The sequence below is a fragment of the Pseudomonas sp. HR96 genome, from assembly GCF_034059295.1.
GTDB lineage: Bacteria > Pseudomonadota > Gammaproteobacteria > Pseudomonadales > Pseudomonadaceae > Aquipseudomonas.
On the sequence record NZ_CP139141.1, the window covers coordinates 2029044 to 2143446 of the forward strand.

General features: G+C 64.4%; 99 protein-coding genes, 2 tRNA genes and 6 pseudogenes (1 of these 107 running past the window's edge). 71 read left to right on the forward strand and 36 right to left on the reverse strand.

Translation table 11 applies throughout. From position 1 onward, the window contains the following. The 9 genes from SFA35_RS09465 to SFA35_RS09505 all read left to right on the forward strand — a co-directional run. Positions 1-56, forward strand: the final stretch of a protein-coding gene (locus tag SFA35_RS09465) for a hypothetical protein (protein ID WP_320578941.1). Its footprint begins 550 nt before the window's first position; 56 of the gene's 606 nt are visible here — the last part of the coding sequence; its start codon lies beyond the left edge, outside the window; the stop codon is at positions 54-56. Between the two features lie 34 nt (positions 57-90). Continuing rightward, the gene (locus SFA35_RS09470; RefSeq protein ID WP_320577583.1) at positions 91-693 is read left to right on the forward strand and encodes a cytochrome b/b6 domain-containing protein; all 603 of its coding nucleotides are present in this window, start codon (positions 91-93) and stop codon (positions 691-693) included. Continuing rightward, a complete protein-coding gene (locus tag SFA35_RS09475) occupies positions 686-1456 on the forward strand; it encodes a molybdopterin-dependent oxidoreductase (protein WP_320577585.1) in 771 nt (256 codons plus the stop codon). Before SFA35_RS09470 ends, SFA35_RS09475 begins: the two co-directional genes overlap by 8 nt. Before the next feature lie 49 nt (positions 1457-1505). After that, positions 1506-2120 carry a transcriptional repressor LexA gene (gene lexA, locus SFA35_RS09480; RefSeq protein ID WP_320577587.1) on the forward strand — a complete coding sequence of 205 codons (615 nt, stop codon included), beginning with the start codon at positions 1506-1508 and terminating at the stop codon, positions 2118-2120. Between the two features lie 23 nt (positions 2121-2143). Next, positions 2144-2749 (forward strand): translesion DNA synthesis-associated protein ImuA, encoded by a 606-nt coding sequence (imuA, locus tag SFA35_RS09485; protein ID WP_320578943.1) that lies wholly within the window; start codon positions 2144-2146, stop codon positions 2747-2749. Between the two features lie 7 nt (positions 2750-2756). Next, positions 2757-4178, forward strand: coding sequence for a DNA polymerase Y family protein (locus tag SFA35_RS09490; protein WP_320577590.1), 1422 nt, complete (start codon positions 2757-2759; stop codon positions 4176-4178). Beyond that, complete coding sequence (locus tag SFA35_RS09495) at positions 4178-7255, forward strand: error-prone DNA polymerase (RefSeq protein WP_320577592.1); 3078 nt, start codon at positions 4178-4180, stop codon at positions 7253-7255. The genes SFA35_RS09490 and SFA35_RS09495 overlap by 1 nt, the downstream gene beginning before the upstream one ends. A 204-nt stretch (positions 7256-7459) precedes the next feature. Further along, positions 7460-8734 carry a HAMP domain-containing sensor histidine kinase gene (locus tag SFA35_RS09500; RefSeq protein ID WP_320577593.1) on the forward strand — a complete coding sequence of 425 codons (1275 nt, stop codon included), beginning with the start codon at positions 7460-7462 and terminating at the stop codon, positions 8732-8734. Positions 8735-8776: 42 nt separating this feature from the next. Then, complete coding sequence (locus tag SFA35_RS09505) at positions 8777-9454, forward strand: response regulator transcription factor (RefSeq protein ID WP_320577595.1); 678 nt, start codon at positions 8777-8779, stop codon at positions 9452-9454. Positions 9455-9457: 3 nt separating this feature from the next. Here the strand turns inward: SFA35_RS09505 and tkt are convergent, their stop codons facing one another. Next, a complete protein-coding gene (gene tkt, locus SFA35_RS09510) occupies positions 9458-11539 on the reverse strand; it encodes a transketolase (RefSeq protein WP_320577599.1) in 2082 nt (693 codons plus the stop codon). Between the two features lie 338 nt (positions 11540-11877). On the opposite strand from tkt, the gene pstS reads away from it, so the two are divergent. The 4 genes from pstS to pstB all read left to right on the forward strand — a co-directional run bounded on the left by pstS (position 11878) and on the right by pstB (position 15625). After that, positions 11878-12897 (forward strand): phosphate ABC transporter substrate-binding protein PstS, encoded by a 1020-nt coding sequence (pstS, locus tag SFA35_RS09515; protein WP_320578945.1) that lies wholly within the window; start codon positions 11878-11880, stop codon positions 12895-12897. 75 nt (positions 12898-12972) lie between these two features. After that, entirely contained in the window at positions 12973-13968 is a 996-nt protein-coding gene (gene pstC, locus SFA35_RS09520) for a phosphate ABC transporter permease subunit PstC (RefSeq protein ID WP_320577604.1), read from the forward strand. A gap of 50 nt (positions 13969-14018) precedes the next feature. Then, a complete protein-coding gene (gene pstA / locus SFA35_RS09525; protein WP_414058535.1) occupies positions 14019-14837 on the forward strand; it encodes a phosphate ABC transporter permease PstA in 819 nt (272 codons plus the stop codon). Further along, positions 14837-15625, forward strand: coding sequence for a phosphate ABC transporter ATP-binding protein PstB (gene pstB / locus SFA35_RS09530; protein WP_414058506.1), 789 nt, complete (start codon positions 14837-14839; stop codon positions 15623-15625). The genes pstA and pstB overlap by 1 nt, the downstream gene beginning before the upstream one ends. A 53-nt stretch (positions 15626-15678) precedes the next feature. Here the strand turns inward: pstB and SFA35_RS09535 are convergent, their stop codons facing one another. Further along, complete coding sequence (locus SFA35_RS09535; RefSeq protein ID WP_320577608.1) at positions 15679-16242, reverse strand: ATP-dependent Clp protease proteolytic subunit; 564 nt, start codon at positions 16240-16242, stop codon at positions 15679-15681. A gap of 84 nt (positions 16243-16326) precedes the next feature. Then, positions 16327-16494 (reverse strand): annotated as a pseudogene (locus SFA35_RS09540) (KGG domain-containing protein); the annotation flags it as partial. A gap of 414 nt (positions 16495-16908) precedes the next feature. Here SFA35_RS09540 and SFA35_RS09545 point away from each other — a divergent pair. Further along, positions 16909-21000: a CheR family methyltransferase gene (locus tag SFA35_RS09545; RefSeq protein ID WP_320577613.1), complete on the forward strand. Its 4092-nt coding sequence runs from the start codon at positions 16909-16911 to the stop codon at positions 20998-21000. Between the two features lie 116 nt (positions 21001-21116). On the opposite strand, the gene ligD is transcribed toward SFA35_RS09545, so the two are convergent. From ligD to SFA35_RS09565, 4 genes are all read right to left on the reverse strand, one after another. Beyond that, the gene (gene ligD, locus SFA35_RS09550) at positions 21117-23741 is read right to left on the reverse strand and encodes a DNA ligase D (protein WP_320577615.1); all 2625 of its coding nucleotides are present in this window, start codon (positions 23739-23741) and stop codon (positions 21117-21119) included. Between the two features lie 20 nt (positions 23742-23761). After that, positions 23762-25942, reverse strand: coding sequence for an ergothioneine biosynthesis protein EgtB (egtB, locus tag SFA35_RS09555; protein WP_320577617.1), 2181 nt, complete (start codon positions 25940-25942; stop codon positions 23762-23764). A gap of 131 nt (positions 25943-26073) precedes the next feature. Continuing rightward, positions 26074-26499, reverse strand: coding sequence for a DUF1810 domain-containing protein (locus SFA35_RS09560; protein WP_320577620.1), 426 nt, complete (start codon positions 26497-26499; stop codon positions 26074-26076). A 137-nt stretch (positions 26500-26636) separates the two neighbouring features. Next, complete coding sequence (locus SFA35_RS09565; RefSeq protein ID WP_320577622.1) at positions 26637-27785, reverse strand: PatB family C-S lyase; 1149 nt, start codon at positions 27783-27785, stop codon at positions 26637-26639. Between the two features lie 213 nt (positions 27786-27998). Between SFA35_RS09565 and SFA35_RS09570 the strand changes: the two genes are divergently transcribed. Beyond that, a complete protein-coding gene (locus SFA35_RS09570; RefSeq protein ID WP_320577624.1) occupies positions 27999-28247 on the forward strand; it encodes a CsbD family protein in 249 nt (82 codons plus the stop codon). Positions 28248-28310: 63 nt separating this feature from the next. Here the strand turns inward: SFA35_RS09570 and SFA35_RS09575 are convergent, their stop codons facing one another. The 3 genes from SFA35_RS09575 to SFA35_RS09585 form a co-directional block, all read right to left on the reverse strand. Further along, a complete protein-coding gene (locus SFA35_RS09575; RefSeq protein ID WP_320577626.1) occupies positions 28311-28619 on the reverse strand; it encodes a YgdI/YgdR family lipoprotein in 309 nt (102 codons plus the stop codon). Between the two features lie 178 nt (positions 28620-28797). Further along, on the reverse strand, positions 28798-32304 hold the full coding sequence (locus SFA35_RS09580) for a PAS domain S-box protein (protein ID WP_320577628.1): 3507 nt from the start codon (positions 32302-32304) through the stop codon (positions 28798-28800). 121 nt (positions 32305-32425) lie between these two features. Then, the gene (locus SFA35_RS09585) at positions 32426-33151 is read right to left on the reverse strand and encodes a pirin family protein (RefSeq protein ID WP_320577631.1); all 726 of its coding nucleotides are present in this window, start codon (positions 33149-33151) and stop codon (positions 32426-32428) included. Positions 33152-33420: 269 nt separating this feature from the next. On the opposite strand from SFA35_RS09585, the gene SFA35_RS09590 reads away from it, so the two are divergent. From SFA35_RS09590 to SFA35_RS09635, 10 genes are all read left to right on the forward strand, one after another. After that, complete coding sequence (locus SFA35_RS09590; RefSeq protein WP_320577632.1) at positions 33421-34446, forward strand: response regulator; 1026 nt, start codon at positions 33421-33423, stop codon at positions 34444-34446. Continuing rightward, positions 34443-39740, forward strand: coding sequence for an AAA family ATPase (locus SFA35_RS09595; protein ID WP_320577634.1), 5298 nt, complete (start codon positions 34443-34445; stop codon positions 39738-39740). The genes SFA35_RS09590 and SFA35_RS09595 overlap by 4 nt, the downstream gene beginning before the upstream one ends. 109 nt (positions 39741-39849) lie before the next feature. After that, entirely contained in the window at positions 39850-40455 is a 606-nt protein-coding gene (locus SFA35_RS09600; RefSeq protein ID WP_320577636.1) for an AraC family transcriptional regulator, read from the forward strand. Further along, positions 40452-41378, forward strand: a complete 927-nt coding sequence (locus SFA35_RS09605) for a LysR family transcriptional regulator (protein WP_320577638.1) — start codon at positions 40452-40454, stop codon at positions 41376-41378. Before SFA35_RS09600 ends, SFA35_RS09605 begins: the two co-directional genes overlap by 4 nt. A gap of 155 nt (positions 41379-41533) precedes the next feature. Further along, positions 41534-42166 carry an antibiotic biosynthesis monooxygenase gene (locus SFA35_RS09610; protein WP_320577640.1) on the forward strand — a complete coding sequence of 211 codons (633 nt, stop codon included), beginning with the start codon at positions 41534-41536 and terminating at the stop codon, positions 42164-42166. Continuing rightward, positions 42163-44001 (forward strand): amidohydrolase, encoded by a 1839-nt coding sequence (locus tag SFA35_RS09615; protein WP_320577642.1) that lies wholly within the window; start codon positions 42163-42165, stop codon positions 43999-44001. The genes SFA35_RS09610 and SFA35_RS09615 overlap by 4 nt, the downstream gene beginning before the upstream one ends. Positions 44002-44030: 29 nt before the next feature. Then, positions 44031-44654, forward strand: coding sequence for an isochorismate family cysteine hydrolase YcaC (gene ycaC, locus SFA35_RS09620; protein ID WP_320577644.1), 624 nt, complete (start codon positions 44031-44033; stop codon positions 44652-44654). A 94-nt stretch (positions 44655-44748) separates the two neighbouring features. Next, complete coding sequence (locus tag SFA35_RS09625) at positions 44749-45642, forward strand: LysR family transcriptional regulator (protein WP_320577646.1); 894 nt, start codon at positions 44749-44751, stop codon at positions 45640-45642. 72 nt (positions 45643-45714) lie between these two features. Next, the gene (locus SFA35_RS09630; protein ID WP_320577649.1) at positions 45715-46665 is read left to right on the forward strand and encodes a GlxA family transcriptional regulator; all 951 of its coding nucleotides are present in this window, start codon (positions 45715-45717) and stop codon (positions 46663-46665) included. Between the two features lie 122 nt (positions 46666-46787). After that, a complete protein-coding gene (locus SFA35_RS09635; protein ID WP_320577651.1) occupies positions 46788-47108 on the forward strand; it encodes a hypothetical protein in 321 nt (106 codons plus the stop codon). Here the strand turns inward: SFA35_RS09635 and SFA35_RS09640 are convergent. Then, positions 47071-48384, reverse strand: a complete 1314-nt coding sequence (locus SFA35_RS09640; RefSeq protein ID WP_320577652.1) for a PAS domain-containing methyl-accepting chemotaxis protein — start codon at positions 48382-48384, stop codon at positions 47071-47073. The two genes, SFA35_RS09635 and SFA35_RS09640, sit on opposite strands and share 38 nt — an antisense overlap. 213 nt (positions 48385-48597) lie before the next feature. On the opposite strand from SFA35_RS09640, the gene SFA35_RS09645 reads away from it, so the two are divergent. The 5 genes from SFA35_RS09645 (at position 48598) to SFA35_RS09665 (ending at position 56690) form a co-directional block, all read left to right on the forward strand. Then, positions 48598-50100 carry a sensor domain-containing diguanylate cyclase gene (locus SFA35_RS09645; RefSeq protein WP_320577658.1) on the forward strand — a complete coding sequence of 501 codons (1503 nt, stop codon included), beginning with the start codon at positions 48598-48600 and terminating at the stop codon, positions 50098-50100. Between the two features lie 59 nt (positions 50101-50159). After that, a complete protein-coding gene (locus tag SFA35_RS09650; protein WP_320577660.1) occupies positions 50160-50627 on the forward strand; it encodes a hypothetical protein in 468 nt (155 codons plus the stop codon). 2693 nt (positions 50628-53320) lie between these two features. Continuing rightward, a complete protein-coding gene (locus SFA35_RS09655) occupies positions 53321-54283 on the forward strand; it encodes a TAXI family TRAP transporter solute-binding subunit (RefSeq protein WP_320577662.1) in 963 nt (320 codons plus the stop codon). 2 nt (positions 54284-54285) lie between these two features. Further along, entirely contained in the window at positions 54286-56310 is a 2025-nt protein-coding gene (locus SFA35_RS09660; RefSeq protein WP_320577664.1) for a TRAP transporter permease, read from the forward strand. Further along, a complete protein-coding gene (locus SFA35_RS09665; protein ID WP_320577666.1) occupies positions 56307-56690 on the forward strand; it encodes a DUF1850 domain-containing protein in 384 nt (127 codons plus the stop codon). Before SFA35_RS09660 ends, SFA35_RS09665 begins: the two co-directional genes overlap by 4 nt. 12 nt (positions 56691-56702) lie before the next feature. Here SFA35_RS09665 and SFA35_RS09670 read toward each other — a convergent pair whose 3' ends face one another. Further along, a complete protein-coding gene (locus tag SFA35_RS09670) occupies positions 56703-57797 on the reverse strand; it encodes an enoyl-CoA hydratase/isomerase family protein (RefSeq protein ID WP_320577671.1) in 1095 nt (364 codons plus the stop codon). 359 nt (positions 57798-58156) lie between these two features. Here SFA35_RS09670 and rbsK (SFA35_RS09675) point away from each other — a divergent pair, with 359 nt between their 5' ends. From rbsK (SFA35_RS09675) to SFA35_RS09685, 3 genes are read left to right on the forward strand one after another with little or no spacing between them, the layout of a single operon-like run. Continuing rightward, positions 58157-59083: a ribokinase gene (gene rbsK / locus SFA35_RS09675; RefSeq protein WP_320577673.1), complete on the forward strand. Its 927-nt coding sequence runs from the start codon at positions 58157-58159 to the stop codon at positions 59081-59083. A gap of 41 nt (positions 59084-59124) precedes the next feature. Then, positions 59125-60456: an L-fucose:H+ symporter permease gene (fucP, locus tag SFA35_RS09680; RefSeq protein ID WP_320577674.1), complete on the forward strand. Its 1332-nt coding sequence runs from the start codon at positions 59125-59127 to the stop codon at positions 60454-60456. After that, positions 60453-61538 (forward strand): aldose 1-epimerase family protein, encoded by a 1086-nt coding sequence (locus SFA35_RS09685; protein WP_320577676.1) that lies wholly within the window; start codon positions 60453-60455, stop codon positions 61536-61538. Before fucP ends, SFA35_RS09685 begins: the two co-directional genes overlap by 4 nt. Here SFA35_RS09685 and deoR read toward each other — a convergent pair. The 3 genes from deoR to SFA35_RS09700 form a co-directional block, all read right to left on the reverse strand. After that, on the reverse strand, positions 61535-62299 hold the full coding sequence (gene deoR / locus SFA35_RS09690) for a DNA-binding transcriptional repressor DeoR (RefSeq protein WP_320577678.1): 765 nt from the start codon (positions 62297-62299) through the stop codon (positions 61535-61537). The genes SFA35_RS09685 and deoR overlap by 4 nt on opposite strands. Before the next feature lie 175 nt (positions 62300-62474). Next, a complete protein-coding gene (gene aroQ / locus SFA35_RS09695) occupies positions 62475-62918 on the reverse strand; it encodes a type II 3-dehydroquinate dehydratase (protein WP_320577681.1) in 444 nt (147 codons plus the stop codon). 65 nt (positions 62919-62983) lie between these two features. Continuing rightward, positions 62984-63505: a DUF1003 domain-containing protein gene (locus SFA35_RS09700; RefSeq protein WP_320577683.1), complete on the reverse strand. Its 522-nt coding sequence runs from the start codon at positions 63503-63505 to the stop codon at positions 62984-62986. A 134-nt stretch (positions 63506-63639) separates the two neighbouring features. Here SFA35_RS09700 and SFA35_RS09705 point away from each other — a divergent pair, with 134 nt between their 5' ends. The 4 genes and pseudogenes from SFA35_RS09705 to SFA35_RS26700 all read left to right on the forward strand — a co-directional run. Next, on the forward strand, positions 63640-63972 hold the full coding sequence (locus SFA35_RS09705) for a hypothetical protein (protein ID WP_320577685.1): 333 nt from the start codon (positions 63640-63642) through the stop codon (positions 63970-63972). 194 nt (positions 63973-64166) lie between these two features. Continuing rightward, the gene (locus tag SFA35_RS09710; RefSeq protein WP_320577689.1) at positions 64167-65114 is read left to right on the forward strand and encodes a hypothetical protein; all 948 of its coding nucleotides are present in this window, start codon (positions 64167-64169) and stop codon (positions 65112-65114) included. Positions 65115-65527: 413 nt separating this feature from the next. Further along, positions 65528-66163 (forward strand): annotated as a pseudogene (locus SFA35_RS26695) (PAS domain-containing protein); the annotation flags it as partial. Between the two features lie 159 nt (positions 66164-66322). Further along, positions 66323-66751 (forward strand): annotated as a pseudogene (locus SFA35_RS26700) (methyl-accepting chemotaxis protein); the annotation flags it as partial. A gap of 24 nt (positions 66752-66775) precedes the next feature. Here SFA35_RS26700 and SFA35_RS09720 read toward each other — a convergent pair. After that, entirely contained in the window at positions 66776-68797 is a 2022-nt protein-coding gene (locus tag SFA35_RS09720; protein WP_414058536.1) for a mechanosensitive ion channel family protein, read from the reverse strand. Positions 68798-68967: 170 nt separating this feature from the next. On the opposite strand from SFA35_RS09720, the gene SFA35_RS09725 reads away from it, so the two are divergent. Beyond that, a complete protein-coding gene (locus tag SFA35_RS09725) occupies positions 68968-70128 on the forward strand; it encodes an MFS transporter (protein WP_320577693.1) in 1161 nt (386 codons plus the stop codon). A 60-nt stretch (positions 70129-70188) separates the two neighbouring features. Further along, on the forward strand, positions 70189-70677 hold the full coding sequence (locus SFA35_RS09730) for a GFA family protein (RefSeq protein WP_320577695.1): 489 nt from the start codon (positions 70189-70191) through the stop codon (positions 70675-70677). A gap of 1 nt (position 70678) precedes the next feature. On the opposite strand, the gene SFA35_RS09735 is transcribed toward SFA35_RS09730, so the two are convergent. After that, complete coding sequence (locus SFA35_RS09735; protein WP_320577698.1) at positions 70679-71734, reverse strand: AraC family transcriptional regulator; 1056 nt, start codon at positions 71732-71734, stop codon at positions 70679-70681. Between the two features lie 418 nt (positions 71735-72152). Between SFA35_RS09735 and eat the strand changes: the two genes are divergently transcribed. The 5 genes and pseudogenes from eat to SFA35_RS26710 all read left to right on the forward strand — a co-directional run bounded on the left by eat (position 72153) and on the right by SFA35_RS26710 (position 77494). After that, positions 72153-73511: an ethanolamine permease gene (gene eat, locus SFA35_RS09740; RefSeq protein WP_320577700.1), complete on the forward strand. Its 1359-nt coding sequence runs from the start codon at positions 72153-72155 to the stop codon at positions 73509-73511. Between the two features lie 3 nt (positions 73512-73514). Beyond that, complete coding sequence (locus SFA35_RS09745) at positions 73515-74909, forward strand: ethanolamine ammonia-lyase subunit EutB (protein WP_320577702.1); 1395 nt, start codon at positions 73515-73517, stop codon at positions 74907-74909. A 37-nt stretch (positions 74910-74946) separates the two neighbouring features. Beyond that, on the forward strand, positions 74947-75741 hold the full coding sequence (gene eutC, locus SFA35_RS09750; RefSeq protein WP_320577703.1) for an ethanolamine ammonia-lyase subunit EutC: 795 nt from the start codon (positions 74947-74949) through the stop codon (positions 75739-75741). Between the two features lie 628 nt (positions 75742-76369). Then, positions 76370-76558 (forward strand): annotated as a pseudogene (locus SFA35_RS26705) (methyl-accepting chemotaxis protein); the annotation flags it as partial. Between the two features lie 228 nt (positions 76559-76786). Beyond that, positions 76787-77494 (forward strand): methyl-accepting chemotaxis protein, encoded by a 708-nt coding sequence (locus SFA35_RS26710; protein ID WP_414058537.1) that lies wholly within the window; start codon positions 76787-76789, stop codon positions 77492-77494. A gap of 4 nt (positions 77495-77498) precedes the next feature. Here SFA35_RS26710 and SFA35_RS09760 read toward each other — a convergent pair whose 3' ends face one another. Continuing rightward, on the reverse strand, positions 77499-78155 hold the full coding sequence (locus SFA35_RS09760; RefSeq protein WP_320577707.1) for an HAD-IA family hydrolase: 657 nt from the start codon (positions 78153-78155) through the stop codon (positions 77499-77501). Between the two features lie 198 nt (positions 78156-78353). Here SFA35_RS09760 and SFA35_RS09765 point away from each other — a divergent pair, with 198 nt between their 5' ends. Continuing rightward, positions 78354-78848 carry a hypothetical protein gene (locus SFA35_RS09765; protein ID WP_320577709.1) on the forward strand — a complete coding sequence of 165 codons (495 nt, stop codon included), beginning with the start codon at positions 78354-78356 and terminating at the stop codon, positions 78846-78848. A gap of 109 nt (positions 78849-78957) precedes the next feature. Here the strand turns inward: SFA35_RS09765 and pbpG are convergent, their stop codons facing one another. The 3 genes from pbpG to SFA35_RS09780 form a co-directional block, all read right to left on the reverse strand. Next, on the reverse strand, positions 78958-79890 hold the full coding sequence (gene pbpG / locus SFA35_RS09770; RefSeq protein ID WP_320577711.1) for a D-alanyl-D-alanine endopeptidase: 933 nt from the start codon (positions 79888-79890) through the stop codon (positions 78958-78960). A gap of 310 nt (positions 79891-80200) precedes the next feature. Next, on the reverse strand, positions 80201-80389 hold the full coding sequence (locus tag SFA35_RS09775) for a hypothetical protein (RefSeq protein ID WP_320577712.1): 189 nt from the start codon (positions 80387-80389) through the stop codon (positions 80201-80203). Between the two features lie 190 nt (positions 80390-80579). After that, the gene (locus SFA35_RS09780; RefSeq protein WP_320577713.1) at positions 80580-80903 is read right to left on the reverse strand and encodes a hypothetical protein; all 324 of its coding nucleotides are present in this window, start codon (positions 80901-80903) and stop codon (positions 80580-80582) included. Positions 80904-81105: 202 nt separating this feature from the next. On the opposite strand from SFA35_RS09780, the gene SFA35_RS09785 reads away from it, so the two are divergent. Further along, on the forward strand, positions 81106-81900 hold the full coding sequence (locus SFA35_RS09785; RefSeq protein WP_320577715.1) for a shikimate 5-dehydrogenase: 795 nt from the start codon (positions 81106-81108) through the stop codon (positions 81898-81900). Here the strand turns inward: SFA35_RS09785 and SFA35_RS09790 are convergent, their stop codons facing one another. Further along, on the reverse strand, positions 81901-82548 hold the full coding sequence (locus SFA35_RS09790) for a YceH family protein (protein WP_320577716.1): 648 nt from the start codon (positions 82546-82548) through the stop codon (positions 81901-81903). 132 nt (positions 82549-82680) lie between these two features. Between SFA35_RS09790 and SFA35_RS09795 the strand changes: the two genes are divergently transcribed. Further along, positions 82681-83190: a DUF1993 domain-containing protein gene (locus SFA35_RS09795; RefSeq protein WP_320577718.1), complete on the forward strand. Its 510-nt coding sequence runs from the start codon at positions 82681-82683 to the stop codon at positions 83188-83190. Here the strand turns inward: SFA35_RS09795 and nhaR are convergent. Further along, on the reverse strand, positions 83187-84089 hold the full coding sequence (nhaR, locus tag SFA35_RS09800) for a transcriptional activator NhaR (protein WP_320577719.1): 903 nt from the start codon (positions 84087-84089) through the stop codon (positions 83187-83189). The two genes, SFA35_RS09795 and nhaR, sit on opposite strands and share 4 nt — an antisense overlap. A 109-nt stretch (positions 84090-84198) precedes the next feature. On the opposite strand from nhaR, the gene SFA35_RS09805 reads away from it, so the two are divergent. After that, positions 84199-84951, forward strand: coding sequence for a TerC family protein (locus SFA35_RS09805; protein ID WP_320577722.1), 753 nt, complete (start codon positions 84199-84201; stop codon positions 84949-84951). 24 nt (positions 84952-84975) lie between these two features. Here the strand turns inward: SFA35_RS09805 and SFA35_RS09810 are convergent, their stop codons facing one another. Next, positions 84976-85128 carry a hypothetical protein gene (locus SFA35_RS09810; protein ID WP_320577724.1) on the reverse strand — a complete coding sequence of 51 codons (153 nt, stop codon included), beginning with the start codon at positions 85126-85128 and terminating at the stop codon, positions 84976-84978. A 148-nt stretch (positions 85129-85276) separates the two neighbouring features. Here SFA35_RS09810 and SFA35_RS09815 point away from each other — a divergent pair, with 148 nt between their 5' ends. Further along, complete coding sequence (locus tag SFA35_RS09815; RefSeq protein ID WP_414058507.1) at positions 85277-85957, forward strand: peptidase C39 family protein; 681 nt, start codon at positions 85277-85279, stop codon at positions 85955-85957. A gap of 7 nt (positions 85958-85964) precedes the next feature. Here the strand turns inward: SFA35_RS09815 and SFA35_RS09820 are convergent, their stop codons facing one another. Next, complete coding sequence (locus SFA35_RS09820) at positions 85965-87248, reverse strand: FAD-binding oxidoreductase (RefSeq protein WP_320577726.1); 1284 nt, start codon at positions 87246-87248, stop codon at positions 85965-85967. A 185-nt stretch (positions 87249-87433) separates the two neighbouring features. On the opposite strand from SFA35_RS09820, the gene SFA35_RS09825 reads away from it, so the two are divergent. From SFA35_RS09825 to SFA35_RS09835, 3 genes are all read left to right on the forward strand, one after another. After that, positions 87434-87510: transfer RNA gene (locus SFA35_RS09825), tRNA-Val, on the forward strand. Positions 87511-87746: 236 nt separating this feature from the next. Beyond that, complete coding sequence (locus SFA35_RS09830) at positions 87747-89831, forward strand: putative bifunctional diguanylate cyclase/phosphodiesterase (protein WP_320577728.1); 2085 nt, start codon at positions 87747-87749, stop codon at positions 89829-89831. An 81-nt stretch (positions 89832-89912) separates the two neighbouring features. Continuing rightward, entirely contained in the window at positions 89913-90149 is a 237-nt protein-coding gene (locus tag SFA35_RS09835) for a hypothetical protein (protein ID WP_414058508.1), read from the forward strand. A gap of 84 nt (positions 90150-90233) precedes the next feature. Here SFA35_RS09835 and SFA35_RS09840 read toward each other — a convergent pair whose 3' ends face one another. Continuing rightward, positions 90234-90395: a hypothetical protein gene (locus tag SFA35_RS09840; RefSeq protein WP_320577729.1), complete on the reverse strand. Its 162-nt coding sequence runs from the start codon at positions 90393-90395 to the stop codon at positions 90234-90236. A gap of 84 nt (positions 90396-90479) precedes the next feature. Beyond that, positions 90480-90791 carry a DUF6388 family protein gene (locus tag SFA35_RS09845; protein ID WP_320577732.1) on the reverse strand — a complete coding sequence of 104 codons (312 nt, stop codon included), beginning with the start codon at positions 90789-90791 and terminating at the stop codon, positions 90480-90482. A 122-nt stretch (positions 90792-90913) separates the two neighbouring features. Between SFA35_RS09845 and SFA35_RS09850 the strand changes: the two genes are divergently transcribed. Further along, on the forward strand, positions 90914-91495 hold the full coding sequence (locus tag SFA35_RS09850) for an SPOR domain-containing protein (RefSeq protein ID WP_320577733.1): 582 nt from the start codon (positions 90914-90916) through the stop codon (positions 91493-91495). 27 nt (positions 91496-91522) lie between these two features. Here SFA35_RS09850 and SFA35_RS09855 read toward each other — a convergent pair whose 3' ends face one another. Together SFA35_RS09855 and SFA35_RS09860 are read right to left on the reverse strand one after the other, a co-directional pair. Further along, a complete protein-coding gene (locus tag SFA35_RS09855) occupies positions 91523-92212 on the reverse strand; it encodes an endonuclease I family protein (RefSeq protein ID WP_320577735.1) in 690 nt (229 codons plus the stop codon). Positions 92213-92215: 3 nt separating this feature from the next. After that, positions 92216-92461, reverse strand: coding sequence for a DUF1654 domain-containing protein (locus SFA35_RS09860; protein ID WP_320577737.1), 246 nt, complete (start codon positions 92459-92461; stop codon positions 92216-92218). Positions 92462-92738: 277 nt separating this feature from the next. Between SFA35_RS09860 and SFA35_RS09865 the strand changes: the two genes are divergently transcribed. Genes SFA35_RS09865 through SFA35_RS09895 form a run of 7 tightly spaced genes read left to right on the forward strand, consistent with a single transcriptional unit; the run spans position 92739 to position 99701 of the window. Continuing rightward, complete coding sequence (locus tag SFA35_RS09865; RefSeq protein ID WP_320577739.1) at positions 92739-93695, forward strand: sugar ABC transporter substrate-binding protein; 957 nt, start codon at positions 92739-92741, stop codon at positions 93693-93695. Positions 93696-93755: 60 nt separating this feature from the next. Further along, the gene (locus SFA35_RS09870; RefSeq protein WP_320577741.1) at positions 93756-95309 is read left to right on the forward strand and encodes a sugar ABC transporter ATP-binding protein; all 1554 of its coding nucleotides are present in this window, start codon (positions 93756-93758) and stop codon (positions 95307-95309) included. Beyond that, positions 95306-96304: an ABC transporter permease gene (locus SFA35_RS09875; RefSeq protein WP_320577742.1), complete on the forward strand. Its 999-nt coding sequence runs from the start codon at positions 95306-95308 to the stop codon at positions 96302-96304. The genes SFA35_RS09870 and SFA35_RS09875 overlap by 4 nt, the downstream gene beginning before the upstream one ends. Before the next feature lie 32 nt (positions 96305-96336). After that, the gene (locus SFA35_RS09880; protein WP_320577744.1) at positions 96337-97371 is read left to right on the forward strand and encodes a LacI family DNA-binding transcriptional regulator; all 1035 of its coding nucleotides are present in this window, start codon (positions 96337-96339) and stop codon (positions 97369-97371) included. Positions 97372-97392: 21 nt separating this feature from the next. Then, a complete protein-coding gene (gene rbsK, locus SFA35_RS09885) occupies positions 97393-98313 on the forward strand; it encodes a ribokinase (protein WP_320577747.1) in 921 nt (306 codons plus the stop codon). Next, positions 98310-98714: a D-ribose pyranase gene (rbsD, locus tag SFA35_RS09890; RefSeq protein ID WP_320577749.1), complete on the forward strand. Its 405-nt coding sequence runs from the start codon at positions 98310-98312 to the stop codon at positions 98712-98714. Before rbsK (SFA35_RS09885) ends, rbsD begins: the two co-directional genes overlap by 4 nt. Positions 98715-98759: 45 nt before the next feature. Next, complete coding sequence (locus tag SFA35_RS09895) at positions 98760-99701, forward strand: nucleoside hydrolase (protein ID WP_414058509.1); 942 nt, start codon at positions 98760-98762, stop codon at positions 99699-99701. A 47-nt stretch (positions 99702-99748) separates the two neighbouring features. On the opposite strand, the gene SFA35_RS09900 is transcribed toward SFA35_RS09895, so the two are convergent. Next, positions 99749-99979, reverse strand: coding sequence for a hypothetical protein (locus tag SFA35_RS09900; RefSeq protein ID WP_320577751.1), 231 nt, complete (start codon positions 99977-99979; stop codon positions 99749-99751). A 251-nt stretch (positions 99980-100230) separates the two neighbouring features. Here SFA35_RS09900 and SFA35_RS09905 point away from each other — a divergent pair, with 251 nt between their 5' ends. Next, complete coding sequence (locus SFA35_RS09905; RefSeq protein WP_320577753.1) at positions 100231-100557, forward strand: I78 family peptidase inhibitor; 327 nt, start codon at positions 100231-100233, stop codon at positions 100555-100557. A 75-nt stretch (positions 100558-100632) separates the two neighbouring features. On the opposite strand, the gene SFA35_RS09910 is transcribed toward SFA35_RS09905, so the two are convergent. Next, entirely contained in the window at positions 100633-100845 is a 213-nt protein-coding gene (locus tag SFA35_RS09910) for a cold-shock protein (RefSeq protein ID WP_003179963.1), read from the reverse strand. 284 nt (positions 100846-101129) lie between these two features. Next, positions 101130-101426, reverse strand: a complete 297-nt coding sequence (locus tag SFA35_RS09915; RefSeq protein ID WP_320577767.1) for a hypothetical protein — start codon at positions 101424-101426, stop codon at positions 101130-101132. 366 nt (positions 101427-101792) lie between these two features. On the opposite strand from SFA35_RS09915, the gene thrS reads away from it, so the two are divergent. The 9 genes from thrS (at position 101793) to SFA35_RS09960 (ending at position 109268) form a co-directional block, all read left to right on the forward strand. Next, positions 101793-103715 (forward strand): threonine--tRNA ligase, encoded by a 1923-nt coding sequence (gene thrS / locus SFA35_RS09920; RefSeq protein ID WP_320577768.1) that lies wholly within the window; start codon positions 101793-101795, stop codon positions 103713-103715. Beyond that, positions 103715-104266, forward strand: coding sequence for a translation initiation factor IF-3 (infC, locus tag SFA35_RS09925; protein WP_320578955.1), 552 nt, complete (start codon positions 103715-103717; stop codon positions 104264-104266). Before thrS ends, infC begins: the two co-directional genes overlap by 1 nt. Before the next feature lie 60 nt (positions 104267-104326). After that, positions 104327-104521 (forward strand): 50S ribosomal protein L35, encoded by a 195-nt coding sequence (gene rpmI, locus SFA35_RS09930; protein ID WP_002553160.1) that lies wholly within the window; start codon positions 104327-104329, stop codon positions 104519-104521. Between the two features lie 27 nt (positions 104522-104548). After that, the gene (gene rplT / locus SFA35_RS09935; RefSeq protein ID WP_213881260.1) at positions 104549-104905 is read left to right on the forward strand and encodes a 50S ribosomal protein L20; all 357 of its coding nucleotides are present in this window, start codon (positions 104549-104551) and stop codon (positions 104903-104905) included. Positions 104906-105018: 113 nt separating this feature from the next. Continuing rightward, positions 105019-106035, forward strand: a complete 1017-nt coding sequence (pheS, locus tag SFA35_RS09940) for a phenylalanine--tRNA ligase subunit alpha (RefSeq protein ID WP_320577775.1) — start codon at positions 105019-105021, stop codon at positions 106033-106035. An 18-nt stretch (positions 106036-106053) separates the two neighbouring features. Next, on the forward strand, positions 106054-108432 hold the full coding sequence (pheT, locus tag SFA35_RS09945; RefSeq protein ID WP_320577777.1) for a phenylalanine--tRNA ligase subunit beta: 2379 nt from the start codon (positions 106054-106056) through the stop codon (positions 108430-108432). 3 nt (positions 108433-108435) lie between these two features. Further along, positions 108436-108738: an integration host factor subunit alpha gene (ihfA, locus tag SFA35_RS09950; protein WP_002553164.1), complete on the forward strand. Its 303-nt coding sequence runs from the start codon at positions 108436-108438 to the stop codon at positions 108736-108738. Continuing rightward, positions 108719-109075: a MerR family transcriptional regulator gene (locus SFA35_RS09955; RefSeq protein ID WP_320577779.1), complete on the forward strand. Its 357-nt coding sequence runs from the start codon at positions 108719-108721 to the stop codon at positions 109073-109075. The genes ihfA and SFA35_RS09955 overlap by 20 nt, the downstream gene beginning before the upstream one ends. 116 nt (positions 109076-109191) lie before the next feature. Next, a tRNA-Pro gene (locus tag SFA35_RS09960) sits at positions 109192-109268 on the forward strand. A 79-nt stretch (positions 109269-109347) separates the two neighbouring features. Here the strand turns inward: SFA35_RS09960 and SFA35_RS09965 are convergent. The 4 genes and pseudogenes from SFA35_RS09965 to SFA35_RS26715 all read right to left on the reverse strand — a co-directional run. Beyond that, positions 109348-109782, reverse strand: a pseudogene (locus SFA35_RS09965) (site-specific integrase); the annotation flags it as partial. Positions 109783-109977: 195 nt separating this feature from the next. Next, a complete protein-coding gene (locus tag SFA35_RS09970) occupies positions 109978-112224 on the reverse strand; it encodes a putative bifunctional diguanylate cyclase/phosphodiesterase (protein WP_320577780.1) in 2247 nt (748 codons plus the stop codon). 415 nt (positions 112225-112639) lie between these two features. After that, on the reverse strand, positions 112640-112843 hold the full coding sequence (locus tag SFA35_RS09975; RefSeq protein ID WP_320577783.1) for a hypothetical protein: 204 nt from the start codon (positions 112841-112843) through the stop codon (positions 112640-112642). A gap of 442 nt (positions 112844-113285) precedes the next feature. Then, a pseudogene (locus SFA35_RS26715) lies at positions 113286-113489 on the reverse strand (DNA polymerase V subunit UmuC); the annotation flags it as partial. Between SFA35_RS26715 and SFA35_RS09985 the strand changes: the two are divergent. Continuing rightward, positions 113397-114347 (forward strand): LysR substrate-binding domain-containing protein, encoded by a 951-nt coding sequence (locus tag SFA35_RS09985; protein ID WP_414058538.1) that lies wholly within the window; start codon positions 113397-113399, stop codon positions 114345-114347. The pseudogene SFA35_RS26715 and the gene SFA35_RS09985 overlap by 93 nt on opposite strands. Positions 114348-114403 lie beyond the last annotated feature (56 nt).

The following is a 114403-nucleotide window of genomic DNA, read 5'->3' on the forward strand; positions in this document are numbered from 1 at the left end:
GCAAGACCGCGCGCGGCGTGGCCGTGGGCAAGGACGGCTTCCAGCCACCGATGTAAACCGTAGCCAGACTGCCACAAGGAGCGCCATACGATGGCCAAGCGTCGCATTCACAGCTGGCCCGTGCGGCTCACGCACTGGGTCAATGCGTTCGGCATGACCTGCATGTTCATGAGCGGCTGGGCGATCTTCAACGCCTCGCCACTGTTCGCCTTCCGTTTCCCCAAGGAGCTGACAGTGGGCGGCTGGCTCGGTGGCGCGCTGGCCTGGCATTTTGCAGTGATGTGGCTGCTGGTCATCAATGGCCTGGTCTATCTGGTCTACGGCCTGGCCAGCCGGCACTTCAAGCGTGACTTGCTGCCGGTGACGCCACAGGCCGTCAAGCGCGACCTGGTGGCGGCCTTGCGCTTTCGCCTGGTCCACGAAAAGGGCGTGTACAACGCCGTGCAGCGCCTGATGTATTGGGGGGTGCTGGCGGCCGGGGCGCTGATCGTGGTGTCCGGGCTGGCGATCTGGAAGCCCATTCAATTGCAGGAGCTGGTGGCGCTGCTGGGCGGCTATGACATTGCCCGCTATGTGCACTTCGCCGCCATGGCGGCGATCGGCGCCTTCGTGCTGGTGCACCTGGCCCTGGTGCTGATGGTACCCAAGACTCTCCTGCCGATGATAACCGGTGGAACGCTCGATCATGACTGAACCGAAGAAACGCGCCAGCCAACGCATCCAGCTGGAGCCGGCGCAGCACAACCAACTGGCGAACCTGCAGCGTCGCCATTTCCTCAAGGGCGGCTTGAGCGTGGGCGCGCTGGCCATGCTCAGCGGCTGCAATCTGCAGGATGGCGACCAGGTGGACAAGGTCCTGTGGGCCATGTCGCGCTGGAACGACCGGGTCCAGGCCTGGCTGTTCAGCGGCCAGAAGCTGGCGCCGACCTTCAGCAAGGCGCAGATGACCCAACCCTTTCCCTTCAACGCCTTCTATGGCGAGGAAGACATTCCCGACCTCGACCTGTCGAGCTACTCGCTGGCCGTCGGCGGACTGGTGCGCGACAAGGCACCCTGGACGCTGGAAGGCCTGCGCAAGTTGCCGCAACGCACCGACATCACTCGGCTGATCTGCGTCGAGGGCTGGAGCGCCATCGGCCAGTGGGGCGGGGTGCCGCTCAAGACCTTCCTGGAGCACGTGGGCGCCGACACCACAGCCAGATTCGTCGGCTTCAAGTGCGCCGACCGCTATTACTCCAGCCTCGACATGCCCACCGCACTGCACCCGCAGACGCTGCTGGCGCTGGACTACGGCGAAGTCGCCTTGCCACCGGAATACGGCTACCCGTTGCGGGTGCGGGTGCCGACCAAGCTGGGCTTCAAGAACCCCAAGCACATCGTCGAGATCTTCGTCAGCAACGATTACCCGGGTGGCTACTGGGAGGATCAAGGTTACAACTGGTTCAGCGGAATTTGAGCCCGAGCCGATAAAGAGCTCTTCTCAAGGGGTGCGCAAAAGAGTACAAATGTACTCCATGAGCACACTATCTCCACGCCGCAACGCCATTCTTGCCTTCATCCGTGAGCGCATCACCGAACAGGGCCAGCCGCCGAGCCTCGCCGAAATCGCCGAGGCGTTCGAGTTCGCCTCACGCAGCGTGGCGCGCAAGCACATCGTCGCGCTGGCCGAAGCCGGTTTGATCGAGGTGCGGCCCAACCAGGCCCGCGGCATTCGCCTGCGCGAGGCCCAGCCGCGCCCCGAGCTCTTGCATCTCCCCTTGCTGGGCAAGGTCGCTGCCGGGGTGCCGATCGATCCCGACGTCGGCGTCCACGACCAACTGCTGTTCGACCCTCGGCTGTTCGCCCGGGTGCCGGACTTCCTGCTGCAGGTGGCCGGCGACTCGATGATCGACGACGGCATCCTCGACGGCGACCTGGTTGGCGTAACCCGCCAACTCGAAGCGCGCAACGGCCAGATCGTGGTCGCCCGGCTCGACGGCGAGGTCACCATCAAGCGCTTCGAGCGCCATGCCAACGGCGTGCGCCTGTTGCCGCGCAACCCGGCGTATGCCCCGATCGAGGTTGGCGTCGAGCGCGACTTCGTCATCGAAGGCGTGTACTGCGGGCTGGTGCGGCGATGATCGGCGCACTGCAGGACAACCGCCTGGGCAACGTCACCAGCCTGGCCGGCCTGCTCGACGAGCGCAGGGTCTGGAAGGGCCGCCAGCCGGCGCGGCCCAGCGGCCTGCAACCTACTGGCCACGCCGAACTGGACGCCGCCTTGCCCACCGGTGGCTGGCCGCCCGCAGCGCTCAGCGAGATTCTCCTGCCCGCCGTCGGCAGTGGCGAGTTGCGCCTGCTGTGGCCCACTTTGGCGCGCCTGACCCAGGCCGGTGAACGGGTGGTGCTGGTGGCGCCGCCGCATATTCCCTACCCGCAGGCCTGGCTCGCCGCCGGGGTCGATCTGCGCCACCTGTCCATGATCAGCGCAGACGATCAGCAGGCGCTATGGGCGGTCGAACAATGCCTGCGCTCGGGCAGTTGCGGTGCCGTGCTGTGCTGGCCGAACAAGGCCGACGACCGCAGCCTGCGGCGCCTTCAGGTGGCGGCCGAAACCGGCCAGACCCTGGCGTTCGCCTGCCGCCCGCAACTGGCCGCGCGCAACCCGTCGCCAGCCGCCCTGCGCCTGGCCGTCGACCTGCACCCGGCGCAGTTGCGCGTACTCAAATGTCGCGGCGGGCTGGCCCCCGCGCAACCCTTGGCGTTTTGAGGCGACCATGCTCTGGGCCTGTATCGTCCTGCCACAGCTGGCCATGGACTCGCTCAGCCGTCGGCGCAACGACAGCGAACAAGCCCTGGTGCTGCTCACCGGCCCCGCGCAACGGCGCGTGCTGCAGGCGGTGAACCCGGCTGCGCGAGCGCTGGGGCTCAAGCCCGGGCAGTCGGTGGCCGCCGCGCAGATGCTCAGCCGCGACTTCACCATGTTCGACTACGACCCGGCCGACATCGAGCTCAACCAGAACTTCCTCGCTGCCTGGGGCTACCGCTTCAGCTCCCAGGTCAGCCTGCATTACCCGCGCGCCCTGCTGCTGGAGATCGAATCGAGCCTCGGTCTGTTCGGCCCCTGGGCGCAGTTCGAAGCGCGCCTGCGCGGCGAGCTGCAGGCGCTGGGGTTTGCCCACCGCATCGTGGTCGCGCCCAACCCGGTGGCCGCGCGCATGCTGGCCAACGCCCATGACGGCCTGGCGGTGCTTGACGCGGCGCAGCTGGGCGAGCAACTGGCGCCGCTGTCGGTGGAGCGCATCGGCCTGCCCGGCGAGGTCGCCACCGCCTTCAAGCGCATGGGCCTGCGCCGCCTCGGCGAGGTGCTGGCCTTGCCCCGCAACACCCTGGCCAAGCGTTTTCCCGGCCAGGTGCTGGCTCACCTCGACCGCCTGCAGGGGCTGCGCCCGCAGGCGCTGGCCTTCTATGTGCCGGCCGATCGCTTCGACCAGCGCATCGAGCTGAATTTCGACGTCGAGTCGCACCAGGCGCTGGTGTTTCCGCTGCGGCGCCTGATCAACGACCTGGGCGCCTTTCTCGCCGGGCGCGACGGCGGCGTGCAGCGTTTCACCCTGCACCTGGAACACCAGGAGGGCGAAGACACCCTGCTGTCGGTGGGGCTGCTGGGTGCCGAGCGCGATCCCGAGATGCTCTTCGAACTGGCCCGCGGGCGCTTCGAACAGCTTCAGGTGCCGCGCCCGGTGCGCAACCTGCGCCTGCTGGCCGAAGATTTACCGCCCTTCGTGCCCACCCACAAGGAGCTTTTCGAGCAGCGCCCGCAGCAATTGCAGCCCTGGCAGCAGCTGCGCGAACGGCTGCGCGCGCGCCTGGGTGACGACGCCATCGTCAGCTTGCAGGCGCGCGCCGACCATCGCCCTGAATGCGCCTGGGCCGCCCTGGCCGAACTGCCGGCCGCGGCCCCTTCGCCCATGCCCGGCGCGCCACGGCCTGGCTGGCTGCTGCGCGAGCCGCAAGCGCTGCATGACCCGCGCCTGCGCATCCTTGCCGGCCCGGAACGCATCGAATCGGGTTGGTGGGACGGCGGCGACGTACGCCGCGACTACTACCTGGTGGAAACCGTCGACGGCCTGCGCGGCTGGGCCTTTCACAGCGTCGGCGAGCCCGGCCCGCTGCAGTTGCAAGGCTGGTTCGGCTGATGGCCGCCTACGCCGAGCTGCACTGCCTGAGCCATTTCAGCTTCCAGCGCGGTGCCTCCAGCGCCCGCGAGCTATGCGAAAGGGCCGCGCGCCTGGGTTACCAGGCCCTGGCCATTACCGACGAATGCAGCCTGGCCGGCATCGTGCGCGCCTGGCAGGCGGCCCGTGAATGCCAGGTAGCGCTGATCGTCGGTAGCGAGGTGCAGATCGATCAGGGTCCCAAAGTGGTGCTGCTGGTGGAGGATCTGGCCGGGTACCAGGCCCTGTGCCAGTTGATCACCCTGGCCCGCCGGCGCGCCGCCAAGGGCGAGTACCAGGCCCTGCGCGAAGATTTCGCCAGTCTCGACCTCAGTGGCCTGATCGCCCTGTGGGTGCCTGGCGAGGAACCCAACGCCGGCCATGGCCACTGGCTCAAAGGCCTGTTCGGCCAGCGCCTGTGGCTGACCGTGCAGCTGCACCGCGGCCCCGACGATGGCCTGCGCCTGCAGCGCCTGCTCGACACCGCGCGCCTGCTCGGCCTGCCGGCCGTGGCCAGCGGCGACGTGCACATGCACGCCCGGGGCCGGCGAGCCTTGCAGGACACCATGACTGCCATCCGCCATCACGTGCGCGTGGCCGAAGCCGGACCCTGGCTGTTCGGCAACGGCGAGCGGCACCTGCGAGCGCTGCCGGTGCTGGCCGAGCTGTACCCGGCGGCCTTGCTCGAGCAAAGCCTGGTGATCGCCCGGCGCTGCCGCTTCGATCTTTCCCAACTGCGTTATCAATACCCCCATGAACTGGTGCCCAGCGGGCATACGGCCACGTCGTGGTTGCGCCAGCTGACCGAACAGGGCATCGCCTGGCGCTGGCCGCAGGGGGAAAGCGCCAAGGCCCGGGAATCGATCGAGAAGGAGCTGGCGCTGATCGCCGAGCTGGGCTACGAAAGCTACTTTCTCACGGTCCAGGACATCGTTCGCTTTGCCCGCGAGCGCGACATCCTCTGCCAGGGCCGGGGTTCGGCGGCCAACTCGGTGGTGTGCTTCGTGCTCGGCATCACCGCCCTCGACCCGCAACGCATGAACATGCTGTTCGAGCGCTTCATGTCCCGCGAGCGCAACGAGCCACCGGACATCGACGTCGACTTCGAACACGAGCGCCGTGAGGAGGTGCTGCAGTACATCTTCAACCGCTACGGCCGTGGTCGCGCTGCCCTGACGGCGGTGGCCAGCAGCTACCGCGGCGCCGGTGCCGTGCGCGACGTGGCCCGGGCGCTGGGCCTGCCGCCTGACCAGATCAACGCCCTGGCCGATTGCGCCGGGCGCTGGAGCGACGAGGCGCCGCCGCTCGAGCGCTTGCGCGAAGCCGGCTTCGATACCGACAGTCCGTTGCTGCGCCGGGTCATCGGCCTGACCTCACAGCTGATCGGTTTTCCCCGGCACCTGTCCCAGCACCCTGGCGGTTTCGTCATCTCCGAGCAGCCGCTGCACACCTTGGTGCCGGTGGAGAACGCGGCCATGGCCGAGCGCACCATCATCCAGTGGGACAAGGACGACCTCGACGCCGTCGGGCTGCTCAAGGTCGACATTCTCGCCCTTGGCATGCTCAGCGCCATTCGCCGCAGCTTCGACCTGATCCGCCGCCATCGCGGCCTCGACCTGAGCCTGGCCAGCGTGCCGGCCGAGTGCCCGAAGACCTACGCCATGATCAGCCGGGCGGACACGGTGGGGGTGTTCCAGATCGAGTCGCGGGCGCAGATGGCGATGCTGCCGCGGCTGCGCCCCAGGCAGTTCTACGACCTGGTGATCCAGGTTGCGATCGTCCGTCCCGGACCGATCCAGGGCGACATGGTGCACCCCTACCTGCGCCGCCGTAACGGCGAGGAGCCGGTGGTCTACCCCTCGGAAAAACTCAAGGCGGTGTTCGAGCGCACCTTGGGCGTGCCGCTGTTCCAGGAGCAGGTGATGGAAATGGCCATCGTCGCCGCCGACTATTCACCGGGCGAGGCCGACCAACTGCGCCGCTCCATGGCGGCCTGGAAGCGCCACGGCGGCCTCGAACCGCACCAGATCCGCCTGCGTGAAGGCATGCTGCGCAACGGCTACAGTGAGCAATTCGCCGCGCGCATCTTCGAACAGATCAAGGGCTTTGGCAGCTACGGCTTTCCCGAGTCACACGCCGCCAGCTTTGCCCTGCTGACCTACGCCAGTTGCTGGCTCAAGTGCCATGAACCGGCTGCGTTCGCCTGTGCCCTGATCAACAGCTGGCCCATGGGTTTCTATACTCCCGACCAGGTGCTGCAGGACGCCCGCCGCCATCGCCTGGAGATCCGCGCCCTGGACATCCGCTACAGCGACTGGGATTGCAGCCTGGAAGCAGGCGACGGCGCACAGCCAGCGATTCGGCTCGGGCTGCGCATGGTCAAGGGCTTTCGCGAGGTCGACAGCCAGCGCATCGAGGCAGCTCGGGCCGAACGGCCGTTCGCCGATGTCGCCGACCTGTGCCTGCGTGCCGCGCTCGACAGCCGGGCCCGCGAAGCCCTGGCCGATGCCGGCGCGCTCAAGCCGCTGGCCGGCAACCGCCATCAGGCGCGCTGGGAAGTGGCCAGTGTGGTGGCCCAGTTGCCGTTGTTCGAGGGCGTCGCCGAGCCGGTCGAAAGCCGCGTGCAACTGCCCCGGCCGACGGTGGGCGAGGACCTGTTCGCCGACTACGCCAGCGTCGGCACGACCTTGGGCCCGCACCCCATGGCCTTGCTGCGCCCGCGCCTGGATGCCTTGCGCAGTCGCAGCTCGCGCGCCCTGGCCACGGTGGAGCACGGCCGGCCGGTCAATGTGGTCGGCCTGGTGATCGGCCGCCAGCGCCCACAGACGGCCAGCGGGGTGATCTTCCTCACCCTGGAGGACGAATTCGGCATGATCAACGTGGTGGTGTGGCACGATTTGGCCGAACGCCAGCGGCGGGTGCTGGTCGGTTCACACCTGCTCCAGGTGCGCGGCCGGCTCGAGTCGGCCGATGGGGTCAGGCATGTGATCGCCGGGCATCTGCAGGACATGACCCCGCTGTTGAACGGGCTGGATGTGGGAAGTCGGGATTTCCGCTGATCGCGGCAAAGCCCCCGATCTCTGGTTGTCGGCTTGCCTATCGAGCCAGCCAAGCGGCCTCGACGGCTATGACCCGTCTCGCAGAATTCCCAGCCGCGGTACTGATTTAACGAAATTTTCACATCTCGATGACCTGACCGTGACGCCCCCCGGACTATCTTCGCGGCATTACTCGAATCGTCATCACCCTCACAGCGGACCCTCATGGAGTTCAAGCAAAGCCTCAAGCAGCGTATCGTCATTGTCTTTGCCTTGATGTCGGCGTTGGTAGGCGGGGTGTTCGCCAGTGGGATCGTCGCCACCGTGCACGTGGTCGAGCGCAAGCTGACCACCATTGGCCTGAACGGCAACCTGCATCGCCTGCTGGTCAGCGATTCGGTGGAAACCTGGACCCACCAGCCGCAGAAAGACGAGTGGTTCTTCGTCCAGGGCGGGGTTGGCGACCTGGCCATGGATGACAAGCTGGCCCGGCTGGAGCCCGGTTTCCAGGAAATCACCCGTGACCACCATCCCTATTACGCGATGGTGCAGGAAGTCGACGGGCGCAAATACGTGCTGCTACGCGACCGCGAGAGTTTCGACAAGCGCCAGCATCTGCTGTTTACCGTCGCGATCATCGGCTTTGTCCTGTGCATCCTGCTGGCGATGCTGCTCGGCTGGTTGCTGGCGCGCAAGGTGATGGCGCCAGTGGTCAAGCTGGCCGGCCAGGTGCGCCACCGCGACCAGTCGCTGGAGATGGCCCCGGCCTTGGCACCGCACTACGCCCGCGACGAAGTGGGCGAACTGGCCGCTTCGTTCGACGGGGCGCTGGGCCGCCTGCGTGATGCACTGCGCCGCGAGCGCCTGTTCACCGCCGATGTCAGCCACGAGTTGCGCACCCCCTTGATGGTGCTGGCCAGCTCCTGCGAACTGCTGCAGGTCGACCCCAGCGTCGACAGTCGCGCCCAGGCCCAGGTGACGCGCATGGCCCGGGCCAGCCTGGGCATGAGTCAACTGATCGAGACCTTCCTGATCCTTGCGCGGGCCCAGGGCGATGGCAGCGGGCGCCTGTGCAGCCTGGCCGCGGTGGGCGACGAAGTGGTCGAGATCTGGCGCCAGCCCATCGAAGAGAAGGGGTTGAGCTTTGCCTATCTAGCGGATAGCCGCTGTACCACCCTGTATAACCACACGTTTCTCTATTCAGTGATGAGCAATCTGGTGCGCAACGCCTGGCACTACACCGATTCGGGGTTCATTCGTCTGACCCTGCTGGATGACGGATTCACCGTGCAAGACAGCGGCATCGGGATACCCGAAGAAAAGCGTCAAGCCATGTTCCAGCCTTTCGTACGCGGCGACGAGCAGCGCGGCGAGGGCCTGGGACTGGGCCTGTCACTGGTCCAGCGGATTTGCCAGAACCAGGGCTGGAGCGTCAAGTTGTCGGGCCTGGAGCCCCATGGCTGTTGTTTTACCGTCGAGTTGGCCGCCCTGGTCGACTGACAGTGTGTTTCGAGATCCATTGAAGATACGAGTGCCCAACCCATGCGGATCCTGGTTGTAGAAGACAATCGCGACATCATGGCGAATATCATCGAATATTTGCAGCTCAAGGGATGCGAAACCGCAAGTGCACTGGATGGCTTGACGGGGCTGCACCTGGCCGCTACCGAGCACTTCGACGTGATCATTCTCGACATCATGTTGCCCGGCATCGACGGCAACCAGATATGCCGCAGCCTGCGCGCCAGCAGCAAGCGCCACGTGCCGATCATCATGCTCACCGCGCGCGACGAACTGAGCGACCGCCTGACCGGCTTCAAGGCCGGGGCCGACGACTACGTGGTCAAGCCGTTTGCCCTGTCCGAGTTGCTGGCACGCATCGAGGCGCTGTCACGGCGCATCAATGGCGGCGGCCGGCGCGTGTTGCAACTGCATGACCTGAGCTATGACCTGGACACCCTGGAGATCCGCCGCGCCGGAATCAAGCTCAAGCTCAACCCGACCAACCTCAAGCTGCTGGCCATCCTGATGCAGAAGAGCCCGGCGGTGGTAACCCGCCGCGAGCTGGAGGATACGCTGTGGGGCGACGATCCACCCGACAGCGACAGCCTGCGCAGCAACATCCATCTGCTGCGCCGGGCGCTGGACAAGGGTTTCGACCAACCTTTGCTGCACACCGTCCATGGCGTGGGTTTCCAGTTGTGCGTCAAATCGCGCTAGCGGCTATTTCTGCATCTGCTCGCGGGCCAGCTTGACGACGTTGTCGACGGTGAAACCGAACTTGGCCTGCAGCTTTTCGATCGGCGCCGAGGCGCCAAAGCTGTTCATCACCACCTTGGCCCCGGTGTTGCCAACGTAGCGGTCCCAACCCATAGGCCCGGCCTGCTCGATGGCGACCCGGGCGGTAACGGCCTTGGGCAGCACCTGCTCGCGGTAGGCCGGGTCCTGGTCTTCGAACAACTCCCAGCAGGGCATCGACACCACACGCGCGGCGACGCCGTCGGCCTTGAGCTTTTCGTACGCCTGCACGGCCAGGCCGACTTCGCTGCCAGTGGCGATGAGAATCACCTCCGGCTGCTGGCCCGCCACTGCATCGGCGAGCACATAGGCTCCCTGGGCGACCCCTTCGGCTGCGGCATACACCGAGCGGTCAAGGGTGGCCATGGGCTGGCGCGAGAGGATGATGCAGGACGGCCGGTTGGTCTGGGCCAGGGCGGTCTTCCAGGCCTGGGTAGTCTCGTTGGCGTCGCCCGGGCGCAAGGTCAGCAGGCCGGGGGTGGCGCGCAACTGGGTCAGGTGCTCGATGGGCTGGTGGGTCGGGCCGTCTTCGCCGACGCCGATGGAGTCGTGGGTGAAGACAAAGATCACCGGCAGCTCCATGATCGACGCCAGGCGGATCGGCGGCTTCATGTAGTCGCTGAACACCAGGAAGGTCGAGGTGTAGGGCCGAATGTAGCTCAGCGCCAGGCCATTGGCGATCGAGCCCATGGCATGTTCGCGGATGCCGAAGTGCAGGTTGCGGCCGCTGTAGTCCTTGGCCGAGAAGCTGCCGGCGCCCTCGAACGTCAGGTTGGTCTTGGTCGACGGCGAGAGGTCGGCCGAACCGCCGATCAGCCAGGGGATCTGCTCGGCAAAAGCGTTCAGCACCTTGCCCCCGGCAGCGCGGGTGGCCTGGCCCTTGGCGTCGGCGTCGAACACTTGCTGGGCATCGGCCCAGTGCTCGGGCATTTCGCCCTGGCGCATGCGCTCGAACTCATCGGCCAGGTTCGGCTCGCTCTGCTTGAGGGAGGCGAAGGTGCGCTGCCAGCCTTCGTATTGCTCGGCGCTGCGGGCCAGCAAGGCCTCGCGCAGGTGCGTGCGCACTTCTTCGGGCACCAGGAAGCTTGAGTCTTCCGGCCAGCCGTAGGCCTGCTTGGTCAGCTTGATTTCATCCACGCCCAGCGGCTCGCCATGGGCGCCGGCGGTGTTGTGCTTGTTGGGCGAGCCGTAGCCGATCACGCTGTCGACCACGATCAGGGTCGGCGCATCGGTGGTCTGGCGGAAGGTTTCCAGGGCCCTGGCCAATGCTTCGGTGTCGTTGGCATCGGTCACGTGCAGGGTGTTCCAGCCATAACCCTTGAAGCGCGTGGCGACATCCTCGTCGAAGGCCAGCTCGGTGTGCCCTTCGATGGTGATGGTGTTGTTGTCATATATCCAGCATAGATTGGCCAGCTTCAGGTGACCGGCAATCGAGGCGGCCTCGGAGCTGACGCCTTCCATCATGTCGCCGTCGCCGCACAGGTTGTAAACCTTGTAATCGAACAGGGTCGCGCCGGGACGGTTGAAGCGCTCGCCCAGCCAGCGCTCGGCCATGGCCATGCCGACGCTGTTGGCGCAGCCCTGGCCCAGCGGGCCGGTGGTGGTTTCCACACCGGTGGTCATACGGTATTCGGGATGGCCGGGGGTTTTGGAGTCCAGCTGACGGAACTGCTCGATGTCGCTCAGGCTGACCGCAGGCTTGCCGCTGGCCTTGCCGTGTTCGTCGATTTCCACCACGCCGGCCAGGTGCAGCAACGAATACAGGAGCATGGAAGCGTGGCCGACGGACAACACGAAGCGGTCGCGGTTAGGCCAGTCCGGATGCTCGGGGTGGTAGCGCAGGAAGCGGCTCCACAACGTGTAACCCACTGGCGCCAGCGCCATGGGCGTGCCGGGGTGGCCGGAGTTGGCCTTCTGCACGGCGTCCATCGCCAGGGTGCGAATGGTGTTGATGCTCAATTGGTCGCGGTCGTGGGAATTGGATGAAGAGGTGCTGGGGGTAGGCATGCGTTCGATCTCACTCACGATTCTGGCGGGCGGCAGCGCCCGGGAAAGAGCCACGCGAGACGGCTCCCGGTGATGATGTCCTTGGGGTTGACCGCAAGGGCAGGGGGGAAGTTGCCGTGGATTGGATGAAACCGGTGGCGCCTGACCCACGCGGCGCAGTCACCTCGGCCAACCTGAAAAAAAGTTTAGCTATTCAGCAACATGTCAACGCGCTGTCATCAAACCGAAATATAGAAAGCATTAAATCGTCATCGCCGAACCACGAAGACCCAATGAATGGCGTCCGGTTCCCCAGCTTTCTCAAAAGCTTCTTCACACTAGTCAAGCCGAGGTAATGCCTGATGTTGCTGAGCAAAAATCGTCTGTCGCTTCTCCTGGCCGCCCTGTGCCTCAGCGGTGCAGCGCACGCCACCGACGTGACTGGTGCCGGTTCCAGCTTCGTATTCCCCGTCTTGTCCAAGTGGTCGCAGGACTTCAGCAAGAGCTCGCCGCACCGCATCAACTACCAGTCGATCGGTTCGGGCGGCGGTATCGCGCAGATCAAGGCCGCGACCGTCACCTTCGGTGCCTCGGATGCCCCGTTGTCGGCCGATGACCTCAGTGCCGCCGGCCTGGGCCAGTTCCCCAGCGTGATCGGCGGCATCGTGCCGGTGGTCAACGTCGAAGGCATCAAGCCTGGCGAGCTGAAGCTCGACGGCCAGACCCTGGCGAAAATCTTCCAGGGCCTGGTGATCAAGTGGAACGACCCGGCCATCGTCGCGCTCAATCCGGATGCCAAACTGCCCGACAGCACCATCACCGTGGTGCACCGTTCGGACGGCTCGGGCACCACCTTCAACTTCACCAACTACCTGTCCAAGGTCAGCACCGACTGGGCCACCGTGGTCAAGTTCGGCACCACCGTACCGTGGCCGGTGGGTGTCGGCGGCAAGGGCAACGAAGGGGTCTCGGCCTACGTCAAGCAGATCAAGAACTCGATCGGCTACGTCGAATACGCCTACGCCAAGCAGAACAACATGTCCTACACCCTGCTCAAGAACGCTGCCGGCAAGTTCGTCGCGCCTGAGGCCAAGACCTTTGCCGCCGCCGCCGACACTGCCGACTGGGCCAGCGCCAAGGACTTCAACCTGATCATGACCAACGCGCCGGGCGACGCCGCATGGCCGATCACCGCGACCACCTGGATCATCATGTACAAGACCGCCAAGAACGCCGAGCAGAGCGGCGCCGCGTTCGACTTCTTCAAATGGTCGCTGGAGCACGGTCAGGAGCAGGCCGCTTCGCTGGACTACGTAGCGCTGCCCAGCTCCCTGGTCAGCCGTATCGAAGACTACTGGAAGACTCAGTTCACCCGTTGATTCAAAACCCGGACATCCTCTGCCCGAGCCGCCACGGCGGCCTCGGCCAGGGGATGTTCTTGCGAGTGGTCTTTCATGACTGAACAAACACCGACCCTGTCTGCACCTATGACCCAGACCAAAGACCTCGGCGAGGCCCGCGCGGCCCGCGATCAAAGCCACGACAAGTGGTTCCGCCGCACCATGTGCGGCGCAGCCATGCTGGTTCTGGCGCTGCTCGCGGCCATCGCCTTCTCCACCCTGTGGGGTGGCAGCCTGGCCTTGCACACATTCGGCTTCGGTTTCCTCACCAGCACCGACTGGGACGCGGTCAATGGCAAGTTCGGCGCATTGGTGCCGATCTACGGCACGCTGGTCACCTCTTTCCTGGCGCTGCTGATCGCCGTGCCGGTGAGCTTCGGCATCGCCATCTTCCTCACCGAAGTGGCGCCGCCCTGGCTGCGCATGCCGATCTCGTCGGCCATCGAATTGCTGGCCGGCATCCCATCGATCATCTACGGCATGTGGGGCCTGTTCGTCTTCGGTCCGTTCATGGCCGAGCACCTGGCGCCCTGGATCAACGACTACCTGGGTGCCGTGCCGGTGATCGGCCCGCTGTTCCAGGGCCCGCCGCTGGGCATCGGCATGCTCACTGCTGGCATCGTGCTGGCGATCATGATCACCCCGTTCATCACCTCGGTGATGCAGGAGGTGTTTCGCAGCGTGCCGACGACCCTCAAGGAATCGGCCTACGCCCTGGGCAACACCACCTGGGAGGTGGTCTGGGACATCGTGCTGCCCTACACCCGCTCGGCGGTGGTCGGCGGTGTGTTCCTGGGCCTGGGTCGCGCCCTGGGGGAAACCATGGCGGTGACCTTCGTGCTGGGTAACGCCCACCAGTTCTCGGCATCGCTGATGATGCCCAGCAGCTCGATCGCCTCGGTGATCGCCAACGAGTTCAGCGAGGCCTACACCGACCTGCACCGTTCGGCGCTGATCGCCTTGGGTTTCCTGCTGTTCATCGTGACCTTTATCGTGCTCGCCGCTGCGCGAATCATGCTGATGCGCCTGTCGCGCAAGGAGGGCCTGTGAGCCAGGACGATAGCCTTTATCGCAAACGCCGTCTCAAGAACAGCATCGCCATGGTGCTCAGCTGCGGCGCCACGGCGTTCGGCCTGCTGTGGCTGGTGTGGATTCTGATCACCACCATCGTCAACGGCTTCGCCGCGCTCAACGGCGCGCTCTTCACCCAGATGACGCCGCCACCGGGCACCGCGGGCGGCCTGGCCAACGCCTTCTACGGCAGCGTGTTGATGTCCGGGCTGGGCCTGCTCATCGGCACCCCGATCGGCCTGATGGCCGGGGTCTGGCTGGCCGAGTTCGCCCGCTACACCAAGCTGGGCACGGCTGTGCGCTTCATCAACGACATCCTGTTGTCGGCGCCGTCGATCGTGCTCGGCCTGTTCGTCTACACCGCCGTGATCCTGCCGCTCAACGCCGTGACCAACCACCAGGTCGGCTTCTCGGCCATCGCCGGTGCGCTGGCGCTGGCCCTGCTGGTGATACCGGTGGTGGTCCGTACCACCGACGAAATGCTCCAGCTGCAACCTTCGACCATGCGCGAGGCGGCCCTGGCCTTGGGTGTGCCGCAGTGGAAGCTGACCCTGCAGATCGTCCTGCGCGCCGCCAAGGCGGGCGTGGTCACCGGCATCCTGCTGGCCCTGGCACGCATCACCGGTGAAACCGCGCCGCTGCTGTTCACCGCCTTCGGCAACCAGTTCTGGAGCAGCAACCTGCTCAAGCCGATCGCCAGCGTACCGGTGGTGATCTTCCAGTACGCCATGAGCCCCTTCGACGACTGGCATGCCCTGGCCTGGGCTGGCGCCCTGGTGCTGACCCTGTTCGTCCTGCTGCTGAGCCTCGTGTCCCGTCTGATCCTTTTGCGCAATAGGTCCGCCTGATGACTGTCATTCAAAGTAACAGCCTCGTTAACGAACGAACCAAGATCAAGGTCCGGGACCTGGAGTTCTTCTACAACGGGCACCGCTCGCTCAAGTCCATCAACATGGACATTCCGGAAAAACGCATCACCGCCATCATCGGCCCATCGGGCTGCGGCAAGTCGACCCTGCTGCGGGTGTTCAACCGCATTTATGCGATGTACCCCAAGCAGGAAGCCAAGGGCGAAGTGTCGCTCAACGGCGAGAACATCCTGGCGCCGGGTTACTCCATGAACCGCCTGCGCAGCCAGGTCGGCATGGTGTTCCAGAAGCCGGTGCCGTTCCCGATGTCGATCTACGAGAACATCGCCTACGCCGTGCGCCATCAGGAGAAACTCTCGCGCCGCGAGATGGACGAGCGGGTCGAGCAGGCGCTGCGTGGCGGGGCGCTGTGGGACGAGGTCAAGGACAAGCTCAAGCAGAGCGCCCAGAGCCTCTCCGGCGGCCAGCAACAACGTCTGTGCATCGCCCGCACCATCGCCCTCAAGCCCCAGGTGCTGCTGCTCGACGAGCCGACCTCGGCGCTGGACCCGATCTCCACCGGGCGCATCGAGCAGCTGATCACCGAGCTCAAGGAACAGTTCACGGTGATCATCGTCACCCACAACATGCAACAGGCCGCGCGTTGCTCGGACTACACCGCATTCATGTTCATGGGCGAGCTGATCGAGCACAACGACACCGACATCATCTTCACCAAGCCTGGCAAGACCCAGACCGAGGATTACATCACCGGGCGTTTTGGTTGATTGCAGCCTGGCCAGGACCGATGTGGGAGGGGCAACCACCCTGAGCGTGTGCGTTACCCCGAATCCCCGCTGACCTTCCAATGCACCGCATCCTTGTCGAACACCACCTGTTCGATACGATGGGCGATGCCGCAGGCGACCGAATCCTGCGCGGCGATGACCTTTTCTTCCGCCGAAAGGCATTTGAAGATGTCCAGTTTGCGCTCGGCGTGTTCGGTCTCCTGTTCGAATATCCTTACATACCGGTCCAGGTCGTTATTCAGGCTGGACAGATATTCGCGCAACCGCGAATGATCCACTGACGCCTGGTTGAAGTACCAGTTCATCGGGTGAATCAAGTAGCGCGAGTGGGGCGAAGTAATGCGCTCGCTGGCCGCGAGAAACAATACGATGCCCATCGATTCTATATTGCCAGCATTGATCGCGGTGACCGGCACCGGCAGCGACTTGAGAAAGGTATAGAGGGTGAAGCCGAAGTTGGTGCTCCCGCCGGACGTTGACAAGTTGAGCAGCAAGGCACTGGCGCCCTCGGCCACAGCGGCCAGGCACTGGTCGCGAAAGCGTTCGCTGGTGCCCTGGTCGATCTGGCAGTGAAAATGCACGATATGCTGGCTCATGAGTGGCCCGCCTATCCAGAGAATGACAACCAAAAAAAAGGCCGAGGCGTCAGCCCCGGCCTTTGCGCTGCACGCTAGCGGCGGTCAGCTGCGGCCACCACCGCCCGAGCTTTTTCCGCCTTTCTTGCCGGCGTCGGAGGCTTTCTGCCGGTCGTTGGCGAAATTGTTGCCGCCCGAGGCTTGTCCGCCCTTGGCCTGGCCGCCTTTCTTGCCGGCTTCCGAAGCCTTTTGACGATCGTTGGAGAAGTTGCCTGGGTTCTGTGTGTTAGCCATGATCGATTCTTCCTTTGTCGGGTGCAGACACGGCGAGTGCCGGAATGCAAGACTGCTGGTAAGCATGGAGTGAAGGTCATCCCTCACACTTACTCTGAAAAGAGCATTGTCATAAAGTTTTCGCCGAGCGCTCGAGTCGGACGAGTGGTCGCAAAGTTAAAGTAACAATAAGTTTGTGCTCAAACTAAAAATCGCAGTAACCATTAGTTATAAGTTGCCGCAATAAGTTGCCTGAGCTGCGTTATAAGCCGCACGGGCGGGGGTTTTGTCGCCTGCGGCGCGGCATCCTTGACCATAAAAAAAGCCTTGGCAGGCGATTTTTTCTATACAGTGGCGTCTGAATTTCAGGGCTCTGGCAGTACGCACGGCCTTTATCCGCTACAAGGTGTTCCCATGCCCCCCGACCTGCCTTGCCATCTTCCCGCCCAGGCCAGCGCAACGCGCTTTGCGGTGGTCGGCGTGGGAGCGTCGGCGGGCGGCTTGCAGGCGTTGCTCAGCCTGTTCGAAAGCCTGCCTGCCAACCCCGGGATGGCCTTCGTGGTGGTCATGCACCTCAATGCCACGCACAAGAGCAGCCTGGCGCAGATCATCGGCAATGCCACGACCATGCCCACCCTGCAGGTCAGCGAGGCCGTGCACATCGAGCCGGACCACGTCTATATCATTGCCCCGGGCAACGACCTGCTGATGGCCGACGGCGTGCTTTCGCTCAAGCCGGTGCAGCGTGCCATCGGCCCGCAGGTGGCTATCGATCTGTTCTTCCGCCAGTTGGCCATGGCCTACCAGAGCCACGCGGTGGGGGTGGTGCTGTCAGGCGCCGGCGCCGACGGCTCGGTGGGCATCGCGCAAATCAAGGGGCAGGGTGGGGTGACCCTGGCGCAACTGCCCGAAGACGCCGAATACGAGTCCATGCCGCGCCACGCCATCGACACCGGCATGGTCGACATCGTGCTGCCGGTGGCGCTCATGGCCGAGCGCCTGATGACCCTCAACAGCAGCATTCGCCGCCTGCATGACCAGCCGCCGGCCTGCCTCGAGCAACCGGCGCACGAGCCCGAGGAGCTCAACCAGGGGCGGGCGCTGCGTGAGGTGCTGGCCTTGCTGCGGGTGCGCACCGGGCACGATTTCAAGCTGTACAAAGGCGCCACCGTGCGCCGGCGCATCGAGCGGCGCATGCAGGTCAACGGCATCGCCGAGCTGAGCGCCTATCACACGTATCTGCGCGACAACATGGCCGAGACCCAGGCCCTGCTCAAGGACATGCTGATCGGCGTGACCAATTTCTTTCGCGACGCCGAGGCCTTCGAGGCGCTGGAGCGCGATGTGCTTGCGCAACTCTTCGACGAAGAGCGCCTGCAGGAGCAGGAGCGGGAGATTCGCGTGTGGTCGGCGGCCTGCTCCACCGGGGAAGAGGTCTACAGCCTGGCCATGCTTCTGCTCGAACAGGCCGACCGGGCGAAAGCACCGGTCAACGTGCAGATCTTCGCCACCGACATCGACGAGCAGGCGCTGCAGGTCGGGCGCAAAGGCCAGTACCTGCCCGGGGTGGTCGCCGACATCGGCCAGCGCCGGGTCAAGCAGCACTTCACCGTGGAAACCGACCTGCTGCGCATCAAGAAGGAGATCCGCGAGCGGGTGCTGTTCGCCAAGCACAACCTGCTCAACGACCCGCCGTTCTCGCGTCTGGACCTGATCAGCTGCCGCAACTTCCTCATCTACCTGGACCGCGAGGCCCAGGCCACGGTGCTGCAGATCTTCCACTTCGCCCTGCGCCCCGGGGGTTACCTGTTTCTCGGCAACTCCGAGTCGGCCGAAGTCTGTTCCAACCTGTTCGTGGCGGTCGACAAGAAGCTGCGCATCTATCGCGCGCGCAACGCCTCGCGGGTCATTCGCGCCACCACCATGAGCCAGCCACCACCGCCACCACGGACTGTAATGGAGCCGGCCCTGCCGGAACCAGGGAGAAAGAAAATTTCCTTTGCCGACATTCACCAGCGGGTGCTGGAACAATACGCGCCACCCAGTGTGATCATCGACCAGGCGTGCAACATCGTGCACACCTCAGCGCGGGTCGGCCGTTTTCTGCGTTACGTCGCCGGCGAGCCGACGCACAACCTGCTGGCGCTGGTCCAGCCGGAACTGCGCCTGGAATTGCGCACTGCGGTGTTCCAGGCCTCGCAGAGCGGCAAGAGCGTCGAGGCGCGGCGGGTGCGTACCAGTCGCGACGAGCGCCAGTACTACATCAACATGATTGTGCGCCCGTTCAGTGACAGCTCGGCCATGGCCGAGTACATGCTGGTGTTGTTCGACGAGGTCGAAGACGTGATGGGCACCGAGGTCAGTGCCTCCCACGAGGGTAAGGACAGCGTGCTGACCCAACTGGAGGCCGAGCTGCAGCGCACCAAGGAGCAGCTGCAGTTCACCATCGAGCACTCCGACACCTCCACCGAAGAGCTCAAGGCGTCCAACGAGGAGCTGCAGGCGATCAACGAAGAGCTGCGCTCGGCTTCCGAAGAGCTGGAAACCAGCAAGGAAGAACTGCAGTCGATCAACGAGGAGTTGAGTACGGTCAATGCCGAGCTCAAGGCCAAGATCGAAGAAACCGGCAAGATCAACGACGACCTGCAGAACCTCATCACCTCGACCAACATCGGTACGGTGTTCGTCGACCGGGTGATGCGCATCAAGTGGTTCACTCCGCAGGCGGCGCAGGTCTTCAACATGATCGAAAGCGACGTCGGCCGCTCGCTGCTGGACATCACCCATCGCCTGGATTACCCCGGGCTGGCTGACGACGCGAGCAAGGTGTTCGAGTCGCTGCACCAGATCGAGCGCGAGGTGCACAGCCACGACAACCGCTGGTACCTGGCGCGTCTGCTGCCCTACCGCACCCTGGACGACCGGATCGAAGGCGCGGTGCTGACCTTCATCGACATCACCGAGCGACGCCTGGCCCAGGAGCAGGTACGCCAGGGCGAGGCGCACATGGCGCTGATTGCCCAGAGCACTCGCGACCACGCGATCATCACCACCGACCCCCAGGGCGTCATCACCTCGTGGAGCCGGGGCGCCGAGGCGATTTTCGGCTACAGCGAAGCGCAGGCGTGCGGCCAGGACATTGCCCTGATCTACAACGACGAGGATCGCCAGGTCGGCCGGCCCAAGCTGCAATTGCGCCTGGCCCAGGAACGCGGCTACGCCGTGGACCAGCGCTGGCACCCACGCCAGGATGGCCAGCAGATCTACTGCAGCGGGGTCTTCAACCCGCTGGAAGATGGCGCGGTGCGCGGTTTCGCCTTCATCGGCCGCGACACCACCCGCGAGCAGGAGCACTTGAAGAAGCAGCGCGTGCGGCTGAAAAAGACCCAGGCCACCAGCCTGCTCAAGGACGAGTTCATGGCAGTGATGTCCCACGAGCTCAAGCACCCGCTGAACCTCATTCAGCTCAACGCCGAGTTGCTGGCGCGCAGCCCGGGGGTGGCCGCTACCGACACCGCAGTGCGCGCCACGGCAGCGATCCAGCGCGCGGTGCGCAGCCAGGCGCAGATCATCGACGACCTGCTGGACATCTCGCGGCTCAAGACCGGCAAGCTCAAGCTGGAACGCCAGCAGGTCGATTTCGCCCAGCTGATCGCCGACATCGTCGCGGTGGTCAAGCCTGCTGGCGAGAGTGCCGGGGTCGAGCTGAGCTATGACGCCGGCGGCGCCGAGGTATGGCTGCAGGCCGACCCGGTGCGCCTCGAACAGATTGTCTGGAACCTGTTGAACAATGCGCTCAAGTTCACCCCGGCGGGCAAGCGCGTCGAGTTGAGCCTGGGCCTCGAGCAGGGCTCTGCCGTGCTGCGGGTGACCGACGAGGGGCAGGGCATCGAGGCCGACTTCCTGCCACGGCTGTTCGACATGTTCGGGCAGGCCGAGCTGCAGCACAGTGCCCGTGCCAAGCATGGCCTGGGCATTGGCCTGGCGCTGGTGCGGCAATTGGTGGAAGCCCACAACGGACGGATCGAAGCGACCTCCGAAGGCCTGGGCAGGGGCTCGAGCTTCTGCGTCTGGCTGCCCCTGCCTGCGGTAACGCCGGCCATGCTGGCGCTGGCAGCCAGCGGGCCCGGTGGCCTGAGCGGGTTGCGCGTGTTACTGGTGGACGATGCCGATGAAGTGCTGGAGATGATGTGCCTGCTGCTGGAGTCGGAGGGCGCAGTGGTATATGCCACAGCCGACCCGCTGCTGGCGCTGGCGGCGGCCATGGCCGAGAGCTTCGAGGTCATTCTGTCCGACATCGGCATGCCGGGGATGGACGGCCATCAGCTGATCCGCGAGATCCGCGCCGAAGGGCTCAACCGCAACACCCCGGCCATCGCCCTGACCGGCTATGGCCGCGAGAATGACGTGGCGCTGGCCCGGGAAGCGGGCTTCAACCTGCACCTGAGCAAGCCGGTCAGCGTCGAGGCGCTGATCGAGTCGGTGCAGCATTTGATGATTCGCTAGGGGCCGGTGGTGGCCGTATTGGACATCTCGCCAGGCGCTGGGTAGATCACACCGGCCTGGCGAACTCCCGGGGGCATTGCCCCCTCCCACATTCAAGGCCCGGCCAGATTATTGAGCTAGCCCAAGCGCTTTTTCATGGCGCCGGTGATGCTCTGGCGGGTGCTGAAGAATTTCTCCCAGGGGTCTCCTTCCAACGTTTGCAAGCGTTCGTGGACGTTATGGATATCCCACTGGTTGGCGCTCTTGATCTCGGTCAGTTCCTCGCGATAGATCGGCACCGACACCGGCAAGCCTTCGCGCGTCCGAGCGGCAAAGGCGCAGATGGTGGTGGCGCCAAGGCCGTTGCGCAGGTAGTCGATGAAGATCTTGCCGACGCGGTTCTTCGGCCCCGAGACCGCCGAGAAGCGCTCGGGCACCAGCCTGGCGATGTGCTTGACGATGGCATGGCTGAAATCCTTGACCTCGTCCCAATCGCCCTTGCGGGTCAGGGGCACCACCACATGGATGCCCTTGCCGCCTGAGGTCTTGAGGAAGGCGGTCAGGCCCAGCTCATCGAGCACCGTCAGCACCAGCTGGGTGGCCTCGACCATGCTCTTCCACGGCAGCGCCGGGTCGGGGTCCAGGTCCAGGGTAAAGCGGTCCGGGTGCTCGAAGTCCTTGGCGGTGGCGTTCCAGGTGTGCAGTTCGACGCTGCCCATCTGCACCGCGCCGATCAGCGCCTCGGCATTGTTGATGACCATGGCCGCCTGGCCGGCCTCGGCCTTGGTGTAGGCCTCGATGCCCGGGATGGCCAGGTGCTCGGCGTTCTTCTGGAAGAACAGTTCGCCGGCAATGCCCTCGGGCGCACGCACCAGGGCGACCGGTCGTTGCTTGAGGTGCGGCAGGATCCAGGGGGCGATGCGCGCGTAGTACTCGGCCAGTTGCATCTTGGTGGTACCGCTGCTGGCATCGATGACCCGCTCGGGATGGGTGATGCGCACCTGGCCGCCGAGGTCGGCGGGGTCGGCCTGGGCCGGCTTGGCGGCCTTAGCCTTGCGGGTCGAGGGTGTTTTGGGCTTGGCTGGCGCATTGGCCTTGCCTGGCTTGCTCGCGGTTTCCACGGTGATGTCCTCGGCGGGTTTGTCCTGGCGCAGGCCGTGGAACACGGCGTGGCGCACCGAGCCGTCACGGGTCATTTCGGCATAGGCGACCTCGGCCAGCAGGCTGGGCTGCAACCAGTGCACCCCGCGCAGCTCGCTGCCCGTGGGCGGGTTGCTCACCGCAGGCTTGGCAGTCTGCAAAGGCTGCAACTGGCTGTGCAGGGTGCGCAGGGTGGTTTCATTGAAGCCGGTGCCGACCTTGCCGGCATAGCGCAGTTCGCCACTGTCGGCGTCGTGCAGGCCCAGCAGCAAGGCGCCAAAGGCGCTGCGGCTGCCCTTGGGGTCGGTGTAGCCCACGATCACGAATTCCTGGCGGCGCTTGCACTTGAGCTTGACCCAGCTGCTGCTGCGGCTGGAGGTGTAGGCGCTGCCCACGCGTTTGCCGATCAGGCCCTCCATCTCCAGCTGGCAGGCGCTGTCGAGCAGTGACTCCGGGGTCTGGGCGAAATCATCCGAGTAACGCAGCACGCTGTCCTTGCTGACATGACCCTTGAGCAACTCGCTGAGGGCGGCGCGGCGCTGCTCCACTGGCACCTGGCGCAGGTCCATGCCATTGAGGTAGGGCAGGTCGAACAGGTAATAGACAATGGCGCCGCTCTTGCCGGTCTCGAAGGCGTTCTGCAGAGCCTGGAAATCCGGCACGCCGTGCTCGTTGGCCACCACCACTTCGCCGTCCAGCCAGCCTTCCTGCAGGCCGAGGGCGGCCAGTGCTTTGGCCTGTTCGGGCATCTTCGCCGTCCAGTCGTGGCCGTTACGGGTGAACAGCTGCACCTGGTCGCCCTCGATGCGCGCCAGCAGCCGGTAGCCGTCGAACTTGATCTCGTAGCGCCACTCGCCACCTGGCGGTGACTCCACCAACGTCGCCAGCTGCGGCTTGAAGCTGGCCGGCAACTTGGCCGGTTCGGCGCCCTCGAGCAACTTGCCCTTGGCGGGCGTCCGGCGCTTGGCCGGGGCCTGTTTGATGGGACGCACCTTGGCGGCTGCCGCGGCCTTGCCTGGCGCCGCTCGGTCGGCCTGGGTCGGCGCCACCAGGGTACGCTCGCTGAGGACGCTGTCGGGCAAGGCCTCGGTCACGCTGTATTCGGCCTCGGGCCGCGCGGCCTGGTCCTTGGATTTGATCAGGAACCATTGCTCTTTCTTGCCTTGCAGATGGGTCTTGACCAGGTTCCATACGCCCGCAAGCTTCTCGCCCTGCAGGCTGAACTTGAGCTTGCCCTTGGCGTAGCCCTCATGGGGATCGCCCTCGGGCTGCCAGATGCCACGGTCCCAGACGATGACATCACCGGCGCCATAATGCCCTTCGGGGATCTGCCCCTCGAAGCTGGCGTAGTCCAGCGGATGGTCCTCGACATGCACCGCCAGACGTCGGGCTTTGGGGTCCAGCGAGGGCCCCTTGGGAATCGCCCAGCTCTTGAGGGTGCCGTCCAGTTCCAGGCGAAAGTCATAGTGCAGGTGGCTGGCGTCGTGCTTCTGGATGCAGAACTGCAGGGCCTGTTCGCCGGCCTTGCGCCGCTTGCCCTTGGCGCCGGCCTTGGGGCCGGACGGCTCCGGGGTGGCGTCGAAATTGCGCTTGCGGTTGTATTCGTCCAGCGCCGTGGCCATGGCCCGTGCCCTCGCTCAGGTTAATACAGACAGAAGATGCCCACCTGCGGCGCGTCGCTCAGCCACTGGTGGCTGACCCGCCAGCCCGCCAGCGCCGCCAGTTCGGTGAACGACTGGGCGGTGAACTTGTGGGAGTTCTCGGTGTGCAGGCGCTCGCCTTCGGCAAAATGAAACGCCTGCCCGGCGACTGTGACCTGCTGATCGCGCAGGCTGACCAGGTGCATTTCCATGCGCTCCAGTTCGGCGTTCCAGCAAGCCAGGTGGCGAAACGCCTCGAGGTCGAAGTCGCCCTGCAACTCGCGGTTGAGCCGAGTCAGCAGGTTTTTGTTGAACGCGGCGGTGACGCCTGCGGCATCGTTGTAGGCCGCTTCCAGGATTTGCGGCTCCTTGACCATGTCGACACCGATGATGAACGCCGCGTCGCGCCCCAGCAGCGTGTGCGCCGAGCGCAGGAAATCCACTGCCTGGGCACGGGTGAAATTGCCCAGCGTAGAGCCCGGGAAGAAGCCCACCCGCGGCAAACCGCGGGCTGCGGAGGGCAGGCGCAGGGCCCGCGTGAAGTCATCCACCAATGGGGCGATGCTCAGGCGCGGGTAGCGGTTACGCAACTGCGAGGCCGCCTGGTCCAGGGCGTTGCGGCAAATGTCGATAGGCACGTACAGGCCGACCTGCGGAGCGGCATCGAGCAGCAGACGGGTCTTGTCGCTCGCGCCACTGCCGAACTCCACCAGGGCTGCACCGGTGGGTACCACGGCGGCCAGGTCGGCGGCGATGCGTTGCAGCAGGGCGGTTTCGGCGCGCGTCGGGTAGTACTCTGGGGTGGTGCAGATGTCCTCGAACAGCCGCGAGCCGGTGTCGTCGTAGAAGTACTTGGGCGACAGGTGCTTGTGCTCGGCCGACAGGCCTTCGATGACGTCGCGGGCGAATTCGCTGGCCGCCGGTTCCTTGTGCCGTGGCTCGACTGTCCCCGGCAGGCGCGCGTCACGGGCCAGGCGCAGGCCCGAGCACATCCAGCGCAGCCCAGGGCCGAAGAAGTTGCGGTAGGTCGGGCGACTGTGGCCCGGCGCGCTGATACTGGCGCCCCCGCGCAGGACCATCTGGTTGATCATGAACTTGCCGTTGTACTCACCGACTGCGCTGGCCGCCGGCTTGAAGCCGGGGTAGGCGCTGTAGGCACTCTGGGTCCATTGCCAGGCGCTGTCGTCGATTTGCTCCAGCTGGCCGCCGGCAGCGGCTGTTTCCCATTCCGCTTCGGTCGGCAGCCGGGCGCCGGCCCACTGGGCAAAGGCGGCGGCTTCGTAATAGCTGATATGGGTCACAGGGGCATTGGGGTCCAGCGGCTGCAGACCCCGCAGGGTCATTTCGTGCCAGCCTTCCGGGGTAGCGACCCAGTACATGGGAGCCTTCCAGCCTTCGTTCTGCACCGTCGCCCAGCCATCGGACAGCCACAGGTTGACCTGCTCGTAGCCGCTGGCTTCGATGAACTCCAGCCACTGGCCGTTGGTCACCAGCCGGTCGCTGATCTCGAAGGGTTGCAGGTAGGTCTTGTGGCGCGGGCCTTCGTTGTCGAAGCTGAAACCGTCGCCGTCATGGCCGATTTCCACCAGGCCGCCGTTCAGCGTCTTGAAGCGGCCACGGCGCCCAGCCGGGTCACGTGGCCAGTTGGCGTCGTAGGCGGGCTTGAGCGAGGACAGGCTGAACAGGTGATGGATGTCCATCAACAGCAGTTCCTGATGCTGCTCCTCGTGGGCCAGGCCCAGCGTGACCATCTGCTGAGCCTCGTCACTCAGAGGCTGGCCTAGCAGGCTATGCATGTGCAGGTCCACGTATTGCCGGTAGGCGACCACTTGCTCCAGCGCCGGGCGGGTCATCAGGCCGCGCTGCGGGCGTGGATGGCGCGGGCCCACGGCTTCGTAATAGGAGTTGAAGAGGTAGCAGAAGCTGGGGTCGAACGGGCGGTAGTCGGGCAGGTGTTCACTGAGCAGGAAGGTTTCGAAGAACCAGGTGCAGTGGGCCAGGTGCCATTTCGCCGGGCTGGCGTCGGGCATCGACTGCACCACCATGTCCTCGGCGCTGAGCGGGGCGACCAGGCTTTCGGTGCGTCGCCGCACCTGCTGGTAGCGTTCCAGCAACGGGTCGCTGTGCGGCGTGACGGCTGGGGCGCGGGCAAGGTGCAGGGCAGGACGGTTGTGACTGATCATCTGGCGGCTCCGACGGCTCCGTCGCTGGCGACGATAGGGGACGAGGGTCAATTGAGTGGTCTAGGTGTGACTGCCTCGGCTGCACAGGGTTCGGCGCAGGTGGCGCAAGCGCGATAGACGGCGCTTGGCCATCATTCGCCCAGCAAAAACAAGGTCTTGGCGTCGGCGTCCGCAGCGAAGAAGTGCTCCAGTGCCGGCGCGAACAGCGGATGCTCCGGAGCAATGCTGGCGAACAGGGTCAAGCAGGAGCGCAACTTGAGGTCGTCGGGGTGGCCGAGTATCTCCAATGCAGTCTTGTCGCGGTGCGCCAGCAGGGCGCTGACGCATTCCTCCAGCTGCGGGCCGAGCAAGGGGTGCAGCAGGTACGCCTGGGCCTCGGCAGCCCCGGACAGCGCATAGCGCTCAGCCATTTCGCTGTGCCCCAGGCCATGCAGCTGCGGAAATACGAACCACATCCAGTGGCTGCTCTTGCGCCCGCGCTGCAACTCTTCCAGCACCCGCGCATACACCGGCCGCTGGGCCTCGACGAAACGGTGAAGATTGAATGGGTCGTGCATGATCCACGCCTCCTGGGTAATGGAGTTGTGAATGGGCTGGGCGCGGGGAGTTCCATTTTTCGCAGGTCTGGCCGGTATGGCTGGGAGAGGGCAGACCCCCGAGCGGCGGTCTGCCCGGTTTGATCCCGTCCGGTGACTCAACGTGCGCGCAAAGCCCGCTCCATCCGCGTCAATCCTTCTTCGAGCAAGGCCCGTGGGCAGCCGAAGTTCAAGCGCACGAACTGCGCCTGGCCGCTGCCGAACTCCGGGCCGGCGCTGAAGGCCACCTTGCCCTGTTCGACAAAAAAGCGCTGAGGGTCGTCCAGGCCCAGCGCCGAGCAATCCAGCCAGGCCAGGTAGCTCCCTTGCGGCACCGTCATGCGGATGCCCGGCAGGCGTGTGGCCACGGCCTGCACCAGGTAGTCGCGGTTGCTTTGCAGGTAGGCGAGCATGGCCTGCAACCATTCACCACCATGGGCGTAGGCTGCCTGGGTCGCCTCCAGGCCAAAGGCGTTGACGCTGTCCACCAGGCCCAGGCGCGAGGCATTGAAGCGCTGGCGCAGCTCGGGGTTCTGGATCACCGCAAAGGCGGTCTTCAACCCGGCGATGTTGAACGCCTTGCTCGCCGACATCAGCGTGACCGTGCGTGCAGCGATCTGCGGGCTGAGCGAGGCAATAGGGACATGGCGGCGGCCGTCGAAAAGAATGTCGGCGTGGATTTCATCGGAGATGATCAGCGCGTCGGCGTCGACGCAGGCCTGGCCGATCAGGTGCAGCTCTTCACTGGCGAACACCTTGCCCAGCGGGTTGTGCGGGTTGCTGAACAACAGTGCACCGGCGTCCTTGAGGGCGCGGCCGAGCGCGGCAAGGTCGGTGGGGTATTCGCCATTGGCGTCAACGTTGAACGGCAGCTCGATCAGCGGCAAGTCCCAGTGCCCGGGTGCCACTCGCAGGGGCTGGTAGTTGGGCGTCTGCACCACCACGCCGCTGCCCTTGGCCAGCAGGCCGTTGAGGGCCATGTTCACCCCTGGCTCGACGCCTGGCAGAAACACCAGTTGGTCGGCCTCGACGCGCCAGGCATAGGCGCTCCAGAGGTACTCGACCAGGGTCTCGCGCAGGGCGTCCTGGGGCACGCAATAGCCCATCAATGGGTGTTCAAGACGTTGGCGCAACGCCTCGACCACTGCCGGCGCCATGGCAAAATCCATGTCGGCCACCCACATCGGCAGCACGTCGTCTGGGTACAGGCTCCATTTCTTGCTGCCTGTGCCCTGGCGGTCGAAGGTCTGGTCGAGGTTGAAGGTCATGGCAGGCTCTCGCAAATCAGGCAGGCTGCCTGATTGTGGCGGTGACGGCAACCCGAGGGTACTCCAAGGGGCTTGATGCCGAGGGCAACGTGATCCGGTGGAACTATTCCCCACCCCCCGCCCCCTAACTCATCAGGACCGGCAGCTCCATACGGATGCTGACCGCTCGTCATCGAGCGACTGACCGGGCACTTCAGCCATATGGGGAACATCATGAAAAGCGAACAAGTGGAAGGCGCAGCAGAGAAACTGGCAGGCAAGGCGCAAGGCGCATTCGGCAAGCTGGTCGGTGATCCCGGCGTGGAAGCCGAAGGCAAGGGCCACGAGGCGGCTGGCCACCTCAAGGAAACCTATGGCGACGCGCTGGACGGCGTGACCACCTTCGTCAAGGAAAACCCGATTGCCGCACTGGCCATCGGTGCGGGCATCGGCGTGATCATCAGCCGTCTGCTGCGCCGCTAAGCGTCAGCGCTGGCATAAAAAAACCTGGGCTAGCCCAGGTTTTTTCACATCTGCAGCAGGGACTCAGGGTTTGCTCACCCGGGTGACCTGCGACAGCAGCAGTTGCTTGTGCTGACCGCTGGAATCGGTGAAGGAGTAACCGCCATCGGTGAATTCCGGCGCGCCTTGGGTGGCGTAGGTCTTGCCATCGGCAGTGTGGATCACGTAGTTGCTCGAGCAACCCGTGGCCCCGAACAGGCAGGCTGCGGTCAGAGCGACGGCAGCGCAGGTGCGGGACAGAATGGAAACAGTGGTAACGTTGCGCATCACGCCTGACGCAGTGGCCTCATCCATGAGCTGACCGATAACCGGCAGCGATTTGTAGTTGTTCATGAGGACTCCAGAAGATAGCCAGAGATAAATGCGCAGGATGCTGTCTCGGGCTTGGGAGGGAGAATATCAAAGCCAACGGGAAAATCACTGGCCCGATGATATCACCTGACAAATGGTAGTTGCAGGAAATTGGATCCTGAACTATGGATTGGATCCTATAGGCCCACGTATCTTCCAGCTACCGCTCGAATGCCGGCTTTCCCAGCAGATCCAAGAGAATGGCCACCAACTTGTCCAGCTCGATCGGCTTGCCAACGTGCTCGTTCATGCCGGCTGCGAAACATTCCTGGCGATCGCTCTCGGTGACATTGGCGGTCATGGCGACGATCGGCAGGCGGTCGAAGCGCTCCTGGGCACGAATGCGGCGGGTGGCCTCGAAACCATCGATGTCCGGCATCTGCACATCCATCAATACGGCGTCGTAGGGCAGGGTGGCGGCCATGACGCTATGGACCCCCTCGATGCCGCCGCCGGCCACGTCGACCTCCGCGCCCTCGGCCCGCAGCATGGCCGAGGCGACCAGCTGGTTGACCTTGTTGTCCTCCACCAGCAGCAGGCGCCGGCCCAGCAGGCGGCGGGGTAATTGCGGCGCACTGATGCGTTTTTCGTACTGGACCATGGCCAGGCCGCGGGCGGCGTCGCCCAGCGCGCGTGCCAGCTGGCTGACGGTGACCGGCTTGCTCAGCACGCCGACATAGGGCCGCTCGCCGAAACTGTGCGCCTGCATCAAGGCCTCCTGGCCATAGGCGGTGATCATCACCACCGGTGGCGCCGGTTGCAGGTCTGCGCGTTGCTTGAGTTGGGTGGCGGCGTCCAGGCCGTCGACTTCAGGCATGCGCCAGTCCATCAGCACCACATCGAAGCGCGGGCCCTGGGCCGGGCGGGCGGCCAGTGCGGCGAAGGCCTGCTCGGCGGTGCTGGCATGCTCGCCGTGCCAGCCCAGGCCCTGCAGGGTACGCAGGAGGATTTCGGCGCTGATCGGGTTGTCGTCCACCACCAGCACATTCAGCGCCCGGGGGGTCGCCACCTGTTGCTGGGCCAACAGTTCGGCGGGCTCTCGGCCCAGTGCCAGGGTGATATCGAACCAGAACCGGCTGCCCACGTGCAGGTCGCTTTCAACCTTCAAGTCGCTGTTCATCATGCGCGTCAGGCGCCGGCAGATCAGCAGGCCCAGGCCGGTGCCGCCAAAGCGGCGGGTGATGGACACCTCGGCCTGGGTGAACCCTTCGAAGATGCGCCGCAGTTGTTCGGCGTTCATGCCGATGCCGCTGTCGACCACGGCAAAGCGCAGGGTAATGTCCTCGGCGCTGCGTTTGAGCTCGCGCACGCTGAGCACCACCTGGCCGAGGCTGGTGAACTTCAGCGCGTTGCCGGTGAGGTTGATCAGCACCTGTTGCAGGCGCAGGCGATCACCGATCAGCACCGCCGGCAGCTGCGGGTCGACATCGAAGATCATTTCCACGCTGCTGTTGGTCTGGTTGCCGGCCAGTACCACCGCCAGGTCCTGCAGCAGCACGTCGATCTCGAACGGCAGCTGTTCGATGTGCAGCTTGCCGGCCTCGATCTTCGAATAGTCGAGGATGTCGTTGAGCAGCCCCAGCAGCAGCCGCGCGGCGGTCTGCGCCTTGCTGATGAAGTCGTGCTGGCCACGGCTCAACTCGGTCTGCAGGACCAGGTGCAGCATGCCCAGCACGGCGTTCATCGGCGTGCGGATCTCGTGGCTCATGTTGGCCAGGAACGCCGACTTGGCGCGGTTGGCGGCGTCGGCTTCTTCCTTGGCCAGCTGCAGGCTGAGCTCCAGCTGGCGCTGCGCAGTGACGTCGATGGCAATGCCGAGAAAGCCGCTCAGCTCGCCGTCGACGTCGCGGATGGTGCTGACCAGCAGCTGCACGGCAAAGCGCTCGCCACTCTTGCGCACCAGCTGGCATTGGTAGTGCTGCGCGGGTCCCTGGCTCAGGGCGTTGTGGATGAAGCCATGCACACCCTCCAGTGGCCGTCCGAAGCGGCTGGCCATCGCGGCGTTCATCGCGGCCAGCTCCTCGGCATCATGGTAGACCGCCGGGGTGCACCGGCCGATCATCTCGGCGGCGCTGTAGCCGAGCATCTGTTCGGCGCCCTTGTTGAACAGGCGGATGATGCCCTGGGTGTCGGTGGCGACGATGGCCACGTCGATGGCGGCGGCCAGGATGCTGTCGAACAGGGTGTTGAGCTCGGACAGCTCGCCCGTGCGCTGCTGCACTTGGCCTTCGAGGATGTGGTTGAGCTCGAGGATCCGCGCCTGGGCGGCCTTCTGCTCGGAGATGTCGCGCACGGTCTTGGACAGGCCGATCACGTGGCCGTCGGCGCCATGGATCGGCGACAGAGTGATGGACACATGCAGGGAACTGCCGTCACTGTGCCGGCGCACGGTTTCCAGGCCATGGACCACCTCGCCCTGGGCCACGCGCTGAAAGTACTGCTTGCGCAGCGCCAGGTCGCCCTCGGGGTCGAGCATCAGGCCCAGGTTGCGGCCCATGACCTGGTCGGCGCTGTAGCCGAACAGTTTCTCCGCGCCGCGGTTCCAGCTGGTGATGGTGCTCTTCAGGTCCATGCTGATGATGGCGTCGGCCGAGCTCTCGACGATAGCGGCCAGGCGCGCCTGTTGCGCGGCCACCAGCCGTTCGCGACGCTGATTGACCTTGAGCAGCTGCACCAGCAGCGCCAGTACCAGGCTGGCCAGGGTGCCGAGCACGGCCACCAGCAAGGCGGAGGTCTGCCGCACGCCGGCGACGAATTTCGGGTAGGCGGTGAATTGCAGCCGCCAGACCCGGCCGAACACCGGCCGTTCGATGACGTAGTGGCCAGCGCCGTCCAGGTCGTTGCTCGGCTTCTCGCCGCTGCTGTAGAAGGACAGCGGATTGTCGCCGTAGGTGACGTCGAAGAACTCCAGGTGCAGGCGCTGGCGGTCGATGTCCAGGGCCTGGAGCATTTCGCTCATCACCAGCGCGACATAGGTCCAGCCCAGCGAATGATCGATACGCGCCTGCTCGGTGGCTGGCACCTCGGGCGGGCTGTACAGCGGCAGCAGCATGAGGAACGACTGGCTCGGCTGGCCGAGATCCTGGACCAGGGTGATGGGCGCGGTGATCTGGGTCTGGCCGAGGCGGGTGGAGTCCAGTGCCGCCTTGAGGCGGCTGGGTTCCGAGCCGATGTCCAGGCCGACCGCGCCGAGGTTGCGTTCGGGGGGTTCCATGTACTGGATGATCAGCCGGTCGCCGCTGTGCGGATTGAAACCATGCACGAGGAACTGTGGCCAATGGTCGGCCCGGGCGCGCTCGCTGAAGGCGGCCAGTTGCTCCTCCGGCACCCGGCGGACCACGCCGAAGCCGCGCGCGCCGGGAAACTCGTGGGGCAGGTCGCGGGCAGCGATGTAGGCGCGAAACTGCTCGCGGCTCATGCTGTCGACACCCACGGCATAGACCGCTCCGGCCGCGGCGCGCAGACCGTACTGGTACAGGCTGACCCGGCCGATCACGGCATCGGCCAGGCGCGTGGCCTCCTGGGCGACCGCCTTGGCGATGGTCTGCTGGTTGTCCCGCCAGGTCTGCACCGCACCCACAGTCGTGATCAACAGCCCGGCCATCAGGGTCAACATGGCCCATGGCGCGCGATTACGAAGATAGGCCAGCAGTGCGGTTGGGTTCATGGGAATTGGAATGGCCGCAGGCAGGGAAAGTTCTGCGCTGGGAGTATAGGTGCTGCACACCAAACCGGCCTTGCGGCGTCTCGGGGGGCATGGCCCCCGAGGTTCCCGGGCCGGTTGCCGGTCAGCCTGGCATGCGCGGCAGTTCCTGTGCGCGCAGGTCGAACACCAGCACCTCGGCATCCAGGCCGCGGCTGAGGGTCAGCGCCTGTTCCTCACGCACCCGCACACCGTCACCGGCCTCCAGGCGCTGGCCGTTGAGCTCCACCGAGCCGCTGGCCACATGGACGTAGGCGTAGCGGTCCGCTGCCAGTTGCAGGGTGGCCTGCTCGTCGCCGTCCAACAGCCCGGCGTAGACCAAGGCGTTCTGCCGCACGCTGAGCGAGCCATCGGCGCCGTCCGGGGAGATGATCAACTGCAGGCGGCCACGCTTGCTCTCCCGGCTGAAATGCTCCTGCTGGTAGCGCGGCTTGGCGCCGGCCTCCTGCGGCACGATCCAGATCTGCAGGAAGTGCACCGGCTCGGTGGTCGAGGCGTTGTACTCGCTGTGGGCAACGCCGGTCCCGGCGCTCATCAGTTGCACATCGCCTGGGCGGATCACCGAACCGGTGCCCAGAGTGTCCTTGTGCTCCAGTGCGCCCTCCAGCACGTAGGAGAAAATTTCCATGTCGCGGTGCGGGTGCTGGCCGAAACCGCCGCCTGCCGCCACGCGGTCATCGTTGATCACCAGCAGGTCGGAAAACCCCTGCTCCAGTGGGTTGCGGTAGTGACCGAAGGAAAACGTATGGTAGGACTTCAACCAGCCGTGGTTGGCGACACCGCGTTGCGAGGCTTTTCTGAGCGTCAGCATGTTCTATCTCCATCACTGCCCGGTGGAGTCACGGCGCCTTGAGCGGTCGGCGTGTCTGGGCGTGTTGAAGTGAAGGTTACGGTTTACCGGAAGGTGGATAAACCGGCTGCAATGAGCATGACTGTCATCAATGGGTTGACAATATGCCTGCGTCCTTAACAGTTCCTGCCCCAAGGGGTAATTGCGCCGGTGGCATTGGCTCTCTACCCTGAAGCATCGATGTGATGCGCCCGTCATCTTCACGAGCCTGCACGAGTTGCGAGAGCACCATGATCCGAATCGGCAAACTCAGCGTTTCCCTCGAACGCCGCGAAGTGTTCGACCCCCACGGCGTGGTCAAACTGGGCAGCCGCGCCTTCGACGTGCTCGCCGAGCTGATCGCGGCCAAGGGCCAATTGGTGTCCAAGGACCAGTTGCTGGCGCGGGTCTGGCCGGACCTGGTGGTGGAGGAAAACAACCTGCAGGTGCACGTCTCGGCCCTGCGCAAGCTGCTGGGCAACGAACGCGAAGCCATCCGCACCGTGCCAGGGCGTGGCTACCGGCTGATCCTCGAGCCGCCCGTGCCGGCGCCGGTGCAGGCCTGGTGGGCGCCGCCCGGGCCAGTGCCGGTCAGCGCCGAGATCGCCGACGCCACGCTGCCGGCCGATGATCACGCTCAGGTCTATATAGTCGACGACGAGCCCGGGGTGCGTTCGGCCCTGGCGCGCCTGTTGCGTTCGGCCGGCATCCCCAGCCAGACCTTCGCCTGTGCCGAAGACTTCTTCGCCGAGCCCCGCGACGGCGCGGTCGCCTGCCTGCTGCTGGACGTCAACCTGGCCAATGCCAGTGGCTTCGACCTGCAGGAGGCGATGGCCGCGCGGGGCCTGGAGCTGCCGATCATTTTCATGACCGGCTACGGCACCATCCCCATGTCGGTGCGTGCGATCAAGGCCGGCGCGCAGGAGTTCCTGACCAAGCCGTTCGACGAAACCCAGCTGCTCGATGCGGTGGCGACCGCGTTCGCCACGGTGCGCAGCGAGCGCCAGGCGCGTGCCTCGCGCCAGCTGCTGCGCGCTCGCTACCAGTCGTTGACGCGCCGCGAGCAGCAGGTGCTGATGCTGTTGCTGCAAGGGCGCATCAACAAGCAGATCGCCGCCGACCTGGGCACCCGCGAGGTCACCGCCAAGGTGCACAAGAAGCACATCATGGCCAAGATGCAGGCGCGCACCCTGGTGGAGCTGGTACGCCAGTGCCAGCGCATCGGTGTGCTGCCCGAACTCGACGAGGCCTTGGCCGGCGCCGAGCGCTGGGCATGAATCCGATCGCCGTGGCGCCGGTGCTGAATCGACGCGAGACCGGGCACTTCAACGAGCAGTGGTTGCAGCAGTTGCAATGGCAACTGCTGCGGGTGGACGGCGAAGTGGCCTGGTACCGGGTGCGTTCGCCCAATGCCTTGCGCCCCTGGGTGATCGTGCGGCCGACCGGCAGCGCCACCGAAGACGTGTTCCGCCGCCTGCAACATGAGTATCAGCTGCGCGAGGCCCTCGACCCGGCGTGGGCAGTGGTGCCCACGGCCCTGCTGTACAGCGCCGAAGGGCCGCTGCTGGTGCTCGACGAGCCGGGCGGCCGAGGCCTGGAGGACACCCAGGGCGACCAGCTGTCGATCAGCCTGTTCCTGCAGTTGGCCTTTGGTGCGGCGCAGGCCCTGGCCGGCCTGCACGGCCAGGGCGTGCTGCACCGCGACCTCAAGCCCTGTCAGTTCATCGAAGGCGAGGACGGCGTGGTGCGCCTGGCCGGGTTTGCCTTGAGCAGCCGCCAGGACGTTCGGGCGCCTCGCTCCCAGGTCCCCGCTTGCGCGACCGGCGGCCACGACCCGGCCAGCGCTGCGGTGATCAGCGGCAGCCTGGCCTACATGTCGCCAGAGCAGGCCGGGCGGGTCGAGGGCGCGGCGGATGGGCGCAGCGACCTGTACAGCCTGGGGGTGACGCTGTACGAGCTGCTCACCGGGCGTCTGCCGTTCGTGGCCAATGACGCGGTGGAGTGGTTGCACCAGCATCTGGCCCAGCCGCCGCTGCCCCCCGAGCAACTGCGCGGCGACGTGCCGCCGGCGTTGAGCGCGATCATCCTGCGTCTGCTGGCCAAGGACCCGGCACAGCGCTACGCCAGCGCCAGCGCCCTGGCACAGGTACTGCGCCGGGCCCTGGTGCAGTGGCGGGAAACCGGCGAGCTGGCCGCCGACGCCGGTGCCGCCGAGTCCGACCCGACTCGGGCGCTGACCGCGCACTGGGCGCCGGTGCTGGTCGGCCGCGAAAGCGAAATGGCCCGCCTGCATGCCTGCGTGCGGCGTCTGAGTGAGCAGGGGGAGCCGGGGCCGATCCTGGTCAGCGGGCCCTACGGCAGCGGCAAGACTCTGCTGCTGCGCCAGTTGCATCAGGACCTGGCCGCCAGCGCCTTGCGCTTCGCCGCCTGCCGCTTCGATCCGGGCCGTCAGGCCATGCCCTATGCCGCAGTGTGCGCTGCGTTGCGCGGGTTGCTGCTGCAAGTGCTGGGCGAGCGCCCGACGGTGTTGCAGCGCTGGCGCCAGCGCTTGCAACGGGCGCTTGGCGGCCGCGCGCACTGGATGGTGGCAATGCTCCCGGAGATCGAATGGGTGCTGGGCCCGTTGCGCGCGCCTGCGACCGGCGACGATCCGGCCGGGCAGGGGCCGCTGGACGAGCTGCTGCTCGACTGCCTGGCGGTGTTTGCCCGCCCGCAGAAGCCGCTGCTGCTGTTTTTCGACGACCTGCAGTGGTTGGATCCGCAGAGCCTGGACTTCTTCAACCTGCTGGCCACGCGCCGGCTCGCGCATCTGCTATTGATCGGCGCCTACCGCGAGCGGCCCGGCCGCGCGGCGCCCGAGGAATTCGCCAGCGCCGCCCAGGCCGCCGCCTTGCAGCGCCTGCTGGCGGGCGCCGGGCACCAGGCCGGTGTGGCGATCAAGCTGGCGCCCCTGCGCCATGACACGGTGCAGGCGCTGCTCGCCAGCCAACTGCGCTGGCAGGCGCCGGCGCTGGCCGAACTGGCGACGCTGCTCATGGCCAAGAGCGGCGGCAACCCGCTGTTCGTGCAGCAACTGCTCTGCGGCCTGATCGACGACGGGTTGCTGCGTCATGTGCCGGCCGCGAGCGAGCCGGCCCATTGGCAGTGGGAAACCGAGCGGCTGGCCGAATACCCGGTGGCACCGGACGTGCTCGAGCAGCTGCTGAGCCACCTGGGCCGTTTGCCCGGCGTCACCCGGCGCCTGCTCGGGCTGCTGGCGTTGGTGGGCAGCCGCGCCGACGGGCAGTGTATCGCCCGCCTGGCCGAGCGCAGCCTCGACGACCTGCGCCAGGACCTGCACCCGGCGCTGGCCGCAGGCCTGCTCACGGCCGACCGCCAGGGTTGGCGCTTCAGCCACGAGCGCTTGCGCGAAGCGGCCTACCGGCTGGTGCCGGCCGCGCAGCGCAGCAAGATCCATACGCGCATCGCCCGGGTGCTGATCGCCGACCTGCTGGCAGCCGACGCGGCCAGCGCCGAGTTGACCCTGCCGTGGGTGCCGCTGCCGTCGCCGTCAGCCAACGACTCACGGGTGCTGCTGTTCCGAATCGCCTTGCACATCCAGCAGGCGGCCCGCGACCCGGTGCTGGAGGCCGACCGCACCGCCTTCATCCAGGTGCTGCTGCAGGCGGCGCAGCGCGCCCGCGACACCGCCGCCCTGCCGTTCGCCCTCGAGTACCTGCGCCTGGCCCGCGAGCTGGGCAGCCGGCAACGCTGGCTGGAGCATCGCGGGCAATGCCTGGCGGTCGAGCGCCTGTATATCCACTGCCTGATCCAGGCCGGCGACCATGAGCCGGCCCAGGCGGCCATCAGCCAATTGCTCGAGCGCGTCGACAGCCTGCAGGAGCGCGCCATGCTGCATGTCCTGCAAGTGCATTCGCGCAGCCTCGCCGGTGACTATGCCGCCGCCGTGAGCGCCGGGCTCGAGGGCCTGGGCTTGTTCGGCCTGGCGTTTGCCGACCTTGACGCGCACGGCGCGGACGCTGCAAACGCCTTGGCGCGGGTCGAGCAGTTGCTCGACCAGCGTCCGGTGGCCGCCTTGATCGAGCTGCCGGAAAACCGCGACCCGCGTATCGACGCCGCCCATGAACTGCTCGCCTGCCTGTTGGCGCCGGCCACCTTCAGCCAGCCGGGGCTCAGCTGGCGGCTGGTGTGCAAGATGGTCGAGCTGACCTTGATGCATGGCCTGGCCCCGGCTTCGGCGCGCGGCCTGGCCTGGTTCGGCGTGATGCTGGCGCAGCACAGTGGCGATTATCAGCAAGGCCTGCGCTTTGCCGACCTCGGCCAGCGCATCGTCGCGCGGATGCCCATACCGGCCCACCAGGCCTCGGTGCTGCTGGCCCTGGCGCGGGTCAGCGTGTGGATTCGCCCGCTGGATTTCGCCGCCGAGTGCGCCGAGCGCGCGGTGGCCGCCGGGCGCAACGAGGGCGTCCCTTACATCAGTTGCCATGCCCATCATCAGTGGGCCTGCCTGTTGCTGGGCCAGGGCGTGCCGCTGCTCCGGGTGCAGGAGCAGGCCGAGGCCGGCCTGGCGCTGGCCGGGCTGCCGGGCACCGGCGATGGGCAGCTGTTGCTGCACAGCCTGGTGCACTTCGTTCAGCGCCTGCGCGGTCTGCCCACCACCCATGCCTCACAGGCGCGCCCGGCGGCCCAGGCGAATATGGCCGCCGCGCGTTTCTGGTGGTGGCTGTTCGAGGCCATCGAGGCGTTCCATCAAGGCGCTCACGAGGTGTCGCTGCAAAGCCTCGACCGCGCCCAGGCGCTGGCCTGGAGCGTGCCCGGGCACCTGCATCAACAGGACCTGGCGCTGTATCGGGCGCTCAATCTCAGTGCTCTGGCGCCCGCCGAAGACCGCGAGCCGACCCTGGCGGCGCTGGCCGAGCCGCTGGCGCAGCTGCGCCATTGGGCCGAGCTCAACCCGGCCGTATGCCTGGACCAATGCCTGCTGGTGGAGGCCGAGGCGGCGCGCCTGGCCGGCCAGCCGCTGCGCGCCCTGGGCCTGTACGAAGCGGCCATCGCCCAGGCCGGCAGCACCGGCTCGGCCTCGCTGCAGGCGCTGGGCCATGAACTCGCCGCGCGCTGCAACCAGCAGCTGGGCCTGGTCACTGCGGCGCGCAGCCACTGGCGCCAGGCACGCGAGCAGTACCAGCGCTGGGGCGCGCAGGCCAAGGTGCGCGCCCTGGAGGCCCAGCACCAGTGCCTGCACGACCAGCCCGGCGACGCGCGCTCCTCGGTGGACCTGCGTCAGGGTCAGCATTACCTGGACCTGATCTCCGTGACCAAGGCCTCCCAGGCGCTGTCGCGTGAAGTGGTGCTGGACCGCCTGATCGAAACCCTGATGGCCAACACGGTGATGCATGCCGGTGCCCAGCGCGGTGCGCTGGTGCTGTTGCACAAGGGTGAGCCGCTGGTGGTGGCGCGTGGACAGACCTGGGAGGGCGGGGTGCAGGTAGAGCTGGCCCGCGTGCCGCTGGATCAGGCGCAACTGCCCATGGAGGTGGTCTACCGCGTGCTGCGCAGCGGCCAGTGGCTGGCACTCAACGACGCCGACCAGGTGCAGGGGCAGGGCGATGGCCTGCTGCACGTGCCTACGGCCGGCTCCATGCTGTGCCTGCCGCTGCTCAAGCAAGGCGAGGTCAGCGGGCTGATCTACCTGGAGAACCCGCTGGCACGCGGGCTGTTCAGCGAAGCGCGGATCGCCGTGCTGGAGGTGCTCGCCGCCCAGGCGGCGATCTCTCTGGAGACCTCGAGCCTGTACGCCGAGCTGCTGGAAGAAAACCAGCGCCGGCGCGACGCCGAGGTGCAGTTGCGCAACGCGCGCGCCGAGCTGGCCCAGGCCAACCAGGCGACCTTGATGGGCGAGCTGGCGGCCTCCATCGCCCATGAGATCAACCAGCCGCTGGTAGCCATCGTCGCCAATGCCAGCGCCAGCGTGCGCTGGCTCAAGCGGGCCACGCCGCAGGTGGAGGAGGCCCTGGAGGGCTTGCACGACATCGTCGGCGACGGCCGCCGCGCCGCCGACATCGTCGTCGCCCTGCAGGCCCTGGCCAAGCAGCGCGCGCCCAACCGCAGCCGGCTGATCATCGACGACGTGGTGCGCCAGGTGCTGCGCCTGGCCGCCAGCGACATCGAGCACCGCCACGTTCAGGTCGACAGCCGCCTGGACACGGCCGGCAGCCGGGTCTTCGTCGATGGCGTGTTGATGCAGCAAGTGGTCTACAACCTGGTGATCAACGCCCTGGACGCCATGGCTGGCATCGACGAAGGCCGCCGACGCCTGACCCTGACCTCCAGCGTGCAGGCCGGGCAGGTAGTGGTCAGCGTCGAAGACACCGGCAACGGCATCGATGCGGCGCACCTGCCCAAGGTCTTCGACGCCTTCTTCACCACCAAGCCCGGCGGCATGGGCATGGGCCTGGCGATCTGCCGCTCGATCATGATCGCCCAGGGCGGCACCCTGCACCTGACCCATGGGCGGGCCGGGCAGACCATGTTCGTGTTCACCTTGCCGCTGCTGCCGGCCACCTGTCTCTGAAGGTTTAGGGAGGGCTCAGGTTTCAGAACGTTTAACCTCCAGGCCAAGGACGTTCAGGGGCGTGAGCACGCAGCATGGTCGGGTCGCTATCTTGCAAGGAGCCCGCGCCATGAATGCGTTGACCACCCCCGGCCCCCAGGCCGGCCCCGTGCCCCTGGACGCCGTTGCCTATCAGCTGCTGCATTCGTTGCAGACCGCCCTGGCCGAAGGCAGCGCCAGCGCCGCACCGGGCCTGTTCGCCCATTGCCAGGCGCTGTGCAGCCACCTGCTCGGCGAGCCGGCCTGCAGCGTCCCGCCGGCCAAGGTGGCGCTGTCGCCCTGGCAGGAGCGGCTGGCCAAGCGGACCATGATCGAACACATGGCCAGCGGTATGCCGATCGCGGCGGTCGCGGCCCAATGCGCCTTGTCGCGCAGCCATTTCTCCCGAGCCTTCAAGAAAACCACCGGCCTGTCGCCGCGCGACTGGTTGCAGCAGGCGCGGATCGAGCGCGCCCGGCACCTGCTGGCCGCCAGCAGCGTGCCGATCGCCGAGGTCAGCCTGGAGTGCGGCTTTGCCGACCAGTCGCATTTCACCCGGGTGTTCACCCGCGCCACCGGCGCCACGCCGTTCAACTGGCGGCGCGCGGCGGCGGCTGTTGCCCGCAGGGATAGCATCCTTATGGATAAGAGCTCTGCAGATACCCCGCCGCTCGCCAGCCTGAGGCCTTTGCAATGAACCGCAACGATCTGCGCCACGTCGACATGAACCTGCTGGTGATCTTCGAGGCGCTGATGTTCGAGCGCAACCTGACCCGAGTCGCCGAAAAGCATTTCATGGGCCAGCCGGCGGTCAGCGCTGCCTTGGGCCGCCTGCGCGACCTGTTCGACGACCCATTGCTGATCCGCAACGGCCGCGGCATGGACCCCACGGCGCGCGCCCTGGCCATCCTCGGCGAACTGCAGCCGGCGCTGGACACCATCTCCGGCGCGGTCAGCCGGGCCAAGGATTTCGACCCGGCCAGCAGCTGCGCGGTGTTTCGCATCGGCCTCTCGGACGACGCCGAGTTCGGCCTTTTCCCACCCTTGCTCAACACCCTGCGCGAAGAAGCGCCTGGGGTGGTCATCGTGGTGCGCCGCGCCAACTACCTGCTGACCCCGGCGATGCTGGCTTCCGGCGAGATCTCCGTGGCGGTCAGCTACACCACCGAGCTGCCGGCCAACGCCAAGCGCCGCAAGCTGCGCGACATCGGCTGCAAGGTGCTGCGCGGCGACGACCGCCCCGGGCCGCTGAGCCTGGACGAATACTGCGCGCGGCCGCACGCCATGGTGTCGTTCTCCGGGGACCTGTCCGGCAACATCGACCTGGACCTGGCCAAGGTCGGCCGCAGCCGCCGGGTGGTCCTCGGGGTGCCGCAGTTCAACGGCCTGCGGGCGCTGCTCAAGGGCACCGACCTGATCGCCACGGTGCCCGACTACGCGGCCTGCGCGCTGGTGGAGGACAGCGCGCTGCGCGCCGAAGAGCCGCCGTTCCCGATCGACCCGGCGGAGTTGTCCATGGTCTGGAGCGGCGTGCACGACAACGACCCCGGTGAGCGCTGGCTGCGCGGCCATATCGACCGCTTCATGTCGGCGGCGCTGCCGGCGGCAGCCTTGATATAGCCGTAAAAGTGCTCGTCGGCAGGTTCACCGGGGTTGCCCCCGGTGCTCATGACCCGAATCCCACAGCACACCACCCCCATGCGCAGCACACCCATGCAATCGTCCCGGCGAGCCGGAGTGCATCCTCTACCGCTACATTCGCAGGAGCCCGCGCCATGCCAGCAAGTCCCCACGAGGAAGTCGTCACCCTCGTCGTCAAGCACCGCATCAAGCCCGGCCAGGAGCCGCAGTACCAAGCCTGGCTCAAGCGTACCGTGGCCACCGCGCAGGGTTTCGCCGGGCACCTGGGCGTCGATGTGATCGGCGGCCAGGAGGGGGCTGCGCAGACCTTCACCAGCGTGCTGCGCTTTCGCTCCATCGACCTGCTGCAGCAGTGGATGGACTCGCCCGAGCGCCTGGCGCTGATCACCGAGGCGGCCCCGATGCTGGCCGACGGAGACCAGGTCCAGGTACACCCGCTCAACGAATTCTGGTTCACCCCGGCCGCCCCCGCGCAGCCGCCGCGGTGGAAGCAGGCCTGCGTGACCCTGTGCGTGATCCTGCCGCTGACCTCGCTGCTGCCGCTGGCCTACGCACCCTTGTTCAAGGCCGTGCCCTGGTTGGGCGGCTACATGCCCAGCACCGTGGTGGTCACCCTGACCATCGTGCTGTTGGTGGTGTACCTGCTGATGCCGGCCGCCACGCGGCTGTTCGCCCCCTGGCTGCAGCCGCGCGCCGCTGCGCCGACCCTGCAGGCCCGCAGCGTTGCATCCCCACCCCTTGCCAGCAAGCTCGAGGAACACCCATGAACGCCGAACTGATCCTGTTCAACGGCCGCTTCCATACGGTCGACGCCACCAAGCCCAATGCCAGCGCCGTGGCCATCAGCGCCGGGCGCTTCGTCGCCGTCGGCAACGACGCCGAGGCCATGGCCCTGCGGGGTGCGGCCACCCAGGTCATCGACCTCAAGGGCCGCACGGTCATCCCCGGGCTCAACGATTCGCACCTGCACCTGATTCGCGGTGGCCTCAATTACAACCTCGAGCTGCGCTGGGAAGGCGTGCCGTCGCTGGCCGATGCCCTGCGCATGCTCAGGGAGCAGGCGTTGCGCACGCCAACCCCGCAGTGGGTGAGGGTGGTCGGCGGCTGGAACGAATTCCAGTTCGCCGAAAAGCGCATGCCCACCATCGAGGAGCTCAACCAGGCGGCGCCCGACACCCCGGTGTTCGTGCTGCACCTTTACGACCGCGCGCTGCTCAACCGTGCGGCCTTGCGTGTGGTCGGCTACACCCGCGACACGCCCAACCCGCCGGGCGGCGAGATCGTGCGCGACAGCCACGGCGAGCCGACCGGCATGCTGGTCGCACGGCCCAATGCGATGATCCTCTACGCCACCCTGGCCAAGGGGCCGAAGCTGCCGCTGGAGTACCAGGTCAACTCGACTCGCCAGTTCATGCGCGAGCTCAACCGCCTGGGCCTGACCAGTGTGATCGACGCCGGTGGCGGCTTTCAGAACTACCCCGACGACTATCAGGTGATCGAGCAACTGGCCAAGGCGCAGCAGCTGACCGTGCGCATCGCCTACAACCTGTTCACGCAAAAACCCAAGGAAGAGCTCGCCGACTTCAGGAACTGGACCTCCAGCGTCACCCTGCACCAGGGTGACGACTTCCTGCGCCACAACGGCGCCGGCGAGATGCTGGTGTTCTCTGCCGCCGACTTCGAGGATTTCCTCGAGCCGCGCCCGGACCTGCCCCAGGCCATGGAGGACGAGCTGGAACCGGTGGTGCGCCACCTGGTCGAGCAGCGTTGGCCGTTTCGCCTGCACGCCACCTACGACGAGTCGATCTCGCGCATGCTCGACGTGTTCGAGAAGGTCGACCGCGAAATTCCCTTCAACGGCCTGCCGTGGTTCTTCGACCACTGCGAGACCATCAGCCCGAAGAACATCGAACGGGTGCGGGCGCTCAACGGTGGCATTGCCATCCAGGACCGCATGGCCTTCCAGGGCGAATACTTCGTCGAGCGCTACGGCGCCAAGGCTGCCGAAGCCACCCCGCCGATCAAGCGCATGCTCGCCGAGGGCGTGCCGGTAGGCGCGGGCACCGATGCCACCCGGGTCTCCAGCTTCAACCCCTGGACCTCGCTGTACTGGATGGTCAGCGGCCGCACCGTCGGCGGCCTGGCGCTCTACCCCGAGGGCCTGCCGCGCGCCACCGCGCTGGAGCTGTACACCCGCGGCAGCGCCTGGTTTTCCTCGGAACAGGGCAAGAAGGGCCAGATCAAGGTCGGGCAACTGGCGGACCTGGCGGCGCTGTCGGCGGACTTCTTCAGCGTCGAGCCTGAAGCCATCAAGGCCATCGAATCGGTGCTCACCGTGGTCGGCGGGCAGGTGGTATACGCCGCCGACGAATTCGAACCGCTGTGCCCGGCCAGCCTGCCGGTGCTGCCTGACTGGTCGCCGGTGGCGCGGGTGCCCGGCCATTGGCGACCGCACGCCGGGTTGCAGAACCAGGCGCACGTCTGCAGCGGGCCGTGTGCGGTGCACCAGCACGGCCATCAACGCGCCCGCCATTCCACGGCACCGATCAGCGACTTCCAGGGTTTCTGGGGTGCGTTCGGCTGCTCTTGCTTCGCTTTCTGATCACCCATTCATTCACTGAGGAATACCCCATGAGCACTCCCTACAAGCGCTTGAACAAGGACGAAGCGGTGGTTCTGCTGGTCGACCACCAGGCCGGGCTGATCTCGCTGGTGCAGGATTTCACCCCCAACGAGTTCAAGAACAACGTGCTGGCGCTGGCCGACTGCGCGAAGTTCTTCGGCCTGCCGACCATCCTCACCACCAGCTTCGAAAAAGGGCCCAACGGGCCGATGGTGCCCGAGCTCAAGGAGCTGTTTCCCGACGCGCCGTACATCCCGCGGCCGGGGCAGATCAATGCCTGGGACAACGAGGATTTCGTTCGCGCAGTGAAGGCCACCGGGCGCAGGCAGCTGATCATTGCCGGCGTGGTAACCGACGTTTGCGTGGCGTTCCCGACCCTCTCGGCGCTGGCCGAAGGCTTTGAAGTGTTCGTGGTCACCGATGCTTCCGGCACCTTCGACAAGACCGTGCAGCAAGCCGCCTGGGCGCGCATGAGTGCGGCGGGCGCGCACCTGCTGAACTGGTTCGCGGTGGCCTGCGAGCTGCAGGTCGACTGGCGCAACGACATCGAAGGGCTGGGCAACCTGCTCTCGCAACGCCTGCCCAACTACCGAAACCTGATGAACAGCTATGCGGCGGTGAGCAAGGGCTGATGGCAGGGCTTTCGCCAGCCGGCTGGCGAAAGCCCTGCGGGCGCCCGGGGACCTCCCGTGATATAAGCAACCCTTTGTCCACCAGGAAGTGACAATGAATGCGTTTGAAGACATGCGCCTGTTTGTGCAGGTCATGGAATCGGGCAGTTTCACGGGGGCCGCGGAGCAGTTGGGGTTGTCCAAGCAGTATGTCAGCCGGCGCCTGATGCAGCTGGAGGAGCGGCTTGGCGTGCGCCTGCTCAACCGCTCTACCCGGCGCCTGGATGTCACGCCGCTGGGCCAGGGCTACTACGAATCGGCGGTGCGCCTGCTGGCCGAAGTACTGCAGGTGGAGGAGGGGATCGCCGGGCAGAACAGCCAGCCGCGCGGCACCTTGCGCCTGAGTGCGCCGCTGTCGTTCGCCATGGAACACCTGGGCAGCCTGCTGCCGGAATTTCTCAAGCGTTACCCGGACGTGTCGGTGGAGGTCGACCTCAGCGATCGCCCGGTAGACCTGATCGGCGAGGGCTACGACCTGGTGCTGCGCATCGGCCTGCTGGAAGATTCCAGCCTGATCGCCCGCCACCTGGCGGTCATCCCGCGGGTGTACTGCGCCAGCCCCGAATACCTGGCCGAGCGCGGCACGCCCCAGGAACCCCAGCAACTGAGCGAACACGACTGCCTGCCGTACGGCCACAGTCGCCAGGTGCACTGGCGTTTCGAAGGCCAGGGCGGCAAGGGCAAGCCCAGCAGCCTGGCGGTCAGCGGACGAATTCGCGCCAACAACGGCGAATTGCTGCGCGATGCGGCCATCGCCGGCCTGGGTATCGCCTACCTGCCGTTGTTCATCGTGGGCGCCGCATTGCGCGACGGGCGCCTGGTCCGTGTGCTGGACGATTACACCAGCGAGCCGCTGCGCCTGTCGGCGGTGTACCCGCAGCATCGGCAGAGTTCGCGGCCGGTGCAGGCGCTGATCGAATTCTTGCGCGAAGGGCTCAACCGCGCCTGATTCGGCACGGCGCTGGTTGCCGGGCGAGGGCGGCTCTACACTGTGCCGCACGCCGCACCTCGAGAAGCCCCGATGAACACCGTTGCCCTGGTCCTGTACCCCGATTTTCTGCTGCTCGACATGGCCGGCCCCGTCGAAGTGTTTTCCATCGCCAACCGTTACCTGCCGGCCGAGCGGCATTACCGCATCCTCACCCTCAGTGCCCGCGAGCGACGCATCCGCGCGTCCAACGGCATCATCCTGTGCACCGACCACCTGCTCGAAGACGCGCCCATGGCCCATCACCTGCTGCTGGTGCCGGGCGGCCCGGGGGCCTACGGCGCGAACCATGCCGAGCTGCTGCCGTGGCTGCGCGATGCTGCCGGGCAAAGCCGGCGCTATGGCGCGGTGTGCACCGGGGCGTTCATCCTCGGCCACGCCGGCCTGCTCGACGGCCATCGGGTGACCACCCACTGGCACTACACCGAACGCCTGCTCAAGGCCTTTCCCCTGGCGCAGGTGGGCAGCGACCAGATCTACGTGCATGACCGCAAGCTGATCACTTCGGGTGGGGTCACGGCGGGTATCGACATGGCCTTGTCGATCGTGGCCGAAGACCATGGCCGCGCGGTGGCCCTGGACGTCGCCAAGGTGTTGCTGGTGCTGATGACGCGCCAGGGCGGCCAGGCGCAGTTCAGCCCGCTGGTGGCGGCGATGGCTGGCCAGGACTCGCCGGTGGCCCGGGCCCAGGCGCACATGCTCGAACATTTGCACGAAGCCTTGACGGTGCAGCACCTGGCGCAGCTGGCGGCGATGAGCACCCGGCATTTTTCCCGGGTGTTCCTGCGCGAGACGGGCCTGACGCCAATGGAATTCCTGCAGAACGCGCGCATCGACCACGCCCGCCAGCTGCTGGAAAGCAGCGAATTGCCGCTCAAGACCGTGGCCTGGCGCAGCGGTTTCGGCAGCGTGCGGCATATGCGCTTTCTGTTCGGCGAGCGTTTGGGCCTGAGCCCCAGCCAGTACCGTCAGCAGTTTGCCTGAGCGGCTGGCGCCGACCATGGCCGGATGCGGCCCGCCGTTGTCCGTTCTGCTCCGCTCGGGCCACCGACGTGGCGTGCGGCATCTGCCATGCTGAGCGAGACAGCCAGTTGGGAGCCATTATCATGCAGAGCGAAGGGAGAGCCGCAGCCGACAGCTTGGTGCTGGCCGAAATCACGGCGGCGCTGGGCGACAGCATCAGCCCCTGCGACCGCCTTGCGCACTGGACCCTGCGCTGGGCCCTGGCCCGTGGCCAGCTGACCTGCAACCGCTGCGGCGCCAGCCAGCCGACGCGGCGCGCCGGCGAGCCGTTCGAGCACCGCAGCGCCTGCACCGGCAGTGACGAGCACCGCTACCCGTTGCAGGAGTTGAAGGGCCTGCTGGGGCATCTGCCCGGCCAGCCCGTGCCTACTGCAAATGACTGGCAAACTGGCCGACGGCGCTGACCACCTGCTTGGCGCCGTCCTGAATCTCGACGATGACCGCGCCGGCCTGGTTGGCCAGGTCCAGGCCTTGCTCGGCCTGGGTGCGGCTGTTGGCCATGCCCTTGACCGCTTCGTCGGCCAGCTTCTGGTTCTGCTGCACCACGTTGATGATCTCTTCGGTGGCGCTGCTGGTGCGCCCGGCCAGCTGGCGTACCTCGTCGGCGACCACGGCAAAGCCGCGACCCTGTTCGCCAGCGCGTGCCGCTTCGATGGCCGCGTTAAGCGCCAGCAGGTTGGTCTGCTGAGCGATGCCGCCGATGGTCTGCACGATCGAGCTGATCAGCAGCGACTGCTTGCCCAGCGCCTCGATGCCCTGTGACGCCGACTCCATCTCGCTGGCGATGCGGCGCATGGTCTGCACCGTGTCGCTGACGACCGAGGCGCCGCGCTGGGCGCTCAGGTCGGTGCGCTGGGAGATGCTGAAGGCGATGTTGGCCGCTTCGCTGACCTCCTCTTCGCGGTTGACCTGGTCGGTGACCAGGGTGGCGAACTTGACCACCTTGTACAGCTGGTCGCGGGTGTCGTGCACCGGGTTGTAGGACGCTTCGAGCCAGATCACGTTGCCGCGGCTGTCGACGCGCTTGAAGCGGTTGGCGACGAATTCGCCGCGGTTGAGCGTGGCCCAGAAGTCGCGGTAGCCCTGGGAGGCGACTTCCTCGGGTTCGCAGAACAGGCTGTGGTGCTTGCCCTGGATCTGGTTCAACGAATAACCCATGGCCTGCAGGAAACGCTCGTTGGCGGTCAGCACTTCGCCCTTGAGGTTGAATTCGATGACGGCGGTGGAGCGCAGCAGCGCGTCGATGATGCCGGCGTTTTCCTTGGCTGCGACCACGCCTGAGGTCACGTCCATGCTGGTGAACTGGGTGCGCGCGGGGCGCCCGTCGGCGCCCTTGAAGGTCTGCCACATGCCGCGCAGCCAGACTTCACTGCCATCGGCGCGAATCAGCCGATACAGGTCGCTGACATGCCCGCCATTGGCCATCGAAGCCTGCAGGTTGCGGTAGCAGCTGAGCTGCTTGACGTAGGGTGGCACCAGGTCGTCCACCGGGCGACCGAGCAGGTTGCTTTCGGTAAAGCCGATGGCCTGAAGAAACTTGGCATTGGCCGACTCGACCCGCTGGTTGCCGTCGAGGACCAACGTCAGCAACTCCTCACGGACGCCTTGCTCGGCTTGGCGCAGTTGCGCGACTTCGGCGCGCAGGGCGGCCAGTTCCTGCTTCATACGACGGTTGAACATGAAGAATTACCGAAAAGTTGCTTTGGATCCTTTGCTATCGGCGCTACCGATCAGCGCTGAAGGGACCGTTGATCGGCGTTCAGTCAAATAACAGACGAGCGTTGGCATGGTTCTTTCATTGGTGCGTTCAGAGCCACTTTATTGACGATGCAAACCATGCCAGCCAGCCACCCTTCCAATCGACCCGCCACAACCGGCAGCTCCCTCAGGAGCTTGCTGAGCTTTATCGTGCTGGTGGCGGTGGTGCTGGTGGCAGCCACCGCCTGGCAGGATCTGCAGGCCCGTGATGTGGCCTTGCACAACGCCCAGACTGCCGTGAGCAACCTGACCAGTTCGGTCGCTCGCCAGGCCGAGGACGCTATCCACCAGGCCGACAACGTACTCATCGAGCTGGCCGAACGGGTCGCCGAGGACGGCGTGACGCCGGCCAATCGCGAGCGCCTGAGCCGCCTGATGCGCCGCCACGTCCAGGCCCTGGAGGGTCTGCAGGGGCTGTTCGTGTACGACGAGCAGGGTGATTGGCTGGCCACCTCGTTCGGCGAGCGCGGCGATCACCCGAACAACAGCGACCGCAATTATTTCATCTACCATCGCGACCATTCCGACCCCGGCGTGCACATCAGCCCGGTGGTGTCCAGCCGCACCACCGGCGAGGCGATCATTCCGATCAGCCGCCGCCTGGAACACGCCGACGGCAGCTTCGCCGGCGTGGCCCTGGCAACCATTCCGGTCAGCTACTTCGAGACCTTCTTCCACCGCCTGTCGCTGGACGGCAAGGGGGTGATCTTCCTCGCCATGCGCGACGGCACCATTCTCGTCCGCCGCCCGGCCAGCGCCCCGGGCCAGGCGCAGACGCTGATCAACGGCGAGATCTTCAGCCGCTACCTGCCGCGCTCACGCCAAGGCACGGCGATGGTCACCTCAGTGGTCGACGGCGTGACGCGCCTGTATGGCTACAGCGAGTCCGAGCAATTTCCGTTGGTGGCGGCCGCCGGCCTGTCGCGCGAGTCGATCCTCGCCGACTGGAAGCTGGACGCCTACCGCGACACCCTGCTGGTCAGTGCGGTGATCCTGCTGTTGTGCCTGATCGGCTCGGTGCTGTATCGCCAGGTGCGCCAGGCCGAGCGAGCCAAGACGCGCCTGGCCGATGCCTACCTGGAGCTCGAGTCGCTGGCGCAGTCGGACAGCCTGACCGGCCTGGCCAACCGCCGGCGCTTCGACGCCGCCTTGCAGGTGGAGTTTGCCCGGGCCTTGCGCAATCGCACCTCGCTGGCGGTGATCCTGTTCGATATCGATCTGTTCAAGCAGTACAACGATGCCTATGGCCATCTGGGCGGCGATGAGTGCCTGCGCCAGGTGGCGCAGATCATCCAGCGCTTCGTACGCCGTCCGGCCGATGTTGCGGCGCGCTACGGTGGTGAGGAGTTCGTGGTGCTGCTGCCGGACACCGACATCGCCGGCGCTCTTACCGTTGCCGAGCAGATTCGCTATGCCGTCAGCGAAGCGGGCCTGGCGCACCGGGCCGCTCCGCTGGGCCGGGTGACCATCAGCGGCGGCGTGCACGCCATCGATCGCGCGGCGGCGACCAGCGCGCTGGGCCTGCTGGAGACCGCCGATGCAGCGCTATACCTGGCCAAGCAGAACGGCCGCAATCGGGTCTGCCAGGAGGCTGACCGACCCACTGCCTCGGTGGTCAAGCTGCCCACGCGCGGCTGACTGGAACAAGCGCGCCGGAACCGTTAAGGTTGGGGCCTTTGAACCGCCGGTCGCCCGCCATGACGCGTTGTCTCTCGCTGTTGCTGCTTGCCCTGTTGCCCACCCTGGCCTGCGCCGAGGACTCCGCCCCGGCGACGGCGCCCTGGACCCTGCTCGACCAGTTCGACAAGGCCTACACCCTGGACGATCAGGCCCACGTGTTGCTGGTGGCACGCAGCATGTCAACCGCCAAATTGGTCAATGCCGCCCTGGAAACCCGCCCGGCCGGCTACCTGGAAGCGCGCCACACCATCTATGTGGCCGACATCGAGAAGATGCCAGCCATCGCCAAGGCTTTCGCCGTACCGGCCATGCGCTCGGCCAGGTACCGCATCTTGCTCGACCAGACCGGCCGCGTCGCCCCCCGATACGCCGGCGACCGCGACACCGTGCAGTGGCTGGAATTGAAGAACGGCCAGGTGGTGCACGAGCAGAAGTTCTCCGATGCCCAGCAGCTGAGCCAGGCACTGGAGGGGTTGGCGCCCTGAGTAGGGCTCAGGATCGGGCTGGGTGCGATGTCCAATAGGGGTAGCAGCGGCTGCCTTGGGATTCAATCATGGCCACCACCGGCCGCCCGCGCGGCCTATCGCGGGCTTCGCGCGCTCCCACATTTGTTTCGGGCGTATGCATCCAGATGCATCACCTATGACCGCCTGGGTGCCTGGCGGCCTATCGTCGAAGATCCAAAGCGCTCATAGGCGATGCCATTGAATGCATAAAAATCGAAACAAACGTGGGAGCGTGCGAAGCCCGCGATAGGCCGCGCGGGCGGCCGGTGGTGGCCATATTGGACATTTCGCCAGGCGCTCGGAAGATCAAACCGGCCTGGCGGCCTCTCGGGGCCATGCCCCTCCCACGTCGTGGGGTGTTGCGCCTTCGACGTGGGAGGGGGCAAAGCCCCCGAGAGGCCGCAGGCCGGTTTGATCTTCGATCAGATCCAGGGCCTGACCTGGATTTCGATCACGACCACCACCTGGCGGTCTATCGTCGAAGATCCAAAGCGCTCATAGGCGATGCCATTGAATGCATAAAAATCGAAACAAACGTGGGAGCGCGCGAAGCCCGCGATAGGCCGCACGGGCGGCCGGTGGTGGCCATATTGGACATTTCGGCGGGCGCTAGGAAGATCAAACCGGCCTGGCGGCCTCTCGGGGCCATGCCCCTCCCACGTCGTGGGGTGTTGCGCCTTCGACGTGGGAGGGGGCAAAGCCCCCGAGAGGCCGCAGGCCGGTTTGATCTTCGATCAGATCCAGGGCCTGACCTGGATTTCGATCACGACCACCACCGGCCTATCGCGGGCTTCGCGCGCTCCCACATTTGTTTCGGGCGTATGCATCCAGATGCATCACCTATGACCGCCTGGGTGTCTGGCGGCCTATCGTCGAAGATCCAAAGCGCTCATAGGCGATGCCATTGAATGCATAAAAATCGAAACAAACGTGGGAGCGGGGGAAGCCCGCGATAGGCCGCACGGGCGGCCGGTGGTGGCCATATTGGACCTATCGCCAGGCGCCAGGAAGATCACACCGGCCTGGCGGCCTCTCGGGGCCATGCCCCTCCCACGTCGTGGGGTGTTGCGCCTTCGACGTGGGAGGGGGCAAAGCCCCCGAGAGGCCGCAGGCCGGTTTGATCTTCGATCAGATCCAGGGCCTGACCTGGATTTCGATCACGACCACCACCGGCCTATCGCGGGCTTCGCGCGCTCCCACATTTGTTTCGGGCGTATGCATGCAGATGCATCACTTATGACCGCCTGGGTGCCTGGCGGTCTATCGTCGAAGATCCAAAGCGCTCATAGGCGATGCCATTGAATGCATAAAAATCGAAACAAACGTGGGAGCGCGCGAAGCCCGCGATAGGCCGCACGGGCGGCCGGTGGTGGCCATATTGGACATTTCGGCGGCGCCAGGAAGATCAAACCGGCCTGGCGGCCTCTCGGGGCCATGCCCCTCCCACGTCGTGGGGTGTTGCGCCTTCGACGTGGGAGGGGGCAAAGCCCCCGAGAGGCCGCAGGCCGGTTTGATCTTCGATCAGATCCAGGGCCTGACCTGGATTTCGATCACGACCACCACCGGCCTATCGCGGGCTTCGCGCGCTCCCACATTTGTTTCGGGCGTATGCATCCAGATGCATCACCTATGACCGCCTGGGTGTCTGGCGGCCTATCGTCGAAGATCCAAAGCGCTCATAGGCGATGCCATTGAATGCATAAAAATCGAAACAAACGTGGGAGCGTGCGAAGCCCGAGATAGGCCGCACGGGCGGCCGGTGGTGGCCATATTGGACCTATCGCCAGGCGCCAGGAAGATCAAAACGGCCTGGCGGCCTCTCGGGGCCATGCCCCTCCCACGTCGTGGGGGGTTGCGCCTTCGACGTGGGAGGGGGCAAAGCCCCCGAGAGGCCGCAGGCCGGTTTGATCTTCGATCAGATCCAGGGCCTGACCTGGATTTCGATCACGACCACCACCGGCCTATCGCGGGCTTCGCGCGCTCCCACATTTGTTTCGGGCGTATGCATCCAGATGCATCACCTATGACCGCCTGGGTGCCTGGCGGTCTATCGTCGAAGATCCAAAGCGCTCATAGGCGATGCCATTGAATGCATAAAAATGGAAACAAACGTGGGAGCGCGCGAAGCCCGCGATAGGCCGCGCGCGCGGCCGGTGGTGGCCATATTGGACCTATCGCCAGGCGCCAGGAAGATCACACCGGCCTGGCGGCCTCTCGGGGCTTTGCCCCTCCCACGTCTGTCCTGAGATTCAATCATGGCCGCACGGGCGGCCGGTGGTGGCCATATTGGACATTTCGGCGGGCGCCAGGAAGATCAAACCGGCCTGGCGGCCTCTCGGGGCTTTGCCCCTCCCACGTCTGTCCTGAAATTCAGTCATGGCCGGTGGTGGCCATATTGAACCTAAAATTCATTCCAAATATTTCTCAACCCAGCACCGTCTTCGGAAAAATCCGATTGGATAGCATCCCACTTTCCGCTGGCTAGCCACATTGTCGGACGAATTTCCTACAGGATCGTCGGAATTTTCCTACAAATCTCGCCGTTCAAAGAATTTAACAACATATTTCCGTGCTTTGGCGCATCTGACATTCCTGCTATAGCTCTGCGTCGGCCGCCCTGATCGATTCATTCGGGGGGTGGCCGTCCATGATCAGTCAGAGAGCAGAATTCGATGAACAGCACGACCCGGCGCAAGCGCCTTGGCCTGATGGCTGCCCTGGCTCTGTTCGGCAGTAGCGTTGCCGCCCAGGCCAACCCCAGCTTCGTCAACATCCTCACCGGCGGCACCAGTGGGGTGTATTACCCGATCGGCGTCGGCCTGTCGCAGATCTACGGCCAGCATATCGACGGGGTGAAGGTCTCGGTGCAGGCTACCAAGGCCTCGGTCGAAAACCTCAACCTGCTGCAGAGCGGCCGTGGTGAACTGGCCCTGGCACTGGCCGACTCGGTGGGCGATGCCAGCCGCGGGGTCGCGGAGGCCGGTTTCAAGCAGCCACTGGACAAGCTGCGGGCGATCGCCAGCGCCTACCCCAACTACATCCAGATCGTCGCCAGCGAGCAGTCGGGCATCACCACCCTGGCCGACCTCAAGGGCAAGCGCATCTCCGTCGGCGCGCCCAAGTCCGGCACCGAGCTCAACGCCCGGGCCATTCTCGCCGCCGCAGGCCTGAGCTACGCCGACATGGGCCAGGTGCAGTTTCTCGCCTATGCCGAGTCGGTCGAGCTGATCAAGAACCGCCAGCTGGACGCCACCTTGCAGTCCTCGGGGCTGGGCATGGCGGCCATTCGTGACCTGGCCGCCAGCGTGCCGATCCGTTTCGTGCCGATCCCCGCCGAGGTGGTGGCTGCCATCGACAACCCGGCCTACCAGGCGCTGCCAATCCCGGCCGGCACCTACGACGGCCAGGACGCCGACGTGCCAACCGTGGCCATCAGCAACATCCTCGTCAGCCACAGCGGCGTCTCCGACGAGCTGGCCTACCAGATGACCCGCCTGATGTTCGACAACCTGCCGCGCCTGGGCAGCGCGCATTCGGCGGTCAAGGACATCGATGTCAAGCATGCCGCCGCCAATCTGCCCATCGAACTGCACCCCGGTGCCCGGCGTTTCTATGAAGAAATCGGGGCGCTGTGAGCATGAGCCAAGCGCAGATCACCGCCACCGAGTCACCGCCATGGACGCGAACGCTGTTCGCGGTGGCCATTGCCTTCTCCCTGTTCCAGATCGTCACCGCAGCTTTTCATCCCCTTTCCAGCCAGGTGCTGCGGGCGGTGCACGTCGGCTTTCTGTTGCTGATGGTGTACCTGGCGCTGCCGGCCCCCGGGCAACGTCCGCTGGCGCGTGTCGCTAGCTGGATGCTGGCTGCGGCCGCACTGGTGACCGCCGGTTACCAATGGGTGTATGAGGGCGAACTGATCCAGCGCTCCGGTGACCTGACCGAGGCCGACATGGCCGTCGGCCTGGTCCTGTGCGTGCTGGTGTTCGAAGCGGCGCGGCGCCTGATGGGGCTGGCGCTGCCCAGCATCTGCGCGCTGTTCCTGGCCTACGCACTGCTCGGGCAGCACCTGCCCGGCGACCTCGCCCATCGCGGGTACGATCTCGATCAACTGGTCAACCAGCTGGCCTTCGGTACCGAAGGCTTTTACGGCACACCGACCTACGTTTCAGCGACCTACATTTTCCTGTTCATTCTGTTCGGCGCGTTTCTCGAGCAGGCCGGCATGATCAAGCTGTTCACCGACTTTGCCATGGGCCTGTTCGGGCATAAGGTCGGCGGCCCGGCCAAGGTTTCGGTGGTGTCCTCGGCGCTGATGGGCACCATCACCGGTTCCGGGGTGGCCAACGTGGTCACCACCGGCCAGTTCACCATCCCGTTGATGAAGCGCTTCGGTTATGGCGCCGGCTTTGCCGGCGGGGTCGAGGCTACGGCGAGCATGGGCAGCCAGCTGATGCCGCCGGTGATGGGCGCCGTGGCGTTCATCATGGCCGAAACCCTCAACGTGCCTTTCGTCGAGGTGGCCAAGGCGGCGCTGTTGCCGGCCTTGCTGTACTTCGCTTCGGTGTTCTGGATGGTGCACCTGGAGGCTCGCCGGGCCGGTCTCAGCGGCCTGCCCAAGGCGCAGTGCCCCGACCCCTGGGCGGCGGTGCGCCAGCGCTGGTACCTGCTGATTCCGCTGGGCATCCTCGTCTACCTGCTGTTTTCCGGGCACACGCCGCTGTTCGCCGGCACCGTTGGCCTGGCGCTGACCGCCATCGTCGTGCTCGGCTCGGCGGTGGCCCTGAGGGTCTCGGCGTTCAAGCTGCGCTGCGCCTTCTGGGTTGCCCTGGGCCTGCTGTGCACGGCGTTCTTCCAGCTGGGCATCGCGGTGGTGTTTGCGGTGATCGCTGGCCTGATCGGCCTGTGCGCCTGGCACAAGGGCTCCCACGCGACCCTGCGCCTATGCCTGCAGGCCCTGGTCGAAGGCGCACGCCATGTGGTGCCGGTGGGCGTCGCCTGTGCATTGGTGGGGGTGATCATCGGCGTGGTGTCGCTGACCGGCGTGGCTTCGTCGTTTGCCGGCTTCATCCTGGCCATTGGCGAGCAGAGCCTGTTCCTTTCGCTGCTGCTGACCATGCTCACCTGCCTGGTGCTGGGCATGGGCATCCCGACCATTCCCAACTACATCATCACCAGCTCGATCGCCGCCCCGGCGTTGTTGGAACTGGGCGTGCCGATGCTGGTGTCGCACATGTTCGTGTTCTATTTCGGCATCCTCGCCGACCTCACGCCACCGGTGGCGCTGGCCTGCTTCGCAGCTGCGCCGATCGCCAAGGAGAGGGGCCTGAAGATTAGCCTGTGGGCGGTACGCATCGCGTTGGCCGGGTTTGTCGTGCCGTTCATGGCGGTGTACGAGCCGGCGCTGATGCTGCAGGGCGGCGGGGTGCTGGCGGTGCTGTATGTGCTGCTCAAGGCGGCACTGGCCATCGGCCTGTGGGGCGCCGTGTTCACCGGCTATCTGCTGCAGCCGTTACGCCGCTGGGAGCGGCTGCTCGGCCTGCTGGTCGGCGTTAGCCTGGTGGTGGCACTGCCCTGGAGCGACGCGCTGGGCTTCGTTCTGGCGGCGCTGCTGATCGCCCAGCACTTCTGGCGTGCGCGAGGCCAGGCACGAGTGCCAGCATGATCGGCGTGTGCCTGGGCCTGGCTGGGGTGATCTGGGCGCAGCTGCCGGAGGCCGAGTTCACTCTCGGCTGGCAGCACAGCGTCGAGAAGCTGCGCTGGGAGGAGGATTACCAGGTGCAGGGCCGGCAGCTGCTGCTGGCCCGGGCGCGGGTCGAAGGCAGCGGGGCGGGGATGGAAATTCCTGCCGATGCCCGCTGGTCCCGCGGGCGCTGGCACTATGCGCCAGGGTTGCACCTGGATGTGCTGCGCCTGGCACGCAGCCCGGCAGCCGGTGACTACCAGATCTGCCAGACGGGCGTCTGCCATGATTTGGCGCATTGGCTGGGGCCGCCGAGCGAGCAGAGCCCGGCGCTGGAACTCTGGGTCTGCGACCTCGGCTGACCGACCACCCATTCAGGCTTCCCAGGCGAAGAACGCATCGACCCGTTCCGGCTTCAATTCCTGCACGGTCGGTGGGTTCCAGCGTGGGCTCTTGTCCTTGTCGATCAGCAGGGCGCGCACCCCCTCGATGAAGTCGCCATGGGCAAACCATTGGCGATCCAGTTGCAGCTCCATATCGAAACATTCGTCCAGCGACATCTGCCGGCCGCGGCGCAGCATCTCCAGGGTCACCGACATGGCCAGGGGCGAGCGCCCGCGCATCAGCTGCGCGGTGGCGCGCGCCCAGGGCTGGCTGTCGCCGATGGCCACGGTGTGCAACTGCTCGATCATGCTGGCGATGTCCGGCAGGGCGAAATAGTGGTCGATGGGCTGGCGCAGTTTGTCCAGCGGTGGCTCGGGCAGCACCTGCACGCCGAGGCGGGCGAGCACGCTTTGCAGGTCCTTGAGCGGGTAATCGGTCCAGACGATCCGCGCCAGCCGCTCGTGCAGGGTGGCCAGCCGATCGGAGTCGACGAACCAGTTGGCCAGGCCGCAGTACAAGGCGTCGGCGGCCTCGATCTGCACCCCGGTCACGCCCAGGTAGATGCCCAGCTCCCCGGGCAGGCGCGGCAGGAAGTAGCTGCCGCCGACATCCGGGAAGTAGCCGATGCCCACCTCGGGCATCGCCAGGCGACTGCGCTCGGTGACGATGCGCAGGTCCGCCGCCTGCGCCAGGCCCATGCCACCGCCCAGGGTCAGGCCGTCCATCAGCACCACCACCGGCTTGCGGTAGTTGTGCAGGGCAAGGTCCAGGGCGTACTCCTCGACGAAGAAGTCGGTGTGCAGGCTGTCGCCGGCCTGGTAGCTGTCGTACAGCGAGCGAATGTCGCCGCCGGCGCAGAAGGCCCGCTCACCGTTGCCGCTGAGCAGCACGGCCTGGATGTGGGGGTCGTCGGCCCAGGCATCCAGGCACCTGCGCAGCGTGCGCACCATGTCGAGGGTCAAGGCGTTCAGGCCGGCCGGGCGATTGAGCGTCAGATGGCCGATGCGGTTGCGTACCTCACTGAGCACATGACCTTCGCCCACGGTGGTCGGATGCTCGGTGGAACCTTGGCCTTCTTCGGACATGTAGTGCAACTCCCTGTTTTTGGCCGCCCTGTTTTGGCTGCCTGTTCTGGCTGACGAGTGATGGACGCCCGCGTCCCGGCGGGCCGGGGACCGGAGATCCTGACAGGCGCCAGGGACCGCGACAACCGTCGTACTGGTCATGCCGGACGACGACTGTGCCCTGTCGCTCTACCAGAGTAGTTGACCGGTGCCGTTGGGCACTGGTTCGTCCTGCATTTAAGGGAGTTGCGCGCCGCACCGGCCGGCCAACGGACCAGTTGCTGACAAATAAAGATTGAATAATCACACCGAATGTTATTTAAATAACAAAAATAAAAAGCGCCAGCCCGTTGGCCGGCGCGCTAGAGGGCATGACCACAATGAGCAGGATCGCAGTCATCGGCAGCAACATGGTCGACTTGATTACCTATATCGAGCGCATGCCCGCCCAGGGCGAAACCCTCGAAGCGCCCCGTTTCGCCATGGGCTGCGGCGGCAAGGGCGCCAATCAGGCGGCCGCGGCTGCGTTGCTCGGCGCCGACGTGCTGATGATCAGCAAGGTCGGCGACGACGCCTTCGCCGACACCACGCTGGCCAACTTTCGCCGCCTGGGCATCGACAGCCGCTTCGTCGAGCGCGTGCCGGGCGTGTCCAGCGGCGTAGCGCCGATCTTCGTGCAGGCCGACTCGCACAACAGCATTCTCATCGTCAAAGGCGCCAATGCCCACTTGACTGGCGCCGATATCGACCGCGCCGAGCCGTTGCTGCGCGAATGCCGGCTGATCGTGCTGCAGTTGGAAATCGAACCTGCCACGGTCTACCACGCCATCGAATTCGCCCATCGCCACACCATCCCGGTGCTGCTCAACCCGGCTCCGGCGGTGGCGGCCCTGAGCCGCGAGCATCTGGCCCTGCTGGACTTCCTGATTCCCAACGAGAGCGAGCTGGCGCTGCTCAGCGGCCAGCCAGTGGCGTCGCCCGAAGCGGCGGCTCGGGCCGCGCGCAGCCTGGTCGCCGAAGGCGTGCGCCACGTCATCGTTACCCTGGGCGAGCAGGGCGCCTTGTATGTTGGCGAGCAGGGCGAGTGGCACGTGCCGGGCCAGCGCGTCCAAGCGCTTGACACCACGGGCGCCGGAGACGCCTTCATCGGTTGCTTCGCCCATCACTGGAGCGAGGACGGCGACATCCGCCGGGCCATGCAGCAAGCGGTGGCCTATTCCGCCTGCTCGGTCACCGGGCTTGGCACGCAATCTTCCTACCCGGATGCGCAAACCTTTGCGCGGTTCAAGCTGGCTCACTCGGCCTGACCTTCGAGCCTGACTTTCCCAGCCTTTCGCGGAGAACAATAATGAACAAGCCTGCGTTGCAACACACCCCGGACGGGTTCTACCTGAACCGCACGCCCTGGTTCGCCTTCATCCTGCTGTGCTGCATCTTCGCCCTGTGGGCGGCGGCGGCGAGCATGAATGACGTGCTCATCGCCCACTTCAAGAAAGCCTTCCTGCTCAGTGATTTCCAGACCGCCTTCGTGCAGTCGGCGTTCTACCTGGGCTACTTCTTCGTGGCCATCCCGGCCGCGCTGGTGGTCCGCCGCTTCAGCTACAAGACCACCATCCTGATCGGCCTGTTGCTGTACCTGTTCGGGTGCACGCTGTTCTTCCCCGCAGCCTCCACCGCCAAGTACGGGATGTTCCTGATGGCGCTGTTCGTCATCGCTGCCGGCCTGTCGTTTCTGGAAACGGCTTGCAACACCTACTCGACGCTGATGGGGCCACGGGAAACTGGGACGCGGCGCCTGAATATCTCGCAGACCTTCCACCCGTTCGGCGCCATGACGGGTGTGTACGTCGGCAGCTTCGTGATGTTCAAGGACACCGACGCCACCCGAGAGCAGTTGACCCGGATGAGCGCCAGCGATGCGGCGGTGCAGCAGTTGCAGATGATCCAGTCGACCCTGCTGCCGTACAAATGGATGATCGCGGTGCTGGTGCTGATGTTCATCCTGATCGCCATCACCCGCTTCCCGGCGTGCAAAGGCAACCGCCAGGCCAGCGAAAAGCGCGCCAGCATCGGCGAGAGCCTTGGCCGCCTGCGGCGCAACCCGCGGTTCTGCTTCGGCGTGCTGGCGCAGTTTCTGTATGTAGGCGCGCAGGTCGGCGTATGGAGCTTCACCATTCGCCTGGCCATGCAGATGGGCGGCATGAACGAGCGCAGCGCCTCGTGGTTCCTGTTGACCACCTTTGCCGCCTACTTCGTCGGCAAGATGGTCGCCAACCTGCTGATGCGCAGGATGCATCCGGCGCGGGTGCTGGCCTTGTACAGCGTGCTGAGCATCGTGCTGCTGGCCTATACCATCCTGGTGCCGAACATTTCCGCCGTGTATGCCGCGGTGGGCGTAAGCATTTTCCTCGGGCCCTGCTGGCCGACCATCTACGGCCTGACCATCGATGGCCTGGGTGAAGACACCGGGGTGGGTGGCTCGCTGCTGGTGATGAGCATTGTCGGCGGCGGCGTGCTGCCGATCTTCCAAGGCCTGCTCAGCGATGCCAGTGGGGGCAACATGCAGATCGCCTACAGCGTGCCGCTGCTGTGCTTCGTGGTCATCCTGGCCTATGCCGTGCGCTGCATGCGTCAGCCACAGGCGCGGGCGCTGGCGGGCGCCGCGGTGGCCGCGCAATGAGCGGGGCAGGCGGCGACTCGCTGCGCATCCCGTTGTACCCGCAGGACTTCGGCCAGGCGCCGCGCGTCGTGCTGGAATCAGCGCACTTCAGCGTGCGCGCCTGGACCTACCCCAGCGGGGTCAAGGCGCTGTCGCTGGAAAACGCCCGCGGCCGGTTGGTGGTGCTGCCCTGGCAAGGGCAAATGATCTGGGCCGCCGAGTTCGATGGCTGCAACCTGACCATGCACAACATGTTCAGCCAGCCGCGGCCCAGCGCCACGGTCATCGGCACCTACGGCTGCTTCATGTTCCACAGCGGTTTGCTGCGCAACGGCTGCCCGGCGCCCGAAGACGATCACCCGCTGCACGGCGAGATGCCCTGCGCGCCCATGGACAGCGCCTGGCTGCAGGCCGGCGAAGACGAGCAGGGCGCCTGGCTGCGCCTGGGTGGCGATTACGAGTATGTGCAGGGTTTCGGCGATCACTACCGGGCCAGTCCCAGTGTGACGCTGCGCGCGGCCAGCGGGCTGTTCGAGATCGCCCTGCAGGTGGTCAACCTGGCTGGCAAACCCATGGACCTGATGTACATGGCGCACATGAACTACGCCTACGTCCCAGGCGGGAGCATGAGCCAGCCATTGGGCTGCGCCCGCACCCGGGTGCGCAGCAGCGTGCCGGCCCATGTGCGCCCGACCCCGGCCTGGAGCGCCTATATGGAAGAACTCACCGCCGACCCCGAGGGGCTGCAGGTGCTTGATTCGCCGCAGTTGTACGACCCGGAAATCGTCTGCTTCTTCGACCAGGTACGCAGCGACGCCGACGGCCAGGCGCATTTTCTGCTCGAGCACCCGGACGGCGCAGCCTTCTATACCCGCTACAGCCCGCAGCAGTTCGAGCATGCCGCGCGCTGGGTGCTACACAACGCCGATCAGCAGGTGGCGGCGTTCGTCCTGCCAGCCACCTGCGAGCCGGAGGGCTACCGCGCCGAGCAGGCCAAGGGAAACGTGCACAGCCTGGCCCCTGGAGCCAGCGCCCGGTTCAACCTGAGCACCGGCTACCTCAGCCCCAGCGAGCGCCGCACGCTTGAGGCGGCCCTGGCCTAGACCACCAGCTGTGCGCCACCGGCCAGGATGGCGTCGCGGTAGGCGCGCGGGATCTTCTTGTCGCTGACCACGCAATGAAAGTCGCCCAAGGCGCCGAAGTGCGCGGTGCGCACCGCGTCGAACTTGGAGTGGTCGGCCAGCAGCATGGATTGCCGGGCCTGGCGGATGACCTTCTGCTTGACCTCCACCTCGTGGAAGTTGAAGCAGGTGACGCCGAAATCCAGGCTTACCCCGGCTGCCGAGACGAACGCCCAGCTCAGTCGCACACCGTCGAGAATGCTCGCCTCGGCATGGCTCTCGAACACCTGGTTCTTGCGGTGAAAGGTACCGCCACAGAGGATGATGCTGCACTGCGGCTTCTGCTGCAGCTTGAGCAGTACGTTCAGGGAGTTGCACACTGCGGTGAACTCGAGGTCGTCGGGAATGAAGTCGACCACGAACGGGATGGTCGTGCCACAGTCGAAAAACACCGTGTCGCCGGGCTGGATGAAGGCTGCCGCGAGCTTGCCGATGCGGCGTTTTTCCTCGACATGGCGGGCGTCCTGCTCGCTGACGCGGTAGTCACCCGGCTCGGGGTCGTCATGGGCGCGGGTAATGTAGCCACCGAGCAGGCGCAGCTGTTCGGGGTGCCGACCGAGGTCGCGGCGCAGGGTCATTTCCGACACTTCGAGCAGCGCGGCCATTTCCCGTAGATGAATGGCCTTCTGATCTTGCAGAGCCTGCTGGATGAGCTTGATTCGATCGGTTTTCTTGGCGTCCACGGGCGTACCGGCAGTCCATTGAGAGGGCAGAAGAATACCATTGCGCGGGGGTGGGGAGGACTATAGGGAGGCTTGCAGTGGGAGGGGTACGGCCGCCGAGTTTTTGAACGTGTGAATCAAAAGCTCGGGGCGCTGCCCCTCCCACAACGAAGTCCCCACAGCTGCGATGCAGGCGTCAGGCAGTCTTCAGCAACTTGGCAAAATGGTCGATCGCCAGCTTGTAGCCATGGGTGCCGAACCCGGCGATCACGCCGACGGCCACCAGCGACACATAGGAGTGATGGCGGAAGGCTTCGCGCTTGTGCACGTTGGAGATGTGCACCTCCAGCACCGGGACTTCGGCGGCGGCCAGGGCGTCGTGGATGGCCACCGAGGTGTGGGTCCAGGCGCCGGGGTTGATGACGATGCCGGCCACCGTGCCGCGCGCGGCGTGGATGCGATCGATCATCACGCCTTCATGGTTGGTCTGCAGGCATTGCACCGCAAAGCCATGGCCGCTGCCCACTTCGACGCACAGCTGCTCGACGTCGGCCAGGGTTTCGTGGCCGTAGATGGTCGGCTCGCGCTTGCCGAGCATGTTCAGGTTGGGGCCGTTGAGCACCAGAATCGTGTGAGCCAAGAGCGTAATCCTCGTATCGATGAAGGGTGGGGTTGCCGGCGTCAGAATATACCTGATCGGCGCCTTTATTGGCCGCTGCGCGGCACTGCCATGAAGCGTTCGTGCATCTCCACGGTCAGCGCTTCGACGCGCTGGGTCAGTTGCTGGGTCAATTCCGTCAACCGAGTGTTCTGCTCCAGCAGGGCCAGCAGTTGTGTGCTGGTGGCGGCGGCCGCTTCCTGACGCTGGGCATTGGCCTGGGCCAGGTCCTCGCGGTGCTGGGCATCGGCTTCGGTTTGCGCCTTGTCGCGCGCCGCCTGGCGCGTCTGCGCCAGCAGGATCAGCGGCGCCGCGTAGGCCGACTGCAGGCTGAACGCCAGGTTGAGCAGGATGAACGGATAGACGTCGAACTGCACCAGCCCGGTGACATTGGCCACCACCCACAGCACCACCACCAGGGTCTGCGCGCCCAGAAAGGTCGGCGTGCCGAAGAAGCGCGCGAAGGCTTCGGCCTTGAGGGCGAAGGTGTCGGTGCCAAAGGTGCTGGTCAGGTGCTTGTAGTTCTGATGAAAGCGCAGATGGTCGGTGACTTTCGGTGCGGTGGACATGGAGGCGGTTCCTGGCGGCGGGGAGTGAACGGCTAAGCGGTCGGGCCGATTTCGGGCTGAACTCGCGCCCCGTTGGCGACCTCTGAAGTTGTATCTCAACGTGCAAGTGTGCACTCAAATCATCAGGAGACGTCATGAAAGTAGTGATCAAGGCCGCAGACATCCCCCGTACCGATTTCAGCTCGGCCAGCGAGATCTGGGTAGCGGACCTCAACGCCGCACTCGACGTCGAGAATACCGACGACGGCCTGTGCCTGTGGCGTGGCCAGCCCGTGGTGACCCACGACATGCTCAGCGAAGGCACGCACGAGCAGAACGTGCGCCGCATCTGGCTGCAGGTGCCGCATATCGAGGACCGCGAAGCTGTAGCGGCCATCGAGCAGGCCCTGCGCGAACGGCTGGAGGGCCAGCGCCTGAGCGGCGAGTTCTACCCGGCGCAGCGTGGCGACACGCTGGGTAACGGCTGACGGCAGTTCAACGATGCAGAACGCACGTTACCGGCGCGCCCTATCGGGCAGTCTGCATGATGGCACCGACAGGAAGCTTTTGTAGGTCTATGATTTATAAGAAATAAATATTTTGTAATGTTTGGCATGAGCGGTGCAATAACGCTCTTGTAAAGGAAAACCTGCCTTTGTTCACTGCCGGGAGCACCACAAAAATGATCACCCAAGCTGAAACACTTAGCTCTGCCCACGCCGAAAGCTCAAGCCGTTCAGGAGTCTCCTGGGCGGCCATCTTCGCTGGCGCCGCGGGGGCCGCTGCGCTCTCGCTGATTCTTGTACTGCTGGGCTTCGGCCTTGGTTTCTCCGCCGTGTCGCCATGGGCGAACGAAGGCGCCAGCGCCAAGGCCCTGGGGATCTCGACCATCATCTGGCTGGCGTTGACCCAAATCATCGCCTCTGGCCTGGGTGGCTATCTGGCTGGCCGTCTGCGGGTCAAGTGGGCCAACATGCACGGTGACGAGGTGTACTTCCGCGATACCGCTCACGGCTTCCTGGCCTGGGCTGTGGCGACTCTGGTGGCAACCGTGCTGGTGGTCAGCTCTGCTGGCAGCGCCATTGGTGGTGGTGTGCAGGCGGGTGCCAATGTCGCTTCCGGCGCGGTGACTGCTGCGGGCGCTGCAGCCAACAGCTCGGGCAACGACCCCTACGGTTACTTCGTCGACACCCTGTTCCGTGACAACCGTCCGGCACCGGTTAGCGATGACGCTTCCCATGGCATCGTGACCCGTATTTTCGCCAAGACGCTGGCCAACGGTGGCCAACTGGCCAGTGATGACCGTGCCTACCTGGCGCAACTGGTGGCCCAGCGTACCAACCTGACTCAGGCCCAGGCCGAACAACGTGTCGACCAGGTCTACGGCCAGGCTCGCCAGGCTGCCGAAGACGCCAAGGTCGCTGCGCAGAAGGCTGCTGACACTGCCGCCAAGGTCGCTGCCTACGCTTCGCTGTGGACGTTCATCTCGCTGTTGATCGGTGCTTTCGTCGCCAGCTTCGCCGCTATCTACGGTGGTCGTCGCCGCGATGCCGTGCAATGGCATGATGTGGACCACCTGGGTCATGGCGAGCGTTATGTGGCGCCAACCGCCACCGCACCGATTCGCTGATCCGCGATTCCGCCAACGGTCACAACACAGTTCAAACAAGGAGATACATCATGCGTTCATTACTGCTTTGGTTCCTCGGCATTCCAATCCCGATCATCATCCTGATCGCACTGTTCATGCACTGATCCTGTGCTGACAGCCGCGCTGTAGCGCTCAAAGCCGCTGGTCTCCGGACCGGCGGCTTTTTATTTGCACGGGATTCGTTGTACGAATTTTTTCTTTTGTATAGGATCGGTTCATGAAGGCTTTTTAACATTAACTTCAGGATTACCCGCTCAAGGTCGAGCGCCACGCCCGCCGTCGTCCATGCGAGTAATGTCACCATGCTGTTCAGCACCCATAAGAAAGTCATCAACGCCTTGCAACACGTCGTCGCCGAACAGAACAGCCTGCTGCAGGCCATCAGCCGCTCCATGGCGGTGGTTGAGTTTGACCTGAACGGCGTGCTGCTCACGGCCAACGACAACTTCCTCAAGACCCTGGGCTATCGCCTCGATCAGGTGGTGGGCCAGCACCACCGCATGTTCTGTGAGGGTCGCTACGCCGGCTCCGCCGAGTACGGCCAGCTTTGGCAGCGCCTGCGCAACGGTGAGTTCATTGCCGATATTTTTGAACGCCGCGACAGCCAGGGCCGGGCGGTGTGGCTGGAGGCCAGTTACAACCCGATCAAGGACGCCGAAGGGCGGGTGACGCGGATCGTCAAGTACGCCACCGACGTCACCACCCGCATCCACCAGGAACACGACGCCCTGGCCAAGCTGGCCGCCATCGACCGCGCCATGGCCGTGATCGAATTCAACCTCGACGGCACCGTGGCGCGCGCCAACCGCAACTTTCTCGAGCTGATGGGTTATCAGGAAGGCGAAGTGCTGGGCAAGCATCACCGCCAGTTCTGCCCGGCCCATGTGCTCGCCGGCAAGGAGTACGCGCAGTTCTGGCAGCGGCTGAATCAGGGCGAATTCTTCCACGGCCAGTTCGAGCGTGTCGGCAAGCGCGGGCAGGCACTGTGGCTGGAGGCGACCTACAACCCGGTGTACGACGCCAGCGGCAAGTTGTGCAAGGTAGTCAAGTACGCCAGCGACATCACCTCGCGCATCGTCAAGCAGGAAGAGGACGGCCATAGCGCTGCCCAGGCCTGGCAGATCTCGCTGGACACGCGCAAGGTCGCCGAACAGGGCACTGCAGTGATTCAACAGGCGGCCGGGGAGATGCGCAATATCGCCAGCAACATCGATGACTCGTCGCTGATTCTGGCCAAGCTCGGCGAGCGCTCCGAGCAGATCACCACCATCGTCAACACCATCCGCGGCATCGCCGACCAGACCAACCTGCTGGCGTTGAACGCGGCGATCGAGGCGGCGCGCGCTGGCGACCTGGGTCGCGGCTTCGCCGTGGTGGCCGACGAGGTGCGCCAGCTGGCCGGGCGCACCAGCCGTTCGACGGCCGAGATTTCCGAGATGATCGGCGTCATCCAGGGCGAAACCCGCCAGGCCATCACCAGCATGGACAGCACCCGCGAGCGCGCCGGCAACAGCGTGGAGCTGGCCGACGAGGCGGGGCGGGTGATCGTGCAGATCTTCGAAGGCACCAGCCGCGCCGTGGACGCGGTGAGCATGTTTGCCGGCAACGGTACTTAGGCGACGGTACTTAGGCAACGATACCTAGGCGACGGCTTCCGGCCGGCCCAGCTGCGCCTGCGGGTAGTATTGCGCGAAGCTGACGTTGTCGTGCTGGTCCACCAGCTTCTTCAAGCGCTCGTTGAACGCCCGACTGACGCCGTACTGACCGCCGGAAATGGTGCGGAACTGCGCCGTCAGGACGATGCCGTTGAGGTCCATCCGGTCGACCCCGAACACCTGCAGCGGACCTTGCAGGTTCTGCTTGAGCAGGATGTCGTCGGTAATCGACTGGCCGGCGTCGCGAATCAGCTGCAGCGCGGTGTCGATGTCGGTCTCGTAGGTGAACTGCACCGAGAAGAATGCATAGGCGAACTGCCGCGATTGGTTGGTCACCGCCTTGATCTGGCCGAACGGCACTGAATGCACGAAACCCTTGCCGTCGCGCAGGCGCAGGGTGCGGATGGTCAGGCTTTCCACGGTGCCGGCGTGGCCGGAATCGAGCACCACCCAGTCGCCGATGGCGATGGTGTCTTCGATCAGGATGAACAGGCCGGTGATGACGTCCTGCACCAGTTGCTGCGAGCCGAAGCCGATCGCCAGGCCGACCACACCGGCACCGGCCAGCAGCGGCGCGACGTTGATGCCCAGGTTGGCCATGGTGGTGATGGCGCAGATCACCACCAGCACGATCTTGATGGCGTTGCGCAGCATCGGCAGGATGGTCTTGACCCGAGTGCTCGGCTCACGGGAGGCGCGCCTGCCGACGGCGGGCTTGAGCGCTTCCTGAATGGCCGTGTCGAGCACCACCCAGAGCAGCCAGGTCACCAGCAGGACCATGCCGATGCTGCTCAGCGAATCGCTGATCGCCCGGCCCAGGGTGTTCTTCGCCGCAAAGGCGAGTATCGACACGCCCCAGATGCGCCCCAGCAGTTCAATGAACGCAACAGCCATGACGATCCGCAGCAGGGCGTGGCTGAGGCTGCGCAGCAGCTCCTTGTAGGGCCGCAGGCGCGCGGCGTCGGCCATCGGCGGGCGGAACAGGTGCTGCAGGAGGGTGCTCAGGAACACCGTGCCGACCAGCAGCACGGTGATCAGCAGGGCGCTCTGCAGGGCCTGCTGACTGCCTTCGCCGGCGCCGATCAAATGCACCATCGACACCAGGATCATCAGCAGGATCGGCAGGTACCAGACCGCCGAGAAAATCCGCAGGGTTTCCTGCACGGCGCGGTGATGCAGGCGCGCCGGCAGGTCGCGATTGCGGATCAGGTGGGCCACCGGGCGCCGCACGCGCAGCACCAGGATGGCGAATATCAGGGTGGCGATCAGGCCGGTGATCACGGCCACACTGGCGGTGATGTTACCGCCCAGCTGGCGAGCGATCTGCGGGCTGTCGAGGGCGTCGCTCAGGGCGGCCAGAAAGCCGATGCCGAACAGTGGAATCGGCGTGGTGCGGCGCAGGATGCGCACGGCGGCGTGCTTGTGGCCGCTGTTGAACAGGGTGACGAAGCATTGGATCAGCGAAGTGGAGAAGATCCCGCTGCCGGTGGCGTAGGCGAAGCACAGCGCCAGCGCGCGGGCCACCGAAGGGTCGAGTTGGTGGCTGACCCCCAGGGTCACCGGCAGGCTGATCAGCGCCGGGGCGGTCCAGCGCAGCAGGTAGCCCAGCACCGCATTGGCCCGCGGCCGGTTGCGCAGTGGCCGGCGTCGGCTCAGGCGCGTGTGGATCAGCCGGCCGAGGCCGTGCAGGATGACGAAGGTGATGATCCAGCAGGCCGAGAGCAGGGCGAAATCGCCGGCCAGGCTGAGCACCGAGCGGGCGTCATGCTGGTTGACCAGGGTATCGACCTCGTCTGCCGCGCGATCGGTGCGCAGGCGCCAGAACTCGATGACATGCTGGTCCAGGTTGAGCTTGTCCTGCACGTCGTCGATGCCCGAGGTGAGGGCGCCGAGCAGGCCACCCTGGACCAGCACTTCCTTGGGCGCAGGCGCGGTGCTGGCGGCTGGTGCGGCGGCGGAGGCATGGAGGTCGATGCTGAACAGGCCGGCGAGGAGGGCGAGAATGATCGGGGCGGCTCTGGCGGGCAGAGCCTTCAAGGTTGAACTGAACACAGGGCGCGGCACTCCTAAAGGCGTTATTGAACTGATCGACAAAATGCCAGCAAGTTCGCCGAGGCGGGCCTACCAGCGGCGTTGCCAAGGCCCTCTAACTCACTTCCCAGCACAAGGTCGTGCCCATGTCCGCCTCTACCCCCGAGCCCCTCGCCGCCAGCCGTCAGGCGCGCCAGGCCACACGCATCGCATTCTTCATCGCCGGTTTTGCCATGGCCAGCTGGGCGCCGCTGGTGCCGTTGGTCAAGACTCGCGCCGGGCTCGACGACGGCGCCCTGGGGCTGTTACTGCTGGGGCTGGGCTGCGGCTCGATCGTGGCCATGCCACTGGCCGGCTACCTGACCACACGGCTGGGCTGCAAGCGGGTGATCCTCGGCTCGGGCCTGCTCATCTGCCTGATGCTGCCGCTGCTGGCCTGCCTGGCCAACGTGCCTGCGCTGGCGGCGGCGGTGCTGCTGTTCGGTGCCGGGATGGGCTCGCTGGACTGCGCCATGAACATCCAGGCGCTGATGGTCGAACGCGCCGGTGGCAAGCCGCGCATGTCGGGCTTCCATGGCCTGTTCAGCTTTGGCGGAATTCTCGGCGCGGTGGGCATGACCGGGCTGCTCAGCCTGGGGCTTTCGCCGTTGCTGGCGGTGCTCTGCGTGATCGCCCTGACCCTGCTGGTGATGTACCGCGCGGCCGCGCACCTGCTGCCCTACGGCAACGAGCGCGAAGGGCCCTTGTTCGCCATCCCCCATGGGGTGGTGCTGTTTCTCGGCATCCTGTGCTTTATCGTGTTCCTCGCCGAGGGCGCCATGCTCGACTGGAGTGCGGTGTTCCTGGTGTCCTGGCGCAGCATCGACCCGACCTACGCGGGCCTTGGCTATGCCGCGTTTGCCGTGACCATGACCCTCGGCCGCCTGCTGGGCGACCGCGTGGTTGCCCGCCTGGGTGGCGTGCGGGTGGTGTGGCTTGGCGGGCTGTGCGCGGCGGGCGGGCTGGCGCTGGCCTTGCTGGTGCCAGTGTGGCCGGCGGCGCTGGTGGGCTTTGCGCTGCTCGGTGGCGGCTGCTCGAACCTGGTGCCGGTGTTCTACAGCGCCGTCAGCCGGCAAACCCTCATGCCCCAGAGCACCGCCATCCCTGCCATGACCTCGCTGGGTTACGCCGGCATTCTGGTCGGCCCGGCGGCCATCGGCGGCGTGGCGCACCTGAGCAACTTGCCGGTGGCGCTGGGCATGCTGATCGTCGCGCTGTTGTTCGTCGCCTTTTGCTCGCGGCTGCTGCACACCGGGGAAACCGCCTGAGGTGCACCAGGGTCCATTGCTGAACAGCCTCGCTCATTCGTTTACCGAGAGGAGAAACCCATGCACCTGGAAGGCTCCTGCCACTGCGGCTCCGTCACCTTCAGCCTCGACAGCGCCCATCCGTATCCCTATCAGCGCTGCTATTGCTCGATCTGCCGCAAGACCCAGGGCGGTGGCGGCTATGCGATCAACCTGGGGGGCGATGCGAAAACCCTGAAGGTCCACGGCAAGCAGCACATCACGATCTACCACGCGAAGATGCGCGACGCGTCCGGCAAGCACGTGCATGCCAGCTCCGCCGAGCGGCATTTCTGCAACCTGTGCGGCAGCGCGCTGTGGCTGTTCAGCCCAGAGTGGCCGGACTTGATTCACCCGTTCGCCAGCGCCATCGACAGCGACCTGCCGGTGCCGCCGGAGCACACTCACTTGCTGATCGATTCCAAGGCGTCGTGGGTCGAAGTGCAGGCTGGCAAGCACGACAAGACCTTCGAGCAATATCCCGAAGAGTCGATCGCCGATTGGCATGAGCGCCTGGGTCTGGTCAGCTGAGCTAGTTGATCGCGCTGTTGCGCCATTGCCGGGGGCTGACCCCAAGCCAGCGCTTGAAGGCCCGCGAGAAGGCGCTGGTTTCCGAATAGCCGAGCAGCGGCGCCAGCTCGCTGATCGACAGGCTGCCCTGGCGCAGGTAGCGCAGCGCCAGTTGCTGGCGACTCTGTTCGACCAGTTGGCTGAAGCACAAGCCCTGCTCGCGCAGCCTGCGCTGCAACGTCGGCTCGGACAGCTGCAATGCGCTGGCAATGGCTTGCAGCGTCGGTTCACCGGCGGGCAGGGCGGCGTTGATCAGTTGCCTGGCCTGATCGAGCAGGTCCGGGCCAGGGTTCACCTCGCCCAGCTGGCGGATGGCATCCTTGACCAACATCAGCAGCACCGGGTCGTGGCCCGGCATGGCGTGGCCGGCCAGGTCGCGCTTGGGGATCAGCACCGAGTTGCCGGCCTGGTTGAAGCGTACCGACGCATCGAACACGTCACGATGCTCCTGCCACTGCTGCGGCCGGCCATGCTCGAATGCCACCTCGCGCGGCGCCCACTGCGGCCCGAGCACGTGGCGGATCAGGTTGACTGCCATGCCCATGGTCAGCTCGGCATCCTGACGCCGTTCGAGGATGGCGCCGTGCTCGATCCGATAGTCGAAACGGTAACACTCACCCAGATCCATGAGACGAATCGACGTGCTGTGCTGGTGGAATGGAAACACTTGGGCGAAGTTGATCAGGGCATCTTCGAGCGTTGCCGAGCACAGTCCGACGTAGCCCAGCAGGCCGAGGGCCTGGGGCTGGAATTGCTGGCCGTAGCGCAGGCCGAAGTTGTCGCAACCGGTCTGCCGCGCGGCCTCTTCCAGTACCTGGCAGTAGTTGGGCAATGCCAGGCTGAGGGTGGGGTGCAGCAGTTGCTCAGGGTCGATGCCGGCATGCCCGAACACCCGGTCGAGGTCGCCGCCATGGCGCGTGATAAAGCCGTCCAGGCCGTTGGCCGCTGCCGACAGAACGCCGCGATTGCTCGCCCCGCTGGTGGCGGTGGGTGCTGTGTGCAAGAGGGCAGGGTTCATCAACGTGAATGACCTTGGGAAGATGTGTGCAGATGTTTCAAGCAAGAGTCGGGCCGAGGGCTCTTGGTGTTCGACGGTATATCGCCAGGCACCAGGGCGGTCATAGGTGGTCTGTCTGGAACGGTACGTTCGAAGCAAATGTAGGAGCCGGCGAAGCTGGCGATAGGCCGCGCGGGCGGCCGGTGGAGGCCCTCACCGGACTTCAAGGGCAATCGAGACAACACCACAGCCCCCCCGCAACAGTGCACGCCCGCCTCGCAACGCCCCAACCTTGTGCCCGCTCGACTACAGTTGACCGCAGACGACAAAGGCGGGGTTGGCCGGTCAAGTCTTGCGCGCCAGGCTGTGGTTATGCTCGTCAACGCCGGGCGCGGGGAGCTCCTGGCGCCATTCGGGTAGCTTGCGAGGTGCAAACGCGATGACTGTGACACAACTCAAACCGACACTGGGCACCCTGCATCTATGGGGCATCGCTGTAGGGCTGGTGATTTCCGGCGAATACTTCGGCTGGAGCTACGGCTGGGGCACGGCCGGCACGTTGGGCTTTCTGGTGACCACGCTGCTGGTGGCGGTGATGTACACCTGCTTCATCTTCAGCTTCACCGAGCTGACCACTGCCATCCCCAACGCCGGCGGCCCGTTCGCCTACAGCCTGCGCGCCTTTGGCGTGACCGGCGGGATGATCGCCGGCATGGCGACCTTGATCGAGTTCGTCTTCGCCCCGCCGGCCATCGCCATGGCCATCGGCGCCTATCTCAACGTGCAGTACCCCAGCCTGGACCCGAAATGGGCCGCCGTCGGCGCCTACATCGTGTTCATGACGCTGAACATCGTCGGCGTCAACATCGCCGCCACCTTCGAGCTGGTGGTTACCGTGCTGGCCGTGCTTGAACTGCTGGTGTTCATGGGCGTGGTCGCCCCGGGTTTCAGCTTCAGCAACTTCGTGCTGGGCGGCTGGGCCGGTGCCGACACCTTCAGCCTGGGTTCGATTTCCGGGATCTTCGCGGCCATTCCCTTCGCCATCTGGTTCTTCCTCGCCATCGAAGGCGCGGCCATGGCCGCCGAAGAAGCCAAGGACCCCAAACGCACCATCCCGCGCGCCTATATCGGCGGCATCCTGACCCTGGTGGTGCTGGCCATCGGCGTGATGATCTTCGCCGGCGGCGTGGGTGACTGGCGTGCACTGTCAAACATCAACGACCCGCTGCCTCAAGCCATGAAGGCGGTGGTCGGTGGCAACTCGAACTGGATGCACATGCTGGTGTGGATCGGCCTGTTCGGCCTGGTGGCGAGCTTTCACGGCATCATCCTCGGCTACTCGCGGCAGTTCTTCGCCCTGGCGCGGGCCGGCTTCCTGCCCAAGGGCCTGGCCAAGCTGTCACGCTTCCAGACCCCGCACCGGGCAATCATCGCCGGCGGCGTCATCGGCATCGCCGCGGTGCTCAGCGACGGCGTGGTCAACCTGCAAGGCATGAGCCTGACGGCTGCGATGATCACCATGTCGGTGTTCGGCGCCATCGTCATGTACATCATCAGCATGCTCAGCCTGTTCAAGCTGCGCAAAAGCGAGCCGCACCTGGAACGCAGCTTCCGCGCCCCCGGTTTCCCGGTGGTGCCGGCGATTGCCCTGGTGCTGGCGGTGGTCTGCCTGGTGGCCATGGTCTGGTTCAACCTGCTGATCGGCGGCGTGTTCCTTGGCCTGATGCTGTTCGGCGCGCTGTTCTGCAAGCTGGTGCTGGGCCGTGCGCCGGGCGCTGCCGTCGTGGCCGGGGCCTGAACCATGGGCGCCTTCGTGCACACGGTGGGCGGCCTGGTGTGGCGCTTCGAGAGCCTGCGCGAGCTGCTGGCCAAGGCCAGCCCGGCGCGCTCCGGGGACTTCCTTGCGCAGCTGGCGGCGACCAGCGACGCCGAGCGGGCCGCCGCGCAGATGGCCCTGGCCGAGGTGCCGCTCAAGCACTTCCTGCAGGAGTTGGTGATCCCCTACGAGGCCGACGAGGTGAGCCGGCTGATCGTCGACAGCCACGATGCCCAGGCTTTCGCGGCGGTCAGCCACCTCACCGTCGGTGGCCTGCGCGACTGGCTGCTCGGCGACGAGGCCGACGAGCACAGCCTGCGCGCCCTGGCGCCGGGGCTGACGCCGGAGATGGCGGCGGCGGTGTCGAAGATCATGCGCATCCAGGACCTGGTGCTGGTGGCGCAGAAGATTCGCGTGGTCACGCGCTTTCGCAACACCGTGGGCCTGGCCGGGCGCATGTCCACCCGGCTGCAGCCCAACCATCCCACCGACGACCCGGCGGGCATCGCAGCCAGCCTGCTCGACGGCCTGCTGTACGGCAATGGCGACGCCATGCTCGGTATCAACCCGGCCAGCGACAGCCTCGGCGCCATCAGCGAGCTGCTGAAGATGCTCGACGAGGTCATCCAGCGCTATGAGATACCCACCCAGTCATGCGTGCTGACCCATGTCACGTCCTCCATCGCCGCCATCGAACGCGGCGTACCGCTGGACCTGGTGTTCCAGTCCATCGCCGGCACCGAGGCGGCCAACGCCAGCTTCGGCGTCAGCCTGCAGCTGCTGCGCGAAGGCCATGAGGCCGGTCTGAGCCTCAAGCGCGGCAGCGTCGGCCAGCAGCTGATGTACTTCGAGACCGGGCAGGGCAGCGCGCTGTCGGCCAACGCCCACCATGGCGTCGACCAGCAGACCTGCGAGGCGCGCGCCTATGGCGTGGCACGGCATTTCAACCCGTTTCTGGTCAACACCGTGGTTGGCTTCATCGGCCCGGAGTACCTGTACAGCGGCAAGCAGATCATCCGCGCGGGCCTGGAGGATCACTTCTGCGGCAAGCTGCTGGGCGTGCCCATGGGCTGCGACATCTGCTATACCAATCACGCCGAGGCCGACCAGGACGACATGGACATGCTGCTGACCCTGCTGGGGGTCGCGGGGATCAATTTCATCATGGGCATTCCCGGCTCCGACGACATCATGCTCAACTACCAGACGACGTCGTTTCACGACGCCTTGTACGCACGCAAGACCCTGGGCCTGAAACCCGCGCCCGAATTCGAGGCCTGGCTGGCGCGCACCGGTATCCTGCAGCAGGACGCCGGTGGTCTGCGTCTGGGCAGCGGCTTGCCGCCGGCCTTCGGGCGCGCGCTGGCGCAGCTGGCCTGAGCCTGTGGCCATCCCGCAATGCAGATGAGGACCGAGCATGAGTGACACGCCCAAACCGCCCAGCCAGGCCGACGCCTGGCATGCCTTGCGCGGCCTGACCCCGGCGCGCATCGCCTTGGGCCGCGCCGGAACCAGCCTGCCCACGGGCGCCCAGCTTGACTTCCAGTACGCCCACGCCCAGGCCCGGGACGCAGTGCACCTGCCGTTCGATCTGGCCGAGCTGCAACGCGGGCTGGCCGAGCGCCAGCGAGCCTGCCTGACCTTGCACAGTGCAGCTGCGGACCGCCACACCTATCTGCAACGTCCGGACCTGGGCCGCCGCCTGGACGCGGCCTCGGTCGAGCGGCTGGGCGAACAGCCGGGCGGCTACGACCTGGCGCTGGTGGTGGCCGACGGCCTGTCTTCGCTGGCCGTGCACCGCCACAGCTTGCCGATGCTGCAGCGCATCGACGAAATGGCCAGCGCCGAGGGCTGGAGCCTGGCGCCGGTGTGTCTGGTGGAGCAGGGGCGGGTGGCGGTGGCCGACGAGGTGGCCGAGCGGCTCAAGGCGCGCATGGTGGTGATCCTGATCGGCGAGCGTCCCGGCCTGAGCTCGCCGGACAGCCTGGGGCTGTACTTCACCTACGCGCCCCGGGTCGGGCTGAACGACGCCTCGCGCAATTGCATTTCCAACATCCGCCTGGAGGGTCTGAGCTATGCCATGGCCACCCACAAGTTGCAGTACCTGATGCGCGAAGCCTGTCGGCGGCAGCTGTCGGGGGTCAATCTGAAGGACGAGGCCCAGGTGCCGGTGCTGGACAGCGGCGCGCGGCCAGGCAACTTCCTGCTGTAGGACCGGGCTTGCCGGGGAATTGCATCGCTCTGATTTTACGGCGAGGCCCGCCCTGCAGTAATTCAAGAACCCGCCACACAGGCCGATGCATAGGCAAGACCCCTCTGCCTATGCGAGCCGCACCATGCGCGTCAATCAATCCCTGAAAGCCCAGATGCTGTTGTTGATCGGGGGCAGCCTGCTGGCGATCCTGGTGATCGCCCTCAGTTGCTTCAACTTCCTCTCAAGCAACGTGCGCGACTATCGCCAGCTGGTCGAAGGGCCGCTGCGCACCTCGCAGCTGATCGACCAGGCCAACCTGCAATTCAAGGCGCAGGTGCAGGAATGGAAGGACGTGCTGCTGCGTGGCAAGGACCCGGCCGCCCGTGACAAATACTGGGGCCAGTTCGAAGACCGCTTCCGTGATGTGCAGGGCATCCTTGGCCAGCTGGCTGCGCAGCCTGACGTCGACCCGCAGTTGCAGCAGAAGATTGCCCAGCTGCGCGATGCGCACAAGACCCTGGAAAACGACTACGCCCGTGGCCGCGACGCTTTCCTTGCCGCCGGTGGTGACCCCAGCGCCGGCGACAATGCCGTCAAGGGCCTGGACCGTCCGGTCAGCGCCGGCATGGCCGAGCTGGTGGCGCAGATGCGCAAGGCTGCCGACAGCCAGTCGGCTGCCATCAGTGCCAGCGCCGAGCGTACCGTGTGGGTCGGCCTGTTGGTGCTGCTGGTGTCGGGCATCGTCATCGGCCTGTTGAGCCTGTGGCTGGTCAGCCGCCGGTTGGTGCAACCGATCACCCAGTTGATCGCCTACGTTGCCGACCTCAGCAAGGGCCGCCTGCAGGAGCGCGTGGCCAACAGCCGGGCCGACGAACTGGGCCAGTTGGCCATCGCCGCCAACACCCTGCGCGACTTCCTCGCCGACACCTTCGGCCGGCTCAAGCACAACGCCGCGCAGCTGGACGGCGCCAGCTCCGAACTGCACCAGATTGCCCACCAGATGGCCCAGGGCACCCAGGAGCAATTCCACCGTACCGACCAGGTGGCCACGGCGATGACCGAGATGTCGGCCACCGCCCAGGAAGTCGCACGTCACGCGATCGATGCCGCGCAGGCCGCCGATGACGCCGACACTTCGGCGCGGCAAGGCGAGCAGGTGATGCGCGCTACTGTCGAAGCCATTACTCAGATGAGCGCCGCCATCGAGACCACGGCAGCGGTGATCCGTCAGCTGGAAAGCGACAGCGGGCGGGTTGGCAAGGTGCTGGAAGTGGTGCGTGGCATCGCCGAGCAGACCAACCTGCTGGCCCTCAACGCCGCCATCGAGGCCGCGCGTGCCGGTGAGGCCGGGCGTGGCTTTGCGGTGGTGGCGGACGAGGTGCGCAGCCTGGCGCAGCGCACGGCGTCGTCGATCAGCGAAATCAACCAGATCATCGACGCCGTACAACTGGGCGCCACCGATGCGGCCAAGGCCATTGGCAACGGCCAGGCCCAGAGCCAGCAGAGCGTAACTCAGGTGACCCGCACCGGCGTCATGCTGCAGCGCATCACCAGCGCTGTGGAGACCATTCGCGGCATGAACCGGCAGATCGCCACGGCCGCCGAAGAGCAGACCTCGGTGGCCGAGGACATCTCGCGCAACCTGACCGAGATCACCACCATCGCCAGTGCCAACCAGCACAGCGTGCAGCGCACCGAAGAGGCCAGCGCGCGGCTGCATGACCTGTCCGGCCAGCTCAACGAAGTGACCGCGCGCCTGTCCCAGGGCTGAGTGTTCAGCCCAGGCGCTGCTCGATGGCGTGCCACAGCTGGGGGTCGTTGAAGTCGTCGATCACCAGGTGCGCGCCGGCCGCCAGCAGGGCTTCACGGCTCTGCGCGGTGGTCAGCGCGACCGTGAAGATGCCGGCGGCCACGGCGGCGGTCAGGCCGGGCAGGGAGTCCTCGAACGCCATGGCGTTCTGCGCCTGGGCACCGAGGCGTTGCAGGCCGGTGAGGTAGGGCAGCGGGTCGGGCTTGGCGCGTGCCAGCTCCTCGGCGACCACCACGCTGGCGAAATGCTCGACCAGGCCCAGGGCACCGAGCATGTGGTCGGCGTTGGCCCGCGGGGCGTTGGTCACCACCACCCGGCCGATGCCGCGCTCCTTGGCGAACTCCAGCAGGCGCACCAGGCCGGCGATGGGCTTGAGCTCTGGCGATAGGTCGCGAAAGCGTTGTTCCTTGCGGTCGGAAAAGGCCAGGTGGTGCTCGACGCTGCGGTCGGGGAACAGGTAGCGGCACAGGTCGGCGTTGGCCCGGCCACTGACGTGCTGTTCGAACTCCAGTTCGGTGAAGACCCGGCCTTCTTCTTCGAGCAATTGTTGCAAGGCCAGCAGATGCAAGGCATCGGTTTCGGTCAGGGTGCCATCGAGATCGAACAGCAAAGCGTCCAGCATGATCGTTTCCAGTGCGTCGAGAGGGAAGGCCGATGTTAGCAGCCTTGAGCGCGATCGCGCTGCGTCCATGGCGGTCGAGAGCGCCGGCCATGTAGCAAAAGTTGTCTTTGTCGTTACACGATAGTGTTCAAGTTGCTCGCTGCGAGGTCGATGCACAGAAACCCTCTACAGGTAATCTCCAGGCACAGGAACCCAACCATGAGCAGTATCAGTAATCTCGCTTCGAACCTGCATGTGCAGACGAGCACGGCCAGCACCGTGAAAACCTCCAACACCAGCGCCAGCACCTCCGACAGCACCACCAGCACCACCAATGCCGATGGCACCACCACCAGCGCTGCGGGCACCGCCAGCGGCACCGCGCAGACCGGCAGCGGCCAGGCAGCCGGTGGCGGTGGTGGCGGCGGCGGTTCGTCGTCCAGCGACAGCAGCAGCACCACATCCGATACCGTCAAACAGCTGCAGAAGCAGATCGCTGAATTGCAGAAAGAGCTGCAGGCGGCCGAGCAGACCATGCAGAAGGCTCAGCAGACCCAGCAATCGGAAGATGCCAAGGCGGCGGCGGTAGCGGCAGCGTCGAGCCAGGTGTCGTCGATCAGCGCGGCGCTGGAAACCGCCACGGCGTCGTTGACCCAGGCGCTGACCGAGGAAGGTTCGAGCACGTCGGGCTCGGTGGTCAATACCACCGCTTGATCGCTTTGGGCTCAAGCACAAGACTCGGGGGCTTGGTCCCCTCCCACGATACAGGTGGGAGGGGGCCAAGCCCCCAAGTCGTTGGTGCAGGCCGGAAAGTGCAGAACGCTTAGTCCGAAGCCTGCGCCGCGGTCTTGCGCAAGGCATGTTTCTCGGTCTTGTAGCGCAGGGCCACGGCCGGCACGTTATTGCCCCGGCCAGTTTCCACCCAGTTGCGCAGACGGCTGGCATCGGCAAAGTGTGTGTACTTGCCGTAAGCATCGAGAATCACCATGGCCACCGGGCGCCCGCCCATGCTGGTGAGCAACACCAGGCAATGGCCCGCTTCATTGGTGAAGCCGGTCTTGGTCAGGCGAATGTCCCACTTGTTGTTATTGAGCAAGTGGTCGGTGTTATGAAAGCCCAGGGTGTAGTTGGGGTTGTGGAACGCCACGGTCTTTTCCCGGGTGGTGCTCAGTTCTCTAAGCATCGGATAGCGCTGCGCGGCAATCAGCAACTTGGTCAAGTCGCGGGCAGTGGACACGTTCTGTGTCGACAGGCCGGTCGGCTCGACGTAGCGCGTGTGACTCATGCCCAGCGAGCGCGCCTTGGCGTTCATCGCCGAGATAAACGCGGCGTAACCGCCCGGGTAATGGTGGGCGAGGGAGGCGGCGGCACGGTTTTCCGAAGACATGAGTGCGATCAGCATCATGTTCTTGCGGTCAAGTTCACTGCCGAGTTTGACCCGCGAGAACACGCCTTTCATCTCCGGGGTGTGGCTGATATCCACCGAGAGCATTTCGGTCATGGACTGCTTGGCGTCCAGCACCACCATGGCGGTCATCAACTTGGTCACCGAGGCGATGGGCATCACCGTGTCAGGCTTGTTCTCATAAATAACGTTATTGGTTTGCAGGTCGATCAGCAGAGCACTGCCAGACGCCAGTTTCAACGGCGCGGGCTGATGGGCCGCCGCCGGTTTGACATGTTCCTTGGCGTTCGATGCAACGGCAGTGCCCGTGAAGACCAACAACAGGCTCAAGACCGAAAGAGATATTTTCAAGCGCAACGCTCACTAAAATGAAGAGATGAAGTAAAACGGATCGGCACAAGCCCGGCCTCTCCCGATAAAAAAGAAGAGATCGGTCACGTCTGGCGTTTCCGCAAATTGATTCTCGTGAAAAACGTTACATTTTATGTGCAAGCCCGGCTGGCTGTCGATTGCCCAGCGTCTTGATTAACAGGCTGCTGAAGAAAAAATAATGTGTCGCACGGCCCATCTTGTCAATGCGAGATGTTGCGCCGGCAATTGATAGCCAATAAAAAGCCCCGCACTAAGAGGCGGGGCTGGGCAAACAGCAGAGTGGCGGGGCTCAGGCGGTCAGGGTGCCGGGTGGCGCCTGCAGGGTTTCCTGAACGGCCTGGGCCTGGCCCAGGGTGGTCAACGGGCCGCTGATCGGCTGCCCGTCCCGGACCACATACCAGCATGCCAGCAGACCCTGGTGGCGCAGCGCCTGGGGCACTGCGCTACCGACGACGGACATGATTGCAACTGTATTCATGCTTGTGTTCATAAAGCACCTCCTGAAACCGGTGGCCTTCGCGCGTTGTGCGCGTCGGGCCGTGGGGTAAAGGTACGGTGCGGCATGTTGCGAGAGAAATTGTCACTGTCGATAGTCACAATCGACGCAGTCCATTGGTCACTTCGGGCCCGTATACGAGCCCGACCTCACGGCGCCGCGCAGCGATTGATCAATAGCGACCCGGGCCGTAGTAACGGGGCGGTCCGTAGTAGCCAGGTGGCGGTGGCGGTGGCGCATACACCGGCTGGTAGTAGACCGGCGGTGGCGGCGCCTGTACATATACAGGCTGCTGCACGTAGACCGGCTGCTGAACATAGACCGGACGTGGCTGCGAGTTGGAAACGATCGAGCCGACCACGGCTCCACCGACTACGGCTCCCAACAAGGCTGGACCTACACCGTAGCCATAACCGCCGCCACCATGGGCGGAGGCTTGACCTGCAACGGCAAGGGCGCCGATGAGCAAGGCAATCTTGGGAATCTGACGAATCATGATGGTTCCTCGTGTTTCTACCCCTGCGCTCGGGTCTGCAATAGACACGAATACGGTCGCGGGGATAACACTATGACAGCGAATTTGTAAAAATCTGCGCCGGTGATTGGTAAATTTTGTGTAAGGCTTGGTCCAAGCCTTTCTTATGCGACATCAAGGAGATAACAGGTTGCAAAGCCCCAATCGAGACACCGTTCTATGCATGTCCCTGGCCGGTCGCCCGGGCAATTTCGGCGTGCGCTTCCATAACCACTTGTATCGGCAGCTGGGCCTGAATTTTTACTACAAAGCCTGCACCACGCGCGACCTGCCGGCTGCCGTGGGCGGGATCCGAGCCCTGGGGGTGCGCGGCTGCGCCGTGTCCATGCCGTTCAAGGAAGCCTGCATTGCCCTGGTCGACGAGATGGACCCTTCGGCCCAGGCGATCGACTCGATCAACACCCTGGTCAACACCGATGGCCATCTCAAGGCTTACAACACCGATTATATGGCAATACGCCAGTTGCTTGTCAGCCATGAGGTGGCTACCACCAGTCGGTTTGTCCTGCGCGGCAGTGGCGGCATGGCCAAGGCGGTAGCCTGCGCGCTGCGCGATGCCGGCTTCGCCAACGGCGTTATCGTCGCCCGCAACGCCGTCGCCGGCCCGGCACTGGCCAAGGCGTGCGGTTTTGACTGGCAGGCGCAACTGGGCAACCTGCAGGCGCCATTGCTGATCAACGTCACCCCGGTCGGCATGGAAGGTGGCGCCCAGGCCGATGAGTTGGCCTTTCCCGAATCGGCGGTCGCCGTCGCCGAGCGGGTCTTCGATGTTGTGGCCCTGCCGGCCGAGACGCCACTGATTCGCCTGGCGCGCCAGCTTGGCAAGCCTGTCATCAGTGGTTTCGAGGTCGCCGCCATCCAGGCGCTGGAGCAGTTCGTGCTGTACACCGGGGTGCGTCCTAGCGACGAGCAGGTGCGCGCCGCCGCCGAGTTCGCGACTTCGCCCGTGCAAGGCTGATCAACCTTCCAGGCGCGCCAGCCGCTCTTCGAGCGCTGCGATACGTGCCTCGAGCTCTTCCAGAAGCTCGGCAGACACCGCCGAGCCAGCCGGACGTTCGCTGGCGGACTGCCGCGCCTGGAGAATCGCCTGCTGCTCGGCCGGGTCGCCCAGCCCGTGGCTGTAGCGGTCTTCGCGCTGCCCCGCCTGGCGCGGCAGGTGCACGGCCAGCTCGCGGGCGATCAGGCGTTCGAGCTGGTGCACGACCTGAGCGGCGTCCTCGAAGGGGTGCAGGCGGGCGCTGCGGGTCAGCAGCTCGCTGACGGTCTGCGGGCCGCGCAGGAACATCAGGCCCAGCAGGGTCAGCTGCGCCGGCACCAGCTCCAGCGCCTTGTCCAGGCGCTGCTCCCAGCGGTCGGCGCGGCTGCCCATGACCAGCCGGGCCATGCCGCGGTTTTCCAGGCCGCGCAGGCTCTGTCCGACCTGACCCTGGGTCAGCTGGGTGACCGGCTCGCGGCTGGTCTTCTGGTTGCAGGCAAGCACCAGGGCGTTGAGGGTCAGGGGGTAGGTCTCGGGATTGCTGGCCTGTTTTTCGATCAGCGAACCGAGTACACGGATATCCGTGCTATTGAGCTGCGCCGCATCTGGAGTATCGTGTTCGGCGGACATGGCACGCATCCTCTTGAAGTTCGTTTAAGGGGGCGATCAGCAAAGCTGATAGTGGTTGGCCAGTATGCAATAAAAGGCCTGCCGTCGCTGTGCTCCTGTCCCTGCCGTCTCACTCTCCAATCAGGACTACTCATGAGTATCTCTCTGTACGCTGCCTCCGTTCCGGTCTTCAAGCAAATGCTGGGAAGCCTCGCCGACGTCTTGAAAAAAGCCGAAGCGCACGCCGAACAGCGCAAGATCGAGCCCGATGCCCTGTTGCAGGCCCGGCTGTACCCGGACATGTTTCAACTGGTGCGCCAGGTGCAGATCGCCGTCGACTTCGCCAAGGGCGTGACCGCGCGCCTGGCCGGCGTCGAGGTGCCGTCCTACCCCGATGCGGAAAAGACCTTCGCCGACCTGCAGGCGCTGCTGGCCAAGGTCCAGGCTTTCATCGCCAGCATCGAGCCTGCGCAGATTGACGGTCAGGAAGCGCGCGAGATCGTTACCCGCCCGGGCACGCCCAAGGAAAAACGTTTCACCGGCCAAAGCTATCTGCTGACCTACGGCCTGCCGCAGTTCTTTTTCCACGTCACCACGGCCTACGCCATCCTGCGCCACAACGGTGTTGAAATCGGCAAGATGGATTTCATCGGCAAGCCTTAACGCCTGTCGGTGAACAGCTCCCGGCGTGCGCCTTCGGTGATGGCAACGACGCCGGGGTGGCAGACCTTGCGCTCCACGGAAATCGCGTGGAACGACTCGCGGACCGCCTCGGTCTGCCCGATGAGTACCACCGCGTACTGACGGCAGACCTCCTCGGCGATCACGCTGGGGGCGATAAAGATGCCACTTCCCGATTGGCCGAAGGCCTGCATCAACGCGCTGTCGTCGAATTCACCGACAATGCGCGGGCTGATGTGCAGCTCGCCGAACCAGCGCAGCAGACGGCTGCGCACCACGGTCTCGGGGCCGGGTATCAGCAGCGGGGCGCCGTGCAGGCATTGCGGAAAGGCACCGGCGTGGCGCTCGGCCAGGGCCGCGGTGGCGAAGAAGCTGATGCCACACTCACCCAGCTTCTGGCTGAAGCCCTTGATGTCCAGGTGGCTGGGCATGGGGCTGTCGGACACCACCAGGTCCAGGCGCTGGATGGCCAGGTCTGCCAGCAGGCGTTCCAGCTTGTCTTCGCGGCAGCTCAGGCGCAGCGGCTCGGCCTGTTCCATGGTCGGCGCGAGCAGGCGATAGACGATGGACTTGGGCACCACATCGGCCACGCCGACCCGAAAGGGCGCTTGCTGCTGGTCGGGCTGGGCGCGCAGCAGGGTCTCCAGCTCTTCGCCGAGCTGGAAGATCTGCTCGGCGTAGGGCAGGGCCTGGCGCCCGGCTTCGGTCAATTCAAGCTGGCGGCCGACCTTGCGAAACAGGTCACTGCCCATGCTTTGCTCAAGCAGGCTGATCTGGCCGCTGATGGTCTGCGCCGTGAGGTTCAGCTGCTCGCTGGCGCGTACAATGCTGCCAGTGCGGGCCACCACCCAGAAATAATGCAGCTGTCGATAGTTGAGCATGGCCATCCAATACTTCGGTTTTAACGAAGTATATAGCGAAAAAATACGAATTTTGCGGATGATTGCAAAAGCCTACTATGCTCGACGTCATCCCTTCCGAGCATTCACCATGGAATACCTTCTCGAACTCGCCCTCAGCCCTACCGCGTGGCTGGCCCTGGCCACCCTGATCGTCATGGAGGTGGTGCTGGGCATCGATAACCTGATCTTCATCTCGATTCTCACCAACAAGCTGCCGGTGCAGTTCCAGGCCAAGGCGCGGCGCATCGGCATCAGCCTGGCACTGATCATGCGTCTGGCCTTGCTCAGCACCGTGGCCTTCATCGTCAAGCTGACCGAGCCGGTGATCGAGATCATGGGGCAGGCGTTTTCCTGGAAGGACATGATCCTGATCGCCGGTGGCCTGTTTCTGGTGTGGAAGGCGACTCGCGAGATTCACCACAGTGTCGACCCGGTGACCAAGCAGGAGGACAGCGTGGGTGGGCAGGTGGCAATCGGCTTCGCGGCGGCCATCGGGCAGATCCTGATGCTGGACCTGGTGTTTTCCATCGACAGCATCGTCACGGCGGTGGGCATGACCCAGCATCTGCCGATCATGATCATCGCGGTCATCGTTGCGGTGCTGGTGATGCTGCTGGCAGCCGAACCGCTGGCCAAATTCATCGACGCCAACCCGACCGTGGTGATGCTGGCCCTGGGCTTTCTGATCATGATCGGCATGACCCTGATCGCCGAAGGCTTTGGCGTGCATGTGCCCAAGGGTTATGTGTACACCGCCATGACCTTCTCCGCCGCCATCGAAGCGCTGAACATGTGGACCCGCCGGGCCCGGCAGCGCAAGTTGGAGCAGCCCGAAGGGTAAGGCGGCTCGGGTGCCCCCAGCTGTTCAGGCCGAAGCGGACTTGTGCTCGGCCTTCGGCGCCTCGCCCCGGGGCGCCGGGTGGCGGCGCCGTGATACCCGCAAGACGCCCCAGAGCATCGCGGCCGCCACGCTCAGCCAGGCCAGGACCATCAAAACAATCATCAATGTCAGGCTCATACCGCCTCCTGCGAACGTGTCGCCTGATACAAAGACCATTGTACCGTACGGCATGTTTCAGGCTATTGACCAAAGGTAGCGCCCAGGCGCACTGACGGTGCCCACTAGGCTATGATCCGACCACCGGTCGCCGATTACTGAGTGATATATGCCGTCATTGTCGTCATCGCTGTTAAAGAATTTGATCAGTGCAGGGTTTGCCCTGGGTATGCTGGCCGGTTGCGCCAGTCACAGTAACGGTCCGCCGTTGCCCGGGCTGGCCGACCGGGTGGAATTGGGCGCGGTGCCGTTCTACCGCGGCGACGAGTACCAGGGCAGCTCTCTGGCATTGGCGGCTTTGCTGACCCTGCAGGGCGTAAGCATTACGCCGGGCCTGCTGGAGCCGACCTTGCATCTGCCCAAGGACGTTGACGGCCTGCCGAGCGCGGTGCCCAACGCCGCGCGTGAGTTCGGCTTCATGGTCTATCCGCTGGATCCTGCCTTGAATGCGCTGCTCGCCCAGGTGGCCGCCGGTTACCCGGTGTTGCTGCGCTACGATGCCGGCTCCATGGTCTGGAGCCAGCCGCGTTACGCCTTGCTGATTGGTTACGACCGCTACAAGCGCCACGTCATCCTGCGTTCCGGCGACGAACGCCGCGAGTTGCTGGATTTCGACGCGTTCGCTTCGGCCTGGAAGAAAGCCGGCAGCTGGGCGGTGCTGGTGCAGCGGCCGACTCAGCTGCCGGCCCAAGTCGACCGCCAGCGCTGGCTGCGGGCGGCCAGCGAACTGGGCCAGGCTGGCCATGAACAGGCGGCGGCCCAAGCCGTGCGGGCGGTGGCCGGGCACTGAACGCCGGTCAGAAGCCGTACTTGTCGCGCAGGCTGTAGTACCAGGCGCCCAGCGCGGTCAGCGGGGTACGCAGCAGCTGGCCGCCCGGGAAGGGGTAGTGCGGCAGGCCGGCGAAGGCCTCGAAGCGTTCGGCCTGGCCGCGCAGGGCCTCGGCCAGGACCTTGCCGGCCAGGTGGGTATAGGTCACGCCGTGGCCGCTGCAGCCCTGGGAGTAATAGATGTTGTCGCCGAGGCGGCCGACCTGGGGCAGGCGCGACAGGGTCAGGAGGAAATTGCCGGTCCAGGCGTAGTCGATCTTGACGTTCTTGAGCTGGGGGAAGGCCTTGAGCATCTTCGGGCGGATGATCGCCTCGATGTTGGCCGGGTCGCGGGCCCCATAGACCACGCCACCGCCGAAGATCAGGCGTTTGTCGGCGGTCAGGCGGTAGTAGTCGAGCAGGTAGTTGCAGTCTTCGACGCAGTAGTCCTGGGGCAGCAGGGTGCGCGCCAGCTCATCGCCCAGCGGCTCGGTAGTGATGACCTGGGTGCCGCAGGGCATGGACTTGGCCGCCAGTTCTGGCACCAGGTTGCCCAGGTAGGCGTTGCCGGCGACGATGACGAACTTGGCCCTGACCTTGCCTTGAGCGGTGTGGACAACGGGGTTGGCGCCACGATCGATGCGGACGGCTGCCGACTGTTCAAAAATCTTGCCACCCAGCGACTCCACCGCTGCGGCTTCGCCCAGTGCCAGGTTGAGCGGGTGAATGTGCCCGCCGCTCATGTCGAGCATGCCGCCGATGTAGCTGTCGCAGGCGACCACTTCGCGAATGCGACGCTGGTCGAGCAGCTCCAGCTGGGTGTGGCCGTAGCGCTCCCAGAGCCGCTTCTGGCTCTCCAGGTGGCCCATCTGCTTGGGCGTCAGGGCGGCGAACACGCCGCCGTCCTTGAGGTCGCACTGGATCTGGTACTTGGCCACGCGCTCGCGGATGATACGCCCGCCCTCGAAGGCCATGGCGCCCATCAACTGCGCCGGTCGTGGGCCTACGGTGCGCTCGATGACATCGATGTCGCGGCTGTAGCTGTTGACGATCTGCCCACCGTTGCGCCCCGAGGCGCCAAAGCCTACCCGCGCCGCTTCCAGCACCGTGACCGAAAAGCCCTGCTCGAGCAGGAACAGTGCGCTGGACAGGCCGGTATAGCCGGCGCCGATGACGCACACGTCGGTCTGCAGCTCTTCCTGCAGGGCAGGGCGCAGCGGGGCAGGGTTGGCTGAGGCGGCGTAGTACGACTGGGGGTAGGAGGTGTTCGCCATTTTTAGAGTACCTGTTTAATATTCTTTACGGATGCGGCGATCCTACCTCAGATAAAAAATGCCTGCCAGCGTCTCGGTGATATTCCTCGGCAGCACGCGGATAAAAAAATTCGCATATTCATGGGCTTAGCGAATAAAAAGATATTGACAGGGCCTCAGGATTACGTAGAATGCCGCCTCACAGCAGGCACGTAGCTCAGTTGGTTAGAGCACCACCTTGACATGGTGGGGGTCGTTGGTTCGAGTCCAATCGCGCCTACCAAACAAATCCGCTCTGCTGGGCGGTAACAAGAAAGGGCGACCCGAAGGGGTCGCCCTTTCTTGTTTGCGCGTGGGTGACCCCCCGATTCGTGTTATCGGATCCATTAACTATTCTCTATTCAAGTCATCCTGTGACCGTGCCGACATATTAGAAGCGGTTGGCGCACGGTATAGTTGCGCCCCCCCTTTATTTGCCCATGGCGCTAAATACTGTTGCGCTCATTGAATGGTGTATCGATGCTCCCTACCAGCTACAGCGGCGTACTGGTCGCTTTCTCCCTGCTCGTTGCCATCCTGGCGTCCTATACGGCGCTGAACATGGCCGGGCGTGTGTCCAGTGCGCATGGCAAAGCGGCGGGTATCTGGCTGGCCGGCGGCTCCTTCGCCATGGGTTTTGGGGTGTGGTCGATGCATTTCGTCGGCATGCTGGCGTTCAGCTTGCCGATCAGCATCAGCTATGACCTCTTGTACACCGGCCTGTCGCTGTTGATCGCCATTGCCTCTTCGGCGTTCGCCCTGTGGGTGGTGTGTCAGAAAGAGCTGCCGACCTTACGCCTGGTGCTCGGCGCAATCTTCATGGGAGCGGGCATCGCCGCAATGCATTACACCGGCATGCACGCGATGCTGATGGAGCCCGGTATCGTGTATGACCCGCTGTTGTTCGCGGTCTCGGTGCTGATCGCGATGCTCGCCTCGGGCGCGGCCCTGTGGATCGCTTTCCGTCTGCGCCGTGATACCGCCAGGGTGGTGTACGCCCGCATTGGCGCCTCGCTGGTGATGGGCTGCGCCATCGTCGGCATGCATTACACCGGCATGGCCGCCGCCGAATTCCCCTTGGGCAGCTACTGCGGCGCGGCCAACAACGGCATGGAGAACAAATGGCTGGCGGTGCTGGTCATCGTCGTCAGCCTGGCGGTGTTCGCTATCGCTTTGATCGTCTCGATGCTCGATGCGCGCACCAATATCCTCGCCACCTCGCTGGACGAAGCCAACAGCGAGCTGGTCAAGCTGGCCTTGCATGACACCCTGACCCGCCTGCCCAATCGGGTGCTGTTGGGCGATCGCCTGGACCAGGCGATCCAGAAGACCAATCGCGGCAGCAAGAAGCACTTTGCCGTGTTGTTCATGGATCTGGACGGCTTCAAGGGCGTCAATGACGTCTACGGCCACCATATCGGCGACCTGTTGTTGATCGAAGTGGCCCGGCGCATTTCCGAAACCAAGCGTGGCGAGGATACCGTGGCGCGCCTGGGCGGCGATGAATTCGTCCTGCTGATCGACCCGGGGGAGCCGGAAGACGCAGCCGCACTGGCCCAGCGCCTGGTCGAGTCGATCGGCAAGCCCTACAACATCTCGCGCAACACCGTGCACGTCACCGCCAGCGTCGGCATCGCCATCTACCCGCTGGACGGGGCGACCGTGCATGAGCTGATGATCAACGCCGATGCGGCCATGTACCACGCCAAGGAGCTGGGACGTAACAGCTATTGCTTCTTCGAGAAGGCGATGAACACCAACGCGCACCAGCAGCTCAAGCTGCAGCAGGACCTGCGCAAGGCCATCGATGCCCGGGAGTTTCTCCTGCACTACCAGCCCAAGGTGCTCGCGCCCAACGGCCCGATGATCGGGGTCGAAGCGCTGCTGCGCTGGCAAAGCCCGGAACATGGCCTGGTGCCGCCGGACCGTTTCCTGCCGCTGGCCGAACGCACCGGCATGATCGTGCCGATCGGCAACTGGGTGATCGACGAAGCCTGCCGGCAGATGCGTGAATGGCAGAAGCAAGGGCACCTGGAGTGGAGCATTGCCGTCAACCTGTCCACGGTGCAGCTGGCGCACGCCGGCCTGGTCGACGTGGTGCGTTCGGCGCTGGAACGCCATCAGCTCGATGCTCGCCACCTGGTGCTGGAAGTGACCGAGTCCACCGCCATGCGCGACGCCGAGGCCAGCCTGATTATCCTCGACCAGCTGGCCAAGTTGGGCGTGAGCATTTCCATCGACGACTTCGGCACCGGTTACTCCAGCCTGCTGTACCTCAAGCGGCTGCCGGCCAATGAGCTGAAGATCGACCGTGGTTTCGTCACCGAGCTGGCGCAGGGCAACGACGATGCGGCTATCGTTTCAGCCATTGTCGCGCTGGGCCAGACCCTGGGCCTCAAGATCGTCGCCGAAGGGGTGGAAACCGCCGAGCAGCAAGCGCTGTTGACGCGCCTGGGCTGCAACACCCTGCAGGGCTATCTGTTGGGTCGCCCGGTGCCAGCGGAGCAATTGACCACATCGTTGGCGGCGCTGGGTACCTCTCCAGTTGGCGTGGCAACACCCTGACGGGCGTACTCGGCGCAACGTTTTCCTGACTTGGTGGTCAACTTGTTGGCTGATCACTTACACAAACAAGGAATGCGCTCCATGACTGAACTGCACCGTTTCGATGTTCACTACACCTTCAACGGCGAGCCGCGCGAGCACCGGTTCGAGCTGCCTGAGGCATCGCTCAGCCTGGAGGAGGCTGCCATGCACCTGATGCAGCTGCATTTCGGCGATGGCGAGAACAGCCTGCTGATGCCCTCGGCCGATGCTACCGCGCAAGAGATTCTCGAGCAGGCGGCCAATCTGGGGATCGAGTTGCGCCGGCCTCATTTGTAGGGCCGAGCCTGCTGGGGAAAGCGTCGCGCCTGTTCCCGAGCGAGCTCGGTCCTGCGGGCGATGGCCGAGAGGCATGGGCCGGGCTCAGCCCAAGCCCATGGCACCGTCTTCCAACAGGTCATCATCGAGGATGTTGGGGTCGAGCCCCGCTTCGCCGTCGTCCAGGTCGTTGAGCGGCGCCTCGTCGATGCCGGGACCGTGGTCCAATTCGTTATCTTCTTGCGGGGGCGTGGTGGCCGTGGCCATGGGTAGGCTCCTTTGAGGTGCAAGCCCCGAAGCGGGGCCATGCCGATTGGACAGCGGCCGCGCCCATCGTTCGCCCTGCGCGCCTCAGTCCTCGATTTCGTTGAGCTGGCGATACTCTTCCCATTCCATGCCCAGTGCCTCGGCCACCTCCTGATGCACCTCGGTGCGCATGGCCTTGAGCTCTTCAGGGCTGCGGGCGATGGTCTGCAGCACCAGTTCCCACACCTCGAGCCCTGCATCCTCGGCGTGCGCCTCGAACTCCCACTCCACCTGCTGGGCCTGTTCCCGGGGGCTGAGGTCCTTGATCTGCGCTTGCAGGTCCGGCTGGCCGGCGAGGAAGGTGTCGAGCGCCGCCTGATGGCGCTGTTCTTTGGGGATGAGGGCGATCTGGGTCATGGTCGGGCCTGTAGCGGAGGCTGAAATAAACCCGGCCATGATGCCACAGCCGCGACGTCGAGGCCCTGCGCTGTGGCTCGCGAGATGATAAAATCGCCGGCTTATCTTGCGGAGGGCATGTGGTGCGCAACTTGACGGTGATGGCGATGTTCCTGGTGCTGGGCGGCTGCGGCAGCGCGGTGGAAAACGCGGCCAAGGCGGTACTGGCCCAGGTGGACAATCCCAAGTCGGCACGTTTCAACAATGTCCGCTCCACCCCGGAGGGCAACATCTGCGGTCAGGTCAAATACAAGGACGCCAGCGGCAACTACAGCGGCTACATGGCTTACGCCGCCATTCGCCATGACGACGGCTACGAGGCGGTAATCGACCGCGACGGCAACAATGCCACCGTACGCGCCATCTGCACCGCGCCCCAGGATCTGGCACTGGCGCAGATGTCCGGCAATGCTGGCGCCCAGGCCAGCACCGGCAAATGGCAGGTGCGCATTGCCTCGGGCAGCAACATGGGCAACATCACCGACATGGCTTCGCGCCTGGTCGAGGGCGGCTTCATGGCCAACTTCGTTCAGCAGAACGGCGAGACCCAGGTATACCTGGGGCCCTACGACAGCAAGGCCGAGGCCGAGCAGAAGCGCGGCGAGCTGATGGCGTCCAAGGGTATCGACTCGCTGGTGCTGCCGTTCGACAGCACTGCCAAGTAGGCCAAAGAGTTACAAATAGGCGCTGGTTCAGCTGCAGGCCTTGAGGTTCACCGCGCCGACGAACTCGTTGCCATGCCCCATCACGCAGGCCACCTGCTGATTGCGGTGCTGTTCCCAGCCCTGCACCGGGTAGGTCTTGTTCCAGGCCTCGTAGAGCTGGCGATCCTGGCGCGACAGCTTCAGCCCGTAGCGCTTGCTCATGTAGAAGTAGGTGCGCGCGATCATTCCGCGGATCGACGGGCGCGGCATGACCTTCTTCGCCTTGAAGTCGACCTGTGTCAGGCAGGAGCCGTATTGGCCCGGTTGCGCCGGGACCCAGCCGAAACTGAAGTTGTTACGATCGCCATTGACCTCGCCAATGCTCGGCACCAGATTGTGCAGGTCGGCTTCGGCCCGCTGGTAGACCTGATCGTTGCGCGTGCAGTTCTTGCGCCCGCCGTTCTGCCAGCACTGGCGTTGGTGGCCGATCTGCCAGGCCGGGACAATGTGCTCCCATTCGATTCGCGCAGCGCGGGCGGCGTTCTTGCGCGGCACATAACCGCAGGCGGCAAGATGGACGCGATTGCCGCTGTATTTGCAGCCGCAATAGAATTCGGTGGACTGCGGCGCATACAGTTGCCAAGCGATCTTCTTGGCTTCGCTGAAGGTACGCGGTGCCTGGGCAGCTGCGGCGCAGCTCAGCAACAGCAGGCTGGCCGCCAGTAAAACCGATTTCACGGGTCAGTCTTCCTGGGGCACGACCCAGAATATCTGGATGCCGCCATCATCGCGCCAGGCGAGGGTGACGTTGTCGTTCTCGGCGATCTCCGCAAGCATCTGGTCCCAGTCAGCCGGCGACTCGTGAGGCATTCTAAAGATCAGCGCCGAGCGGGCTTTCTGCGCGTTGGGCGAGTTGATGATTTTCTGGATGCGCACGCCCAGCTGCTCATAGCTGCTGGGGAGAGAAGCGGCGGAGGAGGCTGCCACGGGTCGTTCCTTGTAGAGGCGTTGATGATGGTGTGCTGTATGCGCATACAGTATTTCACATTTGAGCGATCCGCAAGCTATTGCAACATTTGCTTGCACCATTTTTGGGTTAAACGATTCTCCTGCTTGACGGCGATTGACAAAGTTTTGGAGTGTTCGCATAGTCGCACTACGCAAACGTTTGCGACTGAAGGCTTCATCGGCTTTTGCCGCGATCGCCTATAGTCATCAGCGCAACCTGTTGCTCCAAAACAATCATAAGATCGGAGTGTTTCCCATGAGTCTGCCATTCCCCGGCCGTCTGCTTGCTGCATCCCTGCTCGCTGCTGCCTGCGCCCTCGCTCCGCTGTCCCCGGCCATGGCCGACACCGCCAAGCCCAAGGTGGCCCTGGTGATGAAGTCCCTCGCCAACGAGTTCTTCCTGACCATGGAAGACGGTGCCAAGGCCTATCAAAAAGACCACAGCGCCGACTTTGACCTGGTGTCCAACGGCATCAAGGACGAGTCCGACACCGCCGCGCAAATCCGTATCGTCGAACAGATGATCGTCTCCAAGGTCGATGCACTGGTCATCGCCCCCGCCGATTCCAAGGCCCTGGTGCCGGTGATCAAGAAGGCCAAGGACGCCGGCATCATGGTCATCAACATCGACAACCAGCTGGACCCCGACGTGCTCAAGAGCAAGAACCTGGACGTGCCTTTCGTAGGCCCGGACAACCGCAAGGGTGCGCGTCTGGTGGGTGACTACCTGGCCACCAAACTGCAGAAGGGCGATGAGGTCGGCATCATCGAAGGCGTGTCTACCACCACCAACGCGCAGATGCGCACCGCCGGCTTCAAGGACGCCATGGACGCGGCCGGCATGAAGATCGACTCCACCCAATCGGGCAACTGGGAAATCGACAAGGGCAACGCGGTGGCCGCCGCCATGCTCAACGAATACCCCAACCTCAAGGCTCTGCTGGCTGGCAACGACAGCATGGCGCTGGGCGCCGTGTCGGCGGTGCGCGCCGCCGGCAAGGCGGGCAAGGTGCAGGTCGTTGGGTATGACAACATCAACGCCATCAAGCCGATGCTCAAGGACGGCCGCGTGCTCGCCACCGCCGACCAGTTCGCCGCCAAGCAGGCGGTGTTCGGCATTCAGGCGGCGCTCAAGCTGGTCAAGCACGAAAAGGTCGACGTCGACGCCAATAACGTCATCCAGACCCCGGTCGAGCTGGTCACCAAGCCGTAACCCGCCTTTGTCCTTCTAGTAGGCGCCCGCCTCACAGCGCGGGCGTCATGGAGAGCTGCCATGTCAGGCAATGCTGAAAACGTCGTGCTCTCGGTCAGCGGCATTGGCAAGACCTACGCCCAGCCGGTGCTGGGCAGTATCGACCTGCAACTGCTACGCGGCGAAGTGCTGGCGCTGACCGGTGAAAACGGCGCGGGCAAGAGCACGCTGTCGAAGATCATCGGCGGCCTGGAATCGCCCACCACCGGCACCATGCTTTACCAGGGGCAGCCCTTCGCACCCACCAGCCGCACCGTCGCCGAAGGGCAGGGTGTGCGCATGGTGATGCAGGAACTCAACCTGCTGCCGACCTTGTCGGTCGCGGAAAACCTGTTTCTCGACAACCTGCCCAGCCGCGGTGGCTGGATCAACCGCAAGCGGCTGCGCCAGGCCGCCCTGCAAGCCATGGAGCAGGTGGGCCTGCAGGCCATCGACCCGGACACGCCGGTGGGCGAGCTGGGGATCGGCCATCAGCAGATGGTCGAGATCGCCCGCAACCTGATCGGCGACTGCCGCGTGCTGATTCTCGACGAGCCGACCGCCATGCTCACCTCGCGCGAGGTGGAAATGCTGTTCGAACAGATCACCCGGCTGCGCGCCCGTGGCGTGTCCATCGTCTATATCTCGCACCGCCTCGAAGAGCTGGCCCGCGTGGCGCAACGCATCGCCGTGCTGCGCGACGGCCAACTGGTGTGCGTGGAGCAGATGTCTCGCTACGACAGCGCCCAGCTGGTCACCCTGATGGTCGGCCGCGAGTTGGGCGAGCAGCTCGACCTGGGCCAGCGGCAGATCGGTGCACCGCTGTTCAAGGTCCAGGGCATGACCCGCGCCGGCAAGGTCGAAGACGTCTCCTTCGAAGTGCGGGCCGGTGAGATCTACGGAATTTCCGGGCTGATCGGCGCCGGGCGTACCGAGTTGATGCGGCTGATCTTCGGCGCCGACAAGGCCGACAGCGGCAGCGTCTCAGTCGGTTCGCCGCCGGTGCCGGTGGTCATTCGTTCGCCCGCCGACGCCGTGCGCCACGGGATCGCCTTGATCACCGAGGACCGCAAGGGCGAGGGCCTCCTGTTGTCGCAGTCGATTGCTGGCAACGTGGCGCTGGGCAACATGCCCGCCATTTCCCATGGCGGCATGGTTGATGGCAACGCCGAGCACGCGTTGGCGCGGCGCCAGGTGGAGGCCATGCGCATCCGCAGCTCGAGCACCGAGCAGCGGGTCAGCGAGCTGTCCGGTGGCAACCAGCAGAAGGTGGTGATCGGCCGCTGGCTGGAACGCGACTGCCAGGTGCTGCTGTTCGACGAGCCGACGCGCGGCATCGATGTCGGCGCCAAGTTCGACATCTATGCCCTGCTCGGCGAGTTGACACGCCAGGGCAAGGCGCTGGTGGTGGTGTCCAGCGACCTGCGCGAACTGATGTTGATCTGCGACCGCATCGGCGTGCTGTCGGCCGGGCGATTGATCGAAACCTTCCAGCGTGACAGCTGGACTCAGGATGAGCTACTGGCCGCGGCTTTCGCGGGCTACAAGCGACGTGATGCGTTGGTGGATGCACCAGCGCCCAGGAATCAAGCATGAAAACCTCAAGTACTGTAGTACCCCAAGCCACCCCGGCCACCCGCCGCAGTGGCACCTATTTCGGCCTGGGCACCTACCTGGGCCTGGCCGGCGCGCTGCTGGCCATGGTGGTGCTGTTCTCGCTGCTCAGCGACCACTTTCTGTCGTACGCCACGTTCAGCACCCTGGCCAACCAGATCCCCGACCTGATGGTGCTGGCAGTGGGCATGACCTTTGTACTGATCATCGGCGGCATCGACCTGTCGGTCGGCTCGGTGCTGGCATTGGCGGGTTCGGCGGTCAGCGTGGCGATTCTCGGCTGGGGCTGGGGCGTGGTCCCGGCGTCGATCCTGGGCATGGCCTGCGCCGCCCTGGCTGGCACCATCACCGGTTCGATCACGGTGGCCTGGCGCATTCCGTCGTTCATCGTTTCACTGGGGGTGCTGGAAATGGCCCGTGGCGTTGCCTACCAGATGACCGATTCGCGCACGGCCTACATCGGCGATGCCTTCGCCTGGCTGTCGGACCCGATCGCGTTCGGCATTTCGCCCTCGTTCGTGATCGCCCTGGCGGTCATAGTGGTTGCGCAACTGGTGCTGACGCGTACAGTGTTCGGCCGTTACCTGATCGGCATCGGCACCAACGAAGAGGCGGTGCGCCTGGCAGGTATCAATCCCAAGCCCTACAAGATTCTGGTGTTCAGCCTGATGGGGCTGCTGGCCGGGTTGGCGGCGCTGTTTCAGGTCTCGCGCCTGGAAGCGGCCGACCCCAATGCTGGCTCCGGGCTGGAGCTGCAGGTGATCGCCGCAGTAGTGATCGGCGGCACCAGCTTGATGGGTGGGCGCGGTTCGGTGGTCAGCACCTTTTTCGGGGTGTTGATCATCTCGGTACTGGCGGCCGGATTGGCGCAGATCGGCGCTTCCGAACCGACCAAACGGATCATTACCGGGGCTGTGATCGTGATTGCCGTGGTGCTCGACACTTACCGCAGCAACCGCGCCAGCCGCCGCGTTTAGTACAGGGCCATAGGTTTCAGGGGCAATCAGGCATGGCAACAATCAAGGATGTGGCGGCCCTGGCGGGAATTTCCTATACCACGGTGTCCCATGTGGTGAACAAGTCGCGCCCGGTCAGCGACCCGGTGCGGCTCAAAGTCGAGGCGGCGATTGCCCAGCTCGACTACGTGCCGAGCGCCGTCGCGCGTTCGCTCAAGGCGCGCAGCACGGCCACCATCGGTTTGCTGGTGCCCAACAGCATCAATCCGTACTTCGCCGAACTGGCGCGTGGCATCGAGGATTACTGCGAGCGCAAAGGCTACTGCGTGATCCTGTGCAATTCCGACGACGACCCGAAAAAGCAGCGCAGCTACATTCGGGTGCTGCTGGAAAAGCGGGTCGACGGCCTGATCGTCTCCTCGGTGGGTGGCGAGAGCGCACTGGCCCAATCACTGGCCAGTACGCGGACCCCGGTGGTGATACTTGACCGTGTGCTGCCCGGGCTGGAAGCGGATCTGGTGTGCATCGACAACGAACTGGGTGGCTACCTGGCCACCCGGCACCTGCTCGAGCTGGGCCATCGCGAGATCGCCTGCATCACTGGCCCACTGCTGACCAGCAGCGGCCAGCAACGCCTGGCCGGGTTCCGGCGGGCGTTGGCCGAGGCGCAACAGGTGGTCCCGCCATCGCGGGTCGTCGAAGGCGACTTCAGTGTGCCGGGTGGCTACGACGCCGCCGCCAGACTGCTGGCACCGGCGCCGGGACAGGCGGCGCCTACGGCGATCTTCGCCTGCAACGACATGATGGGCATGGGCGTGCTGCGCGCCGCTGCCGAACGTGGCATCCGCGTGCCGGAACAGCTGTCGGTGATCGGTTTCGATGACATCCAGATGTGTCGTTTCGTCTACCCGGCGCTGACCACGGTGGGCCAGTCGATTCGCCAATTGGGGGAGACGGCGGCCGAGCGTCTGCTGCAGCGTGTGCGCAAGACGGTGAGTGGCGCCTGCGAGCAACGCCTGGTGGCACCGGCGATCGTCGCGCGCGAATCGACGGCGGAGCTCAGCCCGCTGTTTTCAGAATATCGCTGAATTATTGAAGAGCCTCACGAGATGCAAGCAAACGTAGTGGTAGTCGGCAGTTTGAACATGGACCTGGTGGCGCGCGCCGAGCGCCTGCCGCGCCCGGGCGAAACCCTGGCCGGCGACAGTTTTGCCACGGTGCCCGGCGGCAAGGGCGCCAACCAGGCCGTGGCTGCCGCACGCCTGGGCGCCTCGGTGGCGATGGTCGGTTGCGTGGGCAGCGACGCCTATGGCGAGCAATTGCGCCAGGCGCTGCTGGTCGAGCGCATCGATTGCCAGGCGGTCAGCACCGCCCAGGGCGCCTCCAGCGGCCTGGCGATGATCGTGGTGGATGCCAACAGCCAGAACGCCATCGTCATCATTCCTGGCGGCAACGGCCTGCTGACCCCGGCCAGTGTGCAAGCGGCGGACGCGCTGCTGCAGGGCAGTGAGGTGGTGATCGCCCAGCTGGAGGTGCCGTCTGCCACGGTCGGTCATACCTTGCAGCGCGCCCGCGAGCTGGGCAAGACCGTGATCCTCAATCCGGCCCCGGCGGCGCAGCCGTTGCCCAGCGAGTGGTACCCGCACCTGGACTACCTGATACCCAACGAAAGCGAGGCGCAGGCCCTCACCGGCATCGCCGTGTTCTCCCTCGACACTGCCAGGCTGGCCGCCGAGCGCCTGCTGGAGCTGGGCGCCAGGCGGGTGATGATTACCCTGGGCGGGGAGGGCGTGCTCTATGTCGATGCCCAGGGCAGCGAACATTTCGCCGCGCCGCGGGTGCAGCCCGTAGACACAACGGCGGCGGGGGACACGTTCGTTGGCGCCTTCGCGGCGGGCCTGGCCAGCGGCAAGTCGCCCCGCGAGGCGATCCTGTTCGGGCAGATCGCCGCTGCGCTGTCGGTCACCCGTGCCGGCGCGCAACCTTCCATACCCACATTGGCTGACGTGCAGGGGTTCATCGCCGCATGAAAAAGACACCCGTCCTCAACATTGCCCTGTCGCGGGTCATTGCCTCCCTCGGCCATGGCGACATCCTGGTGATCGCCGACGCCGGCCTGCCGGTGCCGCCCGGGGTGGAGATCATCGACCTGGCCCTGACCCCGGGCATTCCGGACTTCGCCAGCACCCTGGGGGTGGTGCTCAGCGAGATGCAGGTCGAGCGCCACGTGCTCGCCGAGGAAATCCTGCAAGCCAGGCCCGGTCCGCTGGCCAGGCTCGAGCAATGGCACGATGAAGGCGCAATCGGCGAGCGCCAGCTGCTCAGTCACACCGAGTTCAAGCAGCTGACCGCCCACGCGCGCGCCATCGTGCGCACCGGTGAATGCCAGCCGTACTGCAATATCGCGCTGGTTTCCGGGGTATTCTTCTGATTTTCCACTGGCGAGGACTGCCCATTGGCTGGCGAGAGCAACGTTGTGCCCATTGATCTGATCATCGACACCGACCCCGGCGCGGACGATGTCGTCGCGCTGCTGCTGGCCATGGCGTCACCGGCTGAACTCAAGCTGCGCGCCATCACCACCGTTGCCGGCAACGTGCGCCTGGAGAAAACGTCGCGCAATGCGCGGCTGGCCCGCGAATGGGGTGGGCGCCCGGAGGTGCCAGTGTACGCAGGCGCCGGGCGCCCGCTGTTGCGTACCCCGATCTATGCGGCCCATGTTCACGGTTCCGAAGGCTGCCCTGGCGTGCCGGTGTACGAGCCGACTGCGCCACTGGCGCCGGGCAACGCTGTTGACTACTTGATCGAGACGCTCGGCAAGGTGCCGGAGCAGAGCATCACCATCGCCATGATCGGTCCGCAGACCAACCTGGCCCTGGCCTTGATCCAGGCGCCGGAGATCGTGCGCGGCATCAAGCAGGTGGTGGTCATGGGCGGCGCGCATTTCAACGGCGGCAACATCACCCCAGTGGCCGAATTCAACCTGTTCGCCGACCCGCACGCCGCCCAGGTGGTGCTCGACAGCGGCGTGCCGCTGGTCTATGTGCCGCTGGATGTCACTCACAAGATGCTCACCAGCGAGTCCCGTCTGGCGCAGATCGCCGCCTTGGGCAACCGCGCTGGGCAGCTGGTCGGCTCGATTCTGGAAGAGTACGTCAAGCCGGACATGCTGCATTACGGCCTGCCGGGCGGGCCGGTGCACGACGCCAGCGTGATCGCCTGGCTGCTGCGGCCCGAATTGTTCAGTGGGCGTAAGGTGCACCTGTGGATCGACACCCGCGAAGGACCGACCTTCGGCCAGAGCATCGCCGACTGGTACGGCAAGACCGGGCTTGAGAAGAAGGTGCTGTGGCTGCTGGAGGGGGACGCGCAGGGCTTGTTCGATCTGCTGTGCGAGCGGCTGGCGCGCCTGGATTGAGCTCGATGTGCGCCCACCAGGACGGGCGGTTCAAGCCCGGCAATGACTCACGGCGCTCGCATCGAAGCCCCGGCGGGCGCCCCAACGCCTAGCAGATGCTCACCGCTGTAGCGCTCGAACACCTGCCCGATGAACGAGCGCGCCGCCGCGGTGCCCAGCTCCTTGACCAGCAGGTCTACCGCGATGATCGCCAGCTCTTCGGGGTTGCCGGGGCTGTAGGACGATTGCCCCTGGGGCCATTTGACCTTGATGTCGGCGTCTACGGAAACGTTGGCCATGATGATCTCGTGGAAGCTTGGGCGAACCTGCCCGGGATGCGTTCAGTAAACCACGCGCAGCCAGGTTTTGGCATCCCCGCCAGACGGCGAGCTTGAGCGGCACGATGATCAACCGCTGCCGAAATATTCTGAAAAACACTCATACAGATTTAACAGGGTCGTGCTGCGGACCCTCGGGCAAACTGCGTTGGGTGCAACAAAGCGACCAGGCCGGGGTCGGACCTATTCACATTTTCCTATGGGGAGGCTTCATGCCTTGCAAGCATGCAACATCGTTGACCACTGTGCTGATGGCCGGGCTGCTGGCCTTGGCCGGCTGCTCGACGGGCGAACGACACACACCTGAAGTGGCTGCTGCGCCAGTGGTCCAGGATGGCCGTTGCCATTCCGAGCAGGCGCAATATACCGTTGGCCAGAAGGCGACCTCGGCCTTGCTGGAGCAGGCGAGGACTCGCTCCGGCGCGCAGATTGCCCGCGTGTTGAAACCCAACGACATGGTCACGATGGACTACCGGTCCGAGCGGCTGAACCTCAACACCGACGCCAATGGCGTTGTGCAGCGCGCCACCTGCGGCTGATCGGTTGGCGCAAGCCGTAAATCGCAGGCAAAAAAAACCCGTCTATTCGACGGGTTTTTTCGTTCGGTCAGAATATTATTCTGGGCGAACTTGAGCAGCTTGCATGCCCTTTTGGCCTTTCTCAGCTACGAAAGAAACCGTTTGGCCTTCTTTCAAGCTTTTGAAACCGTCAGATTCGATAGCTTTGAAGTGTACGAACAGGTCGTCACCGCCACCTTGAGGAGTGATGAAGCCGAAGCCTTTCTCATCGTTGAACCATTTTACGGTGCCGGTTTGGCGATTAGACATGGTGTATCTCCAAGAAACATAATATTCAGTAGTGCTGTGCTGCTCAGGCCAACTGGGCACACGAGAGGTATCATAGTCTAAATGCAGGTTCAGTAAGCCTTTTAGATGCGCTGATTCCTGTCTTTATCGTGTTTTTTTTTGTGACACTGGCCAAACCCCTGATTTTGTTGGGTCTGGCCGACCTCTGACGAATGCGAAATATCCTCAAAAAGCCTACTGCTTCGCGTTTTTCGCCATCATTTTGCCCTGTGGCGACCCTGCTTCGGGGCGTTCAGGAGCAGAAATCAGCTCTTCGTACGGCACACCTGGGTGTCTTTCATCAGCCGCGCACGCACCTCTTCGTTGGCGTTGGAGGGTGGCGTGTTGAGCATCGACAGCTCCTTGTCGGTGAAATTCTTGGTTGCCTGCTGGGCGCTGCAATCGCACAGCTGCTTGGCGCGCGCCGGGTCGACTTGCTTGCTTGCACTGGTGACGCAGTCCTTGGTAAAGCTTTCTTCGGCGCCGGCCGGCCATTTGCCGGCGAAGGCGGGCAGGGCGGCGGTCAAGGCCAGGGTCAGGGTAGCCACTTGATGGAAACGCATCGCGGATGCTCCTTTTTGCGGATGTGTTTGACGAATCGGTACCCCTGGTTTGAGGGGCGCAGGGGGGCTTGAGTTCAGCTCATGGGTCGCGAGCACACACAAAGATGCATTAAAACCTGCGTTGCGGCGATGGGGCGCGATATCTGTGTTAGGATGCTCGGCCGCGACCTTGCAAGGCGCGGATTACCGGATTGCACCCAAGTATTGATTCATCAAAAACCAGTCACTCTGGTTCGATCTGCGGCTGGCCCCCGGGCTCCTGCCAATGTAAGGCAGGCAAGTTACACGGCCTGGATCGAATCGCGTACTGGCTCATCCCAACCCACGTGACCTTTGGTAGGGGTCACCACTAGGAGAGGAGGCGCCATGCCAACTATTACTCTTCCTGACGGCAGTCAGCGTTCGTTCGACCACGCGGTTTCCGTGGCCGAAGTAGCAGCCTCCATCGGCGCCGGCCTGGCCAAGGCCACCGTGGCCGGCAAGGTCGACGGTCAGCTGGTCGATGCCAGCGACCTGATCGAGCACGATGCCAGCCTGCAGATCATTACCCCCAAGGACCAGGAAGGCGTCGAGATCATCCGCCACTCCTGCGCGCACCTGGTGGGCCATGCGGTCAAGCAGCTGTACCCGACTGCGCGCATGGTGATCGGCCCGGTCATCGAAGACGGCTTCTATTATGACATCGCCTACGAGCGGCCCTTCACCCCCGATGACCTGGCGGCGATCGAACAGCGCATGCAGCAGCTGATCGACACCGACTACGACGTGATCAAGAAGGTCACGCCGCGTGCCGAGGTCATCGAGGTGTTCAAGGCTCGTGGTGAAGAGTACAAGTTGCGCCTGGTCGAGGACATGCCCAACGAGCAGTCCATGGGCCTGTACTACCACGAAGAATACGTCGACATGTGCCGCGGCCCGCACGTGCCGAACACGCGTTTCCTGAAATCGTTCAAGCTGACCAAGCTGTCCGGTGCCTACTGGCGCGGCGACGCCAAGAACGAACAGTTGCAGCGTGTGTACGGTACTGCCTGGGCTGACAAGAAGCAGTTGGCGGCCTACATCCAGCGCATCGAAGAAGCCGAGAAGCGCGACCATCGCAAGATCGGCAAGCGCCTGGGCCTGTTCCACCTCCAGGAGGAAGCGCCGGGCATGGTGTTCTGGCACCCGAACGGCTGGACCCTGTACCAGGTGCTCGAGCAGTACATGCGCAAGGTGCAGCGCGACAACGGCTACCTCGAAGTGAAAACTCCGCAGGTGGTCGATCGCAGCCTGTGGGAGAAATCCGGGCATTGGGCCAACTACGCCGAGAACATGTTCACCACGCAGTCGGAGAACCGCGACTACGCCATCAAGCCGATGAACTGCCCGTGCCACGTGCAGGTGTTCAATCAGGGCCTGAAGAGCTACCGCGAGCTGCCGATGCGCCTGGCCGAGTTCGGTGCCTGCCACCGCAACGAGCCATCGGGTGCGCTGCACGGCATCATGCGGGTGCGTGGCTTCGTTCAAGATGACGCGCACATCTTCTGCACCGAAGAGCAGATGCAATCGGAGTCGGCCGACTTCATCAAGCTGACCATGGATGTGTACGCCGACTTCGGCTTCAAGGACATCCAGCTCAAGCTGTCCACTCGTCCGGAAAAGCGCGTCGGTTCCGACGAGTTATGGGACCGTGCCGAGGCTGCCCTGGCTGCCGCGTTGGACAACGCCGGCCTGGCCTATGATCTGCAGCCGGGCGAGGGCGCCTTCTACGGCCCGAAAATCGAATTCTCGCTCAAGGATTGCCTGGGTCGAGTCTGGCAGTGCGGCACGCTTCAGCTGGACTTCAACCTGCCGATACGCCTGGACGCTGAATACGTTTCGGAAAACAACGACCGTCAGCATCCTGTGATGCTGCACCGTGCGATCCTGGGTTCGTTCGAGCGTTTCATCGGTATCCTGATCGAGCACTACGAAGGTGCATTCCCGGCCTGGCTGGCGCCAACCCAGGCGGTGATCATGAATATCACTGATAAACAAGCCGATTTTGCCCTTGACGTAGAAAAAAATCTGCTTCAAAGCGGGTTTCGTGCCAAGTCCGACTTGAGAAATGAGAAAATCGGCTTTAAAATCCGCGAGCATACTTTGCTCAAGGTTCCCTATCTCCTCGTCATCGGAGATCGGGAGGTTGAAACGCAAACTGTCGCTGTGCGTACCCGTGAAGGTGCAGACCTGGGCTCCATGCCCGTCGCTCAGTTCACCGAGTTCCTCGCACAAGCGGTTTCCCGGCGTGGTCGCCATGATTCGGAGTAATTATTATTAAGCGTGAAATGAGACAAGATAAACGAGCTGCACCGAAGGCCCCGATCAACGAGAATATCTCGGCACGCGAGGTTCGGTTAATTGGCGCTGACGGCGAGCAGATTGGCATCGTCTCGATTGATGAAGCGCTTCGTATTGCTGAAGAAGCCAAGCTGGATCTGGTAGAGATTTCTGCCGACGCCGTCCCGCCCGTTTGCCGGGTGATGGACTACGGCAAGTCGATCTTCGAAAAGAAGAAGCAGATCGCTGCCGCGAAAAAGAACCAGAAGCAGATTCAGGTAAAAGAAATCAAGTTTCGTCCAGGGACGGAGGAAGGGGATTACCAGGTAAAACTACGCAACCTGGTACGTTTCCTTAGTGATGGGGACAGGGCCAAGATCTCCTTGAGATTTCGCGGCCGTGAGATGGCGCATCAGGAGCTGGGGATGGAGCTTCTCAAGCGGGTCGAACAAGACCTGCTCGAGTACGGCTCGGTCGAACAGCATCCTAAGATGGAAGGACGCCAGCTGATTATGGTCATCGCCCCCAAGAAAAAGAAATAACCACCAGGGCACGGCAGGCCTTGCGGTTATGTTTATCAACTGAATGCGGAGTATCCGAACATGCCAAAGATGAAAACCAAAAGCGGTGCAGCCAAGCGGTTTCTCAAAACTGCTAACGGCATCAAGCACAAGCACGCTTTCAAGAGCCACATCCTGACCAAAATGTCGACCAAGCGTAAGCGTCAACTGCGCGGTAGCAGCTTGCTGCATCCGTCTGACGTGGCAAAAGTCGAGCGCATGCTGCGCCTTCGTTAATTTCGGTCAAAGATAGAGGACTAACTCATGGCTCGTGTTAAGCGTGGCGTCATTGCCCGTAAGCGTCACAAGAAAATTCTGAAACTTGCTAAAGGCTACTACGGTGCACGCTCGCGCGTATTCCGTGTTGCCAAGCAAGCGGTAATCAAGGCAGGCCAGTACGCCTACCGTGACCGTCGTCAGAAAAAACGTCAGTTCCGCGCTCTGTGGATCGCTCGTATCAACGCTGGTGCTCGCGTCAACGGTCTGTCCTACAGCCGTCTGATCTCGGGCCTGAAAAAAGCGTCGATCGAAATCGACCGCAAGGTTCTGGCTGATCTGGCAGTGAACGAAAAAGCGGCGTTTGCTGCGATTGTCGAGAAAGCTAAAGCCTCGCTGGCTTAAGTACCCACGACAATCACCCTGGGCTTCCGCTGGCGGTTCAGGGTGCTAAACGTCAGTAAATAGGGGAAGAGCCTTCTAAAGCTCTTCCCCTATTTCGTATCTGGAGTCTGTACATGGAAAACCTGGATGCGCTGGTCTCCCAAGCTTTGGAGGCCGTGCAACAAGCTGAAGACATCAATGCCCTGGAGCAGATCCGGGTTCATTACCTTGGCAAGAAAGGCGAACTTACTCAGGTGATGAAAACCCTGGGCAACCTGCCGGCCGATGAGCGTCCGAAAGTCGGCGCGCTGATCAACGAAGCCAAGGAGCGTGTTACAGAGGTCCTGAATTCGCGCAAGGCCGGTTTCGAAGAAGCCGAGCTCAGCGCCAAACTCGCTGCCGAACAGATCGACGTCACTTTGCCGGGCCGTGGCCAGACCACTGGCGGGCTGCACCCGGTGACGCGGACCCTGGAACGCATCGAGCAGTTCTTCACCCATATTGGCTACGGCATTGCCGAAGGCCCCGAGGTCGAAGACGACTACCACAACTTCGAAGCGCTCAACATCCCAGGCCACCACCCGGCCCGGTCGATGCACGACACCTTCTATTTCAACGCCAACATGCTGTTGCGCACCCACACCTCGCCGGTGCAGGTCCGTACCATGGAAGCGCAGCAACCGCCGATTCGCGTGGTCTGCCCGGGCCGCGTCTATCGCAGTGACTCGGATATCACTCACTCGCCGATGTTCCACCAGGTCGAAGGCCTGCTGGTCGATCGCGACATCAATTTTGCCGACCTCAAAGGCACCATCGAAGAATTCCTGCGGGTGTTCTTCGAGAAAGAGCTGGCCGTGCGTTTCCGGCCGTCCTATTTCCCCTTCACCGAGCCGTCGGCGGAAGTCGACATGCAGTGCGTGATCTGCAACGGCAACGGCTGCCGTGTCTGCAAGCAGACAGGCTGGCTGGAAGTGATGGGCTGCGGCATGGTCCACCCGAACGTGCTGCGCATGTCCGGCATCGACCCGGAAGAGTTTCAGGGCTTCGCCTTCGGTATGGGCGTCGAGCGTTTTGCCATGCTGCGGTACGGCGTCAACGACTTGCGGCTGTTCTTCGAAAACGACTTGCGGTTCCTCGCGCAATTTCGCTAATTATTCCAGGAGAGCAGCATGAAATTCAGTGAACAGTGGCTGCGCGGCTGGGTCAGCCCGCAAGTCTCCCGCGACGAACTGGTAGCGCGCCTGTCCATGGCCGGCCTGGAAGTCGACAGCGTGACCCTGGCCGCCGGTGAATTCACCGGGGTGGTCGTGGGCGAAGTGCTTTCTACCGAACAACACCCGGACGCTGACAAGCTGCGCGTATGCCAGGTCAGCGACGGCCAGGAAACCTTCCAGGTGGTGTGCGGCGCGCCCAACGTGCGCCCCGGCCTGAAGATTCCGTTCGCCAGGATCGGCGCCGAACTGCCGGGCGACTTCAAGATCAAGAAGGCCAAGCTGCGGGGAGTCGAGTCCAACGGTATGCTCTGCTCGCAGTCCGAACTGCAAGTGGGCGAGGGCAACGACGGCCTGATGGAACTGCCGGCCGACGCGCCGGTAGGCGAAGATTTCCGCATCTACCTGCAACTGGACGATGCCAGCATCGAGGTCGACCTGACCCCCAATCGCGGCGACTGCCTGTCGCTGGCTGGCCTTGCCCGTGAAGTCGGCGCCCTGTACGCCGTGCCGGTCACCCGTCCGGCCGTGCCTACCGTGGCCCCGGTCAATGACGAAGTGCGCTCCATCGACGTGCTGGCACCCAATGCCTGCCCGCGCTACCTCGGCCGCGTCATCCGCAACGTCGACCTCTCGCGCCCGACCCCGCTGTGGATGGTCGAGCGCCTGCGCCGCGCTGACGTTCGCAGCATCGACGCGGCCGTCGACATCACCAACTACGTGATGCTCGAACTCGGCCAGCCGCTGCACGCCTTCGATCTCGCCGAAATCAACGGCGGTATCCGCGTGCGCATGGCCGAGCAGGGCGAGAAGCTGGTCCTGCTCGACGGCCAGGAAGTCTCCCTGCGCAGCGACACGCTGGTCATCGCCGACCACTCCCGCGCGCTGGCCATTGCCGGCGTGATGGGCGGCGAGCACAGCGGTGTCAGCGCCACGACCCGCGACGTGTTCCTTGAAAGCGCCTTCTTCGACCAGATCGCCGTGGCCGGCAAGGCCCGCTCGTACGGCCTACACACCGATGCCTCGCACCGCTACGAGCGCGGCGTCGACTGGCGCCTGGCCCGCGAAGCCATGGAGCGCGCCACCGGCCTGCTGCTGGAAATCACCGGCGGCGAGCCCGGTCCGGTCATCGAGGTGGTCAGCGAGCAACACCTGCCGAACATCGCGCCGATCATCCTGCGTGCCGAACGCGTCAGCCAGATGCTGGGCATGCAGATGAGCGCCGTGGAAGTCGAAGGGCTGCTGGTCGGCCTGGGCCTGGGCGTGACCGCTCAGGGGCAAGGCCAATGGCTGGTTGAAGTGCCAAGCCATCGCTTCGACATCAGCCTGGAAGTCGACCTGATCGAAGAACTGGCTCGCCTCTACGGCTACAACCGCCTGCCGGTTCGCTACCCCCAGGCGCGCCTGGCCCCGCAAGCCAAGGCCGAGGCCAAGAGCGAGCTGCCCGCGCTGCGTCGCCTGCTGGTCGCCCGCGGCTACCAGGAAGCGATCACCTACAGCTTCATCGATCCCAAGTGGTTCGAGCTGTTCAACCCAGGCGTAGAGCCGCTGCTGTTGGCCAACCCGATCTCCGCCGACATGGCCGCCATGCGCTCGACCCTGTGGCCCGGCCTGATCAAGGTGCTGCAGCACAACCTCAACCGCCAGCAGGATCGCGTGCGTCTGTTCGAAAGCGGCCTGCGCTTTATCGGCCAGCTCGACGGCCTGAAGCAGGAAGCCATGCTCGCCGGCGTCGTCTGCGGCAGCCGCCTGCCGGAAGGCTGGGCTCAGGGCAAGGACGGCGTCGACTTCTTCGACGTCAAGGCCGACGTCGAAGCCATTCTCGGTTTTGCCGGTGCTCAGGGCGCGTTCACCTTCGTACCCGGCCAGCACCCGGCCCTGCATCCCGGCCAGACCGCGAAGATCGAGCGTGACGGTCGCGAAGTCGGCTACCTGGGTGCCCTGCACCCGGAGCTGGTGAAGACTTTGGGCCTGGATCGTCCGGTTTTCGTCTTCGAGCTGATCCTGGCCGAAGTGGCGGCAGGCAAACTGCCGAAATTCCAGGAGCTATCGCGCTTCCCTGAAGTGCGCCGCGACCTGGCCCTGATCGCTGATCGCGAGGTGCCATCCGCCGCGGTTCTTGAAATCATCCGCGAGAATGCTGGCGAATGGCTCACAGACCTCAGGCTATTTGATGTCTACCAAGGTAAAGGCATTGATCCGCATAGAAAAAGCCTCGCAGTCGGCTTGACCTGGCAGCATCCATCGCGCACTCTTAACGACGATGAGGTGAACTCCACGACGCAAGCCATCCTCACCTCGCTCGAACAAAGGTTGAACGCCACGTTAAGGAAGTAGCGCATGGGGGCTCTGACGAAAGCTGAAATGGCGGAACGTCTTTATGAAGAGCTGGGCCTGAACAAACGGGAGGCCAAGGAATTGGTCGAGCTGTTTTTCGAAGAAATCAGGCACGCTCTTGAAGACAACGAGCAGGTCAAATTGTCGGGTTTCGGCAATTTCGACCTTCGGGACAAACGCCAGCGGCCCGGCCGCAACCCGAAAACGGGTGAAGAAATCCCGATCACGGCTCGCCGTGTGGTCACCTTTCGTCCAGGGCAGAAGTTGAAGGCCCGAGTTGAGGCATATGCTGGAACCAAGTCATAACGACGAACTCCCGCCCATTCCCGGCAAACGCTACTTCACCATCGGTGAAGTCAGCGACCTGTGCGCGGTCAAGCCCCATGTGCTGCGCTACTGGGAACAGGAATTCACCCAGCTCAACCCGGTCAAGCGCCGCGGCAACCGACGGTATTACCAGCGCCAGGACGTGCTGATGATCCGCCAGATCCGCGCGCTGCTTTACGAGCAGGGCTTCACCATCGGCGGCGCACGCTTGCGCCTGTCCGGCGACGAGGCCAAGGACGACACTACCCAGTACAAGCAACTGATTCGGCAGATGATCTCCGAGCTGGAAGACGTACTGGTTGTGTTGAAGAAATAAAGCGCGAAAAGTACTTCCTTAATCGTCGGGGTTAGGGTATATTTTTCAACGTTTTCAGAGGCTTGGAAACGCTCTAGGCTTCAACACCGGTAGTTTCAGGTTTGTATCGCCTTCGTCGGGGCGTAGCGCAGCCCGGTAGCGCACTTGCATGGGGTGCAAGGGGTCGAGTGTTCGAATCACTCCGTCCCGACCATTATTTTCAATGACTTAGGCCATTTCCGCGAGGGGTGGCCTTTTTCATGTGCGTGACTTTTGCGTGACATCTCTGTTTTTCATGCTTGCCTCCGCTTCAAAATTGTTAGCACCGGCCTTCGCGAGTCGGTCGCTGATACCTTGTTGGCCGCTTCAATCAGCTGATCCAACTCCGCCGCGGAGTAGTGGCTGGTGATGCTGCCGTTCTTGTGCCCCAAGAGCGCTTTGCGATCTTCCTCAGTCACGCCTGCTGCACGAAGCCTTCTCCCAAAGGTGTGGTTCAGGTCGTGAATGCGGATATTCGCGAAACTCTCATGGGCCGGCCGCAGGTACGTCTACTGCCATTTCTTCGTCGCTCTGACCCGCGCCTTCTTCCAGGCTGAGTCGTTCATGCGGTGGACCATCGTTTCATTCCCTTCCCCATCTGGCTTGCCAAACGGGAACACGAACCGCGTGTGTTTGCCGCGCTGCTGGTCGATGACCGACTTGGCAACCCCGTTCAGCACCACCAGGCGTATCTCCTTTCGGCACTCGCTGGCGCTCGCTGCGATGCGGATTGGTGTCCTGATTGGCCGCTTTTACAATCGCGCGGGATTCGATGTAGGCGTCTGCCCAGGCATCGAGCTCATGCCGATCGAACGCCACGCCCTGCTTTCCGATGGGGAATTCGCGAACGTGGCAACTGTGCAAGATCTGCAAACCAATGACTATCATTGCTTTGCAAGAAGAGCCTGAGCATCGTGTTTTAGAAGCGGTGGACTGTACAAAAATCCCTGGACATAGGGGCAACCAAGACTCTTCAGCCGATGCAACTGGCTCTGCGTTTCCACCCCTTCAGCTACGATGGCAAGATCCAAGGCTTGGCCGAGCGAGAAGATGCTTTTCACGATCGCAACGGTTCGCTCGTGGTGCATCATGCGGGAAATAAATGACCGATCAATCTTGATCACGTCGATGGGATACCGATCAATGTAGCTGAGCGAGCTATAACCCGTACCAAAATCGTCCAGCGCTATGCGAATCTGTTGAGCCCGGAGCTTTTCCAAGGTCAGTGCGATGACTTCTGGCTCATGCAGGAAAACCGATTCGGTGATTTCGATCTGAAGAACCCGTGGATCGAAGCCGGTCTCAGCCAGAATACCTGCGACCTGAGCCGCAAAGTCCAGTCGGTTAAGCTCGACCCCGGACACATTCACGTTGAGCTTGATTGGCCTGTTTGGCATCTGGTCACTCCAGCTCTTGACCTCTTTGCAAGCCGTGCGCATCACCCACCGCCCAAGCTCGTAGATGACCCCGATGTCTTCAGCCAAGCTGATGAAAACGTCAGGAGCGATGTTCCCCAAAGTTGGATGAGACCACCGAACAAGTGCTTCAAAGCCCACAACTTCTTCAGTCATGACTGAAAATATTGGCTGATAGACGAGGTAGAGTTCATCACGAGAAATGGCATGCTTGAGTGCATTCTGCATGACCAGCATATCGATCGACGCCTGACGCATCGACAAATCAAAAATGGCCCAGCGTCCTCGACCCTTCTTTTTTGCCGCGTACATGGCCACATCGGCATCGCGAACGAGGTCCTCAGCCGTATTGTGCTGAGCGTCAAGCGTCACGATACCAATGCTGCAAGAAGTAAAAAGCAGTTGTCCGTCGATCTCGATGGTGGAACTCAACGCCTGTGTTACTCGGTCCGCCGTCAAAACCGCCCGCTCATGATGCGACTCGCCGCTGACAAGAATGGCGAATTCATCCCCGCCGATGCGTGCAACCAGCGCGTCGGGATCCACACAACGACTCAAACGATTGGCGACACGTTTGAGCAACTTGTCACCTGCATGATGCCCCATACCATCGTTAACGTATTTGAACCGATCAAGATCCAGATAGAGCACTGTGGCTGCCCCAATGCTGTCGGGTGACGATTGGCTGAACACCTGTTTCAAGCGCTCCATGAAACAGGCTCGGTTTTTGAGTTTGGTGAGTTCATCGTGGGACGCAGCGTAGGAGAGCTCATCCTGTATGCGCTCGCGCTCGACCAGCCGAGACTCAAGCTTCAAACGCTCTTCCCGGTCCACCTGCAATTGCAGTAACACTTGCTCAGCTTTTTTCCGCTCCGTAATGTCCCGTTGCACGGAAACCCAGTGAGTGAACCAGCCTTTCTCGTTTGCCACAGGGACGATGCTTAGCTGCACCCAAAACCGGGTTCCGTCCCGACGGGCATTGATGAGCTCTACTTCGACGGGTTTCCACTGCTGGAGTGCTTCTTTCAGTTGCCGAAGGGTCTCACGGCTCGTTTCCTCACATTGTAAGATCCGCGGCGTTTGACCCATGACTTCGTCGAGAGCAAAACCAGTGGTAGCCAAGAAAGCTGGATTGCAGTAGACGATCCGCGGTCCAGGAAGGTCGATAGGTTCAGCTTCGGTAATCAGTATTGCATCCTTGGCATGAACAACCACTGATTCGAGGAGACGAAGACGTTCAATGGCTGCCAAGCCGCCAGATGCGGTGTCGGGTCCAGGCTGGATGATCGTATGCAAACCAGCGGCATGAGTCTGAAGCCCATAGACTTGGGCAGCGCTGAGCCTTTTATGAGGCAATGGGATCATTACCAGCACCACGCCAATCAGTTCGCCTAGAGGGCTACGTACGGCCGTGCATATCAGAAATTCATTGGCCACCTGTAACAGACCCGTCGGGACTGGCAGGTTGGGGGGCATTACCTCAGCAACATCGACCACATCGCCGTACGACAGAATCATCTGAAGCCACACATCTACGGCATGGTCGTCGCTCAAACCCGTCACTTGCGCTTGGGCCGATGCAACGCTCCAATGGGCACCATTACGCACCATGAGGAGGGCGCTTGAACACCCAGTCAGGTAGGAGACAGCCTTGACGAAACGTTCAAAAACGGCCTGCTCATCGGAGCCGAGGACGGGCATGGGCATGGGAGCCATGGGAATTACCTTAAAGGGGAGACAGATGTCCAATCCGGGTTTCGATCCATCCAGATATCCAGTCGCTGCATACCTTACGAGACATCTTCCCTAACCTCTGCGGCATCACACGCTTACACCAGGGTTATGAGGAATGCTTGGAAAGCTGAGATCAGACACACACGAGGGTTCTGTACCATCTGATCCCATCATGATGACTAAGTGCCACTACTGCTTGATGTTATTTTCTATGAGCCCAATTCGTATGGATGATTGGTGCCGTTCGTGCCAAACGCCTAACGACCGGAACCGGCCACCATTGCCCAGATTCAACCAAGGCAGTGGGCTAGCCGGCACCCTATACAAAAACTTTCCGTCCGCAGATCAATGCAGAGCGCGTAGGGCATGTGATTAAGTCCCCAGCGCAAAAAAATCATTACCTAAGTTCGATGGCTTCGATCCGCAGGCGACGCTCAATGACCATTTTGTCAGCGATTCGAGCGGCGAGCTCCACTGCTTCCTCCCACTGGTTATCCAGTCCTTTCGTAGTGGGCAGACCATTACTTTTGGCGGTGGCCAGGGCCGCCGAGAAATAAGTATCCCACGCCACCTTCTCATCTTCATTCAACCGGATAGCCATGCTTCGATCCTTAAACAACGCTGAGTTCAATCGCCCGGGATTCCGGCTCGAAATGTCTGGAACAGACGCATAGACCCTGTAGCGATTCCATTTTCGGTAAGGCAGCGGTTCCTGATCACTCGTTCAATTTGGTGATAGGGCCAAGGTTGATGAGCGTGAACAGTCCACAACTGATCGAGCCTAGTCGTGTAGCTCTGGCTCCATGAGCTCTCGGCGCATCGCCCAGTCCGGGTTGGCCAGCACGCTTGCAGCTTGCAGCGCCCAGCGTGCCGCGTACCCAGCGCCCATTGATCTCGTCCAAGACGGCCATCAGCCTGTTGGTGGTCACCGGCTGCTGGACGGAAAACAGATCATCCGTGAATCGCCCGGCTGCCGCAGATCGAGCAGTAGCACCTCGGCCTTGCTGTATCGAAAGCCCGGCCGGTAAAGGTAGTCGATCGCCGGCACTGAAGGCCACGATGCCGTGCTTGCGTAGCTGGTCCTTGATCTGGAAGTAGGGCGCGCACATCTTCACGAACGGATTGGCGTCGTAGCTGCGCGCGATCACGCAGCCATCGTTGTTCGACAGCACCACGATCGGCACCTTGGCCAGGTCAGGCCGAAACACCCGCTCGCAGGAAGCGTAGAACGAGTTGCAGTCGATCAGGGCAAAGACCGGCTCATGCGTAGGTATGGTCGCGCAAGTCTTTGCATGCAATTGAGTCGGCTGCGAGAAATATCGGGCGATCCGTTACTGTTGCCCGGCCCCCGGGGCATGTCGCCCACCGAGCGTGCCCGCCAACTGCGCGTGCCACTGCGTGGAGCGCTGGTAGCTCTGGAAAGCGCACTGAGTCCTGGTGGTACTTTCGAGCCTGCACTGTCCAGCCAGACCTGGAGGGTGGCTGCCAGCGATTACGCCGCGACCGCTTTGGTCTGGCCTTCGCTGGCGGCGCTCAGACGATTGGCCCCAAACACACGCCTGGCACTGTTGAATAAAGCTCCCGTCAGCCTTGCCCATGATTTGGAAAACCGCCAGCTTGATATGGCGCTGCACACCCGCGATGACGCACCGCCGAAAATGCGTCAGCGCTCGCTGTTTCAGGAACGCTATGTATTGGCAGGGCGCCGCGGGCATCCCGCTTTGGCAGCCCAGCCATCGCTCCAGGCGTTCTGCGATCTTGAACATGCAGTTATGTCGCCCAATGGCGCCGGATTCATCGGGAGTACTGACCAGGCACTGGCCGCACAAGGTCTGAAGCGGACGGTCGTATTATCGACCTCCAATTTCAATTCGCTTGTCTCGGCATTGGCTCACAGCGACCTGGTTGCGGTGGTGCCAGAACGGTTGGTGCGAGATGAGCCTGCGCTTCATGTCCGGGTGCCGCCACTCGCCATTCCAGGTTTCGAAATGCTCATGTTATGGCCCGAGCGACTGCATCGAGATCCCGCGCATATGTGGCTACGCAACCTCATCGCCTCGACGTGCAAACTGCTTCCAGCGCAGAGCAAGATTGAATTGCAGTAATGCCCTCGGGTCGTCCAATCGCGCTCGATCACACCCCATCATCCGAGTGAAATATC

Coding starts and splice junctions, on each gene's coding strand:
- SFA35_RS09470 (WP_320577583.1), top strand. CDS start 91: ATGGCCAAGCGTCGCATTCACAGCTGGCCCGTGCGGCTCACGCACTGG.
- SFA35_RS09475 (WP_320577585.1), top strand. CDS start 686: ATGACTGAACCGAAGAAACGCGCCAGCCAACGCATCCAGCTGGAGCCG.
- lexA (WP_320577587.1), top strand. CDS start 1,506: ATGTACTCCATGAGCACACTATCTCCACGCCGCAACGCCATTCTTGCC.
- SFA35_RS09490 (WP_320577590.1), top strand. CDS start 2,757: ATGCTCTGGGCCTGTATCGTCCTGCCACAGCTGGCCATGGACTCGCTC.
- SFA35_RS09495 (WP_320577592.1), top strand. CDS start 4,178: ATGGCCGCCTACGCCGAGCTGCACTGCCTGAGCCATTTCAGCTTCCAG.
- SFA35_RS09500 (WP_320577593.1), top strand. CDS start 7,460: ATGGAGTTCAAGCAAAGCCTCAAGCAGCGTATCGTCATTGTCTTTGCC.
- SFA35_RS09505 (WP_320577595.1), top strand. CDS start 8,777: ATGCGGATCCTGGTTGTAGAAGACAATCGCGACATCATGGCGAATATC.
- tkt (WP_320577599.1), bottom strand. CDS start 11,539: ATGCCTACCCCCAGCACCTCTTCATCCAATTCCCACGACCGCGACCAA.
- pstC (WP_320577604.1), top strand. CDS start 12,973: ATGACTGAACAAACACCGACCCTGTCTGCACCTATGACCCAGACCAAA.
- pstA (WP_414058535.1), top strand. CDS start 14,019: ATGGTGCTCAGCTGCGGCGCCACGGCGTTCGGCCTGCTGTGGCTGGTG.
- pstB (WP_414058506.1), top strand. CDS start 14,837: ATGACTGTCATTCAAAGTAACAGCCTCGTTAACGAACGAACCAAGATC.
- SFA35_RS09535 (WP_320577608.1), bottom strand. CDS start 16,242: ATGAGCCAGCATATCGTGCATTTTCACTGCCAGATCGACCAGGGCACC.
- SFA35_RS09545 (WP_320577613.1), top strand. CDS start 16,909: ATGCCCCCCGACCTGCCTTGCCATCTTCCCGCCCAGGCCAGCGCAACG.
- ligD (WP_320577615.1), bottom strand. CDS start 23,741: ATGGCCACGGCGCTGGACGAATACAACCGCAAGCGCAATTTCGACGCC.
- egtB (WP_320577617.1), bottom strand. CDS start 25,942: ATGATCAGTCACAACCGTCCTGCCCTGCACCTTGCCCGCGCCCCAGCC.
- SFA35_RS09560 (WP_320577620.1), bottom strand. CDS start 26,499: ATGCACGACCCATTCAATCTTCACCGTTTCGTCGAGGCCCAGCGGCCG.
- SFA35_RS09565 (WP_320577622.1), bottom strand. CDS start 27,785: ATGACCTTCAACCTCGACCAGACCTTCGACCGCCAGGGCACAGGCAGC.
- SFA35_RS09570 (WP_320577624.1), top strand. CDS start 27,999: ATGAAAAGCGAACAAGTGGAAGGCGCAGCAGAGAAACTGGCAGGCAAG.
- SFA35_RS09575 (WP_320577626.1), bottom strand. CDS start 28,619: ATGAACAACTACAAATCGCTGCCGGTTATCGGTCAGCTCATGGATGAG.
- SFA35_RS09580 (WP_320577628.1), bottom strand. CDS start 32,304: ATGAACCCAACCGCACTGCTGGCCTATCTTCGTAATCGCGCGCCATGG.
- SFA35_RS09585 (WP_320577631.1), bottom strand. CDS start 33,151: ATGCTGACGCTCAGAAAAGCCTCGCAACGCGGTGTCGCCAACCACGGC.
- SFA35_RS09590 (WP_320577632.1), top strand. CDS start 33,421: ATGATCCGAATCGGCAAACTCAGCGTTTCCCTCGAACGCCGCGAAGTG.
- SFA35_RS09595 (WP_320577634.1), top strand. CDS start 34,443: ATGAATCCGATCGCCGTGGCGCCGGTGCTGAATCGACGCGAGACCGGG.
- SFA35_RS09600 (WP_320577636.1), top strand. CDS start 39,850: ATGAATGCGTTGACCACCCCCGGCCCCCAGGCCGGCCCCGTGCCCCTG.
- SFA35_RS09605 (WP_320577638.1), top strand. CDS start 40,452: ATGAACCGCAACGATCTGCGCCACGTCGACATGAACCTGCTGGTGATC.
- SFA35_RS09610 (WP_320577640.1), top strand. CDS start 41,534: ATGCCAGCAAGTCCCCACGAGGAAGTCGTCACCCTCGTCGTCAAGCAC.
- SFA35_RS09615 (WP_320577642.1), top strand. CDS start 42,163: ATGAACGCCGAACTGATCCTGTTCAACGGCCGCTTCCATACGGTCGAC.
- ycaC (WP_320577644.1), top strand. CDS start 44,031: ATGAGCACTCCCTACAAGCGCTTGAACAAGGACGAAGCGGTGGTTCTG.
- SFA35_RS09625 (WP_320577646.1), top strand. CDS start 44,749: ATGAATGCGTTTGAAGACATGCGCCTGTTTGTGCAGGTCATGGAATCG.
- SFA35_RS09630 (WP_320577649.1), top strand. CDS start 45,715: ATGAACACCGTTGCCCTGGTCCTGTACCCCGATTTTCTGCTGCTCGAC.
- SFA35_RS09635 (WP_320577651.1), top strand. CDS start 46,788: ATGCAGAGCGAAGGGAGAGCCGCAGCCGACAGCTTGGTGCTGGCCGAA.
- SFA35_RS09640 (WP_320577652.1), bottom strand. CDS start 48,384: ATGTTCAACCGTCGTATGAAGCAGGAACTGGCCGCCCTGCGCGCCGAA.
- SFA35_RS09650 (WP_320577660.1), top strand. CDS start 50,160: ATGACGCGTTGTCTCTCGCTGTTGCTGCTTGCCCTGTTGCCCACCCTG.
- SFA35_RS09655 (WP_320577662.1), top strand. CDS start 53,321: ATGAACAGCACGACCCGGCGCAAGCGCCTTGGCCTGATGGCTGCCCTG.
- SFA35_RS09660 (WP_320577664.1), top strand. CDS start 54,286: ATGAGCCAAGCGCAGATCACCGCCACCGAGTCACCGCCATGGACGCGA.
- SFA35_RS09665 (WP_320577666.1), top strand. CDS start 56,307: ATGATCGGCGTGTGCCTGGGCCTGGCTGGGGTGATCTGGGCGCAGCTG.
- SFA35_RS09670 (WP_320577671.1), bottom strand. CDS start 57,797: ATGTCCGAAGAAGGCCAAGGTTCCACCGAGCATCCGACCACCGTGGGC.
- rbsK (WP_320577673.1), top strand. CDS start 58,157: ATGAGCAGGATCGCAGTCATCGGCAGCAACATGGTCGACTTGATTACC.
- fucP (WP_320577674.1), top strand. CDS start 59,125: ATGAACAAGCCTGCGTTGCAACACACCCCGGACGGGTTCTACCTGAAC.
- SFA35_RS09685 (WP_320577676.1), top strand. CDS start 60,453: ATGAGCGGGGCAGGCGGCGACTCGCTGCGCATCCCGTTGTACCCGCAG.
- SFA35_RS09700 (WP_320577683.1), bottom strand. CDS start 63,505: ATGTCCACCGCACCGAAAGTCACCGACCATCTGCGCTTTCATCAGAAC.
- SFA35_RS09705 (WP_320577685.1), top strand. CDS start 63,640: ATGAAAGTAGTGATCAAGGCCGCAGACATCCCCCGTACCGATTTCAGC.
- SFA35_RS09710 (WP_320577689.1), top strand. CDS start 64,167: ATGATCACCCAAGCTGAAACACTTAGCTCTGCCCACGCCGAAAGCTCA.
- SFA35_RS09725 (WP_320577693.1), top strand. CDS start 68,968: ATGTCCGCCTCTACCCCCGAGCCCCTCGCCGCCAGCCGTCAGGCGCGC.
- SFA35_RS09730 (WP_320577695.1), top strand. CDS start 70,189: ATGCACCTGGAAGGCTCCTGCCACTGCGGCTCCGTCACCTTCAGCCTC.
- SFA35_RS09735 (WP_320577698.1), bottom strand. CDS start 71,734: ATGAACCCTGCCCTCTTGCACACAGCACCCACCGCCACCAGCGGGGCG.
- eat (WP_320577700.1), top strand. CDS start 72,153: ATGACTGTGACACAACTCAAACCGACACTGGGCACCCTGCATCTATGG.
- SFA35_RS09745 (WP_320577702.1), top strand. CDS start 73,515: ATGGGCGCCTTCGTGCACACGGTGGGCGGCCTGGTGTGGCGCTTCGAG.
- eutC (WP_320577703.1), top strand. CDS start 74,947: ATGAGTGACACGCCCAAACCGCCCAGCCAGGCCGACGCCTGGCATGCC.
- SFA35_RS26710 (WP_414058537.1), top strand. CDS start 76,787: ATGTCGGCCACCGCCCAGGAAGTCGCACGTCACGCGATCGATGCCGCG.
- SFA35_RS09760 (WP_320577707.1), bottom strand. CDS start 78,155: ATGCTGGACGCTTTGCTGTTCGATCTCGATGGCACCCTGACCGAAACC.
- SFA35_RS09765 (WP_320577709.1), top strand. CDS start 78,354: ATGAGCAGTATCAGTAATCTCGCTTCGAACCTGCATGTGCAGACGAGC.
- SFA35_RS09775 (WP_320577712.1), bottom strand. CDS start 80,389: ATGAATACAGTTGCAATCATGTCCGTCGTCGGTAGCGCAGTGCCCCAG.
- SFA35_RS09780 (WP_320577713.1), bottom strand. CDS start 80,903: ATGATTCGTCAGATTCCCAAGATTGCCTTGCTCATCGGCGCCCTTGCC.
- SFA35_RS09785 (WP_320577715.1), top strand. CDS start 81,106: ATGTCCCTGGCCGGTCGCCCGGGCAATTTCGGCGTGCGCTTCCATAAC.
- SFA35_RS09790 (WP_320577716.1), bottom strand. CDS start 82,548: ATGTCCGCCGAACACGATACTCCAGATGCGGCGCAGCTCAATAGCACG.
- SFA35_RS09795 (WP_320577718.1), top strand. CDS start 82,681: ATGAGTATCTCTCTGTACGCTGCCTCCGTTCCGGTCTTCAAGCAAATG.
- nhaR (WP_320577719.1), bottom strand. CDS start 84,089: ATGCTCAACTATCGACAGCTGCATTATTTCTGGGTGGTGGCCCGCACT.
- SFA35_RS09805 (WP_320577722.1), top strand. CDS start 84,199: ATGGAATACCTTCTCGAACTCGCCCTCAGCCCTACCGCGTGGCTGGCC.
- SFA35_RS09810 (WP_320577724.1), bottom strand. CDS start 85,128: ATGAGCCTGACATTGATGATTGTTTTGATGGTCCTGGCCTGGCTGAGC.
- SFA35_RS09815 (WP_414058507.1), top strand. CDS start 85,277: ATGCCGTCATTGTCGTCATCGCTGTTAAAGAATTTGATCAGTGCAGGG.
- SFA35_RS09820 (WP_320577726.1), bottom strand. CDS start 87,248: ATGGCGAACACCTCCTACCCCCAGTCGTACTACGCCGCCTCAGCCAAC.
- SFA35_RS09830 (WP_320577728.1), top strand. CDS start 87,747: ATGCTCCCTACCAGCTACAGCGGCGTACTGGTCGCTTTCTCCCTGCTC.
- SFA35_RS09835 (WP_414058508.1), top strand. CDS start 89,913: ATGACTGAACTGCACCGTTTCGATGTTCACTACACCTTCAACGGCGAG.
- SFA35_RS09840 (WP_320577729.1), bottom strand. CDS start 90,395: ATGGCCACGGCCACCACGCCCCCGCAAGAAGATAACGAATTGGACCAC.
- SFA35_RS09845 (WP_320577732.1), bottom strand. CDS start 90,791: ATGACCCAGATCGCCCTCATCCCCAAAGAACAGCGCCATCAGGCGGCG.
- SFA35_RS09865 (WP_320577739.1), top strand. CDS start 92,739: ATGAGTCTGCCATTCCCCGGCCGTCTGCTTGCTGCATCCCTGCTCGCT.
- SFA35_RS09870 (WP_320577741.1), top strand. CDS start 93,756: ATGTCAGGCAATGCTGAAAACGTCGTGCTCTCGGTCAGCGGCATTGGC.
- SFA35_RS09875 (WP_320577742.1), top strand. CDS start 95,306: ATGAAAACCTCAAGTACTGTAGTACCCCAAGCCACCCCGGCCACCCGC.
- SFA35_RS09880 (WP_320577744.1), top strand. CDS start 96,337: ATGGCAACAATCAAGGATGTGGCGGCCCTGGCGGGAATTTCCTATACC.
- rbsK (WP_320577747.1), top strand. CDS start 97,393: ATGCAAGCAAACGTAGTGGTAGTCGGCAGTTTGAACATGGACCTGGTG.
- rbsD (WP_320577749.1), top strand. CDS start 98,310: ATGAAAAAGACACCCGTCCTCAACATTGCCCTGTCGCGGGTCATTGCC.
- SFA35_RS09900 (WP_320577751.1), bottom strand. CDS start 99,979: ATGGCCAACGTTTCCGTAGACGCCGACATCAAGGTCAAATGGCCCCAG.
- SFA35_RS09905 (WP_320577753.1), top strand. CDS start 100,231: ATGCCTTGCAAGCATGCAACATCGTTGACCACTGTGCTGATGGCCGGG.
- SFA35_RS09910 (WP_003179963.1), bottom strand. CDS start 100,845: ATGTCTAATCGCCAAACCGGCACCGTAAAATGGTTCAACGATGAGAAA.
- SFA35_RS09915 (WP_320577767.1), bottom strand. CDS start 101,426: ATGCGTTTCCATCAAGTGGCTACCCTGACCCTGGCCTTGACCGCCGCC.
- thrS (WP_320577768.1), top strand. CDS start 101,793: ATGCCAACTATTACTCTTCCTGACGGCAGTCAGCGTTCGTTCGACCAC.
- rpmI (WP_002553160.1), top strand. CDS start 104,327: ATGCCAAAGATGAAAACCAAAAGCGGTGCAGCCAAGCGGTTTCTCAAA.
- rplT (WP_213881260.1), top strand. CDS start 104,549: ATGGCTCGTGTTAAGCGTGGCGTCATTGCCCGTAAGCGTCACAAGAAA.
- pheS (WP_320577775.1), top strand. CDS start 105,019: ATGGAAAACCTGGATGCGCTGGTCTCCCAAGCTTTGGAGGCCGTGCAA.
- pheT (WP_320577777.1), top strand. CDS start 106,054: ATGAAATTCAGTGAACAGTGGCTGCGCGGCTGGGTCAGCCCGCAAGTC.
- ihfA (WP_002553164.1), top strand. CDS start 108,436: ATGGGGGCTCTGACGAAAGCTGAAATGGCGGAACGTCTTTATGAAGAG.
- SFA35_RS09955 (WP_320577779.1), top strand. CDS start 108,719: ATGCTGGAACCAAGTCATAACGACGAACTCCCGCCCATTCCCGGCAAA.
- SFA35_RS09970 (WP_320577780.1), bottom strand. CDS start 112,224: ATGGCTCCCATGCCCATGCCCGTCCTCGGCTCCGATGAGCAGGCCGTT.
- SFA35_RS09975 (WP_320577783.1), bottom strand. CDS start 112,843: ATGGCTATCCGGTTGAATGAAGATGAGAAGGTGGCGTGGGATACTTAT.